This is a genomic window from Symbiopectobacterium sp., from assembly GCF_047692315.1.
Lineage (GTDB): Bacteria > Pseudomonadota > Gammaproteobacteria > Enterobacterales > Enterobacteriaceae > Symbiopectobacterium.
This window is the reverse complement of sequence record NZ_JBLLJS010000012.1, coordinates 403,701-486,159: the sequence shown is the minus strand read 5'-3', so window position 1 is coordinate 486,159 and position 82,459 is coordinate 403,701. Positions and strand designations below refer to the sequence as shown.

General features: G+C 50.7%; 53 protein-coding genes, 1 tRNA gene and 30 pseudogenes (1 of these 84 running past the window's edge). 41 read left to right on the top strand and 43 right to left on the bottom strand.

Annotation, left to right across the window (positions count from 1 at the left end; translation table 11 throughout):
• A partial coding sequence (locus tag ACMZI0_RS06625) for a phage tail protein (RefSeq protein ID WP_415672370.1) occupies positions 1-152 on the bottom strand: 152 nt, incomplete at its 3' end.
• Positions 153-259: 107 nt separating this feature from the next.
• Here ACMZI0_RS06625 and ACMZI0_RS06620 point away from each other — a divergent pair.
• From ACMZI0_RS06620 to bglX, 3 genes and pseudogenes are all read left to right on the top strand, one after another.
• Positions 260-835: pseudogene (locus ACMZI0_RS06620) on the top strand (recombinase family protein).
• A gap of 65 nt (positions 836-900) precedes the next feature.
• Positions 901-1,287, top strand: a complete 387-nt coding sequence (locus tag ACMZI0_RS06615) for a hypothetical protein (protein ID WP_415672338.1) — start codon at positions 901-903, stop codon at positions 1,285-1,287.
• A gap of 483 nt (positions 1,288-1,770) precedes the next feature.
• Positions 1,771-4,087 (top strand): annotated as a pseudogene (bglX, locus tag ACMZI0_RS06610) (beta-glucosidase BglX).
• 261 nt (positions 4,088-4,348) lie between these two features.
• On the opposite strand, the pseudogene ACMZI0_RS06605 reads toward bglX, so the two are convergent.
• Together ACMZI0_RS06605 and ACMZI0_RS06600 are read right to left on the bottom strand one after the other, a co-directional pair.
• Positions 4,349-4,979, bottom strand: a pseudogene (locus ACMZI0_RS06605) (LysE family translocator).
• A 61-nt stretch (positions 4,980-5,040) separates the two neighbouring features.
• Positions 5,041-5,748, bottom strand: a complete 708-nt coding sequence (locus tag ACMZI0_RS06600) for a helix-turn-helix domain-containing protein (RefSeq protein ID WP_415672369.1) — start codon at positions 5,746-5,748, stop codon at positions 5,041-5,043.
• Between the two features lie 264 nt (positions 5,749-6,012).
• Between ACMZI0_RS06600 and dinG the strand changes: the two are divergent.
• The 8 genes and pseudogenes from dinG to ACMZI0_RS06560 all read left to right on the top strand — a co-directional run bounded on the left by dinG (position 6,013) and on the right by ACMZI0_RS06560 (position 15,362).
• A pseudogene (dinG, locus tag ACMZI0_RS06595) lies at positions 6,013-8,123 on the top strand (ATP-dependent DNA helicase DinG).
• A gap of 57 nt (positions 8,124-8,180) precedes the next feature.
• A pseudogene (gene ybiB, locus ACMZI0_RS06590) lies at positions 8,181-9,149 on the top strand (DNA-binding protein YbiB).
• A gap of 308 nt (positions 9,150-9,457) precedes the next feature.
• Entirely contained in the window at positions 9,458-10,003 is a 546-nt protein-coding gene (locus tag ACMZI0_RS06585; protein WP_415672337.1) for a hypothetical protein, read from the top strand.
• A 187-nt stretch (positions 10,004-10,190) separates the two neighbouring features.
• Positions 10,191-11,627, top strand: a complete 1,437-nt coding sequence (locus tag ACMZI0_RS06580; protein ID WP_415672336.1) for a hypothetical protein — start codon at positions 10,191-10,193, stop codon at positions 11,625-11,627.
• Between the two features lie 133 nt (positions 11,628-11,760).
• Entirely contained in the window at positions 11,761-12,474 is a 714-nt protein-coding gene (locus tag ACMZI0_RS06575) for a hypothetical protein (RefSeq protein WP_415672335.1), read from the top strand.
• A gap of 27 nt (positions 12,475-12,501) precedes the next feature.
• Positions 12,502-12,864, top strand: a complete 363-nt coding sequence (locus ACMZI0_RS06570; protein WP_415672334.1) for a hypothetical protein — start codon at positions 12,502-12,504, stop codon at positions 12,862-12,864.
• A gap of 21 nt (positions 12,865-12,885) precedes the next feature.
• Positions 12,886-13,422 (top strand): hypothetical protein, encoded by a 537-nt coding sequence (locus ACMZI0_RS06565; protein WP_415672333.1) that lies wholly within the window; start codon positions 12,886-12,888, stop codon positions 13,420-13,422.
• Positions 13,423-13,478: 56 nt separating this feature from the next.
• A pseudogene (locus tag ACMZI0_RS06560) lies at positions 13,479-15,362 on the top strand (M3 family metallopeptidase).
• A gap of 48 nt (positions 15,363-15,410) precedes the next feature.
• Here ACMZI0_RS06560 and ACMZI0_RS06555 read toward each other — a convergent pair.
• The 7 genes and pseudogenes from ACMZI0_RS06555 to rhtA form a co-directional block, all read right to left on the bottom strand.
• On the bottom strand, positions 15,411-15,653 hold the full coding sequence (locus ACMZI0_RS06555; RefSeq protein ID WP_415672332.1) for a DNA-binding protein: 243 nt from the start codon (positions 15,651-15,653) through the stop codon (positions 15,411-15,413).
• Positions 15,654-15,732: 79 nt separating this feature from the next.
• Positions 15,733-16,056 (bottom strand): annotated as a pseudogene (locus ACMZI0_RS06550) (type II toxin-antitoxin system RelE/ParE family toxin); the annotation flags it as partial.
• Positions 16,057-16,355: 299 nt separating this feature from the next.
• Positions 16,356-17,078, bottom strand: a complete 723-nt coding sequence (gene glnQ, locus ACMZI0_RS06545) for a glutamine ABC transporter ATP-binding protein GlnQ (RefSeq protein ID WP_415672331.1) — start codon at positions 17,076-17,078, stop codon at positions 16,356-16,358.
• A complete protein-coding gene (gene glnP, locus ACMZI0_RS06540) occupies positions 17,075-17,734 on the bottom strand; it encodes a glutamine ABC transporter permease GlnP (RefSeq protein WP_415672330.1) in 660 nt (219 codons plus the stop codon). Before glnP ends, glnQ begins: the two co-directional genes overlap by 4 nt.
• 26 nt (positions 17,735-17,760) lie before the next feature.
• Positions 17,761-18,504: a glutamine ABC transporter substrate-binding protein GlnH gene (gene glnH, locus ACMZI0_RS06535; RefSeq protein ID WP_415672329.1), complete on the bottom strand. Its 744-nt coding sequence runs from the start codon at positions 18,502-18,504 to the stop codon at positions 17,761-17,763.
• A 360-nt stretch (positions 18,505-18,864) separates the two neighbouring features.
• Complete coding sequence (gene dps, locus ACMZI0_RS06530) at positions 18,865-19,371, bottom strand: DNA starvation/stationary phase protection protein Dps (protein ID WP_415672328.1); 507 nt, start codon at positions 19,369-19,371, stop codon at positions 18,865-18,867.
• Between the two features lie 345 nt (positions 19,372-19,716).
• Positions 19,717-20,598: a threonine/homoserine exporter RhtA gene (gene rhtA, locus ACMZI0_RS06525; protein ID WP_415672327.1), complete on the bottom strand. Its 882-nt coding sequence runs from the start codon at positions 20,596-20,598 to the stop codon at positions 19,717-19,719.
• Between the two features lie 417 nt (positions 20,599-21,015).
• On the opposite strand from rhtA, the gene ompX reads away from it, so the two are divergent.
• Both ompX and ACMZI0_RS06515 read left to right on the top strand, forming a co-directional pair.
• Positions 21,016-21,528: an outer membrane protein OmpX gene (ompX, locus tag ACMZI0_RS06520; protein ID WP_415672326.1), complete on the top strand. Its 513-nt coding sequence runs from the start codon at positions 21,016-21,018 to the stop codon at positions 21,526-21,528.
• Between the two features lie 239 nt (positions 21,529-21,767).
• Positions 21,768-22,941 (top strand): annotated as a pseudogene (locus ACMZI0_RS06515) (MFS transporter).
• A gap of 9 nt (positions 22,942-22,950) precedes the next feature.
• Here the strand turns inward: ACMZI0_RS06515 and ACMZI0_RS06510 are convergent.
• A pseudogene (locus ACMZI0_RS06510) lies at positions 22,951-24,372 on the bottom strand (EmmdR/YeeO family multidrug/toxin efflux MATE transporter).
• Positions 24,373-24,689: 317 nt separating this feature from the next.
• Between ACMZI0_RS06510 and ACMZI0_RS06505 the strand changes: the two are divergent.
• The 4 genes from ACMZI0_RS06505 to ACMZI0_RS06490 all read left to right on the top strand — a co-directional run bounded on the left by ACMZI0_RS06505 (position 24,690) and on the right by ACMZI0_RS06490 (position 27,834).
• On the top strand, positions 24,690-24,992 hold the full coding sequence (locus ACMZI0_RS06505; RefSeq protein WP_415672325.1) for an ArsR/SmtB family transcription factor: 303 nt from the start codon (positions 24,690-24,692) through the stop codon (positions 24,990-24,992).
• A gap of 15 nt (positions 24,993-25,007) precedes the next feature.
• Positions 25,008-25,550, top strand: a complete 543-nt coding sequence (locus tag ACMZI0_RS06500) for a rhodanese family protein (protein WP_415672324.1) — start codon at positions 25,008-25,010, stop codon at positions 25,548-25,550.
• Between the two features lie 1,047 nt (positions 25,551-26,597).
• Entirely contained in the window at positions 26,598-27,194 is a 597-nt protein-coding gene (locus ACMZI0_RS06495) for a protoglobin domain-containing protein (protein WP_415672323.1), read from the top strand.
• Positions 27,148-27,834 (top strand): GGDEF domain-containing protein, encoded by a 687-nt coding sequence (locus ACMZI0_RS06490; protein ID WP_415672322.1) that lies wholly within the window; start codon positions 27,148-27,150, stop codon positions 27,832-27,834. The genes ACMZI0_RS06495 and ACMZI0_RS06490 overlap by 47 nt, the downstream gene beginning before the upstream one ends.
• Positions 27,835-27,843: 9 nt before the next feature.
• Here the strand turns inward: ACMZI0_RS06490 and ACMZI0_RS06485 are convergent.
• Positions 27,844-28,052: pseudogene (locus ACMZI0_RS06485) on the bottom strand (YceK/YidQ family lipoprotein).
• A gap of 105 nt (positions 28,053-28,157) precedes the next feature.
• Positions 28,158-29,039: pseudogene (locus tag ACMZI0_RS06480) on the bottom strand (sensor domain-containing diguanylate cyclase).
• Between the two features lie 265 nt (positions 29,040-29,304).
• On the opposite strand from ACMZI0_RS06480, the gene ACMZI0_RS06475 reads away from it, so the two are divergent.
• On the top strand, positions 29,305-29,808 hold the full coding sequence (locus ACMZI0_RS06475; RefSeq protein WP_415672321.1) for a phospholipase D family protein: 504 nt from the start codon (positions 29,305-29,307) through the stop codon (positions 29,806-29,808).
• 544 nt (positions 29,809-30,352) lie between these two features.
• On the opposite strand, the gene ACMZI0_RS06470 is transcribed toward ACMZI0_RS06475, so the two are convergent.
• On the bottom strand, positions 30,353-30,520 hold the full coding sequence (locus ACMZI0_RS06470) for a hypothetical protein (RefSeq protein WP_415672320.1): 168 nt from the start codon (positions 30,518-30,520) through the stop codon (positions 30,353-30,355).
• Between the two features lie 643 nt (positions 30,521-31,163).
• On the opposite strand from ACMZI0_RS06470, the pseudogene ACMZI0_RS06465 reads away from it, so the two are divergent.
• Positions 31,164-31,343, top strand: a pseudogene (locus ACMZI0_RS06465) (YdgH/BhsA/McbA-like domain containing protein); the annotation flags it as partial.
• Between the two features lie 160 nt (positions 31,344-31,503).
• On the opposite strand, the gene ACMZI0_RS06460 reads toward ACMZI0_RS06465, so the two are convergent.
• From ACMZI0_RS06460 to ACMZI0_RS06450, 3 genes and pseudogenes are all read right to left on the bottom strand, one after another.
• Positions 31,504-31,580, bottom strand: a tRNA-Pro gene (locus tag ACMZI0_RS06460).
• A gap of 78 nt (positions 31,581-31,658) precedes the next feature.
• Positions 31,659-33,362, bottom strand: coding sequence for an LPS biosynthesis-modulating metalloenzyme YejM (yejM, locus tag ACMZI0_RS06455; protein WP_415672319.1), 1,704 nt, complete (start codon positions 33,360-33,362; stop codon positions 31,659-31,661).
• A gap of 15 nt (positions 33,363-33,377) precedes the next feature.
• A pseudogene (locus ACMZI0_RS06450) lies at positions 33,378-33,606 on the bottom strand (YejL family protein).
• 167 nt (positions 33,607-33,773) lie between these two features.
• Between ACMZI0_RS06450 and yejK the strand changes: the two are divergent.
• Positions 33,774-34,784, top strand: coding sequence for a nucleoid-associated protein YejK (gene yejK / locus ACMZI0_RS06445; protein ID WP_415672318.1), 1,011 nt, complete (start codon positions 33,774-33,776; stop codon positions 34,782-34,784).
• A 104-nt stretch (positions 34,785-34,888) separates the two neighbouring features.
• Here yejK and rplY read toward each other — a convergent pair whose 3' ends face one another.
• From rplY to ACMZI0_RS06430, 3 genes and pseudogenes are all read right to left on the bottom strand, one after another.
• Positions 34,889-35,173: a 50S ribosomal protein L25 gene (rplY, locus tag ACMZI0_RS06440; protein ID WP_415672317.1), complete on the bottom strand. Its 285-nt coding sequence runs from the start codon at positions 35,171-35,173 to the stop codon at positions 34,889-34,891.
• 170 nt (positions 35,174-35,343) lie between these two features.
• Positions 35,344-37,087, bottom strand: a pseudogene (locus ACMZI0_RS06435) (DEAD/DEAH box helicase).
• 3 nt (positions 37,088-37,090) lie between these two features.
• A complete protein-coding gene (locus ACMZI0_RS06430) occupies positions 37,091-37,330 on the bottom strand; it encodes a YecH family metal-binding protein (RefSeq protein WP_415672316.1) in 240 nt (79 codons plus the stop codon).
• Positions 37,331-37,558: 228 nt separating this feature from the next.
• Here ACMZI0_RS06430 and rsuA point away from each other — a divergent pair, with 228 nt between their 5' ends.
• The 3 genes and pseudogenes from rsuA (at position 37,559) to ACMZI0_RS06415 (ending at position 39,853) form a co-directional block, all read left to right on the top strand.
• Entirely contained in the window at positions 37,559-38,260 is a 702-nt protein-coding gene (gene rsuA / locus ACMZI0_RS06425; protein ID WP_415672315.1) for a 16S rRNA pseudouridine(516) synthase RsuA, read from the top strand.
• A 264-nt stretch (positions 38,261-38,524) separates the two neighbouring features.
• Positions 38,525-39,060: pseudogene (locus ACMZI0_RS06420) on the top strand (Bcr/CflA family multidrug efflux transporter); the annotation flags it as partial.
• A gap of 458 nt (positions 39,061-39,518) precedes the next feature.
• Positions 39,519-39,853: pseudogene (locus ACMZI0_RS06415) on the top strand (YejG family protein).
• Between the two features lie 35 nt (positions 39,854-39,888).
• Here ACMZI0_RS06415 and yejF read toward each other — a convergent pair.
• The 9 genes and pseudogenes from yejF to mtr all read right to left on the bottom strand — a co-directional run bounded on the left by yejF (position 39,889) and on the right by mtr (position 50,473).
• Entirely contained in the window at positions 39,889-41,484 is a 1,596-nt protein-coding gene (gene yejF / locus ACMZI0_RS06410) for a microcin C ABC transporter ATP-binding protein YejF (RefSeq protein ID WP_415672314.1), read from the bottom strand.
• A 1-nt stretch (position 41,485) separates the two neighbouring features.
• Complete coding sequence (locus ACMZI0_RS06405) at positions 41,486-42,517, bottom strand: ABC transporter permease (RefSeq protein WP_415672313.1); 1,032 nt, start codon at positions 42,515-42,517, stop codon at positions 41,486-41,488.
• A complete protein-coding gene (locus ACMZI0_RS06400; protein ID WP_415672368.1) occupies positions 42,514-43,611 on the bottom strand; it encodes a microcin C ABC transporter permease YejB in 1,098 nt (365 codons plus the stop codon). The genes ACMZI0_RS06405 and ACMZI0_RS06400 overlap by 4 nt, the downstream gene beginning before the upstream one ends.
• 9 nt (positions 43,612-43,620) lie before the next feature.
• Positions 43,621-45,429 (bottom strand): extracellular solute-binding protein, encoded by a 1,809-nt coding sequence (locus tag ACMZI0_RS06395; RefSeq protein WP_415672312.1) that lies wholly within the window; start codon positions 45,427-45,429, stop codon positions 43,621-43,623.
• Positions 45,430-45,748: 319 nt separating this feature from the next.
• Positions 45,749-46,318 carry a bifunctional murein DD-endopeptidase/murein LD-carboxypeptidase gene (gene mepS, locus ACMZI0_RS06390; protein ID WP_415672311.1) on the bottom strand — a complete coding sequence of 190 codons (570 nt, stop codon included), beginning with the start codon at positions 46,316-46,318 and terminating at the stop codon, positions 45,749-45,751.
• Between the two features lie 416 nt (positions 46,319-46,734).
• Positions 46,735-47,414: pseudogene (locus tag ACMZI0_RS06385) on the bottom strand (hypothetical protein).
• A 17-nt stretch (positions 47,415-47,431) separates the two neighbouring features.
• The gene (locus ACMZI0_RS06380) at positions 47,432-48,439 is read right to left on the bottom strand and encodes a CobW family GTP-binding protein (protein ID WP_415672310.1); all 1,008 of its coding nucleotides are present in this window, start codon (positions 48,437-48,439) and stop codon (positions 47,432-47,434) included.
• Between the two features lie 76 nt (positions 48,440-48,515).
• On the bottom strand, positions 48,516-49,088 hold the full coding sequence (gene yeiP, locus ACMZI0_RS06375; protein ID WP_415672309.1) for an elongation factor P-like protein YeiP: 573 nt from the start codon (positions 49,086-49,088) through the stop codon (positions 48,516-48,518).
• A gap of 129 nt (positions 49,089-49,217) precedes the next feature.
• Positions 49,218-50,473 (bottom strand): annotated as a pseudogene (gene mtr, locus ACMZI0_RS06370) (tryptophan permease).
• A 224-nt stretch (positions 50,474-50,697) separates the two neighbouring features.
• On the opposite strand from mtr, the gene ACMZI0_RS06365 reads away from it, so the two are divergent.
• A complete protein-coding gene (locus ACMZI0_RS06365) occupies positions 50,698-50,952 on the top strand; it encodes a YkgJ family cysteine cluster protein (protein WP_415672367.1) in 255 nt (84 codons plus the stop codon).
• A 14-nt stretch (positions 50,953-50,966) separates the two neighbouring features.
• Here ACMZI0_RS06365 and ACMZI0_RS06360 read toward each other — a convergent pair.
• A pseudogene (locus ACMZI0_RS06360) lies at positions 50,967-52,146 on the bottom strand (sugar efflux transporter).
• Positions 52,147-52,564: 418 nt separating this feature from the next.
• On the opposite strand from ACMZI0_RS06360, the gene fruB reads away from it, so the two are divergent.
• The 3 genes and pseudogenes from fruB (at position 52,565) to ACMZI0_RS06345 (ending at position 56,020) form a co-directional block, all read left to right on the top strand.
• Entirely contained in the window at positions 52,565-53,695 is a 1,131-nt protein-coding gene (gene fruB / locus ACMZI0_RS06355; RefSeq protein WP_415672308.1) for a fused PTS fructose transporter subunit IIA/HPr protein, read from the top strand.
• The gene (gene fruK, locus ACMZI0_RS06350; RefSeq protein WP_415672307.1) at positions 53,692-54,633 is read left to right on the top strand and encodes a 1-phosphofructokinase; all 942 of its coding nucleotides are present in this window, start codon (positions 53,692-53,694) and stop codon (positions 54,631-54,633) included. The genes fruB and fruK overlap by 4 nt, the downstream gene beginning before the upstream one ends.
• 16 nt (positions 54,634-54,649) lie before the next feature.
• A pseudogene (locus ACMZI0_RS06345) lies at positions 54,650-56,020 on the top strand (fructose-specific PTS transporter subunit EIIC).
• A 58-nt stretch (positions 56,021-56,078) separates the two neighbouring features.
• Here ACMZI0_RS06345 and nfo read toward each other — a convergent pair.
• Both nfo and ACMZI0_RS06335 read right to left on the bottom strand, forming a co-directional pair.
• Complete coding sequence (gene nfo / locus ACMZI0_RS06340; RefSeq protein WP_415672306.1) at positions 56,079-56,921, bottom strand: deoxyribonuclease IV; 843 nt, start codon at positions 56,919-56,921, stop codon at positions 56,079-56,081.
• Positions 56,922-57,035: 114 nt separating this feature from the next.
• On the bottom strand, positions 57,036-58,100 hold the full coding sequence (locus tag ACMZI0_RS06335) for a YeiH family protein (protein ID WP_415672305.1): 1,065 nt from the start codon (positions 58,098-58,100) through the stop codon (positions 57,036-57,038).
• 114 nt (positions 58,101-58,214) lie between these two features.
• Between ACMZI0_RS06335 and yieE the strand changes: the two are divergent.
• The 4 genes and pseudogenes from yieE (at position 58,215) to ACMZI0_RS06315 (ending at position 62,097) form a co-directional block, all read left to right on the top strand.
• A pseudogene (gene yieE, locus ACMZI0_RS06330) lies at positions 58,215-59,088 on the top strand (DNA-binding transcriptional regulator YeiE).
• A gap of 144 nt (positions 59,089-59,232) precedes the next feature.
• Positions 59,233-60,708 carry an amino acid permease gene (locus ACMZI0_RS06325; RefSeq protein WP_415672304.1) on the top strand — a complete coding sequence of 492 codons (1,476 nt, stop codon included), beginning with the start codon at positions 59,233-59,235 and terminating at the stop codon, positions 60,706-60,708.
• Between the two features lie 512 nt (positions 60,709-61,220).
• A complete protein-coding gene (locus ACMZI0_RS06320) occupies positions 61,221-61,877 on the top strand; it encodes an NAD(P)-dependent oxidoreductase (protein WP_415672303.1) in 657 nt (218 codons plus the stop codon).
• Positions 61,870-62,097: an NAD(P)-dependent oxidoreductase gene (locus ACMZI0_RS06315; protein ID WP_415672302.1), complete on the top strand. Its 228-nt coding sequence runs from the start codon at positions 61,870-61,872 to the stop codon at positions 62,095-62,097. The genes ACMZI0_RS06320 and ACMZI0_RS06315 overlap by 8 nt, the downstream gene beginning before the upstream one ends.
• A gap of 161 nt (positions 62,098-62,258) precedes the next feature.
• Here the strand turns inward: ACMZI0_RS06315 and ACMZI0_RS06310 are convergent, their stop codons facing one another.
• From ACMZI0_RS06310 to ptrR, 4 genes and pseudogenes are all read right to left on the bottom strand, one after another.
• Positions 62,259-62,456, bottom strand: a complete 198-nt coding sequence (locus ACMZI0_RS06310) for a KTSC domain-containing protein (RefSeq protein WP_415672301.1) — start codon at positions 62,454-62,456, stop codon at positions 62,259-62,261.
• 287 nt (positions 62,457-62,743) lie between these two features.
• Positions 62,744-63,587: pseudogene (fghA, locus tag ACMZI0_RS06305) on the bottom strand (S-formylglutathione hydrolase).
• A gap of 25 nt (positions 63,588-63,612) precedes the next feature.
• Positions 63,613-64,733: pseudogene (locus tag ACMZI0_RS06300) on the bottom strand (S-(hydroxymethyl)glutathione dehydrogenase/class III alcohol dehydrogenase).
• A gap of 85 nt (positions 64,734-64,818) precedes the next feature.
• Positions 64,819-65,686: pseudogene (gene ptrR, locus ACMZI0_RS06295) on the bottom strand (putrescine utilization regulator PtrR).
• A 762-nt stretch (positions 65,687-66,448) separates the two neighbouring features.
• Between ptrR and ACMZI0_RS06290 the strand changes: the two are divergent.
• Positions 66,449-67,300 (top strand): Tar ligand binding domain-containing protein, encoded by an 852-nt coding sequence (locus ACMZI0_RS06290; protein ID WP_415672300.1) that lies wholly within the window; start codon positions 66,449-66,451, stop codon positions 67,298-67,300.
• Here ACMZI0_RS06290 and ACMZI0_RS06285 read toward each other — a convergent pair.
• A complete protein-coding gene (locus ACMZI0_RS06285; RefSeq protein WP_415672299.1) occupies positions 67,278-67,430 on the bottom strand; it encodes a hypothetical protein in 153 nt (50 codons plus the stop codon). The genes ACMZI0_RS06290 and ACMZI0_RS06285 overlap by 23 nt on opposite strands.
• A gap of 62 nt (positions 67,431-67,492) precedes the next feature.
• Here ACMZI0_RS06285 and ACMZI0_RS06280 point away from each other — a divergent pair, with 62 nt between their 5' ends.
• From ACMZI0_RS06280 to yeiB, 3 genes and pseudogenes are all read left to right on the top strand, one after another.
• The gene (locus ACMZI0_RS06280; protein ID WP_415672298.1) at positions 67,493-68,167 is read left to right on the top strand and encodes a methyl-accepting chemotaxis protein; all 675 of its coding nucleotides are present in this window, start codon (positions 67,493-67,495) and stop codon (positions 68,165-68,167) included.
• Between the two features lie 212 nt (positions 68,168-68,379).
• Entirely contained in the window at positions 68,380-69,048 is a 669-nt protein-coding gene (folE, locus tag ACMZI0_RS06275) for a GTP cyclohydrolase I FolE (RefSeq protein WP_222160407.1), read from the top strand.
• Positions 69,049-69,127: 79 nt separating this feature from the next.
• A pseudogene (gene yeiB, locus ACMZI0_RS06270) lies at positions 69,128-70,235 on the top strand (DUF418 domain-containing protein YeiB).
• Between the two features lie 27 nt (positions 70,236-70,262).
• On the opposite strand, the gene sanA reads toward yeiB, so the two are convergent.
• Entirely contained in the window at positions 70,263-71,036 is a 774-nt protein-coding gene (gene sanA / locus ACMZI0_RS06265; protein ID WP_415672366.1) for an outer membrane permeability protein SanA, read from the bottom strand.
• A gap of 177 nt (positions 71,037-71,213) precedes the next feature.
• Complete coding sequence (gene rimO / locus ACMZI0_RS06260; protein ID WP_415672297.1) at positions 71,214-72,551, bottom strand: 30S ribosomal protein S12 methylthiotransferase RimO; 1,338 nt, start codon at positions 72,549-72,551, stop codon at positions 71,214-71,216.
• Between the two features lie 243 nt (positions 72,552-72,794).
• On the opposite strand from rimO, the pseudogene ACMZI0_RS06255 reads away from it, so the two are divergent.
• Positions 72,795-73,917, top strand: a pseudogene (locus tag ACMZI0_RS06255) (PQQ-dependent sugar dehydrogenase).
• Between the two features lie 39 nt (positions 73,918-73,956).
• Here the strand turns inward: ACMZI0_RS06255 and ACMZI0_RS06250 are convergent.
• Positions 73,957-74,574 (bottom strand): glutathione S-transferase family protein, encoded by a 618-nt coding sequence (locus tag ACMZI0_RS06250; protein WP_415672296.1) that lies wholly within the window; start codon positions 74,572-74,574, stop codon positions 73,957-73,959.
• A gap of 168 nt (positions 74,575-74,742) precedes the next feature.
• Here ACMZI0_RS06250 and ACMZI0_RS06245 point away from each other — a divergent pair.
• The 4 genes and pseudogenes from ACMZI0_RS06245 (at position 74,743) to ACMZI0_RS06230 (ending at position 78,903) form a co-directional block, all read left to right on the top strand.
• Positions 74,743-75,595, top strand: a pseudogene (locus ACMZI0_RS06245) (MetQ/NlpA family ABC transporter substrate-binding protein).
• A 155-nt stretch (positions 75,596-75,750) separates the two neighbouring features.
• Entirely contained in the window at positions 75,751-76,767 is a 1,017-nt protein-coding gene (locus ACMZI0_RS06240; RefSeq protein ID WP_415672365.1) for a methionine ABC transporter ATP-binding protein, read from the top strand.
• A pseudogene (locus ACMZI0_RS06235) lies at positions 76,760-77,426 on the top strand (methionine ABC transporter permease). Before ACMZI0_RS06240 ends, ACMZI0_RS06235 begins: the two are co-directional and overlap by 8 nt.
• A gap of 307 nt (positions 77,427-77,733) precedes the next feature.
• Positions 77,734-78,903 (top strand): serine hydrolase, encoded by a 1,170-nt coding sequence (locus tag ACMZI0_RS06230; protein ID WP_415672364.1) that lies wholly within the window; start codon positions 77,734-77,736, stop codon positions 78,901-78,903.
• Here the strand turns inward: ACMZI0_RS06230 and deoR are convergent.
• Both deoR and ACMZI0_RS06220 read right to left on the bottom strand, forming a co-directional pair.
• Positions 78,900-79,633, bottom strand: a pseudogene (gene deoR, locus ACMZI0_RS06225) (DNA-binding transcriptional repressor DeoR). The gene ACMZI0_RS06230 and the pseudogene deoR sit on opposite strands and share 4 nt — an antisense overlap.
• Before the next feature lie 237 nt (positions 79,634-79,870).
• Entirely contained in the window at positions 79,871-81,559 is a 1,689-nt protein-coding gene (locus ACMZI0_RS06220) for an aspartate:alanine antiporter (RefSeq protein ID WP_415672295.1), read from the bottom strand.
• 361 nt (positions 81,560-81,920) lie between these two features.
• Between ACMZI0_RS06220 and ACMZI0_RS06215 the strand changes: the two are divergent.
• Positions 81,921-82,290: pseudogene (locus tag ACMZI0_RS06215) on the top strand (inner membrane protein YbjM).
• Between the two features lie 56 nt (positions 82,291-82,346).
• Here the strand turns inward: ACMZI0_RS06215 and ACMZI0_RS06210 are convergent.
• Positions 82,347-82,459, bottom strand: partial view of a GrxA family glutaredoxin gene (locus tag ACMZI0_RS06210; RefSeq protein ID WP_415672294.1) — the final stretch only. The gene runs 151 nt beyond the window's last position; only the last 113 of its 264 coding nucleotides appear in the window; its start codon lies beyond the right edge, outside the window; the stop codon is at positions 82,347-82,349.

The window sequence follows — 82,459 nt, the reverse complement described above, 5'->3', positions numbered from 1 at the left end:
ATAAACTCACCACGCAAATCTGGAAGTTTCAGCGCCGGATAGGCCAGTGCCAGCTTAGGGTACTGGGAGGCTGTGAACGCGGCTCCGTTGCATTTGAGCCATCCGGTCGGAGGAGTTGCGGAAGGCCACGGAATGGGTACGCCAACCGGCAACGCAGAGCCTTCCCCTAAACCAAGGTTTTATAACATCGAGAATTTAGCTAAAATTTCGACCTAAACCAGCGATTACAAGGCTTACCGAGGTCGAGAAAAGGTTAAAAATGGCAAAAATTGGCTATATGAGGGTGTCAAAAAATGACCAAAACACCGATTTACAGCAAAAATCTTTGATTTGCGCAAATTGTGAACAGATTTTTGAGGATAAAATCAGTGGAAAAACAGACCAGAGACCCGGATTAAAACGCGCGTTAAACTGCCTAAAATCGGGCGATACACTGGTGGTCTGGAAGCTCGATAGGCTGGGTTGAAGCATTAAACATTTGATTACTTTAATATCCAAACTGGAAGATGAAGGCATCCATTTTCATAGCTTGACGGATGCCATTGATACCTCTACGTCCGCAGGCCGTTTTTTCTTCCATGTAATGAGCGCATTGGCACAAATGGAGCGGGAACTCATTGTTGAGCGTACTAAGGCAGGTTTAGCCGCAGCAAGAAGCAGGGGACGTATTGGGGGTAGACCTTGCTCATTATCTTCCGCACAGCAAGAGCAGGCTAAAAAATTACTTGAGTCCGGCCATAGTAGAAAGCAGCTGTCATTACTGTATGGGGTTTCATTGGCCAGTATCTACAAGTATTGTCCGGTAAAAGATAAACCTAAGAGGGGAAATGGATAACTTGTTTTTTTTGATAGACTCTATATCACTGTGGTATCAAAATTATTTTCCTTCAAGGACTTTCCATGAAACTAGCTTTAGTCATGGCCCTGATTTTATCAGGCTGTAGTTCAACAAACGTATCCAATCGGCAGATATCTGCGTTCAAAAATGATGAACTCTGTAAAGCATTAGGGACATACAATAACGATGGTCCCACAGTGCTTCGTCTAACTACCGAACTGGAGCGACGGGGCATGAGTATCAATCAAGAGCGATGTTACGCACTCTCACGCATGAATATGAATCGCCGTGATTATATCATTTATGGTGATACAAATAACAACATGGGCAATTGCAGCAAGGGCGCAATGAACGGTATCAAAAGCAGGAAGAACAGCAGCGCCTACAGACAGAGTTACAGCAACAGCGGTGGAGAGATCAGATTACGAAAGGAATCACTGCAGACTTAATTAAACGAAGTCAATAGCCGCTGTTCTGCTGAAAGGCATAGTATAAAGTGTAATTCTGTTTCAATAGATGTAACAAAATCAACCCTTCATTTATCGCACGGATGTGTCGCAAATATCGCGCGGCGCATCAAGAATCGCTGTTAAACTTTGTCACAAAAGCTTTTTCTGCTGCACAGTGCGTAGCGGTGAGCGCTAACTTATAATGCTCGGGTCGTTACCGATACCGGAACCGTTATTTATGCTTCAGACAGTCAGCAGTAAGGGATGTCAGTAGGAGTATCACGAAATGCTCTTAATGACACGCGGCAGATGAGAGATGGCGCAGGATTGCGTAATTCTTTCAGTTTTTACTAAAGACAATCAGAACAAATACATTATGATTACGCGCTGGATATTTTGACGACGTTACTGACGTCATTTTCAAACTTCACAGGCGCTTCTTCGATAACGATGAGTGCGGCATTGCTTGGGCTAGAATAACGAATGAAATGGCTTACCTCTTTGACGATTGCTATTGGCTTGGCCTGTTCTCCGGCCGGGGCGCAACTGACGAACACCGCGCCTGTTGCGGCGCAGAGTAACGCAGCCCATCAGGCGCAGCGTGATGCGTTTGTCTCTGACCTGCTGCGTAAGATGACCACCGACGAAAAGATTGGGCAGCTACGTCTGATAAGCGTCGGGACCGATAACCCGAAACATGTGATTCGCGAGATGATCAGAGACGGGCAGGTTGGGGCGATCTTCAACACGGTAACGCGGCATGATATTCGCATCATGCAGGATCAGGTGATGGAACTGAGTCGCCTGAAAATTCCGTTATTCTTCGCTTACGATGTAGTGCACGGTCACCGCACCATTTTCCCCATCGCCTTAGGGTTAGCTTCTTCGTGGGATATGAACACCATTGCCAAAAGTGCACGTGTATCCGCCTATGAAGCCACAGAAGACGGGTTGAATATGACCTGGGCACCCATGGTGGATATCACGCGCGATCCACGCTGGGGACGGGTATCTGAAGGTTTTGGTGAAGACACCTGGTTGACTAGCCAAATCGCACGCGTGGTGGTGAAAGCATTCCAGGGGGAATCGCCGACTGACAGACATTCGTTGATGACCAGTGTTAAGCACTTCGCGCTCTATGGTGCTGTCGAAGGCGGGCGTGATTACAACACCGTGGACATGAGCCCACAGCGCATGTTCCAGGATTATCTGCCACCGTATAAAGCGGCGATTGATGCCGGCAGTGGCGGTGTGATGGTCGCGCTGAACTCGATCAACGGCGTGCCTGCAACCGCGAATCGCTGATTGTTAAAAGATTTACCGCGCGATCAGTGGAAATTCCAGGGTATCACCATCACCGATCACGGTGCGATTAATGAGCTGATGAAACACGGCGTGGCGAGCGATCCGCGCGACGCATCGCGTATTGCCTTGAAATCTGGCATTGCCATGAGCATGAGCGATGAATACTTCGTCAAGTATCTGCCTGAACTGGTGAAAAGCGGGGCTGTCACTGCGCAAGAACTGGATGAAGCTTGCCGCCAAGTGCTGAACGTGAAGTACGACATGGGGCTGTTTGCCGACCCTTATCGCATGTTGGGACCGGTCGGTACCGATCCGGCGGACACCAATGCCGAAAGCCGCCTGCACCGGGCCGAGGCGCGTGATGTTGCCAAACGCAGTCTGGTGCTGCTGAAAAACCGCCTTAACCTACTGCCGCTGAAAAAATCGGGCACTATTGCGGTGGTCGGGCCGTTGGCGGACAGCAAACGCGACACCATGGGCGGTTGGTCTGCCGCCGGGTTAGCGCGCCAAACGGTGACCGTGTATCGCGGCATTCGTACGGCTGTCGGTAATGACGCGACGGTATTCTATGCCAAAGGTGCCAACGTCAGTAATCACAAAGGCATTATCGATTTCCTGAATCAATATGAAGATGCCGTGCAGGTTGACCCGCGCTCGCCGCAAGAGATTATTGATGAAGCCGTGGAGGTGGCCAAGAAATCTAATGTGGTGGTTGCGGTAGTCGGCGAAGCGGCCGGTATGGCCCATGAGGCTTCCAGCCTTTCCAACATTGATTTGCCGCAGAGCCAGCGCGATCTTATCGCCGCGTTGAAAGCGACAGGCAAGCCGTTGGTGCTGGTGCTGATGAACGGTCGCCCGCTGGAGCTGGTGCGTGAAGATCAACAGGCAGATGCGTTGCTGGAAACCTGGTTTAGCGGCACGGAAGGGGGCAATGCGATCGCCGATGTTCTGTTCGGTGATTACAACCCGTCAGGCAAGTTGCCGATGTCCTTCCCGCGTTCCGTTGGGCAGATCCCCATTTATTACAACCACCTGCCAACCGGTCGTCCGTATGCGCCGGAAAACCCCGGCAAGTACACCTCTCACTATTATGACGAGGCGAACGGCCCATTGTATCCGTTTGGCTATGGCTTAAGTTACACCACCTTCAGCGTATCGGATGTGAGCATGTCCAGTCCGCTAATGAAACGTAACGGCATGGTGAAAGCTAGCGTGACGGTAACCAACACCGGTAAACGTGCGGGCGAAACCGTGGTGCAGCTTTACCTGCACGATGTGGTGGCGTCCATCAGTCGCCCGGTCAAGGAACTTCGCGGTTATGAGAAGGTGATGCTGCAACCGGGCGAAAGTCGCGTTATCAGCTTTACCATCACTGAGGACGATCTGAGGTTCTACAATGCGCAGATGCAGTAGGTGGTCGAGGCCGGGCAAATTTGAGGTGTTTATTGGTCTGGATTCACAGCGTGTGAAGCAGCAGAGCTTTACGCTGCTCTGATACCCTTCGTGCACTTACGATCCTCGGAATCTGCCGGGGATCGCCTTTCTTAACGGCATCGTTGGCGTGACGCTATCAACCGCCGTGAACGAGAATAATGTAGCCGACCAGCATCAAGCTGCTAATGCCGCCCAGCGTCATCAGTGAGAACAAGCCAATCATGGCGATTTTGCCGAGATTCATAAGGTTATCCTTTTGTTAATCGCCATGAATTATAAAGCCTCTTGCGCACGAAACAAGCTGCCCGCAAGTTTAACCGTGCTAGCGCGACCATAAACCTAACAGCAAATAACCGCCAAACAACATCAAAATAGCACCTGCGCCGCGCTCAATAAGATAGAGATAACGTTGCAGCGCATGCTGTATACGCTGTTGATCAATGACGGCAGCTAATGCGATATTCCACAGCAATACTACGCTGAACATCCATCCCCCGCTTACTGCTTGCTGCACCCGTGTGATTGAAGGACCAAGAATGCTGGTCATCAGACTGATATAAAACAGCATGTTTTTGGGATTAAGCAAGGAGGATCCCAGACCGAGCATCAGTTGATGTGTAAGTGAAGGCAAGTGATATGCTTCTGTGGCGGTCAGCGCCGTGGTGCGTGCAGTACTGCGAACCGACCCACAGCAGATACAGTGCCCCCGCGAGTTGGAGCAGAACAAACAGCTGCGGCGTTTGCTGTATTGCGGCACCGCCCAGAATGGCCAGCAGGATATAACATCCGTTGCCGAGAGCGATGCCCACGCAGATCCCGATACTGCCACGCAGGCGGTGGCGCAGCGCATAGGCCGCCAGTAAGAAGAAATCGGGGCCAGGGCTGAGCAAAGCGACAAAATGCGCTAGTGCAAGCGCGGGAAAATGGGCAGGAAACAGGGTATCAATGAACATAATAATGGCCTCTAAAAAATACGCGAGGCCAAGTCTAGTGCGCTTACCGGGCTAATTATTGTCAAATAGTGATCGCGGCAGAAGGGGATTCGCCTGCCTGTTGATATTGCCCTGGCGTTGCCGCAGTGTGCAGCACAAAGATTTTGTGAAAATGACTTTGATCGCTAAAGCCGCTTTGGTATCCCGCATCGGCCAGCGGTACTCCCTGCTTGATGAGCGTCTTGGCGTATTCAATACGCGTATTGTTAAGGAAAGCCATGGGGGTGATGCCGGTATCTTCGCGGAAATGCTGCACCAGTGTTTCTCGGCGCAGATGAAGCTCCTGTGCCAGCGTGGTAAGAGACGGCGATGTTTGCAAATTGCTGAGCAGACGCTGGCGCATATAGCGCGTTGTGGGTTGCTCCGTCACCGGTTGCTGTGGTGAACAGTAACGAGAGAGCAGCGTTGACACCATCGCGTGCAGTTGCGGTGTTGCGGCGTCGATATCGTGGCGATAGAGCCTCTTGAGCAGTTGCAGGCAATCACCAAATAGCGCAGGGTCTTGCACTCGCACCGGGCGGTAATGGAGCGCTGCCACGGGGTGTCCGCACTGTTGGGCCAAAAGCCCCTGACACCAGACGACGTCGAGATAAAGCATATGATAGCTGCGCGTTTGTCCGGGCAGCGGGGTACAGCTGTGTGGCGCATTAGGGTCTATCAGAACCATATCACCCGCACGCAACAGGTGGTCTGCACCGCGATAATGGCAGACGGTGCTGCCGGCGACGATTAATCCGAGAGAGAGAGCTGCGTGTGCGAATGGGTTTTATACCCCTGATTGCTGCGTAAGGCCGAACGGCACTCGACCTGGGGCAGGCGGGGAGAAAACCAATAAGATTGCTTGACGTGGTGCACCGCAGGCATGGAGACGACTCATTGATGGCATTTTCTTTACCCTACTCACTGCGTGCGAGTTTGTCGAGAGGAATGGCGGCTGACGTTTGCTGCTGTCTGTGGGATAATAGTCGCCGAATTGGACAGACATTGAGATGGCATGGCGATTACTCCCACAATCAGGCAGCAGATCGACCAGTGGTATAAGGCGCTGCAACAACACATTCCCGATTTTATTTCCCGCGCACCGCAGAGACAGATGATCGCCGAAGTGGCGAAAACGCTGGCGGGCGAATACCCGCGTCACGCGGCGATTGAGGCACCCACTGGCGTTGGTAAAACTCTATCCTACCTGATTCCAGGAATTGCGATTGCGCGCGCAGAGAGCAAGACGCTGGTGATCAGCACCGCCAATATCGCGTTGCAGGACCAGATTGTTACCAAAGATCTGCCGCTGCTGAAAAAATTCATCCCAGAGCTTACCTTCACTGCCGCTTTTGGCCGGGCGCGCTACCTCTGCCCACACAATCTGGCGGCATTAACGTCGGAGACGGCGCAAGGGGATTTGCTTGCGTTTCTCAGTGATGAGTTGGAACCCGCTAGTCCCGCTTAGTAAAGAAGAGCGCGGGACCTGTCTGAAGATGGCGAAAGCCTTTCAGGGCTACGAATGGGACGGCATGCGTGATCATTACAGTCTGACGGTCGAGGATTCTTTGTGGCGTAAGGTCAGCACTGACAAAGCCAACTGCCTGAGGAAAAATTGCCATTACTATCGTGACTGCCCGTTTTTTATCGCCCGTCGTGAGATTGAAAATGCAGAAGTCGTGGTGAGCAACCACGCATTGGTGATGGCGGCGATGGAGAGTGATTCGGTGCTTCCGGCCGCGAAAGATCTGCTTTTGGTGTTGGATGAAGGGCATCACGTGCCGGATGTGGCGCGCGACTCGCTGGAAATGGCGGGGGACATTAGCCCGGCGTATGTCAAAACGCAGATGGACAGTCTGATCCAACTGGTTGCGACCTGTATGGCGCAGTTCCCGCCAAAATCGCCGCCGCGCCTGACCAATCCCGAGCGTTTGACGGCACATATTGAAGAGATGCTCGAGCAGAACGCGTCTTTTGTTGCCATGAGTGAGCTGTATCTGGGGGGAGAAGGGCAAGAAAGCGAGTATCGCTTCCCGATGGGCGTTATGCCGGAAGAGATGCGCCAGGTGTGTGTACGCCTGCATAAGTTGACGGATGGTCTGCGCGGCTTAGCCGAATACTTGTCGCACAATCTCGGCGAAAAAACCGGTAAGCACGATGTGGTGAGGGTGCATCAGGCGCTATTGCGCATGAGCCGCGCCATGAGCTATCTGGAGAGTAAGACACAGCTCTGGCATTTGGCTGCGCTGGAAAAAGTATCCAATGCGCCGGTATCCAAATGGCTGCATCGTGAATACCGAGAAGGGCGGTGGCGGCTATCGTTGCATTGTGCGGGAATACGCGTTTGCGATCAGTTGGACCGGTTGCTGTGGCGTAATGTATCGCACGTGGTGCTGACTTCTGCCACACTACGTTCCCTGAACAGTTACCAGCGGCTTAAAGAACTCTCTGGCCTGGATGAAGAGGAAGGCGATCGTTTTATTACGCTGGATTCGCCTTTCAATCACTGCCAGCAGGGCAAACTGGTGATCCCCAAAATGCACTGCGAGCCCTTGTTGGAAAACGAAGTGCCACACATTGCCGAAATAGCGCGCTTTTTTCGTCACTCACTCACTCAGCAGACGCATAAAGGAATTTTGGTGTTGTTCGCCAGCCAAAGAGCAATGCAGCAATTTCTCTCTCAGGTGACAGACTTGCGCTTAATGCTGCTGGTACAAGGGGATCAGCCGCGTTCGTGCTTGATTGCGCTGCACCGCCAACGCGTTGAAGCAGGAGAAATCAGCGTACTGGTTGGTTTGCAATCCTTTGCCGAAGGGCTGGATTTGAAAGGCGAACTGCTTTCGCAAGTACATATCCACAAAATTGCCTTTCCTCCGATTGATAGCCCGGTGAATCCTTACCGAAGGTGAGTGGCTAAAAAGCCAGAAACGCCATCCCTTTGTAGTACAAAGCTTGCCTGCTGCTTCATTTAACCTGATTCAGCAGGTAGGGCGCTTGATTCGCAGCCATAACTGCTTTGGCGAGATCGTTATCTATGACAGGCGCTTGTTGACCAAGGGATATGGTGCGCAACTGCTGGCGGCTTTGCCAGTATTTCCCATTGAACAACGTGATGTGCCAGCCTGATGTAAACATGCTATTTTTGCTGAAGAGATACCGATCATCTTTTTAGCGGGGGAGCGCATGGACTACACCACCATCATCAAAGAGGTCGGGCGGGGGAAAAATCACGCACGTTATTTGGATCAGGAAACCGCCTACACGCTATATCGCCATATGTTGCAAGGCGATGTTCCCGAGCTTGAACTGGGTGGCGTGTTGATCGCCCTGCGTATCAAGGGGGAAGGCGAAGCGGAATTGCGCGGTTTTTATCAGGCCGCGAGTGAGCAGGTGCTGCGCCTGCATGCATCCGCAGGCCACCCCATGTCCATTGTGATCCCCAGTTATAACGGCGCACGCCGTCAGGCTAACCTCACGCCTTTGCTGACGCTGTTGCTGGCAAAGTTGGGTTTTCCCGTCGTCGTTCACGGCGTGGAAAACGACCCCTCTCGGGTGACCAGTGCGGAAATCCTGCAAGCGTTGGGGGTCAAAAGTGCTACTAGCGCGAATGGTGATAAGTAATTTATTTATAACGGTTTATAAGTTTTTATTCCGATTTCCGCGCTCAGCCCGGCATTGGATAAGCAATTGCAACTGCGTTGGCGCATGGGCGTGCGAAATAGCAGCCATACGCTGGCGAAACTGCTGACGCCTTTTGGTGAACAGGAAGCGTTGCGCCTGACCAGTGTTTCTCATCCGGAATATGTTATCCGCCTTAACCAGTTTTTTCGGGATATCCAGGGGAGAGCGCTGTTGATGCACGGTACAGAAGGCGAAGTGTATGCCAATCCGCAGCGTTGCCCCGAAATCCACTTTATCCATGGTCAACACAGAGTGGTGCTGCAACAGCGCCAGGATATTGTTGTGGCACCAGATAAGTTGCCGATTGGCCGTGACACAGCGACGACCGCGAGATGGACGGCGCAGTGTCTGGCCGGTGAAGTGGCGGTACCTTACGCTGTGCGTTTACAGCTTGCCTGCTGTCTGGTCGCTGGCGGGATGTCTCCGACCATGGAACAAGCGGTCGCGACCATTACTAAACGTCTTGGCTAGAATACCCAGCAATCATTAATGTGTACGGCATTATTCACACCCTGACAAACCAGTTGAACACGTTTTTTTTTCACTGGTTTCTTGCACTTTCGACTTATTTATCCCCGTCCTGATGCGTTATCCAGAATAAGCCGGTTATTTGTTATTCGTCAGGATCAGATCTGATGATAATTATGTCATCTTTATTGAAAGAAAATCCCATTTCATAGGGATGCCTTTCACCGCACCCTGCAATATTTTCCATAGCAGAGTAACTATTAAATTTTTATTTTGCTTTGCTATCATTGTATGCCTATAAGGGAAACATCATGCCAAGACTGTCTTTAGTTGCGGATCAACATCGACATGCTATCGGTAATTATACTCATCGTCAGGATAGTAAATATGGGAGCCAACGCCAGCAAGATGAGCGTGTTAAGGTACTCGCCAGTAGACCAGGGTTACATTCTGAAAATAGTCACAGACAAAACCTAGCTCATGCTTTGGTGCAACTTTTATCGATACTTAATATTGTGTCAAATAGCACGGTCAGGGTCGTAAAAAATTTAGAAAACACTGAATCGCAATCGGTAACACCCCTTGGCTTAGAGACAGTGCCGCAATCGGTAACACCCCTTGGCTTAGAGACAGTGCCGCAAGCGAGAACATTGTTGACAAGTATGATAACGCAGGGCGAGAGGATATCCAGAGCGACAACTGAAGTATCGCCTGTTTCCTATACTGCATCGACAAAAAGAAATGATATCCCAATAAAAAATCGTATTATTCAATATCGACAAAAGGCTGCTTCGAAAAACAGGAACAAGAATATAAAACTTATTCATTTTTTAAGGAAAAAATGTACTGCCGTGTAATAAGAGACTTTGTTCTGTCTCTAAAGAACAATTAGTCTCCGGGGTTGCACACTGGCTTTTTGATATGGACGTTGATTGTGATGCTATACCATTGCATAGAATGGCGTCTATTGCCAGACATATTCTTAGTGCATCAGGAGATTATTGAAACCGAAAGGGTGAGTATCTATCGCGCGAGCAGGTCTCAATGGTTATTAGAAACTGGGTATTTGATACGTTTCTTGGCGTGTCGCTCAGCGAATATTTAACCCGAAAAATGGAGACTGCTGATCACCCTAATTATTTTACTGTAAACAGCATTAAATACTTGATCACGCTGAACACATTTGATAGTGAAAAATATTTTACTATGGCGAGCGTCCCCATCGAGTGGCGGGCCGATCTCGAGGCAATGTGGTCGTCTTTTTTGCAAAAAGAGCTGCCGTTACTTTGTTTGTCCGATCAAAAAACAGACGAGACTTTATTAAACAGTCCCGAGTTCAGTCAATTATATACGGGTACGCGTTTCTTATCTGATGTGAGTCAGTTACGTAATTTTAGCAGTGAGGAGAGTATTCATCTTGGTGAGGCACTATGGCGTATTGCGCTGCATGAAGGGGTCAGCGCAGACAAAGCTCCCTATTTTTTACTTCCTGATTTATTCTTTACCGCTGCACGAAAACCGAAAAGCATCAATAAAGAAATAAATCTTCACAGCATCAGTGCAGCTGTTATCGATAGCTATATTGAGAACACGATAAATAGCGAGATAACTCGACAACGTTTGATCACACAACTGGAGCGTTATCAGTCTGCCGTTAATCAATGGCTCAGCAAAGGGCAATTGGCTGATAAAATTATTGCTGATTGTCCAAGCTGGGAATTGCCTTCTTTATACGACATGGCAGATGCCATCCGGACGCCGAAGAAAAAACGCGAAAAAGCGCAACGTCAGTCCAGGCAGCTTTACATGAATTGTATAACAAAACCTTGCCGAACAGCACCTGACAGTTTGGGTGATGAATATCAGCGATTAACGAAGAATGTTGCCGATTGCTTTAGTGAAGTCGATAAGCATCTTATTGGCTCAGCTCTGGAAAACCTGGAGAGTAGCGATGCTGATTTTATCTTTTCTCGAAAGGCCACCGTCTATCCCGTTTTTTTTAGCATGAAAACCCAGAATGCGCTGATTGTTGCCTATAATTACGCGCATGATAACAACCGATATATTTATTTGAAAAAGACAGATATTTTCTCTGTGATTATTGATGATCAAGAACGAATATATGCGCTGAAATGGGAGGAAAAAGATGAAATCAATCGATATCTTATTCTTCGGCTTGACCGTGATATTCAGCATTACATAGATGCTGATGTTCTTGATCATCAGGATATTGGCAACAATGGGGTGGTTGATGGTAAGAAGTTTAAAACAGATAAATATGTGTTTCATGTTACTATTTCTGTTGATAAAAAGAATCCGTTAACGCACAATGGCGATAAGGATAAAATTATCGATTATCTGAGTTCAATACATCGCGAAAATCTCTATCAATCGCTATATTCAGCAGGCAATGATTCTTCTGAAATGCAAACCCTATGGAAAATTGCAAGCCGTGTTATCCCATTTTATGATTGTATTTAGGGCATTATTAATAATAATCCTGTGCAGGCGGTGCCTTCCTGTTTGATGGATGCGGTAGCTATAGTGCCTGTCATTTCCCAAGCAACAGGCATGGGGAGAACATTTGGTATAGGGCTAGGGAAAGGCATGTATAATGCAGGGAAAATATTACGTACAGGTGAAAAAGTGGGGGGTTGCTCAAGCTCTTTTCAGGGAGATTTCAGTACCTACGATGCGCGAAATAGCTTTACTGGGAAAAAATACGCTTAGAAGCATCGATCCAGGATTTGAATTAGTAACAGGTATTGGAAGAAGGTTTGCTACAAAGTTTATCGCCTTTCTCAATAAAGATAAAAAAACGATGGGACTTGCTGAGAAGTTGGCATCTACCCGTCTACTTGAACGGTTACCAATGCCATCACAATCTGCTTTATCTGCTCGCTTACCCCATTCAGAGATATATGTACCAATTGAAAAGATAAGCAGAGAGAATCATCAAGGTGTTTATGTATTGGTTAATCCTGACACTGGTGCTTTGGCGGGTAAGCGCTTTCGATTGAGCCAGGATAATCAGCTTATCCCGATGCATAATCAGAACACGATGCCGCAACGGTTAATACTTAATGATTGCATCCCTAAGTTGAAAAGCACATATCTTCTATATAATAATCCCTGGAAGCCTATTGAGTTTGATGAACTACCTGTCAATGGTAATCCGGAAGAGGATGAATTCGTTGAACACATTGGCGTCTCTTTACTAACCGATTTTTTGCCACTCAGATTTGATAATGTTCTCGAAAACAGAATAAATGTGGATTTTAACTTTTATCGAGAGAATGTATTGCAAAATTATTACCCGGAACAATAGCAGGATATCATTGCTGCGAAAACCGAAATGTCACATATTTTCATTCATAGCCTGGCCGATGGACTGGAGTCCATTCCTGAGGAATTCTATTTTTTAAGAGAAAATTTATGGTGTTTTACCGCAGCCATTAATGATGCGAAAGACATTTCAAACGCTGTCCGGAATAAGCTTTATCAAGTATATTTCTCAAATGTTGAAGGGCAAGCTAGTGGGGATTTATCGGAAAATATCATTAGTGATTATATGGAGGAGGTGTTTGCAATTGATACCCCAGAGGTTATTGGTATTGCTTTGGAAAGGTTAAAGCATTATTTGGATAAGATTTGCCATTATTTTCACCATTACTCTGACAAAATCTATCTTGCAACGTCTCAACGCATCGGGAGGTGATACACGGATTCTCAAGGTTCAATGGGATTCACCTACTGTATGGACGTAAACAGACGCATAGTGATTTTGGTTGACAGGTTTATAAATAGTGATTTACTTAATAATGTGATGCATTTGACTGCATTACATGAAGTTTCCCATGTTGCAGGCGGAACGCGAGATTTTTTCCCTAGTCCATATACCTCAAGAATTGGCGAGCCAGAGGATATCCCTGAGGTCTTTGAAGATCAATTAACCGGGAGAGATCAAACCAATATTTTACACTTCGATGATGATTTTTTAGACGCTTATGCGCAACGAGTTGGTATTCAGCGGCCTAATATTGAACGATTTAAACAATTGATCCTCAATGACCATATGCTGAGAGCGAATATTATCATGGATAATGTCGATTCGCTGGTCAATATTATCAACGATCTTTATGACCGATTGTTCCACCACAGGATGTGGCGCGATCTCAGGCAATCGTCTATGCAATCCAACATATCAAAAGGTATGATTAAGAAAGCCTTGTTAAGCCTGGTCGCTGTGGTGAGTGACAGCAGAAGGGAGGCTTGATTTTTACTGACTGGCGCAGTGATATGCGCGTGGGTCAACTTTCTAAAGGGATGCATATGCAACAGGCAATAGCGTATTTTAATGCCCTGAACCGTGACTATCTCACCGTGCATCAGGGGAAAGAAGAGTGTTTTTGGCAACTCTATATGGGAATCGGCGATGACAGCGCAGCGCAGAAGTTTTCTGTTGCTGAAAGTGCATATAAACGCTTCATCGCTGAGCCCAGGCGTTTGAAAGAACTGCGTACTTATATTGCTGTGCTCGAATCCCAGACAAAAACGGAACTGACGCTGCAGGGCGAAGCTCTACTCCATAGACTGTACGGCTGGTATCGTTTTTTTGACTGTAACGTGATTGAAGATCCACAAGCGCAAGCGCTGATGGATGAGATCATTGCCGCAGATAAGTGCACTCTATACGCGGCGGAAAAGTTATGATGTGACTCACCTGAACTCTGAAGGTGTGAGAGTCTCAGCATCGTTAGGTGAACTGCTCACCAATCAGGCGACCAATGATAATGAAGCCTACCGCCAAAGTTCTCAGCAGGCACTCCGCGACCTGGAACAGTGGTTGCTGCACCATGGATTTCCCGAGCTGATTACGCTGCGTAACCGTTTTGCGCGACAGATGGGTTATCGTAACTATTTTGATTACAAAGTGAATAAAATGGAGCGAATGACGCCAGAGCAACTGTTCGCCATTCTTGACCGTTTCGAGGAACAAACGCAGGATGCGAGTGTACGTAGCCTGGCGAAACTGGCGAGCGAGAAAGGCGACAGTGCGCTTCAACCGTGGAATATTCGTTATGCCAGCGCAGGGGACGTGACCCGCCAGTTAGATCCCTACTTTCCTTTTTCCGCCTCGCTAGAACGTTGGGTTAACAGCTTTAAGCGGTTGCATATCGGTTTCAACGGCGCCCAGATGCAGTTAGACCTGCTGGTGCGTAAAGGCAAATATGAAAACGGTTTTATGCACGGTCCGGTGCCCCCCTTTGTGCAGGAAGGGCAGTGGGTGCCCGCAAAAATCAATTTTCACCAGTCTGGCTAAGCCGGATCAAGTGGGCAGCGGCGCAGCGGGTATCAATACGCTGTTTCATGAAGGTGGTCACGCGGCGCATTTTGCCAATATTCGCCAAAACGCACCTTGCTTCTCGCAGGAGTTTCCTCCCACATCGATGGCTTACGCTGAAACGCAATCCATGTTCTGCGACAGTCTGCTGCACGATGCTGACTGGTTGAAACGTTATGCCAAGAATCGTCAGGGAGAAACTATCTCTGATGCGTTGATTCAGGCTGATATCGCCGTACGCCAACCGATGCGTGCATTTAATGAGCGCCATATCCTGTTGGTGCCTTATTTCGAATGGCAGCTTTATAGCATGGACGATGATGCCCCCACACCTGCCGCTATCACACAACTGGCGCGTGACGTAGAGCAGCGTATTCTGGGCATCAGTGGCAGCCCGCGTCCTACCATCGCGATCCCTCATCTCTTATCGATGGAATCTGCGTGTTCATACCAAGGCTATCTACTGGCACTGATGGCGGTTGAGCAAACGCGGCATTTCTTTCTCAAGCGTGACGGCTATCTTACAGACAATCCGGCCATTGGCCCGGATTTGGCGCAGCATTACTGGCACCCTGGCAACAGCGTCAGCCATGACGACACGCTACGCAGCCTGACTGGCGAAGGGTTCTCCGGCTTATCTGGCTCAGGCTTGTAACTTGACGGTTGAGCAGGCGTGGCAATAGGCACAAGAAGCCATCCGACATGCACTAGAGCGTCCACAGCCATTGGCTGATGTAGATTTGAATGCCCATATACGGATTGTTGACGGTGATCGTGTATTGGCAGATAACCGGGACGGCGACAGTGCGATGTGCGAGGCCTTTGCTGCGTTTATCGAACGCAAGTACCCGCAATATAGCGTGAATGCGTAGATCTTCTCGCCTTGCCCCGTTAACGCGCCTTGGGGGAAGGCGATGAGGTTATTGGCTCACAACGGGTGTTGCCAGTGGCTGCACGGCCAGCTGTAACCCCATTGCTTTGAGAATCGCAGTAAGGCTGCTTAATGCTGGATTGCCTTTGGGAGATAGCGTGCGGTAAAGCTGCGTTGGGTTAAGGCGCGCTTGTTCAGCGACACTTTGCACACCGCCAAATGCCTGTGTGAGTTGGCGTAGCACGCTTAACAGTTCTGCTTGATCGCCGTGAGTGAGAATGTCATTAATCACTTCAAGAGCCAGAGCGGGGTCGCTGCGGTACAGCGTAGCCATTGCTTCGTAATGGGGTCTGCTTCTTCTCATTCTTGCCTCGTCGTTGCCAGTCTCGCCAATAGTGTGCCGCAAGCTCAATATCTCTGCTTTGCGTGTTTTTGTCTCCCCCGCACAAGAGTACGACTATGCGATCGCCTTGTATGGCATAGTAAATGCGGTAGCCTTTACCAACATCAATGCGTAATTCCCAGATCCCTTCGCAGCAAAAGCGGTGGTCACCAAAATTTCCCTGCTCAATGCGGTATATCCGACGGATGATCGCCACTTTGGCGTGTTTATCGCGTAGCCGATACAGCCACTCGATGTAGAGATCTTTTTGCCCTCTAGAGGTCAAATAGTGCTCAATATGATAAGTGCGCATTTTCGTTTATAAACGATCCTTCGTCAAGTGCGTTATCACTCCGGCATCATCCGTATGTGGTACCAAATATTGAACGTCAAGGAGCACCCTGTCTTTTCTGTGGCGACGATGTTCTTGCTAGGAAAGCTAGTATTAGGATAGGCAAAAGATCCATCCTGTGTGCCGCATGGTGTGAACTTGGAAGATGACTCGAAAAGTCTTGTTTTTTCGATGTAATAGCAGATGAAGGGATAGACAAAACGGGCGTCCCCTGAAGGGGGACGCCCGTCATTGTTGAACATCAATGCGAAGCTGTTATATCAGGAAACGTGCTGCAAGAACTCACGTAACCGCTCACTGGGAGGATTTGTGATCAATGTTTCTGGATCGCCATCTTGCGCAATACGGCCTTTATCGATAAAGATCAACCGTGAAGCGACTTTATGAGCAAACCCTACTTCGTGTGTGACGATGACCATTGTCATGCCTTCTTCAGCTAGATCTTTCATGACGGTTAACACTTCATGACGTAATTCTGGATCGAGTGCCGACGTCGGCTCATCAAACAGCATCAGTTTAGGTTTGACGGCGAGCGCCCGGGCGATAGCCACGCGCTGCTGCTGACCGCCAGAAAGCTCAGAGGGGAAGTGGTGAGCACGTTCAGACAGACCCACTTTCGCCAACAGTTCCAGCGCCAGCTTTTCCGCCTCAGCTTTGCTGGCACCACGCACGCGAATCGGGCCAAATGCCACGTTCTCCAGCGCGGTCAGGTGCGGGAAAAGGTAAAATTGCTGAAATACCATACCCGCTTCCTGACGGATAAGGCGCTCATCCACTTTGGGATCGTTCACTTTCAGGCCGTCGACAATCAACTCACCGCTGGTAATTTCTTCCAGCTTATTGATACAGCGCAGCAGGGTAGACTTACCGGATCCTGAGGGACCGATTATCACCACCACTTCACCCTGGTCGATTTTCAGATTGATGTCATGCAACACCTTTGTCTGACCAAAGTGTTTAGAAACGTTATTTAATTCAATCATATAATCTTAAGTTTTCTTTCCAGGAGGCGCAAAAGGAAGCTCAGTACCAGAGTAATCACAAGATAGATCACCGCCACCGCACTCCAGATTTCCAGTGCGCGAAAATTCCCAGCAATGATTTCCTGCCCGGAACGCGTCAGTTCCGCCACGCCGATCACGATGAACAGCGAGGTGTCTTTAATACTGATGATCCATTGGTTGCCTAGCGGCGGTAACATACGGCGCAGTGCCAACGGCGCAATAACGTGGCGTAGCGTGTCGCGTTTCGATAACCCCAGTGCTAAACCTGCCTCACGAAACCCTTTGTGTATCGACAATACCGACCCGCGCGTAATTTCCGCAATATAGGCGCCGGAGTTGATCATGATAGTGACCACCGCTGCGGCAAAGGGATCGATACGCACCGACGTCAGGATCATCGGTAAGGCGAAATAAATAAACATGACTTGTACAACAATCGGCGTACCGCGGATGATTTCAATAAACACCAAGGCGATGCGGCTGGCGATCCAGCTGCCATAGACGCGGGCAAAACCCGCGACCACGCCGATAACCAAGCCACCCAGCAGACCCAGCACGGAAATCAGCAAGGTCATTTTTGCCCCTTCTGTTAGAAGGGGCAGAGAAGGCCAGATGGCACTCCAATCAAACTGCATGAACGTTCTCCAGACTGATACGGCTATTATTTCGGTTCAGTGCCGAACCATTTTTTATAAATTTCAGCATAGGTGCCGTTGTCACGCAGCGTTTGCAACGTGACGTTTACTTTTTCACGCAGTTCGCTGCCTTTCGGGAAGGTGACGCCATATTGCTGTGCTTTGATAGAATCGCCGACCGCTTTGAACTGACCGCTGCCAGCCGTTTTAATGAAGTACAGGATATTCGGCGTATCGTGCAGAACCGCATCGGCACGGCCCACACCTAATTCCATGTATGCGTTATCAATATTCGGGAACTGGCGCAGTTCTTTGGTCTTGATATTGGCTTTGGCATAGTCAACCGATCCGGTTCCGCTCTTCACTGCCACCACTTTACCTGCCAGGTCCTGCTCACCCTGGATGCTGTTGTTGTCTGCTTTTACCATGACCAACAAGCCGCTGTTGTAGTAGCCATCGGAAAAATCGACAGCGCGTTTACGCTCTTCAGTGATGGTGATCCCAGCCAGCGCCAAGTCGACATTGCGGGTTTGCAGTGCGGGGATGATGCCTGCGAAATCCATCGGTTTCAGGGTGTATTCCAGTTTCAGCTCTTTAGCGATGGCGTCCCATAGGTCGATGTCGAAACCGACGTATTTATCACCTTGTTTAAACTCAAAGGGTACAAAAGCTGTGTCTGTGGCAACGATGAGAGGCTTGTCCGCCGCGTAGCTGGAAACGCTCATGGTCAGCGCCAGCGCTGCCAGTGAGGCCTTAAGTAGTGATTTCATCCGATCCTTCCTAATTAACCGTTTGTGGGAAGCCTGTTAGAAGCAGGCACTACTAATAATAGTATTTAAGGAAAAAGCTGTAGAAACAGAGGGTTATATTTTATAACTCCTTGTTTTTATTCAGTGTCGCCAACGCACGCAAACCTCGCCTCCGGCATGGGACGCCGCTATGAATAACTGATTATGCTGCGAGACACAACCGTTGATTGTGTTTGAAGGGATAAAAGTTAACTTTTTGTATGAATTTTAAGAGGAAAAAGCGCAAACGGTGGGAAAGATAAAACGTAACTGAATGTTTAGGCCATCGCAAACAGCATGTCTGCGATGGCACAATGCCATTTATGTAGAATAACGCGACGGTTATTCTGCAATGTTGGCTTCAATGAACCACAGGAATTTATCCAGATCGCGAGATGCCGCGGTTAACATGTCCGCGCTGTCTTCATCTTCTGTTTTACCAATGGCGTGGCGTACTTCATTCGCCACAATGCTGTAACGCTCTGCCAGTGCCTTCAGGTGATCTTGTACGCTGTGGATGTTGGTTGGATAACTTTTTAGGGAGGTCTCTTTGTTGATGACCTGCACCGTACCCAGCGCCACGCCGCCCAGTTGAACGACACGTTCTGCCAGCGTATCCAGATGGTCGGTGAGGGCTGTACGGAATCCGTCAAGCATTTCGTGAACAGCGATAAAATTGGCGCCACGTATGTTCCAATGCGCTTGCTTGGTGATCAATGATAAATCAATTAAGTCAACAACCAACTGATTCAGCAACTTAATGGTGGATGTTTTGACATGCTCATCCAGATTATTGCGTGTATAGATTAGGTCGGATGCTGCTGCTTTTACCAATTTAGCCGTAGCCATAGATATCTCCTCCTGATAAGTGAAATAATAATCTAACCGTTCAATGGAAATAATTATAGCAGGGTTTGTTGCAGATAATATAAAGGTAATGCTTATTATAGAGATTGCCCTACACAATACTGTGTGTATATCTTTTTATCTGATTTCATTATAGAAATTAGAATTCGCTATAATACAAAATAACGACAATAAATGAGATTTATTTAGCTTTTTCAATAGCCTACACTTATTTAGACACCGGTGCAATTTGCGCTGCGATACGATATATCCGAAATTATCCTTCTCTTGCAGCGGGATGTTGCATGCAAGAGAAGATACGCGATTGAATTTAGGCGAAACGGCGTGTCAGCCTTGGGCACTATCATTGATTCGCGCGCTTTTCACGGTGAGTGTCGCTCCGAGGGAAGAGGCAATGATGCAAAACAGCGCCAACCACTGTGTCGGCAACAGGTGTTCGCCAAGAAACAGAATACCAGAAAGTGCGGCAATGGCCGGTTCCATACTCATCAGGGTGCTGAAAGTCTTGGCGGGAAGGCAGGTAAGCGCCATCATCTCCAGTGAGTAGGGCAGTGCCGTTGAGAGGATCGCAATCGCAATGCCAAGCGGTAAAATGGTCGGGGAGAATAATGCTGCATCGGCTAAATGAGCCTCAATGGGACAAAAAATGATTGCCGCGACAAAAGAACCAACCGCAACGGTAGCCGGGCCATGGTTAGTCCCCGCCTTTTTACCAAAGAGAATATAAAACGCCCAGCAGGTACCCGCGCCGATGGCGTAGAGCGCACCTTGCATATCGACGTTAGCAATATCGTTATCCAGCGGCAACAGAAACCACATGCCGGTTAGCGCCAGAAGGATCCAGAGGAAATCGATCGCTCGGCGCGAAGAGAAAATGGCTACAGCAATCGGGCCGGTAAATTCAAGAGCCACGGCCATTCCGAGTGGAACGGTACGGATGGAAAGATAAAACAGAAAGTTCATGCCGCCGAGCGTCAGGCCGTACAGAATCAGCGGTAGTCGATTTCCCTGAATGCGCATGCGCCAGGGTTTAAATATGATACATAAAATCAAGGCACCAAGTGCAAGCCGCAGTGCTGTTACACCCGGAGCACCGATCATCGGGAACAGATTTTTCGCCAAAGCAGCGCCACTCTGGATGGAAAGCATTGCAATCACGATCAGTAAAACGGGCAGCAATGTAGAGCCGCGTAAAGCAGATAAGGCCATCACACTTTAGGCCTTGATAAACGAGAAAGAAGTAAAGGGTGCGTGAGAAAAACTCCATAAAAAAATTATAATTTCTCCATAATAACCAATTGTAAAGTATTTGTCTGGATTTCGCTTACTTTAATTAAATTTTATTTACGATATATTTATTTTCATCGTAGAACAAATAACTTCCTGTATATTAACTGAGCGAAATATTAAGATTTATCTGTAATGTACTGCACGCTGGAAATAAATTTCCTTTTTATGGTCTTTATTTTAAAGTTGTTTAAATTCAATATATTATGTGTTTTTTGAAAACGTTTGTTACATCTATGCGCTATTTGATAAATATTTAACGCTGAGCACAGCATGGTTTTTTTGTTATATTGATAACGCTTAAACTTCTTTCATAATAAGATGAATTCGAGGCAGTATATGAAAAAATTTGCGTGTCTTTCCGCTCTGGCTTGCGTATTTGCTGTAAGCGCAGGTTCTGCATTCACCGGTCAAAGTACCGTATCCGCCGGTTATGCTCAGGGCGTGGTGAACAAAGCGAAAGGTTTTAACCTTAAATGCCGCAAATACCGCTATGAGTTCGATAACAGCCAGGTTGGCGTGATCAGCTCCTTCACTTACCTGGAAGATAGCCAGTCTGACGACGGTTACTACAACAAAGGCCAATATATGGGCTTCACCGCTGGCCCGGCTTACCGTATCAACGATTGGGCAAGTGTCTATGGTGTGATTGGTCTGAGCCACGGTAAATACACCTACAACGCGCAGGACGGCTCTGACAACAACCATAACGACGATTATGGTTTCACCTATGGTGCCGGTCTGCAATTTAACCCGATCCAAGACGTTGCGTTGGATGTTGGCTATGAGCAAAGCCGTATCCACAGCGTAGACGTTGGTACTTGGGCGGTGGGCGTAGGTTACCGTTTCTAATTCTGTCGCCCGTTCAGAAGATAGACACTGAACCAAACGCGATGTGATATAAAAATCAGCCTAAATGGCGGATTTTTTGTCTGTAGTATGGCCGTATTCCTGAGTTAAGATTCTGTTTTTATCTTGACGTTAAGATAAAGTATGCAAAAATACGCGGCACGAAGAACTTAAGCATCAACAGTATTTTTAGTCACACGCCCCTCAGCGGTAAGACAACACAACATGACAGGATTATCTTTATGCCCGTTGTAGCCAGGCATTCGCGCCTATTTCTTTTTGTTGCCATCCTGCTCCTTGGGATAAATCTGCGTCCTATTTTGGCCGTTGTTGGCGCTATGCTCGATCAGATTCAGCAGGCCACTGGGCTGGACGACAGTCAGGCGGGCCTGTTAACAACGCTGCCGATTCTGGCAATGGGGATCTGTGCACTTTATGGCGGTTGGTTGCAACGCCATCTGGGAGAATATCGCGGTATCCTGCTCGGGATTTCGATCATTACAGTTGCCTGTCTGGTGCGTTTTCCCTGGGATACGCGCACGGGTTTGCTGGTGAGTGCCGCACTCGGTGGTGTGGGAATTGCGTTAATTCAGGCATTGGTGCCTTCGTTTATCAAGCGCTTCTTTCTCCAGCGCAGTAGTCTGCTGATGGGGCTTTACACCACGGGGATTATGGCTGGTGCAGCTGTGGCTGCGGCAACGGCTTCACCGCTATCTGGTATTATTGGCTGGTCTGGCGCGTTGGCGGTATGGGGAATATTGGCACTCATCGCGCTATTGGTCTGGCGCAAAACGCCCTCGGCACGTGAGCCCTACGAGCAGAATGCCGTTTCATCCTGCGCTTCACGGCTTGCGACATTGGGCCTTGATGCTGTTTTTTGGCATAGGGACAGGTACCTACACGCTAGTGCTTGCCTGGCTACCCCCGTATTACACACAATTAGGATGGAGTGCGGCGCAGAGTGGTTTTTTGCTGGGGGGATTAACGCTGACTGAGGTGTGTGCAGGGCTGACCGTTTCCGCTCTGATTTCACGTTTTCCCGATCGCCGTCTGCTGCTGATACCGATACTGGTGTTACTGCTGGCTGGCATGATTCTGCTGTTGATTGCACCGCTTTCTCTGGCCTTTGTCGTGATGATTTTTCTCGGGATTGGTATCGGGGTGCTGTTTCCACTGTCGTTGATTGTTGCACTCGACCATGCAAAGAATGTGCACGAAACCGGGCGACTCATGGGCTTTGTTCAAGGCGGTGGCTATATCCTTGCCAGCTTGATGCCGACGCTGGCAGGTGTGATTCGGCAGCATTCGGAAGGGTTGGAGCAAGCCTGGATGATTATGGCATGGGGTGTTGTGGTACTGATTTTGATGGCCTTTTGTTTTAAACCATCAAGCGCCCGCAAAACCGCCGGGCGCTGACTTACCAAGTCATGCCGCGGGAGGTCGATAGCGCCATAGCCACCGGCCACTCGCCATGCGGCGATAATACAACAGGCCGCGCACGATCCAGTCAAAGAACATCCCCATCCATACGCCAATAACGCCAAAGCCGAGCCAAATGCTAAGGATATAACCAGCCACAATACGGCATCCCCACATACTGGCCATGGCAACCCACATGGTGTAGCTGGCGTCTTTTGCCCCTTTCAAACCGGCAGGCACCACCCAGGCTGCCGCCCAAAAGGGAGTAAATAGCGCGTTCAACCAAAGCAACTGTTTGGCAACCTCGATAACCTCTGGCTCGTTGGTATACAGTGATGCCAGGAAACTGGCCGACGGTATTGAAGATAAGGCGAGGATGCACAAGCCAATATTGGAAAGCACAAAGATATACTGCAATTGGCGAATGGATTGAAAAATCTGCCCTTTGTCCAAACGGGTTCCGACGATGATTGTGGCCGTTGAGCCTAAGGCATTGCCGGTAAGGTTAATCAATGCCGCGATAGAGGACGCGATAAAATTGCCTGCGATAACTTCCGTGCCCATTCCGGCGACAAAGCGTTGCGTAATCAATTTGCCCAGATTAAACATTACCGATTCTACACTGGCGGGAACACCTATGCTTAACACTTCGTACAGGATGGTGTAAGTGAAAGGCGCAAAATAGGATTTGAACGGAATGCGCAGCGCGCCATTGAATCCATGCATCAACGTGAGGATCACAAACACGGCACCAATATAGCGTGACAGCGTGGTGCCGATGCCCGCGCCATAAAACCCCATACCATTCCAGGAAAAAAGGCCGTATATCAGCACGCTACTGATAAGAATGTTCAGAATATTCATCCCGATGTTGATGAACATCGGCAATTTGGTATTACCTGCTCCGCGCAGTGCCCCACACCCAACCAGTGCGATCGCCATTGCAGGATAACTCCAGGCTGTTTGCCGCAGGAACACCAGCGCCAGCGCCTTAACGTGCTGATCCGCCGAACCCGCGATCAGATCAATAATGGCCTCACCGGCTAATTCAATGAGCAAAACCAATAAAAAAGAAACCAGTACCAGCAGCGACATTGACTGACGCGTCGCAGATCGGGCCTGTTTGCGATTGCGCTGACCCAGGCTAAATGCCACCACTACGGCTGTTCCCAGCGCGACAGCGGTAAAAAAAGCGATGATCAGCATGTTGAAACTGTCTGCCAGGCCTACCGCAGCCATGGATTCCTTGCCCAGCCAACTTACCAGAAAGGTACTGAACACGCCCATTAGCACCACTCATAGCCCTTTGATAAAAATGGGCACGGCCAGTGGGGTGATCTCGCGCCAGAGCAGAACACGGTTTGAGTGCCGCTTTTTGTACCAATCAGTTTGGTGATATCTATTGACTAATCGAGAGAAGTTTTTCATGCACCGCTTTGAAACTATTCTGAATAAGACCTGGTTGCGCAACGGCGTCATTTCTATAACGTCCCCCTGCTGGCGTCATCACGCAAAGCCGCGATAGTGTGTCTTGTTTTGTTACTGGAAACGTTGATCTGACTAATGGTCGCCCCCAACAGTGCGTCAGGTGCAGAAGAAATCTGAAACAGTGGACCGTTTTTTTATAGAGTAACAGTCAACCGAACGATGCTCCAGCCCTAGCCACATTTTTCAGCGAAATCGCTTGATTTGTTGTCGCTGTAATTTTAGTATTTCCTTAATTAAGTATTTACTGAAATAGTGATATGACAGATGCACTGAGCCAGTTGCAGCGACGAGCTCACGACGCTGCATTGTTGTTAAAGGCGATGGCGAATGCAAATCGCTTACTGATCCTTTGTATGTTGGTTGAGCACCAGCGCGTGAGCGCAGGCTTGCTTGGACAAGCCTGCGGGCTAAGTCCTTCCGCGACATCGCAACATTTGGCGCGTATGCGTTCGGAAGGATTAGTCGTCGCCCAACGTGAGGGGATAACAATGTATTACGCTATTGCCAACCACGATCTGGAGCGCATCATTACGACGCTCAAAGACATTTATTGCCCGTAAAAGAGGGGAATACCAATGGCTACATTGCCTTACCTTTCTGTTCTTGATGCCTGGCAGCGGCAAGCTGATGGTGCGTTGATGGCTGATATTCGCCAGGCTGATGAGTATCAGCGTGAGCATATTCCACAGTCGCTGCTTTATCCGCTAGCAGAGCGCACTGCTGAACACAAAGGGTTAATGCTCTCTGAAAATAAAACGATTATTTTTTACTGTTTATCGGGGGCTCGCTGCGATCTCTATGCGGAGCAATTAAAAGCGCTGGCGCCGCCGCAAGGTGCATTTTTACTGGAGGGCGGGTTAAGCGCATGGAAAAAAGCGGGTTTCCCGGTTAAAGAGGATCGCTCTCAACCGTTGCCTGTTATGCGTCAGGTACAAATTGTCGCTGGTGGATTAACAGTAACAAGCGTCGCCTTAGGCTATGTGCTGCATCCCGCGTTTTTCGGTGTTGCCGGTTTTATAGGCGCAGGATTGGTTTTCGCTGGCATTAGCGGATTTTGTGGTATGGCTAAGCTGCTAATGTTTATGCGCTGGAACAAGAGCCTACGTCGCGATGGATGAGGGAGGGATGTACACGCTAATGATAGATGCTTCAGATAAAAAAATCCCCGACTGGAGTCGGGGTAAAGGTATCTAGAACCTTACTTATAAGGCGTCGCGGATTATAGAGTTTAAAATGCCGTTCAAAAAATATAAAACTGTGACGGCTGTCGAGCTCTATCGCTGTGTCAAATCTCACTCAGGCGGGTATAGCCCTTGCGGTGCCTGTATTGGTTTGGGTCAGAGCGAGACTGTTTTTACCTCTGCTTCATGAAGGTCAGATACATCCAGAATTTTTTCAGCTCTGTGGTTTCACCGCGTTCTAAGATTGCTCGAACCTCTGGAGACAACAGGTTGCCGCGATATGCCATGCTAACTGAGTAGTTTATTCAACCAAAGGTGCATGTTCGTCACCATCCGCAATGATTGTTTCGCAAACAGTGGATGCAAAAATTATTCAGGTATGCCGAGTTTCAAGGTATTCGTCAATTATACCAAAAACGTTGCACGTGTAATCATTAATAGTCCGTCGGTTACAGTTGTTCGTCATTGTACATTCTTTATTTTTGCATGGTTTTTAATTTTTTCGAGTTATTTAAAAATATTAATGTTCGATTAATTATCTATGTCGACTAATATTGTTATTTATCAGAGCCTGGAATTCCCAGTAACTCTTGATTCTCATTGAGTTATATGAATGAGAATACTGTCCTCTGAAGGGGAAAGCGTGCACGGAAAGGGGAAAGGCTATTCCTGCTTGTGGTACGAGGCATCTTGAGAGTGTCGCAACCGTTACTTTTGTTATGATGCCAAGTGGAAATTATCTGTAATGAAACTGTTAGCGCGGTGGTATATGGCAGATGAATCGCCTATTATGGCATCAGGCTAACCACATTATGTCCCATCCATGACGATTTCAGATAAAAATGATTACCACATTGAGCCATTATTGAGCTAATGGCGTACCTTGGTTGATATCACGCTACCAGAAGCGCATGCCGCACTGATATCTCTGAGTGATGATGAAATACGCTATCTGGTAGACAGATTTTATGATTATATGATTATATGCTCAACGATGAATATGCACATCGCTATCTGAATACCCGGCAGGTTACTGAACAGCTTAGTATTAGTATGTTTCATTGGTTACGTAGCGTGTTGGGCAGCTCTCAGCGAGATTTGGCTGCGTTACTTTCTCAGCAGCACCATGTGGGTGTCGTACATACGCGTATCGGCCTCCCTATCGATTTAGTGGCACGTGGAGCTCGTAAATTAAAAAGCGATCTCTATCCGCTATTAACGAAAAAAGGGCAATTGTCTTCGGAGGCTATCAATAGTGCGCTGTGTTTCAGAGGATTGGCGATAGATACCGCTTTGGAAGCGATGACGGTTGCTTATTCTCCCACCTATAAAAATGCCATGCGCGATCAGGAACGTTATCGCGTATTGAGCGTATATGATGATGTTAGTGTAGAACGAGAACGGCAGTTGTGGGCGTTGATGAATTGGGAAAACCAGTTTATCTATCATGTGGCGACAGAATTGCCATTAGCCGACATCACCCCGCTGGGGCGTTCGGAATTTGGGTTATGGTTTTCACACACAAGGAAAGCATTTGTTTGGTTTTCCGGATCTGCTGCGCGAAACGGATGCGCTGATTGACAAGGTGGATAGTGAAATTGGCTCGGCGTCACCGGGGCAAGTTTCTCAGGCGGAAGTGCGCATGCGTCTGCTGCGCAATGTGCGGCAATTCACCGGGCAAATTACGCTGATTATTGCTTCGATGTTTGATGAATTAGTCAAATTTGAAAATGGCAAAGATCCACTGACAAACTTACTCAACCGGCATTTTATCCCAACAATCATGCGTCGCGAGATCGCTCTGGCAACCAGCACGAAAAAACCTTTTACTCTGGTCATGATGGATGTGGATCATTTTAAACAGGTCAATGACCGCTATGGTCATGATACGGGTGATGCGACGCTGAAAAGTATTTCAGCCATGATCTACGATCATGTACGCAGTAGTGATTATGTCTTCCGCTATGGTGGTGAAGAGTTTATGGTGCTGCTGGTAGAAACATCGCTACGTCAGGAGAAGGTGATCGTCGATACGTTACGTGAAAAGGTAGCAGCTACAGCAATCAGTGCTTTCGGCAACCAATCTTTTTCCGTCACTCTCAGTATTGATGTGGCAGAATTTGATTATCACCCTGATTACCAGCAACTGATCGACAAGGCGGATTCCGCGCTATATCAGGCTAAGTCCTGTGGGCGCAATCGAGTTGAGCTGCACAGCTGAGTCTTTGTGTTATTCGTAGGGGCCGTGTTTCATGTCTACGGGTAACAAAATTGTATCTGCCAACATTGAAAGTGGCAGATCGATAATCAGCAGGTATTTCCACCAGCGATCCTGAAGCAGCCACTGAACGCCGGGATAGTATTGGTGACCATGCCCTTGGCCGTTCTGCTAATGACACTGCCGCAACCAGAAAGCAGGCTGGTGATGATCAACACCATCAGAAATCGTTTCACGGAGTAAACTCGGTTAGCCACTGAGAGGTGAAGTCTATTCTACCTCATAATCATCAGTCTGCATCGTAATGACGTGCTGACAATAAAAGATTAATGCAACTTGCGCCGGCGTTGTTCTTTTTCTTCATACATTACGGTATCTGCCGCGTGCAATGTTTCGTCCGGCGTGCTCAATGCAGGATTGATGGCAATCGTGCCGATACTGGCTCCAGCGTAGTCAATGTGGCAATTCTCGAGCGCATAGTGTCCAATCAGTAGCGGTGTTAAGCGCGTTTTAAAAGCCAGTGCGGCATCTTTCGCATTTTCATGAAATAACTACGATGAACTCATCGCCGCCAATACGCCCAAGCATATCCTCTGCCCGAATACCCTGTTTGAGCCGTTGACCTACGGCACACAGGAAATCATCGCCCGTCTCATGACCGTAGCGGTCGTTAATCAGCTTAAATCCATCCAGGTCGATAAAAGCGATGATGACAAAGCGGTTAGCGCTTAGTGCATGTGAAAATAGTGGGGGCTCTGGATATATTGCGCAATCAGTTCGGCAAACAGTTGCAATATTTGTTCACTGCGGCTGTCCAGTTTCTGTTTTTCAGCGCTGACGGCGCACAGCGTTCCATACAGCGAGCCGTCGTCCAGACGCACCGGTGTGGTAACGTACGTGGCAATACCTAGCTGCTTTGCCGCTTGATAGTCCCCCCAGTGGAAAGGAACATCCTCCGTCATCAGTCGATCTTCTGATAATGCGCGCTTGCAGAGTGAGTCATCCCAGGGAACAGAAAGCCCTTCGGGAATCTGCATTTTTTTGCTATTACGGGAGAAAAGCACGTGTTGCAGGTTTTTGTCAGATTCAATATGGGTGAGGTATGTCGACTCCATATTGGTGACGAGTTCAAGCATTTGAAGAAGTTGTCTAACTAATCTCTCAAGTGATTTCTCTGCCACCAGCACTGATGAAATTCGTGCAATCAGTGTTTACTTCATAACCTCTTTTCCCCCGTCACGCCCCAGTATGGCTAACGCTAATTAACTTGTTTACATAACTATTATATCTGAGAAGGAGGTATGTGAAATTGGAATAATCTACACCTGATTGTTTATTTTTAATCCAATTTTCGATCGCTGTGACCCTCTGTACCTTGTGAATGCGAAGTACTCGCGTGATCTTTATCAATGTCGATGATCGTAAGGGAGAGTAGCGTAACACGCATTACAAAGCATTGATGGGGATTGCTTTATGAAAAACAGGTTAACCATGGCAACTGCTAGATTATTGATGACAATGGGTGTTGCATTAGCTTCTGTGCAGGTGGGATTCAGCCCTGAAGGGAGCGCGAGAGCGATGGTGCTGGAGGTGATCAATAACGCGAGCAAATCGATTGACTTAATCGGTTATGTTTTTCAATCGCCAGATATTGTGCAGGCATTGGTAGAGGCTCAAAAACGAGGCGTCGAGGTGCGCTGTGTGATTGATTACAAGCGAAATCAAAATAAAACCAGCAGGTCGGCAATCGAATATGCCAGGGAGAATAATATTCAGGTACGTTTAAATAAGCATTATCATATTCAACATGATAAGACGATGATTATTGATGGCAGCATTGTTGACACGGGGTCTTTCAATTTTGCGCGCTCTGCTGAATTTGAAAATTCAGAGAATGTACTGGTTATTCGAGATGAGCCTGCTATCGTATCAGCATACCAATCACACTTTACCAGCCGCTGGAACCTCGGAAAATAATCCCTTTGCCATTTTAGCGGTTATCCTTAATTCGTGAATGACAAAACGTCCATTTCGGAGTGCTTTCCTTCCTGCTTTACGACCTTTGCTTTTAGCCATAATGCGTAACTGGGAAGAAAAGGCACTTTTCAACGCTGGTTTTTGTCTATTCTACCCAATTCAGACCAGAATCTTTGGTCTCGATATTTTCAGAATCACACTCGGAACCATCGGCATAATTGCAGGTGCCAACCATGAGGAGAGATACCGATGGGTGTTTACCACAGATTTCCCATAGGCTTCGTTAGATAACGTCCGGGATTCGTTGGGCTGAATGGGCTTATTGAAGCTGAAATGTGCGGCATCACATCTGAATTTTCCCTGTTCGTTTTTAACGAAAATATATGCTTCAAATTTCTTCAGTAGACTGCTGATTGAATGAGCTGATTATGCACTGTCATTCACTGACACCGATCTTCAGCTATCTCTTTGTGCAGGCATCGGGACCAGCGGAATTACAGTATCGCCGTGTACGTTTGCCCGCACGTTATTTATTCGCCTATTCTCACATTGCCTCACATTCCTGTGTGCGGTGGAGCGCATTCAGCCGTTCAGTAAGAATGAACATCAGAATCTCTTTCGCCTGTGGCTCTTTGAGTTCGATGATGGCATAGGCCAGTGCCCGGCATTGATCGAGCAGTTCTTCTTGCGTAAGCGGTGTGTTATCAAACATGGTGCGCCTCCAGAACCGAAAGGAGGCTGATAAGCGGCTGCGTAAAGAAATGCATTGCTAAAAAGGAAAAGATAAATGCAGCGCGAAATGGAGCAGGGGTAGCAACTATAGCAGTAGCCTCTTGTACGGGGTTGTAAAACCCACCACACCGCTGTCAATCGGGGGGTGAGACGTAACAGGGTTGACAGACCGGCGTACAAGCACCCGGCGAGCCCGAAGGCTCCCCCATTACGCCCCACCATAATTTGGGCGTAACCTGGCGAACGGACAAAAAAACCGCATAAAAATAAGGTGGTTGTCCGCTTGTACGTTCAGGCTGTCAAACCTGGTCACCGATTTTGCGGCAACGGCGCAACGATAAGATAGATACAACGTCAGTGTCAATACGTTTTGTATTGCTCATGCGTAAGGTGTCTGTTTTTGAACCTTAAAAAGCATGGATGCAATTCGCCCGTCAGGATAGGCAAAAAGGATAAGGCATTGAGACGAGAAATGTGCGAGTGGCGCTTTATAATACAGTTCAATTTATTTGAATAATTATGGCAATTTTCTCTGATATTCACATCTGAACGATAGAGGTATGATACATCCCATCAAAGGCAAACAGCCTTTTCATCAAACATCGAACAGAAGGATTTATATCATGAACGTTATCAAAAAATTTGCCGCAGTTGTTGCTCTTGGTCTGGTTTCTTTCGGTAGCTTTGCTGCACAAGAAGTTGGCACTGTGCAAGTGAACGGTGCAGAAACGCTGAGCGCGTTTGAAGCTCAGGTGGCTGCAAAAGCTGAAGCAGCAGGTGCATCTTCCTACAAGATTGTTTCTAATGATTTCATGGTTGCTGATGGACCTGCCAGAAAGGGGAGCGAAAGCTCCCCTTTCTGTTATGCGCGTGGATGTTCAACGTGGGAAGTCTGGAATTTTACCATCGGCAAATTTCAAGCATAAAAACCAACCGTAAAATGTTGGTTTTCTTGGGATTATTTGGTCGGCACGAGAGGATTTGAACCTCCGACCCCTGACACCCCATGACAGTGCGCTACCAGGCTGCGCTACGTGCCGACGCTATGGGGCGCTATATTACCGTCTCCTGAACCGATTGCAATAGCCAGCTGGCGCGATCGCTTTAGATTTAGGCAGTTAGTTGGCAATAAATCGCCTTTCACTCGTAAGTACCTGCAAGAGCAGAGGTAAACTCGGTTTTTCATCGCGCAATTTGTCACCGTCACTGTTGTAGGCATCATAGTTGCCATTGGCTTCCAGTTGGATGATCTGTTGCGGCGTCGTGATCATCAATGCACCGCGATTGCCGTTTACCAGCCAGTTATTGCGCCGCTGGGCAGCAAACAGATCTTCCCCTTGCGAGTAGTCTGTGGCGGGTGTTTTTACATGCAGCAACCGTTGCATCAGTGTCACCATAACGTCTTTTTGATCCGCCATTTTGCTGATGGTCTGCGCCGGTGTGCCCGGCCAATGCACCACCAGCGGGATCTGCCATTGCGATCGGCGGTAGAGAGTGCCTTTATTCCGCTCGCTGGATTTTGCCGTAATAATCACCACGGTATTGTCCAGCTTACCTTGGCTTTGCAAGGTATTGAGTATTGCGCCGATGTTTTGATCGGTGACTTTAGCATCCGTTGGCGCGCGAGTGCCATTGGTGCCAAGCTCAATATAAGAGAACCACGGTGATGCGGTTTGCGTGCTGGTTTCCAGCCATGTCTGCCACTGCTGAACGGTATCGACATCGTGCTGAATCACAGGTGCTGACAGCGAAAAATCTGATAGCAATGCCTGGCGATAAAGTGGGTTATCAAACCCATTGGTAGAGAACAGACCAAATTGATAGCCCTGTTGGTTCAGAGAACTCATTAATGCGGAGGGTGTACGCGCACTCAATATCCCATTCATGTAGGTGGTTGAAATACCGTAAAACAGGTTGAATAGGCTGCTTTGCGCGTTCTGGCTGGCATTGAAGTGGTTGCTGAAGTGTACGTTTTCTTCGGCAAAGCGCATCAACTGCGGCATGCGGGCGAGCGGAAGCTGGTCAGTCACCACAATTAACAAGTTATAGCCACTGCCGGCATCGCGGAACTGAATGTTGTTCAGCGGATATTCGACCGTAATGGCCTCAGGGTTGCCCTGTAGCGCAATGCGACGCTGATAAGCTTGTGCATCCAGCAGGCCATGTTTTTCCAGAAATCGCCGTGCAGTCATGGGATATGATAACGGCAATGTTGTCCGCTGCATGGTAATGGGACGGTAAAAGTTGGCATCCGCCCAGATATACATCATGTGTGAGGCGAAAAACGCGCTGATAAATACCGCTGCGACCGGCATGCCAATGCGGTGACGGTTCAGGCTGCGCAGCTTTTGCCAGCACCAGGTACCAAACAGCATCTCAACCATGAAAATCACGGGGATGCTGATAAACATCAGTTGCCAGTCCCGTGCCAGGTCGGTTTGATCGGGGTTGATCACCAGTTCCCAGACAGTGAGGTTCAAGTGCAAATGGAAGCGGCTAAACACTTCCATATCAAGCAACAGTAACGTCAAGTCTGCGGTTGCCAGCGCAGCGGAGAGAAAGCGCAGCAAACGCTGTGACATCACCACAAACGTTAAGGGAAAAACAACCAGCAGGTAGACAGCAAAGACGATAAAACTAAAATGCCCCAGCCAACTGACAAGGGCATAGCTACGGCCAAGCAACGACGAGGGCCAATCCGCCACGAACAGATAGCGGCTACCCACTCCCAGGCTCAACAGGATATTAAACAGAGCGAACCAATGTCCCCAACTGATCATCTGGGAGACTTTTTCGCGATAGTTGTGACGGTTGCTTACCATAGCCTCTGGTCGGTGTTAGTGCGCGTTATGGGTAGTGATGGATGCTTGCAACGCATCAGCAAAAGAACGAGCCAATACCTGACGCTGCCCTGGCGCCACGCTGGTGTTGATAAGATTGGTGACCATGTTGCCCAAGACCATCAACGAGAGGTCAGTGGGGGGCATGGTGTTTTTCCAATACGCTTACCAATTCGGAAAGCACCTGTTCGACGAGTTCGTCACTGTAACGGGATAATTGTGCCATAAAAGGGCGATTCTCAAGCTGATAAAGGGGAATATCTTACCGTAACGACCTGACGTTTTCCGCAATTTTATCATTTTAGCGTCAACCACTGGCAGGCGGAGGCTTTCTCTTGCAGGGGACGAGCGTTGGTGTTTGAATACGCTCCTTGCCAAAAAGGAGAGTTTATCATGAGTCTGGATATCGACCGGATTGCCTTACATCAGCTTATCAAACGCGATGAGCAAACGTTGGAGTTGGTGTTACGTGATTCGTTATTAGATACCACACCCGCCGTTGACGAGATGATGGCTGAGTTGCACCGCGTCTACAGTGCGAAAAACAAGGCCTACGGCGTGTTCGATGAACAGAGCGAACTGGCTCAGGCGCTGCGTGGCTGCCGTAAAGGGGAAGAGGATTTCCTCGGGTTTAGTCGCGCGGCCACCGCACGGCTGCGTGATGAACTGGCGAAATATCCCTTTGCGGATGGCGGCATCGTGCTGTTCTGCCAATATCGCTATCTGGCGGTGGAATATCTGCTGGTGGCGGTGCTGAACAGTTGCAGCAGCATGCGTGTTAATGAACAGTTGGATATCAGCAGCACGCACTATCTGGATATACCCCATGCCGATATCGTGGCGCGTATCGATCTTACCGAGTGGGAAACCAACCCGGAATCCCAGCGTTATCTGACCTTCCTGAAAGGGCGAGTAGGGCGTAAAGTCGCAGATTTCTTTATGGATTTCCTCGGAGCCAGCGCAGGTCTTGATACCAAAGCGCAGAATCGCGGCCTGTTGCAGGCAGTGGATGACTATTGCGCAGAAGCGCAGTTGGATAAAAACGAGCGTCAGCAGTATCGCCAGCGGGTGTACAGCTACTGCAATGAACAATTGCAGGCAGGGGAAGAGATAGAAGTTGCTGCGTTATCGCAGGAATTGCCGCCGCTAGGAGAGAAAACCTTCCACGCATTTTCTGAAGAGCAGGGCTATGCGCTGGAAGAGAGTTTCCCTGCGGATCGCAGTACGCTGCGCCAACTGACCAAGTTTGCTGGCAGTGGCGGTGGCTTGACGATCAACTTTGACGCTTTGTTATTGGGCGAACGTATCTTCTGGGATCCAACAACGGATACGCTTACCATCAAGGGCACGCCGCCAAACCTGCGCGATCAGTTACAGCGCCGTTTGAGTAGCGGTGACAAATAAGTCTGACGACAGACAACGAAAAACGCCGCAAATGCGGCGTTTTTCTTATCGACATTCTTGCTTATCAAGAAAACACGCGGCGTCCCACGGGTTTTCCCAAACAATTAAGCGCGAACGAAGTCGATGTGAGTCAGTTTTGGCTTGTAAGCGTGACGCTGAACAGCCTGAACTTTCACTTTTTCTTCTTTACCATCGACAACCAGGGTCAGAACTTCCCCGTAAAAACCTTCTTTAGCTTCCTGGTTTTTAACGCTGTCGTGATCCAGGGCGATAGATACCGGCGCTTCCGCACCACCGTAAATGATGGCCGGGAATTTGCTGGCTGCGCGCAGGCGGCGGCTCGCACCCTTACCCTGCTCTTTACGTACTTCTGCGTTGATAGTGATCATGATTTTCTCTTTTAGAAAATACACCTGCTACAGGCGACCCAGCAACAGGTTAGGTTATTCGCAATGGAATGCGTTATTCACACTGGAACAGATTTGCTTTTGCATGACAAAAGCGGGCTGCATTCTAACGGAATATCCGCGTGGCGGCAAATGAAACCGTGTTGCGGCGGCTAGCGCAATTCATTGGCGCGGCGAAAACGGCCTTCATAATCAAACAGTTTTTCCCTCACTTGCCAAAAGCCCTGCCGCTGTTTGCCCTGGCGCACGCAGGGTGGCCTGCTGGCGCAAAATATCCTGCGCGGATTGCCATATAAGGTTAATACCCTATGCGCGCTGGTGTACGCGCAGAAACTGCTGGGTAAATACCCGGCGCTGCGCGGGCGTGTGCAGGCGAAAACGCTCGCTGACGTCCGCGCCGTCTTCATCAACGTAGGTGATTTTTAGCCACTCACCTTTTTCATCCTGTCCGGCTGTCATCTGCATGCCGCTACAGCGCAGTACCAGCACGTCTTTCAGCGTTAGTGCGGCTTTCAGCATGTCGTCAGGATCGACCATGATGTGATCGCATTGGTGGCATCGACGTGCGGCAATGTCGTTCTCTGCACCGTACTCGGGGCATACTTTAAAGCGGAAGCGGTAATCACATTGCTCACGCACACTGCCTTCGTCCTCTTCATAGCCCTGGCAGCGGCGACCGTAGTGCTCAACGATATCGCCCTCCGGTGTGGTTTTGCCCCAAAACAGGTTGGCAAAACCACACTGCGGGCAAAGCACCTGTACCGGCTGGCTGCCGCTGTGCGGTTTATGGCTGCCTACTTCGGGCATATACAAATCATGCGGATTCCCGGCGTAATCCAGAATCAGGCAATCCGTTTTCCCCGGTGACAGGCGCAGGCCGCGTCCGACGATCTGCTGATACAGGCTAACGGATTCAGTGGGGCGCAGAATGGCGATAACGTCCACATGCGGCGCATTAAAGCCGGTGGTCAACACCTCCACATTGACCAGGTAGTGCAACTGTTGCTGCTTAAACGCATCGATCAAAGCATCGCGCTCTGCGGCTGGCGTTTCGCCGCTGATAAAGGCGGCTTTACCCGAGGGCAACAGACCGTGAATTTCCCGAGCATGCTCTACGGTTGCAGCAAAGATCATCACGCCTTTACGTTCTGCACCGTAGGTGACAATCTGGCTGATTATCTGGGGGGTAACGCGTTGTTGTCGCTTTAGTTCACGGTTGAGTTCCGCTTCGCTGAACAGACCATGGGGCTGCAAGGCAAGACGGCTGAAATCATACTGCACCACGGGCATATCTAGGAGCTGTGGTGGCACAAGAAAGCCGTGTTTGATCATATAGCGCAGCGGTAATTCATAGATACAGTCGCGGAACAGGCACTGTTCGTCACCGCGAATCATACCGTGATAGTGATACTGATAAGTCCAGCCTTTGCCTAAACGGTAAGGGGTTGCGGTAAGACCGAGCAAGCGCAGTGCGGGATTTTGTGCGCGCAAGTGAGTAATGATCTGCTGGTATTGGCTGTCGTCGTCATCGCTGATGCGGTGGCACTCATCGATAATCAGTAGCGAAAAATGGGTAAAGGCGGACAAATTACGCGCCACAGATTGCACGCTGCCAAACACCACTTTTCCTTCGCTGCGGCGTTGATTAAGCCCGGCAGCAAAAATATCGGCCTCCAATCCCCAGGCGCAATATTTGGCGTGATTTTGTTCCACTAACTCTTTGACATGCGCCAACACCAACACTCGCCCTCGCGCCAGACGCGCCAGTTCGACAATCACCAGACTTTTTCCTGCGCCGGTGGGCAGCACAATCAGCGCAGGGTGTTGATGTTGCTGAAAATAGGCGAGCGTGGCGGAAACCGCCTCCTGTTGATAGGGGCGTAAGGTGAACGCCATTGCTTAGTGTTGGCAGATCTTGCTGGCAGCAGTAGTAAATCCGGCTTCCTGCGGGACAAACTTGCCTTTGTTTGCCAGAAAATCCACCAGCATGGCCGCGCTCATATCGGCAGCGGAGCAGGTGTGAAAGCGTGCGTCGGCACCGAAGCGCTTCTCAATGGCGGCAATCAGCCCCTCGGTAGTGTACGATTCGGCAGAATCCAGCATCATATGCAGTACTTCATGACCATGAATAGATGACATCGTGTGCTCCTGTGAATACCCTTAAAAATAAAAGATGTATTTATTCTATATTTTTATCTGCCAAGGGCGAACCCTGAGTTACGGCTAACGCGACGCAATCGCACATTTTGTGCGTATCCATTATCCCATACAGGGGAAAACGACTGACATTCTAGGAGCAATCGTCATCACTCGCTATACTACGGCATGATTTCCCTTCCTTAACACAGACAGGCAGTTGATTTTTTCATGCAATTGGACAAATTTTTATCCCAGCAACTCGGGATCAGCCGTGCATTGGTGGCGCGCGAGTTGCGTGCGCAGCGCGTAACGGTAGATGGTGAAGTGGTTAAAAGCGGCGCATTCAAATTGTCACCTGAACATCAGGTCGAGTTCGATGGCAATGCGCTGGTGCAGCAGAATGGCCCGCGTTACTTTATGCTTAACAAGCCTCAGGGATACGTGTGTTCAACGGAAGATCCGGATCATCCAACTATCCTCTATTTTATTGACGAACCGGTCGCCCACAAACTGCATGCAGCGGGACGCCTGGATATCGACACCACAGGGTTGGTGCTGCTGACCGATGATGGCCAATGGTCGCACCGTATCACCTCGCCCAAACATCACTGTGAAAAAACCTATCTGGTTACGCTGGAGCAGCCGCTGGCGGAAGATACGGCACGGCAGTTTGAACAAGGGGTGCAACTGCACGGTGAGAAATCGCTGACTAAACCCGCACAACTGGAAAAGCTGGATGACTATCAGGTTCGGCTCACCATCGGGGAAGGGCGCTACCATCAGGTCAAACGGATGTTTGCCGCCGTGGGAAATCGCGTTGTCGAGTTACACCGTGAGCGTATCGGTGCGATTGCGCTGGATGAGACGCTTGAACCGGGAGAGTATCGCGCACTGAGCGCAGAAGAAGTCGCCAGCGTGATGGCGCGTTGAGGCGCTGCGCGCCACACTTGATACATGCTCAGGCTGCGTCATGCGTATGTCATCAACCTGATGTAAACACGATTTCTTCACAAACAGGCTATTAAGCCTACTATCACCGTGGTGGAGGCCTGCCATCGCGGTGAATTTTTTTATTTTTTGCGGGCAAAACCTGGGAGATATGCAGTGGGGAAAGCGCCATCACATATTGGCTTGATTGTTATTCTTGGTTTGTTGTCGATGCTGACACCGTTTGCCATCGATATGTATTTGCCTGCTTACATGGTGGCAAGCGGATTTTCGTTTTCCGGCATGTTCTCTTTTTTAAGCGCTGGCCCCTTTGTCTATATTGATCTCTATGGTGTTTCTCCACAACATTTCGGCTATTACTTTGCGCTCAACGTGGTCTTTTTGTTTCTGACCACCTATACCAATAGTCGTGTAGTGCGTCGTCTGGGTGCCAATCAGATGTTTCGCATTGGGTTGTTAATACAGTTCGCTGTAGGTATTGCTCTGGTAGCCATCTATGCGCTGAATCTTGGCTTTTTGCCGCTGGTATTGGGCGTGGCGATTTATGTCGGATGTACGCTATGGTGATGTCCAATGCCATGGCCGTGATATTGGATGATTTTCCGCATATGGTTGGCACCGCTTCCTCGCTAGCAGGCACATTGCGCTTTGGGATGGGGGCACTGGTCGGGAGCCTGCTGTCATTGGTGAGTTTTACCAGTGCCTGGCCGATGATAGCCTCCATGTCACTCTGTTCCGTGGCCGCATTTCTGCTTTACGGTTATGCCGCTCGCTCTCGCTGATTTTTCACATCACTTTCCGTTTGCCGCGGTGATGCGGTAAACGGAACCCTCTGATTTCTCCTCTTTTGGTCGGCTTCATCGTTTCGATTATTTATTTTCCAGCACGGTCAAGCTCTATCGATCCTGCATTGTCTTTTTTGGAAGTGTTGTTATATAAATGTAAAATATATGATTTAAAAGTGAACGATGTAAACAAAAGGGGTTGAGATATGACGGGGAAAGCGTTAAAAATAGAGTAACGCCTAAAAATCTTAAAATGTGATCAACGTGGCATTAATCAGTATTGCAATCATTTCCATTCTCTAAGAAGGGTGACTCATGACTATTGCAACGCGGATTCTTGTAGAAATGACAATTCAGCAGTGCCGCAATCGCCGGACACTGAGCTTTAACGTTTTTCCTTTGACACCATCGTCACTGCGCTCGTTCACCATCACCATACCTGAGGGAAAGTAACAGTGGACACTCTTCAACTTTCGGTAGTGCATCGTTTGCCGCAAAGTTATCGTTGGCTATCGGGTTTCGCAGGTATCAAAGTCGAACCGATTCCGCTGAACGGCATTCCCCTGCGGGGACGCGATGAAGACAATAACCTGATTGGCTTTAAATTACTGAGCCATGATGGAGAAATGGCCTGGGTTATTTTACTCCAGTTGAATCAGTCTCTGGCCGAGATTCAGATCGATTGCGCTGTGTTGGAATGGGAAGGGGAGCCCTGTCTGTTTTTACACCGTGCTGATGAAAGCACGGCGTTGCCATCGCTGAGCCGCTGAGTGCGCTCTATCCCTTCTAATCGTCATGCCAGGGTAATGGCATGACGCCTATCCTTTACAGAGTAGCCATGCGCAGCAGTTCTTGTGTATAGGCGCTCTGCGGTGCAGAGAATACCTGTTCACAATGCCCTTGTTCCACCACTTCGCCCTGGCGTAACACGATAACCTGATGGCACAACGCGCGCACAACCTGTAGGTCATGGCTAATGAACAGATAAGCCAGATGGCGTTTTTGCTGTAATGTTTTCAGCAACGCCAGAATTTGCGCCTGCACGGTTCTGTCCAGCGACGATGTTGGCTCGTCGAGGATCAATAACGCGGGTTCAAGCACCAGCGCCCTGGCAATAGCAATACGTTGCCGTTGTCCACCGGAGAATTCTGACGGGTAGCGGTGACGAAATTCGGGATTGAGCCCGACCTCGCGCATCACATCGATAACCCGCTGTTCCCGCTCGGATGCACTCATCTTTTGGTGCACCTCCAGCCCTTCTTCGATAATTTGCAGCGCCGTGCGGCGTGGATTCAATGATGAATTGGGATCCTGAAACACCACCTGGATTTGACTGCGCAGCGGTAACATTTGTCGGCGATTGAATTGGTGCAGCGGTTTTTCATCAAACAGAATGTTACCGCGCGAGGCGATGAGTCGTAGCAATGCCAGACCGGTGGTGCTCTTGCCAGAACCGGATTCTCCTACCAGCCCCAGGCTTTCACCGCGACGTAAGGTGAAATTCAACGCATTGACGACGGTTTTTTCCGCTACCGTGCGCCGTAATAGCCCGCGCTTGATGGGAAATGAAATGGAGAGCTGCTCTACGCGCAACAGTGTCGGTGTATTGTCGGGCAAAGGCAACGCTGAACCTGAGGGCTCGGCATCCAGCAGTTGCCGGGTGTAGCTGTGCTGCGGAGCGGCAAACAGATCGTGGCAGTGATTTTGTTCCACACAGCGCCCACCCTGCATGACGGCAACCTTGTCTGCCAGTTGTTTGACGATATTAAGATTGTGGGTGATAAACAGCAGGCTCATGCCCAGTTCCTGCTTGAGTTCATGCAGTAAGGTGAGAATTTGCGCCTGCACCGTGACATCCAGCGCGGTGGTCGGCTCATCGGCAATCAGCAGATCCGGCTGCATCAGCAACGCCATCGCTATCATCACCCGCTGGCGTTCACCGCCCGACAGTTGATGCGGGAAATCTTTCAGGCGTGTTGGCGCCTGACGGATGCCCACACGATCCAGGCAGGTGAGTACTTCACTGCGCGCAACGTCGCGTGTCATTGCACGGTGCAATGTCAACACCTCGATCAGCTGTTTTTCAATGCTGTGTAGCGGATTCAGTGACACCATCGGTTCTTGAAAGATCATGGCGATACGGTTGCCGCGCAGTTCACGTAACCGTGTTTCTGGTGCGTGCAGCAGTGATTTGCCGTCAAACAGGATATCCCCTTGAGGGTAGATAACGGGGGGCGAAGGCAGCAGTCGCAGCACCGACAGTGCGGTAACGCTCTTGCCTGAGCCGGACTCACCCACCAGCGCCAGCGTTTCACCGCGTTCAACGTTGAGGGAAACCGAATCCACGGCCTGATGCACCTGTTCGCCCTGACGAAAAGCGATACTAAGATCCTGAATCTGTAACAGTGGAGTTGGGGTCATATCAATGTGCCTTGCTGGGATCAAAAGCGTCGCGTACGGCTTCGCCAATAAAAATCAGTAACGACAACAGCGTTGCCAACACCAGGAATACGGTAATGCCAAGCCACGGAGCCTGAAGGTTGTTTTTGCCCTCTAGCAGCAGCGCCCCCAGAGAGGGCGAGCCAACGGGAAGCCCAAAGCCGAGGAAGTCGAGGGATGTCAGGGTGGTGATCGATCCGCACAGAATAAATGGCAGGAACGTCAAGGTCGCCACCATGGCATTGGGCAGCATACTGCGTAGCATAATCACTCGATCGCTCACCCCCATTGCCTGTGCGGCACGAATATAGTCAAAATTGCGGGTGCGTAAGAATTCGGCGCGCACCACGCCCACCAGGCTCATCCAACCAAACAGGATCGTGATGCCCAGTAGCCACCAGAAATCAGGCTGGATGACGCTGGACAGCAGGATAATCAGGAACAGGGTAGGCATGCCTGACCATACTTCGATAAAACGCTGCCCCCATAAATCGAGTTTTCCACCGTAATAGCCCTGCGTTGCGCCTACCACAATGCCAATCAGGCTGGAGAGCAGCGTCAGCGAAATCCCAAACAGCAGGGAAATACGAAAGCCGTACAGCACTTGCGCCACCACATCTTTCCCTTGACTGTCGGTGCCGAGCCAATTCTGCCCAGAAGGCGGGGAAGGGAATGACTGGGTAGTGGCGTAGTTGTAGTTAATGGTGTCATAACGATAACGGATCGGCGGCCAAATGCTCCAGCCGTTTTCTGCAATCCGAGCCGCAATGTAGGGATCGCGAAAATCCGTGGTGGTGGCAAACTGGCCGCCAAAGGTGGTTTCAGAATAATTCACCAGCAGCGGGGCATAGAAGCGGTTGTCGTAGCGCACCAGTAATGGCTTATCGTTAGCAAGCAGTTCGGCGAACAGGCTGAGGGTAAACAGCACCAGAAAGATCCACAGTGACCAGTAGCCACGACGATTGGCGCGAAAACGGGCCCAGCGCGCTTGGTTGATTGGGCTCAGTCGGCTCATTGGCGCCCCTCAAAATCAATGCGCGGATCAACCAGCGTATACGTCATGTCGCTGACAATATTCAGCAGTAGACCAATCAGCGTGAAGATATATAGCGTTCCAAACATCACCGGATAGTCACGTTGCAGCGTGGCATCATAACCCAACAGGCCCAGGCCGTTGAGAGAGAACATCACTTCAATCAGCAGCGAACCGGTGAAAAACATGCTGATAAAGGTAGCCGGGAACCCGGCGATCACCAACAGCATGGCGTTGCGGAACACATGGCGGTAGAGGATGCTGTTTTCATCCAACCCTTTGGCGCGTGCGGTGACCACATATTGCTTACGAATCTCGTCCATAAACGAGTTCTTGGTCAGCATAGTCAGCGTTGCGAAACCACCAATCACTGTGGCCAGCACGGGCAAAGTGATGTGCCACAGGTAATCAGTGATTTTGCTGTACCAGGGCAGAGTGTCGAAGTTGCTGGATACCAGACCGCGCAACGGGAACCAATCCAGATAGCTGCCGCCAGCAAACAGCACAATCAGCAAGATGGCGAACAAGAACGCCGGGATAGAGTAGCCGATAATAATCAGCGTGCTGCTCCAGGTATCAAACGGTGTGCCGCTCTTTACCGCCTTTTTAATGCCAAGCGGAATAGAGACCAGATAAATGATGAGCGTGCTCCATAATCCCAGTGTGATAGAAACCGGCATACTCTGCTTGATAAGCTCCATCACAGAGGAGCCGCGAAACAGGCTGTCGCCAAAATCAAAGCGGGCATAATTCCACAGCAGCGTGAGATAGCGCTCATGAATAGGCTTATCAAATCCGTAGCGTTTGGTGATTTCTGCAATCACCTCCGGGTCCAACCCGCGAGCGCCGCGGTAGGCATTTTCTACTGTCAGCGTTCCGCCGCCGCCACTGCGCGCCATCGCACCGTCTATGCTATTACTCGCCCCAAACCCGCTGCCCTGGCCCATTTCAATGGTGGCGATGGCTTGATCCACCGGGCCACCCGGGGCTATCTGCACAATAAAAAAGTTGATGGTAATAATGGCCCACAGCGTGGGGATCACCAGCAAAAGTCGGCGTAGTAAATAGGTTCCCACCATGGCTCCTTAACGGCGTTCGGGCGGCAAAGACTGCGCCCGCTGTGCATCGTACCACCAGCTGTCCAGACCCAGCGTATAGGCGGGGCGGGTCGCTGGCATGGCGAATTTATCCCAGTAAGCGTAGCGATCGTAATTGGAAAACCACATGGGGATCATAAACTGATTCCAGGTCACCACCCGATCCAGCGCGCGCCCTAAGACTACCAATTCCGGCTTATTCCCTTGATGGGCATCGATTTGTTCAATGAGTAAATCAATGGCCGGATCGCTGACGCCTGCCGTGTTGTATGTCGAATAGATATATTGTGAATGTAAGCCGAATTTTAGATTACCATCGGGATAAATCCTTGCGGGATACAGACGTGCGGTCATATCAAAATCGCGTGCGCGCAGGCGGTTGGTAAACTGCGCGCTATCGATCAGGCGCAGTTTCATGTCGATACCCAAGCGCTTGAGGTTTTGCTGGAACGGCAGTACGTACTGTACGTTGGCCGCGCTGGGTAGCAACAGTTCGAAGGTAAAAGGTTGCCCGGTTTTGCGGTTGACCAGCTTCTGATTTTTCAATTCCCAGCCAGCTTCTTCAAGTAACCGCAAGGCCTGCTGCCAGTGCACACGATCGTAGCCACTGCCATCGCTTTGCGGTGATTGAAAACTGGGGCCAAAGATTTCAGGCGGTATTTTGTCCCTGAGCGGCTCCAGCCATTTCAATTCTTCGGGGCTGGGCGTGCCTTGTGCTGCATATTCCGTGTATTGGAACAGGCTGTTGACGCGCTGATAGGCGTTGTAATAGAACGCCTTGTTCATCCAGTTAAAGTCAAAGTTGAGCCCGATGGCCTGCCGGATGCGGCGATCCTGAAACAGCGGACGCTGGATATTGAACACTAACCAACGTGTTTCTTGCGCTGCTTGATTTGCCTGATCGCGTTTGACGATATAACCGCGTGCAAAATTGCCGCCTTCATACTGCGTTGCCCAATGCTTGGGTGATCCCTCAGCACGCAGATCGAAAGCGCCCGCTTTGAAAGCTTCCAGCGCGACGCTGTCATCCAGATAGTAGTCGTAACGGATTTGGTCGAAATTATTCAAGCCGCGATTGACCGGCAGATCGGCGCCCCAATAGTCTTGTACACGTTTATACGTGACGTATTGGCCGGTGCGGTATGAGGTGATGCGATATGGACCACTGGCGGGTGGGGGGGAGGAAAGTGGGTCTGCCAGACTGTGATTTTTCCAAAAACTCTCGGGCATCACGGGCAGTGTGAGAAGCCCTAATAGCCGTTCTTTATCTGCCGCAGGCAATTCCAGTCGAACAGTGCGCGGCCCGATGGCTTTTACCGTGGCCCCTTTGTACACCACACGGAACTGCGGGACCCCCTGTGTCATAAACATATTGAAGGTGAAGGCCACATCAGAGGCCAAAATCGGTGAGGCATCGTGAAACGTGGCTTTGGGATTCAGTTCCACTTCCATCCAGCGAAAATCGTCGGAATGGCGTGCATGCAACGCAATCAGCGGGTAAAAGCTGCCTGGTTCATCATCTGATGTGGTAAACAGCGTATCGTACAGGCGCTCAGTGCGTTCAGCCGCCACGCCGCGCAAAGCAAAACGGTTAAAATTGTCGTAGGTTCCCAGGGCGCTGAGCGTGATGTTACCCCCTTTAGGCACGTCTGGATTAACGTAACCAAAATGCGTAAACCCCTCGGGATATTTAGGCTCACCCAACAAGGCGAACGAGGTGTTTTGTTGGATGGTTTCGGCAAGGGCTCCCCAACAGAGAGAACCGAGCAAAGCCAGAGTGGCCACACGTTTTAGCATTGCGCTGTGTTTCTCCTGCAAAGCAGTGCAAATGACCTGCATTCAGACCAAGGTTGCGGTGATTTTATTTGAATATAGGCGAAGCCGATATTGCCACCTATGGGCAATAGACAAGCCCGTCCCTTTTTACCATGAAAATTACGCGTAACCTACCATATATCAGATAGTTGAGAATCTTTTCATCGATAGAGGCTTGCAGATTTAAGTGAGTGGGAGCGGAGAAAGTAAAATCAGGACGAAAAAAACGCCGCTGATTAGCGGCGCTCTCTTTTCGTTTCGTTCCGCACATCAAGGGAAATGTGACTAACTGGTCAAGCTGTTAACTGGTCGCGCTTTTGCTGATAACGCGACGGCCTTCTTGATAACGTTTGTTCCAGTAGACTTCGTCCATGCTGGAAATCATGACACCTGCACGGGTGGAAGCATGAACAAATTGATTATTACCAATATAGATACCAACGTGACGACCAGTCGAACCCGCACGGAACAGCACTAAATCGCCGGGACGAAGCTTGCTACGTTGCACTTGCGTGCCTGTTTCCTGCTGTTCATACGTCGAACGCGGCAACTCCATGCCAAACTGTTCACGGAAGGTACGCTGTACAAAGGCAGAACAATCAATACCTTTGCGGCTGTCACCGCCTAAACGGTAACGCACACCCTTCCAACTGGTATATTGATCCATCAGTTTGGATTTGATATCCAGCTTGCGCACCATGGCTTCAAATTCGTCCTGAGAGGCCTGCAATAAAAGACTGTCTTTATCATTTATTGCAGGACGATCAGTTTGTGCTTGATGAGATCCGGTATTTGTACAAGCAGATAGCGCCAGTGCCATCGCGGGAATTGCCCGCCAGATATATCTCAGGCTCGGTTGAGATTTGACCATTATCGTTATGTTCCCTTGATTTTCTTAACGACCACCATCGTCATGTATGCAACTACGCCATATATAAACGCCGAAACGAGAGTCAGACTAAAACAGAGTTTTACCTGGACCAACCACTTGAGGATGAAACTGTGTGGAATCGCACATAATTTCTTCCATTCCGAGGATAACCGCGTTCGGTAAAACTCAAACTTTACCGAGACTACCCTAACACTCCGGCGATTGCGAGCCTTTTTATGGAAATTCTTTATAAGAATTAATGATGTAATAAATCGTAAATTTGCGGATGAGATTTATCCGAAAAAAAGAGGGTTAACTTAACAAAAATAGATGACATCAGGATGACAGCCCGACACCCTCGGGTTAGCGCTAAGGTGTCGGCGTGTTTGAGAGTCAGCTGCGCGAGCAAGCGGCTTTTAGCGACGATAACGTTCAGGTAATGAACGGTGCAAAAAATTAATCATTGCGTCACTGGCAGGGGAGATCAGCCACCAGCTTAACGCGACTAAAACCACAGACAGTGAGCCCACGGCAATGTCGGTAAACCAATGGGCGCCGATCATCACGCGCGGAGTGGCGAAAATAATCAGGATAGCCAATGAGATCAAAAATGAGCGGCGCGGAAAATATCATCAGCATCATTCCGTGATCGCCGGGGAAACTGTCTCGTGAAGCATCTTTGGTCGGCCAGCCAGTTAGCTCGCCAACCCGCTTGATATCACTAAAGTAATAGGTGGGGCTGGCGTGTTGCACTGGCAGCAGATGGTCCAATTGATTCAGCACCACGGCAGTGATCAGCATCACCACAACCATGACCAGCAGACGCTAACGTTCGGCGCTATCCGCGCGTCGATAATGGTAGAGATAAAGCAGCCCCATCGCCAGCAGCGCGCAGGCATCGAAAGCGCGGTTATTCGTGATGGCGACCGTATACAGTAAGACTGAGCTGGCCGCAAGGTGCTGATTAAAATAGAAGAAAATGGCACTGTCGAGGGTAAACCAGAATCCGTGATTTAGTAGGAAGATACCAGGAAAGAAACAGCACCACACCTACTACGTTGAGCAGCAGAATGGCAAAAAACTGACGTTGTGACATGCAACTAACTAAAAATATTAATAAAAAACACTTTCATCCCATTCCTGTAAACTTAAACGAGAGATCAACGGCTGGCTTTGGAACTGGTTCCACGGTGCCGGCTCAGTGTGAATCAGCTCAATACGACTGTCCAGAGGGGGAAGCGGTTTGGTTTCAATATGCAGATCCAAGCCCTGCCGATTGATAATCAATGTACCTTCGGGAATGCGCATGACATCTTTAATGCGATCGACTGGCGTCAGCCGAACCCAATCCAACAACGTAGCAGTGGAGAACTGGGTTTCTGGGGAGAAAATCCAGCCGCAGGCAAAGTAGTCTTGCCCTTCGTTGAGCGCGCGTCGCCAGGGTTCGCCGCCGGGCAGGCGCAACGCGGCCAATCCGCGTTCCGAGGCGTGGACGTGGTGATGTGCGCCATGGGGGAGTTCGCGCGTATTGCGGCGCGGTTCATCAAGCAGTGACAGATCTATTTTGCCCTGTGTAGCGCTAATTATAGGGCGATCACCCGCTTCTTCCTGCTGCCAGCGTTGTAATGCGGCGAGGTCGTCTGTGCTGTAGGTATCCTGTTTGTTGGCAATAATAATATCTGCCGCAGCTAATTGATCGCGGAAGTTTTCGTTTTCAGTGTAACGTTGATCCTGTAACTGCCGCGCATCTAGCAGGCAGAGCGAAGCCTGTAAACTGAGCCAGGGCCGGTAACTTTCTGCGGTGAGCAACTCAAGGATCTGTTTGGGATGTCCCAGTTCGGTCGGTTCGATCAGTAAACGGTGCGGTTTCTTTTGTTGCAGCAGCATGTTCAGGCCAATCTGCATCGGCAAGCCGTTTACGCAGCACATGCAACCGCCGGGGATCTCTTTGAGTACCGCGCCTCTGTCGGACAACAGCGCGCCGTCAATCCCGATTTCACCAAATTCATTGACCAGCGCCGCCCAGACTTCATCTTCGGGTTTTTGTGTCAGAAGGTGACGAATGGTGGTGGTTTTACCGCTGCCCAGAAAGCCAGTAATGAGGTTTACTTTGGTTAACACATCGGACTCGGGAAATGAAAGGTGAACGGGGAAAGGAGAGAAGCGCGCCAGTCAATGACCGGCGCGTGAGGGAGGCTTAATCGGCACGGCCCATATAGCGGCGCTCAGGGATATGAATGCGAATTTTTTCGCCGGCGCTCAGATATTCGGGCACCTGAACCACCAGGCCGGTGCTCATGGTGGCGGGTTTGTTGCGGGCTCTGGCCGACGCACCTTTGATACCCGGTGCCGTTTCGACGATTTCCAAATCAACCGTTTGCGGCAGTTCCAGCGCCAGAATCTGGCCATCCCAGGTCAGCACCTGAATGTTTGGCATGCCATCTTCAGGTAAAAACAGCAGTTCGTCTTCAATCTGCTCTTTTTTGAAGATATACGGCGTGTAATCTTCGTCATCCATAAAGACGTACTCATCACCGTCCACGTAGGAGAAAGTGACAAAGCGACGTGTCAGGGTGATGGTATCGAGAATGTCGTCACCTTTGAAACGCTCTTCGACCTTCAGGCCGGTACGCACATCGGAGAAACGCATTTTGTACAACGTGCTGGCACCGCGAGCGCTGGGGCTTTGGATATCAACATCCTTCACCAACAGCAACTTGCCACCGTAATTGATCACCATGCCACGTTTGATTTCGTTCGCTCTTGCCATGAAAAAACCCTGTAATAAAGAAAAAGACATTTTTGTGGCGACACGTTACTCGTGCCGCTGAATTCAGGCAAGCGGCATTTTATTATCCGCGCGCATTCATCACTGTCATTCTATTTTATCCCCGATCTGTCAGGCGTAAACCGGTAGAGCGCCTAATAGCGTAAGCAGATGTGCAACCATGTTAACGATGCCAAATACCAGGACGATAACCACCAGCCAACGTCCACCCGGTGCTCGATAGGTTATGCTGTCTTTATGCGTGAAGCGCTTGCGAGCTGCCATTACCATACAGGCGGGGATGATAACTGCCCATAGCGTTGCCGCCAGCCCGGCGAAGCCGATTGCGTACAGAAAACCATCAGGATAAAGCAAAGCGGCAAGCGTGGGGGGAATAAAGGTGATGCAGGCGGCCTGTGTTCTGCCTCGGGACGAGTCTGTCAGTGCAAAAGAGTCGTGAACATAATCAAACAGCCCCAGCGAGACGCCGAGGAACGAACTGGCCAATGCCATAATTAAGAGAAGGCGTTCAGCAGGGGCATCAGGTAAGTGTTTTGCGCGGCACTGCCCATATGCTGAAGTAAATTACCAATATTGCCCCCTTCGGCAACCACAGCTTTAAACCCTTCACGTGGAATATTGCCCTGAATCACATACTGCCACAGCAAATAGATTGCCAGAGAGAGTAGCGTACCGTACAGCAGGCTGCGCACAACGGTGCGGCCATCTTTCTGATAGTACTTCACCAAACCGGGTACATTGCCATGATAGCCAAAAGAAGCCAGCAGGTAAGGCAGAGCCGCTAGCGCGTACGGAAGATAGGGCGCATCGGCGGGCGCGCTCATCAGCAATCGGGAATGACTGACCTGGGTGAACAGATCGCTGACTGCCAGTATGAACGTAATCACCATGCCGCCAATCAGAATTGTGCTCAGTCTGTCCACGGCGCGCGTGGAGAGACAGACGATAAAGGCAACCAGCAGAGGAAACAGAAACCCTGACGTGGCTTGCCCCACGGGAAAAATCTCTGCCAGCGTATGCGTGATAATCGAACCGCCTGCAGAGATATAGGCATAAGTCAGGATATAAAGTACAAAGGCCACTGACAGACCGTTGAGGGTGTTCCAGTGCTTACCGAGCAGATCTTTCACTATAGTGTGAAAGCTGGCGCCAGCAGGGTAGTGCAGATTGGTTTCCAGAATCATCAACCCTGAGGCGTACATGCAAAACCAGGTGACGGCCAGCAGCAACACGGAGCCGCTAAACCAGACACCGGCGGTGACAATCGGAATGGAAAACATTCCTGCCCCCACGGCGGTGCCAGCGATGATCATGGCACCGCCGAAGGCAGAACGAGAGCGGGAAAGCGGGAAAACGTCGGCTGACATTGCAAATCCATTGAAAAAGTTATTGTACTAGTTTAATGATGCGAAAACTTATGACTAAGTAAATTGCCAATCTGTCGATGAAACGTGAAATAGCCAACGGTTATGATGATAAATGGTGGGAGACTGGTGAAATTGTCTACATTAAGCTGACTCTATTGAACAGATTTGCTACGCTGGAAAAGTCGTCAACCCGCCTTGCGAGAGCCCGTTAAGAGAAAAGTATGATGGAATGTCGTTCAGGCTGTGGTGCCTGCTGTATCGCCCCGTCAATATCCAGTCCGCTGCCCGGAATGCCGGAGGGAAAACCTGCGAATGTGCGCTGCCTGCATCTCGATGCCGCGTTTCGCTGTGGTCTGTTTGGGTCTCCTCTGCGACCTGCGGTATGCGCGACACTGCAACCGCAGGTGGAGATGTGCGGTACATGCCGCGATGAGGCGTTGGTTTATCTATTGCATCTGGAGGCTGAAACGGCACCCTAGAAGTGCCATTTGGCTCAGGCATCCTTGATTTTCCACATACAGTCACCCGCCCCCACACTCATCAGCAGGGAAATAAAGAAGACTGCGTGATAACCCCAACATTGTGCCACGACCGCCAGCCAGTGAACCAGAAATGATCCAGCCAACGCGGGTGGTATTGGTAAATAGCGTAGTGGCTGTGCCTGCTTGTCCTGGCATTAAATCCTGGAAGTAGAGCATGCCAATACCGGCCAAAATGCCAATAAAAATAGCGTTTAGAAACTGCAACCCTAACAGCGCCCACTCTGCGCTAAACAGTACCAGCCCAGCATAAAACAGCAGGCCTGCACCGACGGCAATGCGCATTAAAAAGCGTTTGCCGACGCGTTTGGCCATATAACCTGCTATCAACATGACCGGGATTTCCAACCCTGCCGCTGTGCCCATCATGATCCCGGCCAATTTCTCGGATAGACCCAACGCATTGACCACATACAGGGGCATGGTTATCAGGTAAACCCCATTACAGGTCCACATGGCAGTGCAGGCAAAAAACAGCAGCAGCGTATCGTGTCGATTTTGATGTGGCGATGCCAATGTGGTCTCTGTTTTTAACGCGGATTTCGGCATTGAGGGCAGCAGAAAGGTGACCAACGCGCCGCACAGCAGAAACACTACCGCCGCAGTGAGATACATCACCGGGAAGCCAAAACCCAGCGCCAGTGCAAAGGCAACGGGAGGACCGATGACCCAGGACAGGGAGATCCGGGCACGCATTACTAAACTGAACATCGCCGCTTCTCGTCCGGTGCGATCGGCGTGCTCACGCGCCAGCGCGAACAGTTGTGGGTTCGCGGTCGAGCCGAAGCTAGAAAGGATGACCCCGACAATCAACAAAATAAAGTAATTACGATTCCAGGCGTAGAGCACGCATCCCAACGCCCCAAGTATGCAACAGTGCAGGATCAACCGTTTACGATCGCCTTGCCTGTCAGAACGGGTCGCCAGCATCTGGATCACCACAATCCCAATCACGGCACTGCCCGTGTAGTAGAGCCCTACCATCAGTGGGTTCACTTTCACTTCGGTCGAGAGAAACAGGCTCAACGTCGGCAATTGCAATGCCCCGGCAATGCCGGTCAGGAAGGCAATAATCAGAAATGCTGAGGATGTCAGATCGGGCTGACGCCGCAATACGTAGTTCAATATAGACATAATTAAAAATCTAAGGCAGTGCGTTTGTTAATCAGAACATGTATGGAAGATACGCGCGTGCAAAATGTGCAAGGTGAGATTCGGCGCCGTTTGAACCAGAAATAGTAAGCAGCGATAACATTGCGTGCGCATTCTACGCGAGCTTTGCTTAATCTGAAAAGATGTTTCATCTTTTTTGCTTCAGCACGCCTTCAGCTATTACGGTTTTATAATGTAAATTCAGCGTGCTGAACGACTAAAATGTGCGTGGTGTCAAAATTTCAGCACATCAATACGGTGGAATATTTGCATAAAAGCAGCGATAGGCCAAGACTCAGTGAAGCATTTCAGTTATTCTTTTTTTGCATTGTTTGCCATATGTGGCCTTATGTCCCCACTTGTTTGATGAAACGATTCAACAATGGCGGAGAGGAGCGTTATGTTCCAGTTATCACAGCAAGATATTCATATGGGGGCGACTGCCAGCAACAAGCAGGAGGCTATCCAACAAGTGGCGGCCGCACTGGCTGATGCTGGGTGTGTCAGTCCGGCTTACGTCGATGGCATGTTGCAGCGTGAGCTGCAAACCTCGACGTATCTCGGCAATGGTATTGCTATCCCTCACGGCACGACCGATACGCGCGACCTGGTGCTCAAAACCGGCGTACAGGTATTTCAATTTCCTCAGGGAATTGCCTGGGGAGAGGAAACGGCTTATGTGGTGTTGGGTATCGCTGCCCGGTCAGATGAACATCTGGCGCTGTTGCGTCAGCTGACCCATGCACTGAGCGACGAAAATGTTGCTGCACGTATGGCAAAAACGACGTCAGCAGCAGAGTTGCGCAGTTTGCTGATGGGCGAACAGCAAGGAACGGATTTCCGTTTTGATACGTCGTTGATCGCATTGGACGTAGCGACTGACAGCCTGCTGACGCTACAGGCGTTGAATGCGGGCCGCTTGCAGCAAATTGGCGCGGTGGATGCCGGGTTTGTCAGCGCGGCAGTGAGCCAGAAGCCGCTTTATCTGGGACAAGGCGTGTGGTTGAGCGATAACGCGCAGGGCAACCTGGAGAGTGCGGTTGCAGTAAGTCGTCCGGCCAGCGCGTTTACGGCCTATGACGAGCCAGTTGCATTATTAATTACGGTGGCGGCAGCCGATGAACAAGCATTTCCCCCCATTAATTATTTGAGCAACCTGCTGATTACTAAGAAAGCTGAACGCTTGCTGAATGCTGATGCCGCCACACTGCTGGCATTGCTGACCAGTGACGTGCCCGAAGAAAGCGATGTGCTGACGGCGGATTACACCATTCGTAACGAACACGGGCTGCACGCGCGTCCGGGGACCATGTTGGTGAATGTTATCAAGCAATTCTCCAGTGAAATCACCGTGACCAGCCTTGACGGCACCGGTAAACCGGCCAATGGGCGCAGCCTGATGAAGGTGGTGGCGCTGGGCGTTAAAAAGGGCCATAAGCTGCGCTTTACCGCAGCGGGCGGTGATGCTGAACAAGCACTGACTGCGATTGGCGAAGCGATTAATTCTGGATTAGGAGAGGGCGCAGCATGAGCAGGCGAGTTGCCACCATTACCCTGAATCCCGCGTATGACCTGGTGGGATATTGCCCGGAAATTGAACGGGGCGAAGTCAACCTGGTGCAAATGGCGGGTCTGCACGCCGCAGGCAAAGGTATTAATGTTGCCAAAGTGCTGAAAGACCTCGGGATTGATGTCACGGCGGGTGGATTTCTGGGCAAAGATAACCAGGACGGCTTTCAGCAATTGTTCAGCGAACTGGGCATTGCCAACCGTTTTCAGGTTGTGCCGGGCCGCACGCGCATCAATGTCAAGCTGACGGAAAAGTCAGGCGATGTAACAGATTTCAACTTCTCCGGGTTCGATGTCACGCAGCAAGATTGGCAGCGTTTCGTTAATGATTCGCTCAGTTGGTTAGGGCAGTTCGATATGGTTGCGGTCAGCGGCAGCTTGCCAGATGGCGTTGATCCAGATGCCTTCACCGATTGGATGTCGCGCCTGCGTACCCAATGCCCCTGCATTATTTTCGACAGCAGTCGTGAAGCGCTGGTGGCCGGGCTGAAAGCTGCCCCCTGGCTGGTTAAACCAAACCGCCGTGAGCTGGAGATCTGGGCTGGCCGCAAGTTGCCTACGCTGGAAGATGTTGTAGACGCTGCCCATGTGCTGCGCGAGCAAGGTATCGCTCATGTGGTGATTTCGCTGGGGGTGGAAGGTGCTCTGTGGGTTAATTCCTCTGGTGCCTGGTTAGCCAAGCCACCAGCCTGTGATGTCGTCAGCACCGTGGGTGCCGGTGACTCCATGGTTGGCGGGTTGATTTATGGCTTATTAATGCGTGAGTCGAGTGAACACACCTTACGACTGGCAACGGCGGTGTCTGCGCTGGCCGTAAGTCAAAGCAATGTTGGCATTACCGATCGACCTCAGTTGGCCACGATGATGGCGCGTGTCGACCTGAAACCCTTCAATCACTAACAGCAAGAGATAGATCATGAAAACGCTGCTGATAATAGATAAATCACTGTGGCTTGCCAGAAGCCACCTGGTGAAAAACCTGCTCAGCGCGGCGGCTACGCCAGTCAGTGCACCGTCTGCACCGCGTATCGTGGCAGTGACGGCATGCCCAACCGGTGTAGCCCATACCTTTATGGCAGCGGAAGATATTGAACAAGAAGAGAAAAAATGCAGCTGGTGGGTGAAAGTGGAAACGCGCGGTTCCGTTGGCGCGGGTAACGCTATCACGCCGGAAGAAGTCGAGCAGGCCGATCTGGTTATCGTGGCAGCTGATATTGAAGTGGATCTGTCGAAGTTTGCGGGCAAAAAAATGTATCGCACTTCAACGGGCCTTGCGTTGAAGAAAATGGCGCAGGAGTTGGATAAAGCGCAGGCGGAAGCCACGGTTTACCAGCCGACAGCGCAAAGTGGCTCGGCACAAAGCAGAGCCGGGCAGAAAAAGGAGGGGCCGGGCCGTATCGCCATCTGCTGACAGGTGTGTCCTATATGCTGCCGATGGTGGTGGCGGGTGGCTTGTGCATTGCGCTCTCTTTCGTGTTTGGCATCGAAGCCTTCAAGCAGGAAGGCACGCTGGCTGCACACCTGATGAAGATCGGGGGAGGCTCCGCTTTCGCTCTGATGGTGCCAGTGCTGGCGGGTTATCTCGCGAAAGCGTTCAGCGATCACGTCAAGCTGCCGCAAAGCATGTCTGCGCTTAAGCCGATACTGATTATTCCGTTGGTGGCTACACTGATCACCGGTCTTATCATGATCTACATGGTAGGAACGCCGGTTGCGAAAATCCTGACCGGTTTGACCAGTTGGCTGCAATCCATGGGGACAGCTAATGCCGTGATTCTGGGGGCTATTCTTGGTGGCATGATGTGTACCGATATGGGGGGGGCCAGTCAATAAAGTGGCTTACGTGTTTGGTACTACTCTGCTCAGTAGCCAGATTTACGCGCCGATGGCTGCGGTGATGGTCGGAGGCATGGTGCCGCCGTTGGCAATGGGGTTAGCCACGGTTGTGGCGGCGAAGAAATTCAGCGCCTCTGAGCGTGAAGGCGGCAAAGCAGCGTTTGTGCTCGGCCTGTGCTTTATCTCTGAAGGGGCGATCCCTTACGCTGCGCGGGACCCGATGCGTGTACTGCCCTGCTGTATTCTGGGGGGAGCCATCACCGGTGCGCTGTCGATGGCAGTAGGTGCACACTTGATGGCACCACACGGTGGGCTGTTTGTGCTGCTGATCCCGGGTGCAATTACGCCGGTGTTGGGCTACCTGTTTGCGATTCTGGCGGGTACGGCGGTGGCTGGCTTGCTGTATGCCGTATTGAAACGCCCTGACGAACAGTTGGTGAAAGCGGCGTGATACGTCAGTAATCCACAACGACGTGTGTTAAAACGCCAGCTTTATCGCTGGCGTTTTTTTATACAGCTTGCGCTTTTAACCAGGCAATTTCCTCTGCCCAGATATCGGGGTCAACGGTTTCCAAAATCAGGGGAATGCCGTCAAAGCGTGGGTCTCGCATAATATAGCGGAAGGGTGCATAGCCGATGTTTCCGGCCCCCAGACTGTGGTGGCGATCGACACGGCTGTTAAACGTGCTTTTGGCGTCATTCAGGTGCATGCCACGCAGATAACGCAAACCAACGATACGCTCGAACTGGGCAAAGGTGTCATCACAGGCCGTTTCGGTGCGCAGATCGTAACCGCCAGCAAAGGCGTGGCAAGTATCAATGCAAACGCCGACGCGGGTTTTATCTTCAACGCCGTCAATAATGGCCGCCAGATGCTCGAAGCAGTATCCCAGATTAGTGCCTTGGCCTGCCGTGTTTTCGATCACTGCCGTCACACCTTGCGTCGCGTCGAGAGCCAGGTTGATCGACTCGGCAATCCGTGCCAGACAATCGCGCTCATCAATCTGTTTTAAATGGCTGCCGGGGTGAAAGTTAAGCAGTGACAACCCTAACTGCTGACAGCGCGCCATTTCGTCAATAAAAGCGCTGCGCGATTTCTCCAACGCCTCGCTGTCTGGGTAACCGAGATTGATCAGATAGCTGTCGTGCGGGAGGATCTGTCCGGGTTGGTAACCATATTGCTGGCAGGCAGCCTTGAATTGCGCAATGACGGTTTCTGATAGCGGTGCAGCCTGCCATTGGCGCTGATTTTTGGTGAACAAGGCAAATGCGGTTGCCTTGAGTTCGTGGGCTCTGATGACCGCCTGATCCACGCCGCCGGCAGCGCTGACGTGTGCGCCTACATATTTCATGCTGTTCTCCTTTTGGTCTGGCGCACAGTATGCCACTGTTATTAACCAAACGTTATCACTCGGCCAAAAAAGGGTAACATCATGCTAACGGACCAGCGCGCAGAAATTGTTTACTCACCCTAACAGGGCGGTGACGCCAAGGTTGATGCCTGCACCGCCGACGATCAGCCAGATAAACAGCAATAATGTCAGCAGCAGCGGCTTGGCTCCCGCACGACGCACAGCGCTGATGCGAGTGGTCACACCCAATGCGCCCATGGCTAGCGGCAGGTTATCGATTTGATTAAGCACGGTTAACCAGGTGTCAGGTAGCCACTGGAGCGAATTGAACCCGGCAACGGCGATAAAACCCACGGCAAACCAGGGGAAGGCCATCGGCGTTTTTTCTGTTTCACTGCTGCAAGGGCGGCGTTGCAAAAATCCCCCTAATACCATGAGAAAAGGAGCCAGCAGCATGACGCGTAACATCTTGCCAATCACAGCGGTGTTTTCTACCTCCGGTGAAATGCTGTGCCCTGCTGCTACAACCTGGGCCACTTCATGTACGGTCGAACCAATGTAAACACCGAAGATTTGTGGCGAAACGCGTAAATAGTCGCCAGTCACGGCAAGATGATAGAGACAAGGATAAAGAAACATGGCGAGAGTGCCGAAGATGACAACGGTGGCGACGGCAATCGCAACGCTGTCCCCCTCGGCCTTTACTGTGGGAGCGGTGGCCAACACCTCCGCTGCGCCGCAGATGCTGCTGCCTGCGCCGATGAGATACACTGTCTTGTCATCAAGGCCGAGCAGAGTTTTACCCAGATAACAGGCAAGAAGAAAGGTGGAGGTCAGCACCAGCGCGTCGATGACAAGCCCGCTTATGCCCAGTGAGGCAATGTGTTGCAGGCTAAGGCGAAAGCCGTAAAGCACAATGCCCAAACGCAGCAGGTGATGCTTTGACCAATTCACGCCATCATCGCAGTAGCGCTGCAGGCATGGATAAAGGGTGTTGCCAAGCAACGCGCCGCCCACCATGGCAAGCGTGAGTGACCCCAACCCCAGGCGCGCAAACGGGGGAAGGGCGGCCAGTTGAAGAAAGCCGAAAGTGATAAGAGCAATAAAAAGAAGGCCAGGGAGCTTGCTTAAAAGAGGATGGCGCAGTTTATTGCCTTGAATGATAAAAAGAGATGCCATTTTATTACCTGTTTGAAGTCTATCTTGCCTGGGACATAGCCTATGATGAGTGGCATTAAAAGAGAAATTGATTATATGCTTATAACCTATTGCTATTTCTGGTAAGGGCTAACGATGCACATCACGTTGAGACAACTTGAAGTTTTTGCCGAGGTCTTGAAAAGCGGATCGACAACACAAGCGTCCGTTATGTTGGCCCTTTCTCAGTCTGCCGTGAGCGCAGCGTTGTCGGATTTAGAAGCGCAACTGGGCGTACAGCTGTTCGACCGCGTCGGCAAGCGATTGGTGGTGAATGAGCATGGGCGATTGCTTTACCCCAAAGCGCTGGCCATTCTGGAACAATCGTTGGAGATAGAAAAAATGTTCCAGCAGGAGAATGGTGCGTTGCGGGTATACGCCAGCAGTACCATTGGTAACTATCTGCTGCCTGCCATGATGGCGCGCTATCGGCGTGATTTTCCCTCTATGTCCTTTCGAGCTGCATGTGGGAAATACGCAGGATGTGGTGACGGCGGTAGCGGAGTTTAGCGTCGACCTCGGTTTTATCGAAGGTCCATGCCACCACCCGGATCTGGTGACGCAGCCCTGGCTGGAAGATGAACTGGTTGCGTTTTGCGCCCCCGATAATCCTCCCGCTCAGCAGACGCTCACTGCCCCTATGCTGGCCGAAGTCCCCTGGATCCTGCGCGAACGTGGTTCGGGTACGCGGGAAGTTCTGGATCACCAGCTATTGGCACAGTTGCCTCATTTCAAACTGGTGATGGAGCTGGGGAACTCGGAAGCGATTAAACATGCAGTACGGCACGGCATCGGTATCAGCTGCTTGTCGCGCCGTGTTATTGCCGATCAGCTTGCTGCCGGCACGCTGGTGGAATTGCAGTTGGCGCAGCCGCGCCTGATGCGCACACTCTATTTGGCGCACCATCGGCAAAAACACCTCTCCAACGTGTTGCAGCGCTTCCTGGAATATTGCCAGCTTGCTGAGTAGCGTTTATGTCTGCCATCTGACTTTCTTATTTCTAATGATTGCCCGGTAGTTATGAAGGTCTCTTATAACACGAGAATCATAGCGCTTCTGTAGAAAGCGATTTGCTACAATCCCGCCTCATTTTTAGATAGAGCGCAGGATATTATGGCTCAGCAAGAATTACATAACACACCTCAGGGCGCGCCAACGCTGCGTCGTGAGCTTAAAGCGCGGCATCTCACCATGATTGCCATTGGTGGCTCCATCGGTACCGGTCTGTTTGTGGCTTCGGGCACCACGGTTTCCCAGGCCGGGCCGGGTGGGGCACTGCTCTCTTATGCGCTGATTGGGTTGATGGTCTATTTTTTGATGACCAGTCTGGGCGTGCTGGCAGCGTTTATGCCGGTGTCAGGATCGTTTTCCACGTACGGTGCCAAATACGTTGAAGAGGGCTTTGGCTTCGCATTGGGATGGAACTACTGGTACAACTGGGCGGTGACTATCGCCGTCGATCTGGTCGCAGCACAGTTGGTGATGGGCTATTGGTTCCCAGAGGTTTCCGGTTGGATCTGGAGCTCCCTGTTTCTGGTGCTGATGTTCCTGCTCAACTACATCTCGGTAAAAGGCTTTGGTGAAGCAGAATACTGGTTCTCACTGATCAAAGTGGTCACCGTGGTGGTGTTCATCTCTGTCGGTGTATTGATGATTGTTGGCATCCTGCGCGGTGCTGAGAACGCGGGATGGCACAACTGGCAGATTGGAGAGGCGCTCTTTGCGGGCGGCTTCTCTGCCATGATTGGTGTGGCGATGATCGTCGGTTTCTCCTTTCAGGGTACCGAACTTATCGGCGTGGCGGCTGGGGAATCCAAAGATCCGGCGCAGAATATACCGCGTGCAATCCGTCAGGTTTTCTGGCGTATCTTGCTGTTTTACATTTTTGCTATCCTGATTATCAGCCTGATCATTCCCTATACCGATCCAAACTTGCTGCGTAATGATGTAAAAGACATTACCGTCAGTCCGTTTACGCTGGTCTTCCAGAATGCCGGGCTGCTGTCGGCTGCGGCCGTAATGAATGCGGTAATCCTGACCGCAGTGCTCTCTGCGGGTAACTCGGGGATGTACGCCTCAACGCGTATGCTCTTTACTTTGGCGCAGGAAGGCAAAGCGCCGCGCATGTTTGCTAAACTCTCCAAAGGCGGCGTGCCGCGTAATGCACTCTATGCGACTACCGTTGTGGCGGGGCTCTGCTTCCTGACCTCTATGTTCGGTAACCAAACGGTCTATCTCTGGTTACTGAATACCTCTGGCATGACCGGTTTCATTGCCTGGTTGGGAATTGCGATCAGCCATTACCGCTTCCGTCGTGGTTATGTGCACCATGGGCTTGATTTGAATGCGCTGCCTTACCGGTCGGGGTTCTTCCCGGTTGGTCCCATCTTTGCGTTCGCGCTGTGCCTGTTGATCACGTTGGGCCAGAACTATCAAGTCTTTTTGCAGGATAAAATTGACTGGTATGGTGTTACGGCAACGTATATTGGTATTCCATTATTTCTGCTGATTTGGTTCGGTTATAAGCTTTCTCGTGGAACGCGTTTTGTGAAATATGAGGAAATGACTTTCCCTGATTTTCACAAATAACCGACGATATCGTTGATAAGACAGCGCCATTGGTAACCCGTTGCCAATGGCGTTTTTTATGACAATATTATTCTATAAAATAAGGCTGTTACGAGGTTAATTCGCAACGCGTAAAAGAAACGCTCGTCTTATGCCATAATTCAGTATATCCCTCATCCTTTTCTACAATAGTGTATAAGGGGAGGTTAAATGGTTTATTCACATAACTATATGAAATTTATTCATTATAAAGCGAGCCGAAGAGTGTCTCTGGGCAGCATAAGTCGCAAAGGTGAATGTTAATAAACTCGATATTAATTGCAGTTAACTTGATGTGAAAATTAACATTGCTGCCAGTTATTGCTAACAAAGCGCTCTATTTATTTAAAGTAAAAAAAGTTTTGAGTGGCGATATATGATGGCAACATGAAAAAAATTAACCTTCATTGCGTAACAAACAGTATTCATTGTCGTTTTTAATGTTTGTTATTATCATCGAATAAATCACAATGATAACTCTCGGGGCTGACATCATGTTGAAAATCACTTTCCTGGATAAAGGGGCATTGCCTGAAACCATTTTCTGGAAAAAGCATTTTTTTCGCAGACCACAATGTCAACACGAATGGGTCGAATACAGCTATACGCCGCCGGAGCTAGTGGTGGAACGTGCGCAAGGGTGTGAGGTTATTATCACTAATAAAGTGGTGCTGACGCGTGAGACTCTGCAAGCGCTGCCCGCGTTAAAACTGATCGCGGTTACCGCGACCGGTGTGAATAATATTGATGTTGTGACGGCGCAAGAGTTAGGCATTGCGGTGCGCAACGTTCCTGCCTATTCGACGCAATCGGTCGCTGAGCACGTGATAGCCATGATATTTTCTCTCAAGCACAGCCTGATGGGCTGGTATCGCGATCAGCTGAGCGACCGTTGGGCCGGGCAGAATCAGTTTTGCTACTTCGATCATCCCGTTAAAGATATCGCAGGCTCAACGCTCGGCATAGTCGGTTCCGGTGCGATAGGGCAAGAAGTGGCGCGATTGGCCAGTGAAGTGGGAATGAAAGTCCTGTTTGCTGAACGGCGCGGCGCAGTGTCGGCCTGGCTACTTGCCGTTCGAACAAGTGATGCAAACGGCCGATGTCATTACTCTGCATTGCCCTCTGACGTAGGATACCCGAGGTTTGATTAATGCGCAGACTCTGGCACTGTGCAAACCTTCGGCATTCATTATCAATACTGCGCGCGGTGCGTTGATTGATGAGCCCGCTTTGCTGACGGTATTACAGCAGCATCGTATTGCCGGGGCTGCACTGGATGGATTGACGCAAGAGCCGCCTGCGTTGGATAACCCGCTGATGAAAGCGGCGAAAATCATGCACAAGTCATTGATTAACATGAATATTTCCTAGTAATCCGGCTCTGCCCTGCAAGTGCTGATGGAAAAAACCATCGCAAATATCGATGAGTTTGTGCAGCAGCAAAGACTGTAGTGTCTGTCGAAGACGTATTTATCAGATGACACAGCGCAGCGGGCCAGGGTTGGCCCGCTACCCATAAGGTGCGTGCGTTGTTATTGCAGTTTGTCGAAGGGAAAATGAGCTCTTAATGTAGCGCGTGTAGTAGCGTACTTTGTCGTGCTGGACAGTAACTCTTCATAGATCATCCTTGCGACACCTTTATACAAATAGATGCTGCCGTTCAGCAGTTCGACTTCCAGATGTTTTTTCTCTTCATCATAACCGACAGAAAACAGTTCGCTTGAAGCCACTCGTTTACGTTATAAATCAAATACCTCCAAGTTAAAATCCCTGTTTAGACGTCGTGAAATTCAGACATTTTGCTCACGCAAACAGGTTCCTGAAACAGTCTCTTGCATTGCCAAATCGATTGTCGATTGTGTGATAAAAAAACAGTTTAACAATCTGTTGCCGCACGCGATATCTCAAAAAGCGCTATCAAAGCGTGATGTCATAGCCGATTTTCAGTTTTGAGTGACGTCGATCACAAGGTGAAAGATGAGGCAGATCAAGCGGCCTGCCTCATCGGGTGGTGCGGTTACGCGCTCAGGTGGCTGGCGTGAAAACGTAAATGGTCTTCAATAAAGCTGGCGATAAAATAGTAGCTGTGATCATACCCTGACTGAGTGCGCAACGTCAGCGGCCAACCAAACTCCTCCGCCCGCTGTGCCAATCGAGCCGGTTGCAGTTGATCGGGTAAAAACTGATCGCTGTCGCCTTGATCTACCAGCAGAGGCAATTTAGTTGACGTTTGCGACAACAGATAACAACTGTCATATTCGCGCCACGTGGCTTCATCCGTGCCCAGATAGGCGGTAAAGGCTTTGCGCGCCCAGGGAACCTCGCTCGGGTTGACGATAGGCGCAAATGCGGAAGCCGAACGGTAGCGTTCGGGATGGCGCAGCGCCGGCATTAACGCACCGTGGCCGCCCATCGAGTGTCCACTGATGGACTGAGGATCGCTGACGTTAAAATGTTCTCGCACCAGCGCAGGCAGCTCGCTGCTGACATTAGTCAAACATGCGATAATGCGCCGCCCAAGGCGCTTCGGTAGCGTTCACATAAAATTCTGCGCCCTGATCCAAGTCGTAACCGGGATCGTTGGCAACCGTTTCTCCCCGCGGGCTGGTATCGGGCATGACCAACACCAACTCAAGTTCGGCAGCAATGCGCTGCGCACCGGCTTTGGTAGTGAAGTTTTCATCATTGCATGTCAGCCCGGATAACCAATAGAGCACCGGTGGCGGCGTATCATCGGCGGTTGGTGGCAGATAAATACTGAACGTCATCGGCCCGTTTACGCTGCTTGAGGTATGGCGGTAGCGCTGCTGCCAACCGCCAAACAGCCGGTGTTCCTCGAGTAATTCCAACGTCTGGTTCATGGGGGCGTACCTCCTTATACCTGGATTAGCGATAGTGGATAACCGTACGAATCGATTTGCCTTCATGTATCAAATCGAAGGCTTCATTAATCTGCTCCAGCGGCATGGTGTGAGTAATGAAATCTTTTAACGGAAACTCGCCTTTCAGATAGCGATCGACAATACCGGGCAGTTGGCTGCGTCCTTTTACCCCTCCGAACGCAGAGCCGCGCCATACGCGTCCTGTAACCAGTTGGAACGGACGGGTAGCAATCTCTTCTCCAGCACGACCAATGATGACGGATTCGCCCCAGCCTTTATGGCAGCATTCCAGCGCGGAACGCATGACGTTAACGTTGCCAATGCATTCGAAAGAGAAGTCCACGCCGCCATCAGTCAGCTCAACAATCACATCCTGAATCGGTTTGTCGTAATCTTTCGGGTTGATCAGATCCGTCGCCCCCAGTTTGCGAGCCAGATCGAACTTGCTGGTGTTGATATCGATACCGATGATACGTCCAGCGCCGGCCATCTGCGCGCCGATAATGGCCGACAGGCCGATACCACCCAGACCAAAGACGGCTACGCTGTCGCTCGGCTTCACTTTGGCGGTATTCAGTACCGCACCCATCCCCGTGGTTACACCGCAACCCAGCAGACACACTTCTTCCAACGGTGCTTCTTTGTTGATTTTTGCCAGCGAAATTTCAGGGACGACTGTCAGCTCCGAAAAGGTTGGGGTGCCCATGTAGTGGAAAATCGGCTTGCCATCTTTAAAGAAACGCGTGGTGCCGTCTGGCATCAACCCTTTACCTTGCGTGCTGCGAATAGACTGGCACAGGTTGGTTTTGCCGGAACGGCAGAACTTACACTCGCCACATTCAGGCGTATACAACGGAATAACGTGATCGCCGACAGAGACGTTGGTAACACCCTCGCCAACCGCTTCAACGATACCTCCACCTTCGTGACCCAGAATGGCGGGGAACACGCCTTCAGGATCTTTGCCTGATAGCGTGTAAGCATCAGTGTGGCACACGCCAGTCGCGACGATACGCACCAGGACTTCGCCCTTTTGTGGTGGCATCAAATCAACTCAACGTCCTCAATCGAGAGCGGTTGGTTAGGGCCCCAGGCGACAGCAGCGCGGATTTTGATCATGTTCATGGTGTGCTCTCCTATAGGTAGTGCAGTTGCAGTAATGGGGGATGAACAACTCGTCGCGTTAAGCGAACGAGATGTGGGAGCGCGTTCATGTATCGAACTGCTCGATAATTAATTTCTTAAACGCTTCCACATTGGGGCCAAAGGCGTCTCGCTGCCATATCAGCCAGGTGGATGCGGTAGCAAAAAGCTCGGGTAACGGGTGGCTTTGAACCCGATCGCGGGCTGAAAGCGCATCCAATACTGAAAGTGGCAGCAGCGCCACACCGGCACCGCTTGCCACGGAGGCAAGCATTGCAGCATACGAGGTGACATCAATGGTGTGGCCGGGTGGTTATGCTTGCCTGATGGAACCAGGTTTCCAGCTTATGCCGATAGGCGCAACCCGCACGAAAAGCCAGCAGCGTGCTTCCCGCGATATCTTGCGGATGCGTAATTTGGGCATGGTCTAAGGCAGAAACCAGCACCAGTGTTTCGGTAAACGCTGCGCAACCATTGAGCTTATCGGCCCGTATCGGTCCATCCACCAACGCGGTTGCCAACGTCCCGGTTCTCACCCGCTCGACAATATCGCTGGAGACCGAACATGTAAGGGCGACAGACACTGCGGGATAACGAGCGTGATAGGCCGATAACAATAACGGTAGATGGCTCACGGCAAGGCTTTCCATGGCACCCAAGGCGAAATTGCCTGTCGGTTCGCCCGCGCGTGTCATGCTGATTGCTTCTTCACTCAATGCCAAAATACGCTCTGCATAGCAGAGTAAATTGTGTCCGACCGGAGATAAGCGCAGCCGCTGTTTCTCACGAATAAACAGGTCGCGCCCTAACTCCTGTTCCAGTTGGCGCAACCGGGTGGTTAAATTTGAGGGGACGCGCTGCAACAGCTCAGCGGCGCGCGCCACCGATCCCGTTTCTGCCACCAGACAGAACATGCGAAGCTGCGTCAGATCCATAAATATGACTTTCTTTTTTTTGAGATTAACTTTGCTGTACTTATTCATTTTTTGTGATTATCTCAGTCTAGCGATTGTTACGTGACTTGGCAACGTTCTTGTTACATCTGACGGAAAATGGCTGAGGAAATGGCGGCCTTTCAGCGCGATGCTAAAGCGTGATAAATCTATTTTAAGTCTGTTACAAAACCATCATAGGGTGCATGCCATATAAAGAAAATGCCAGTGATTCTGCCAGCTTATTTCTTGGTTATGGGTAACATAAAAATAAGCAAACGGGATAATACCGGCCGTTAACTGTGAATTTAAATAATTATTAGTTGGCTATATATAAAGATAGGCTAATATTTTATGGTCTAAAATTTAAAAGTATCTACAGTTATTATGACTCGGCGCATTGTGAAAAAACACAAGCAGGGAAAATGCACCAATCGCCAATGGTCCTTTATGCTCAAAAATAAAAAAACCAAGTGAAAGCGGAATTTATTACGAAAAAAATCAGTTCGTGCTAACAATAGACTGTATCTATTGTTGTCGTTTTTTTTATCGTGTTTAATGCTCAGCCGGGGTAAAGGTGAGTCGTTTATTGCCGATGATGTTAGTTAAGACTGGTAAATGTTTTTTTGTTACACGACAAGGAGTGTTTGATACGTTGTGGCGCATCACTCATGTGTCACGCAGTGACGGCCGATCTCGATGAATACGCGGAAAATAAACAAAAAGCGTAAAAGAAGATCGCTGAATTCGTTACAGGAGTCATCCGTGAACTTTTTAAGAAATATCACCATCAGGGCAATGCTTCTTATCATTTTAGGGGCTTTTCTGCTGTTGTGGGCCGCAGTTTCCCTTTATAACATGTCATCATTAAGCAAAATGACGGGGCTGCTTGAAGAGAGCGAAATACAGAAAAAAAATGTAGAAATGTTGTCGAGAGGCAACGATCAGTATTTCCGTACTGTGACGCGTATGGTGCGGTCAATGGATTTTATGCAGGCCGGTAACAGCGCAGATGCTGAAAAAACGTTAACCGCCGCCGCGACCGCATTGAAAAACGCCAGCGAGGCTTTAGAACAATTCAAAAATACCGATCATTCTATCGTCGATCCTGAGATTGCCTCTGCTATGGTCAACACCTGGCAGGCGGTGATCAGCAACGGGTTGCAGCCGATGATTGCGGCAGCGCGTGACAATAAACCAGAGGTGTTCCAACAGTTGTTCATGAACACCTACCCGCCGCTCAGCGTGGCATTTGGCGGCGCGATGGAAAAATATCAAAGCAGTATCACCTCGCGCTCAACGGAATCATTGCAGCAGGTCTATTCCTTGCTGTCATGGGGCAGAAGCGTGCTTCTGGCGGCATTAGTGATTGGTGCGCTGATGCTGCTGCTCACCGATCGCTATCTGGTGCGGCCGTTAAACGATATCAAAGCGCATTTCCGTGTGATGGCTGATGGCGATCTCGGCAGTCCGGTCAAAGAGTTTGGGCGTAACTTGTGTAGGGCAATTGATCCCTTACCTCAGAGACGTGCAGAGCAAATTGATTGGGACGGTATCCACCATTCGCGACAGTTCTGCGGCTATCTATCAAGGCTCAAGCGAAATCCGCAGTGGTAACAACCACCTGTCGGCGCGTACCGAGCAGCAGGCTGTTGCATTGGCCGAAACCGCGGCCAGTATGGAGCAACTGAGCGCCACGGTAAAACAGAATGCCGACAACGTGCACCAGGCAAGCACGCTTTCGCAAGATGCCGCCATTGCCGCCATTGCCGCCATTGCCGCACGACGTGGCGGCGAAGTGGCGGCGAAGTGGCGTCGGATGTGGCGTCGGATGTGGCGTCGGATGTGGTGGAAACCATGGCCAGCATCACCACCAGCTCGAAGAAGATTGCTGACATCACCAGTGTCATCAACGATATTGCCTTTCAAACCAATATCCTGGCACTGAATGCTGCGGTGGAAGCCGCGCGTGCCGGTGAGCAAGGGCGTGGGTTTGCCGTGGTAGCCGGCGAAGTGCGTAATCTGGCGCAGCGCAGCGCCCAGGCGGCAAAAGAGATCGAATCACTGATTGCCGAGTCGGTTGAGCGAGTTGGCAAAGGCTCTGAACAGGTTGCGCAAACCGGTGACGTGATGAATTCCATCATCGTGGCGGTAACACGAGTGAACGATCTGATGGGGGAAATTGCCAATGCCTCTGACGAGCAGAGCCGCGGCATCAGTCAGGTCGGGCAAGCGGTTGCTGAGATGGACTGTGTAACGCAGCAGAATGCATCACTGGTTGAGCAGTCTGCCGGTGCTGCTGCATCGCTGGAAGATCAGGCGCACCAGCTTACCGAAGCCGTTGCGCTGTTCAAACTCTCTGAGCAGGATAAACGCCCGTCGCAAGCGACTGCACTGCCGCGCAAAAGCGCGACTCCGGCGCCTGCGCTTTTAGCCAGCAGCAAAAAAAGTGCCTCAGCGAACGATAACTGGGAGACGTTTTAACACTCTCTCGCGTATCGTTACTCTATAAGCGCTTTTTCATCCTTTTGCGCCAGGCGGAAATGTCTGGCGCTTTTTTATTTACAGACCCGCTCTCCCTCGACATGAAGTTGAACCTATTTCACCCATCATGAAGTACAATCACTGGATAATCCTGCGTCACTCCACTAGAGTGAACGCGCTTGGAATGTCACACCTGCCGGAGAATAAAGAGAATGACCCCCACTTTGAGTCGCGAAGCGGCGCTGGTTCATGAAGCGCTGTTGGCACGCGGTCTGGAAACCCCGCTGCGCGGCGCGCTGCTGGATGCCGCCACCCGCAAGGCGCGTATCGCTGAACACATGACCGAAATCATGAATCTGCTGAGTCTCGATCTGCAAGATGACAGCCTGGCAGAAACGCCGCATCGCATCGCAAAAATGTATGTGGATGAAATTTTCGCCGGACTGGATTATGCCAATTTTCCTAAAATCACCATTATTGAAAACAAAATGAAGGTGGATGAGATGGTTACGGTGCGTGATATCACACTGACCAGCACCTGCGAGCACCATTTTGTCACCATTGATGGCAAGGCAACCGTCGCCTATATTCCGAAAGAAGGGGTGATTGGCCTGTCGAAGATCAACCGCATTGTGCAGTTTTTTGCACAGCGTCCGCAGGTGCAAGAACGACTGACGCAACAGATTCTTGTTGCGCTGCAAACCCTGCTGGGTACCAGCAACGTTGCGGTATCGATTGATGCCGTGCACTACTGTGTCAAAGCGCGCGGTATTTGTGATGCGACCAGCGCTACCACCACGACATCCTTGGGCGGTCTGTTCAAATCGAGCCAGAATACGCGTCAGGAATTCCTGCGCGCAGTACGTCACCACCAGCACTGATCTTCCTACCGCGCCCACCGGGTGTGGCTGCTGGCTGCATGAGTCCCATTGGATTGGCACAAACGCCTATGATGCATCAATCTCCGTCATCGCCGCGCCGCGCCGCATCGCCACGCTGGATTTCGTGCGCGGCGTTGCCGTATTGGGCATTTTATTGCTCAATATCACGGCATTCGGCCTGCCTAAGGCGGCTTATCTTAATCCAGCTTATGCCGGTTACCCTGCGCTGCGTGATGCCGTGACCTGGGCATTGATGGATCTACTGGCGCAGGCGAAGTTTCTGACGTTGTTTGCCCTATTGTTTGGTGCCGGTTTACAACTGCTGCTACCACGAGGCACGCGCTGGGTTCATGCACGCTTGTTCTGGTTGATGCTTATTGGGCTATTGCACGGTATTTTCCTTTGGGATGGCGATATTTTGCTGGATTACGGCCGATCGGGCTACTCTGCTATGCCATTATCCGACAGGCGGACAGCAGCCGTATGCTAATGCGTATGGGCGTTTTTATGTGCGCCGTAGGCGTTGGCATGCTGGTGGTGTTAAGCCAGATCCTCAGTCCGGAACCGGGGCGCTATTGGTTGCCGGGAGATGCAGACATTGCCTACGAGGCCTATTGGCTACAACTTGGCGGTGTAGAAGCGTGGCGCAATCGCGTGGATCTGATGATCGAGAGCTTATTGTCGCTCGGTGTGCAATATGGTTGGCTGCGCGGCGAGTTTAGCCTGACACACTATCGCAAGGTTGCACTGTGGTTCATCGGCATGGGACTGATGATTGATGCTATCGGCATTGTGTTGCAGTGGCATCTCGCGTGGGAGTACCGCTGGGGCGGTCTGTTGCTGCAAATTCCTCGCGATATTGCGGCACCGATTCAGGCTATCGGTTATCTGGCACTCTGCTACGGCTATTGGCCAGCACTGCAACAGTGGCGAGCGTCAGTATGGATCAGCAATATCGGACGGATGGCGTTAAGCAGCTATCTGTTGCAGACGGTGATCTGCACCCGGTTCTTTTATCACTGGGGCGGTTTTATGCAGTTCGATCGCCTGCAATTGTTGGGTATCGTGCCGTTTGTCTGGCTGATTAACGGGCTGGTGGCGCACTATTGCTGCGTAATTTCGAGCAAGGACCACTGGAGTGGGGATGGCGACGCTTAACAGGGTGGCTGGCAGGATCTTCGCGCTGACACTCATCGATGAGATGGGGTCTCGCATCAAGGCTGCTGTGGCGAAGTTTTGCTGTTTTCTTCGGGGCGGTTCTCATGCGCTTTTTCTGCGGACGGATTGTCTAACGTATTGATTAATTCAGGCGGTACGGCAGGATAATCCGGCTCATCTTTTGCAATTTTGTGCTCCGCCGGGATAGGGACCAGCGGGCCAAGGAAGCGTGGTTCGCGTTTCAGAATGTAGAGATCGAACAGCGTCCCAAGCCGTGCCCCTACTTCACGCAGACGGATCGTCATCATGTTTTTGGGCGAGGGAACGGCATAGCACTGTGCCTGAATGCCCATGTGCATAGCGATAAACAGCGCGCGTTCGCAGTGAAAGCGTTGCGTAATAATGGTGAAATCGTTGGTATCAAACACTTTGCGCGTGCGAACGATTGAATCCAACGTGCGGAACCCGGCGTAATCGAGCACAATATCGCTGGGCGAAATGCCCGCCGCGATCAAATCGCGCCGCATGGTCATCGGCTCGTTGTAACTTTGCAGCGCATTGTCACCGCTTAACAGCAAATAGCTGACCTTCCCGCTGTTGTAGGTATTGATTGCTCCCTGAATACGGAACAAGTAATACTGATTCAATGCGCCGACGCGGTAATATTTTGCCGTACCCAGCATCACACCCACTTGACGCTCTGGCAGTGCGGCCAAATCGTCATAGATATAGGGTGCTGTTTTCCAGCCAATCCACCGATCCAGGGCAAATGCGGACAGTAATGATACGCAAAGAACAATGCCTAAACCGACTATCAAGCGCTTCCATATGCTCATACGGGTATCAAGACGAAGAAAATAATCATGAGCAAAGGCTACTTTACCCGTCTGGCGTAAGCAAGCCATAGTCAATCTAATGGCCGATTATTGATTGATCGTTGCGCGATTGCGCGAAAAATGGGCAAAAAAAAACGACCATCAGGCCGGTTTATGTGGTGCGAAAGCGGGTTAATTCACGCGACTACCCCACAGATCGTATTCATCGGCGTGTTCGATGACCACCTGCACAACGTCACCCACTTTGACTTTTGTTTCGCCGTTGAGGTAGACGCTACCATCGATTTCCGGTGCGTCGGCCATGCTGCGACCGATGGCACCTTCGTCATCCACTTCATCGATCAGTACCCGCAGTGTGCGACCGATTTTCTCCTGCAACCGTTCAGCGGAGATACGCTGTTGCAGCTCCATAAAGCGGTGAAAACGCTCTTCTTTGATCGCTTCTGGCACTTGTTCCGGCAGATCGTTCGCGGCGGCGCCTTCCACCGGGCTGTATTTGAAGCAACCCACGCGATCCAGTCGCGCTTCGCTCAGAAAATCGAGCAACATTTGAAAATCTTCTTCCGTTTCGCCGGGGAAACCGACAATAAACGTGGAGCGCAGCGCCAGCTTAGGGCACAGTACGCGCCATTGTTTGATGCGTTCCAGTGTGCGTTCTACGGCACCTGGGCGTTTCATCAGCTTAAGGATTTTCGGGCTGGCGTGCTGTAACGGGATATCCAGATAAGGCAGGATCTTGCCTGCGGCCATCAACGGGATAACGTCATCCACATGTGGATAAGGGTAAACATAGTGCAACCGCACCCACACGCCCAGTGAAGAGAGCTGCTCACACAGGCTTACCATGCTGGTTTTCACCGGTTGTCCGTTCCAGAAGCCGGTGCGTTGCTTCACGTCGGCACCGTAGGCAGAGGTATCCTGCGAGATCACCAGCAGCTCTTTCACACCGGCCTCAACCAGTCGTTTGGCTTCATCCAGCACGCTGCCGATCGGGCGACTATCCAAATCACCGCGCATGGAAGGGATAATGCAGAAGGTGCAGCGATGGTTGCAACCTTCAGAAATTTTCAGATAAGCGTAGTGCTTGGGGGTCAATTTGACGCCTTGTGCCGGCACCAGACTGGTAAAGGGATCGTGCGCCGGTTTGGGAACATAATGATGCACATGTGAGATCACCTGCTCATAGCTGTGCGGGCCGGAGATTTCCAACACCTTGGGGTGCACTTCGCGGATTTGGTTCTCTTCGGCACCGAGGCGACCGGTAACGATCACTTTGCCGTTTTCATTCAGTGCTTCGCCAATGGCTTCCAGCGACTCTTGCACCGCGCTGTCGATAAAACCGCAGGTATTGACGATCACCACTTCGGCATCATCGTAGGTTGGCACAACCTGATAGCCCTCATTGCGCAACTCCGTCAGGATGCGCTCGGAATCGACCAGATTTTTCGGGCAGCCTAGGCTCACGAAACCGACTTTCGGTGCGGCGGCAGGTGTTTTTGTGTGGGACATTCAACTTTACTCACTTTGCATCAATGGCGCGGGATTTTAATGGCATTACGGTAAAAATTATACAGCTAAGTGTAGGGGTAAGGCGAGAAAGTGGTGTCAAACGATATTGGGTGGTGGGGAAAAGAGGGCAGGTAGCGTTTTACCCTGTGCTAACGTCAAGAAAAGTAAAACATCACCGCTTTTTTTGCGTGCGGCGGCAGTGCTGCCTACAGTTACTGAAATGCCTTGCCAGGGAGTTTTGCTATGCCGTTTTCATTGACCAGGATATTTACCGCCCGCGCTCGTACGCTGCTGCTTGCACTTACGGTTTCCACGCCGTTGATGGCGGCTGAGCCTGTGGTAACAGAGTTACAGGACAAAATGGACCACCCTTGGTCACTGGCCTTTTTGCCGGGCAATGACGGTATTCTGATTACCGAGCGCGCCGGGCAACTGCGTCGCTGGCAGGAGGGAAAAGGGCTTTCCGCGTCGATTGATGGTGTACCGCCGGTGTTTGCCAAATCACAAGGCGGTTTGCTTGAAGTGGCTCTGGCACCGAATTTTAGCGAAAGCCGTCGTATCTACCTGAGTTTTGCCGAGGCGGGGGATGATGGCAATGCAGGCACCGCCGTGGGCTATGGTCGCTTGTCTGAGGATTCTCGCCATCTGGAGCAATTCAGCGTCTTTTTCCGCCAACAGCCCAAACTTTCCAGCGGGAATCACTTCGGCGGCAAGCTGGCTTTCGATAAAAACGGCATGCTGTTTATCTCGCTGGGTGAAAATAACCAGCGTCCGACAGCGCAGGATCTGGATAAACTACAAGGAGGGAAGATTGTGCGACGGCAAGGTTCCCGTGGATAATCCCTTTGTGAATAAAGCGGGTGCGCGGCCCGAAATTTGGTCTTACGGCCACCGTAATCCGCAAGGGCTGGCGTTTAACCCTGTTACCGGTACGCTGTGGGAACACGAGCATGGTCCGCGCGGTGGCGATGAAATCAATTTCCCGGCTGCCGGGAAAAACTACGGGTGGCCGCTGGCGACCCACGGCATCAACTACTCCGGTCTGAAAATCCCGGAAGCGAAGGGAACCCGTGTCCCGGGCATGGCCGATCCTGCCCACGTATGGGAAAAATCACCGGGAATTAGCGGTATGGCGTTTTATCAGAGTGACCGTTTTCCCCTGTGGAAAAATTCGGTGTTTATCGGTGCGCTGGCTGAGCGCAATCTCATCCGCTTAACCCTGGATGGCGATCGCATTGTGTCGGAGGAGCGCTTGCTGACGGATCGCAATGAACGTATCCGGGAAGTCAGGGTCGGGCCGGATGGCTACCTGTATCTGTTGACCGATGACAGTGATGGCAAACTGCTACGCGTAGGTCTGAAATAACCGGCGCACTTCGTGCAGAATAGCACCGGTTACATGGCATCAGGTTAACGGCAACATGACCGTGTCGCGGTAAGCGGGGCGTGCGGTCAACTGTTGATACCAGCGCTCCAGATGCGGTAATGCGGGGCGCTCGATGTCCATGTTAAACCAACCATAGGCAATACACCCCAAAGGGATATCACCAATACCAAATGCCTGTCCAGACAGCCAGGGTTGATGTGAGAGGGCATTGTCAGCGATGGTCAGCAGGCGCTCGCACTCCGCTTTCTGTTTGTCAATCAGAGCATTATCGCGTTGCTCGGGCGCGGTACGCACCAGGCCGATAAACACGGTGCCAAACGGCACAGCCAAAGAGATCGCCCAATCCATCCACTTTTCTGCACTGGCGCGCAGCCCATGATCGGCCAGATACAGGCTCTGCTGGCCGTATTTGGCTGCCAGATAACGGACAATGGTATTGGACTCCCACAATACCAGATCGTCGTCTTGCAGACAGGGGATCAGTCCGTTCGGGTTCATGGCCAGATAATCCGCTTCGCGGTTACGGCCGAACTGACCGCCAGCAGGAATATGCTGATAGCTCAACCCCAACTCTGTGGCAAGCCAGCGGACTTTTTTTACATTACTCGAATTCTCTCGGCCCCATGAAGTAAGCATGATTAACCTCAAATAGCGAAATAGGAAGAAGCGTGTTGACGTCCCGGCATCAACAACGCCAACAACTATACCTGCTTTTCAACTGGGCTGGGTGATAAGAAAAGGGAATTATCATCCCAAAGCGGATTTTTCATAATGCAGTACACAATGTAAAACAGGGAAACCACAATGACTTTTACCCATCGTTTTCGTGCCTTGCTGGGCGCGGCGCTTATTTCCGCACTGCCGTTTGTGGCAGACATCTCGACTGCACAGGCCAGCACCGATCCGCAGACGCTGACATTTGGCGTGGCACCCGGTCCTTATGGCGACATGGTAAACCTGACCATCAAACCGCAACTGGAGGAAAAGGGCTACAAAGTGGTAGTTCGTGAATTCAGCGACTGCGTACAGCCTAACCTGGCGCTGGCGAATGGCAGCATTGATGCCAACCTGTTTCAGCATTCGCTCTACCTGGAAAAATTTGCGGCCGACAAAGGGTTGAAGCTCGCTAAGCTGATTATCGTACCTACCGCGAGCATGGGGTTCTACTCCAAAAAAATTCACTCTCTGGACGAGCTGAAAAAAGGTGACGTGATCACGCTGTCCAACGATGCCACTAATCTGGCACGTGGGCTGCGCTTTCTGCAATCGTTGGGGCTGATCACCATTAAACCGGAACTTGATGCCACTAAAGAATCAGAAAAAGATATTGTCGATAACCCACGCGGTCTGGTATTCAAACCGCTGGAAGCGGCCCAGCTGCCGCGTACGCTGGATAGCGTAACGGCAATCTCTGGTTAACGGTAACTTTGCTTTTGCCGCCGGACTGAAGCTCTCCACTGCGATCAAACTGGAAACGCTGGACGAAAACCTGAAAAACGTGATTGCAGTGCGCGCGGATGATATCGATAAGCCGTTTGCCAAAGATATCAAAGCCGTCGTGGAATCCGAAGAGTATGCTGCCGCGATCAATGCGCCGGGCAGTGTATTCAGCGAATTTCAGAAGCCAGAATGGATGAAGGCGCGTGCCGCACAGTAAGCCGGTATGAGCTACTGCAACGGCGTGTTATTATCCCAGCCTTTGGCCGGGATAATGTTTTTTGTCCAGAATGACGTTTTTTGCCCGGTGAGCGGCGCAACGCACCTGCAACGTGAAGTCTGACGGGTACGAAGAAATAAAACAGAGAATCGGTGATGATAGAGCTAAACTCGATTAGCGTGAATTTTTCTCAGGGGAAGCAGGGCGCAACGTCGGCGGTTGATAACGTCAGTTTGCGTATCCGGCAGGGTGAAATTTTCGGGATTGTGGGCACCAGCGGGGCGGGAAAGAGCACACTGCTGCGCACCATTAACCTGTTGCAGCGCCCCACGGGCGGCAGTGTCACGGTGAACTGCGTCACGATCAGTGACTTGAGCGGCAGCGAACTGCGCCGTGCCCGTCAGGGTATTGGCATGATCTTTCAGCACTTCAACCTGATGCAGACGCGTACCGTGGCGGAAAACGTCGCGTTCAGTTTGAAAGCGGCGGGTAAATCACCGCAGGAAATTGCCCAGCGCGTGCCTGAAATGCTGAGGCTGGTGGGGCTGTCTGATAAAGCCGATGTCTATCCTTCCCTCTTGAGTGGTGGACAGAAACAGCGTGTGGGCATTGCGCGCGCCATTGCGAATCATCCGGAAGTGCTGCTGTGCGATGAGCCGACCTCCGCACTGGATCTGGAAACTTCCGCGGCGATTCTGGTGCTGCTCAAGGAGATTAATCAGCGTCTGGGGATCACCATCGTGCTGATTTCTCATGAAATGAGCGTCATCAAAACGGTGTGCGATCGCATGGCGGTGATGACACAAGGTCGCGTAGTGGAAGAGGGCGATGTGTTTGATGTGTTTGCCGCACCGCAGCACCCGTTTACCCAGCAACTGGTCTCTCACACGTTGAATCTTGAATTGCCTGCGAGCCTGAAAGAAGAACTGCAAGGCACCTTGCTGAAGATCCTGTTTATTGGCGATTCCGCTGAGCAGCCGGTGTTATCCGATGTGGCAGTGCGCTACGGCGTGTCAGTCAACATTTTGCACGGCAAGATTGAATACATCGGCAACCGTGCATTGGGCATTCTGGTGGTATTACTGACGCACCTGTCGGACAGCGAGCAACTGGCTGCCGCTATCGATTATGTACAAACCCGTACGGCGCGCGTGGAGGTGTTACATGGGTGATTTTTGGCTCGACCTGACCGTTGCGTTCGGCGAAACCTTCCAGATGGTCAGCATTGCGACGCTGTGTGCTATCGTCGGTGGTTTGCCCTTGGGCCTGCTGATTTTTGTTACCGACAGGAACCTGTTTTGGCAAAACCGTGCGGTGTATTTGTGTAGCACCATTTTGGTCAACATCATCCGTTCCGTTCCATTCCGTTTGTGATCCTGTTGGTTCTGCTGCTGCCGCTGACCCAGATTTTGCTGGGCAACACTATTGGACCGGTAGCGGCATCGGTGCCAATGTCCGTTGCGGCTATGGCGTTTTATGCGCGTCTGGTAGATAGAGCGCCTTGCGTGAAGTCGATCCCGGTATTGTCGAAGCTGCTGAGGCGTTTGGTGCCAGCCCGATGCGTATTATCGCGACCGTGCTGCTGCCGGAAGCCAAAGCGGGGTTGTTGCGCGGTCTGACCATTACGCTGGTGAGTCTGATCGGCTACTCCGCCATGGCGGGTATCGTGGGCGGGGGCGGCGTTGGTGATTTGGCCATCCGCTTCGGCTATTACCGTTATGAAACTCAGGTGATGGTGGTGACGGTGATTGCGCTGGTGATTCTGGTGCAAGTGGTGCAGATGCTGGGCGACTGGTTTGCCAAGCGTGCGGATAAGCGCGATCGCCGCTAAATGTCCTTCCTCCGGCGAGCGGCCTATGCTGCTTGCCGGTTATTCCTGCCTTCTATGAGAAAACTCTCATAACGTGTTTATAAATCAGCGTATTTTCTAGACGTTTGCATTTCTTTGAGTATCTTTACAAAGTAGGGCGTTTCATTGTCGGGCGGCGGGCGGTAACGTCTACGGCCTATTGCCATTCGTTGCAAAAGATATCGAAATCTGACCAGATTAACCGCGCGACTAACGACATGGAGGACGCATGAAGACCACGGCCCATTTTCCCCAGACACGATTCTCTAAGGCCGCGTGCTCCCGCCTGATGCTGTGCAGCGCGACGCTGCTTTGGCTGACGCTGGTGCCACATGTGCACGCCGAACAAGCGCCTGCCGCCCCACAGATCGAGGCTAAAGCCTTTATTCTCATGGATTACCACAGCGGTGCTGTACTGGCAGAACAGCGGGCAGATGAGCGACTTGACCCCGCCAGCCTGACGAAAATGATGGCAAGTTATGTTATTGGCCAGGCGATAAAAACGGAAAAAATCAAACCTGACGATTTGGTAACGGTTGGCAAAGATGCCTGGGCGACGGGTAATCCTACGCTGCGCGGATCGTCGCTGATGTTCCTCAAACCGGGTGATAAAATTCCGGTGTTGGAGCCGAATAAAGGCATCATAATCCAATCGGGCAATGATGCCAGTATTGCCCTGGCCGACTACGTGGCGGGCAGTCAGGATGCGTTTGTCAGCCTGATGAACAATTACGTCAAATCGCTTAACCTCACCAATACGCATTTCCTGACGGTACACGGGTTGGATGCCGCGGGGCAGTACAGCACCGCGCGTGACATGGCACTGTTAGGGCAGGCGCTGATTCGCGATGTGCCGGAAGAGTATGCTCTGCACAAAGAAAAAGAATTCACCTTCAACAATATTCGGCAGCCAAACCGTAACCGTTTGTTGTGGAGCAGCAACCTCAACGTAGACGGTATTAAAACCGGGCACACCAGCGGGGCCGGGCACAATTTGGTGGCATCTGCGACAGAAGGCAATATGCGGTTGATTTTGGTTGTGCTGGGTGCACCGACGGATGCCATTCGTTTTCGCGACAGCGAAAAACTGCTGACCTGGGGTTTCCGATTCTTCGAAACAGTTACACCTGTGCAGGCTAACACAACGTTTACCACACAGCGTGTCTGGTACGGTGCACAGAGTGAAGCGCGGCTAGGGGTTGCCGATGATGTCGCACTCACGGTACCTAAAGGGCAAATGCGTAACCTGAAAGCCAGCTTTACGCTGACGGTGCCCCATTTGCAGGCGCCATTAGCGAAAAATCAGGCGGTGGGGACTATTGATTTTCAGTTGGATGGCAAAACCATCGCCCAGCGACCACTGGTGGTGCTGGATGAAGTGCCCGAAGCGGGCCTGTTTGGACGACTGTGGGATGCGGTGATGTTAACCCTAACCCGGTGGTTTGGCGGTTGGTTTTAACACCCTTGATAGAGCAGCATAATGCCGTTGTCGAGCGCGAAATCCTGATAAGTGCCGTGGGGTGCGCAGTCGGTAACCAGCGTATCAAATCGCGTTAATGCGCCGATAGCGGCAGGCTGTACCCGACCAAATTTGCTGCTGTCAGCCACCAGAATCGTGCGCTGGGACAGCGCCATTGCCCGGTGTTTGATATCCAGTTCGGCAAAGTTAAAGCAGGTTGCACCGCGCTTGGGATCTACCCCCGCTGCGGAGATGAAGGCCTTGTTGGTGCAAATTGGGTCGAGTTCACTCTGTCGTGTCAGCGGTGTGAAAATGGCATTGTCGGGATGAAATTTTCCACCGCATAAAATGACCTTGGCGGCCGATTTGGCTTGCAGTGCGAGGAAGGTGTTCAGGGAGTAACAGACAGCGGTAAAGGGCAGCTCTTCATCGATGGCATCGATAACAAAGGGCAGGGTTGTGCCGCAGTCAAAAAAAACCGTATCGCCCGCCTCGATCAACTGCGCCGCCAGACGGCCAGCCACACGTTTTTCCTACACCTGCTGGTTCTGCTGATCGGACACGAAATAGTGGCCAATAGAATCACACTGGCTGAGGTGGCGTTCAGATCGCGGCGCACGGTCATTTCGGACACGCCCAGCAGTTCCGCCGCTTGTTTCAAGTGCAGCCGATCGCCATTTTTCAATGCCTGAGTGAGTTTGTTGATCCGTGCCGCTCGCCGTGTTTCCATCGTGTTATTATCCCCTGTGAGTCCGGCGTGAATAGTACCATTCAATAGAATCGGGTCGCAAAGAGAAGTCGGGGGAGCGGGAAAAGAAAAGGCCCATCATTCTTGAACCTGAAAAGGCGGGAACGACGGGCTCCTCAATAAGGGGATTTCAAAGAAAAGCAGTGGCACTAATTCAGACGTTATGCATGCGAAAAAGTTCGTTTTTTTAAAGAAAGGTGACAATTTTTTTCAACCTGCTTAAAACGGCAATTCAGGCCAGATAATCACGATTAACGAACCGGCCAAGGTTAGCAAAACGTTAGCAATGGCGTAAGTGCCCGTATAGCCGAGCGCCGGAATGTTACTGCGTGCGGTATCGCTGATGATATCCATGGCGGGCGCACAGGTGCGCGCACCCATAATGGCACCGAACAGCAGTGCTCGATTCATGCGCAGCACATAGGCGCCAAACAGGAAGCAGATAACCACCGGTATCAGGCTGATCGCCAGACCGGCAAACAGCATTTGTATGCCTACGGAGTCAAAGCTGGTGCCGATGGTGCTGCCGGCGCTCAGGCCAACGCCGGCCATAAATACCATCAGACCAAACTCTTTCACCATGTTCAGTGCGCCCTGAGGGATATAGCCAAAGGTCGGGTGGTTGGCACGCAAGAACCCTAGCATGATCCCGGCAAACAGCAACCCTGCCGCGCTGCCGATGGCAAAATTGAAGTTACGGAACTGGAAAGTGATAAGCCCGACCATCATACCGATGATGAAGAAGGCGCAGAATGCGAGCAGGTCGGTAACCTGACTGTGGATGGAAATAAATCCAATGCGATCGGCGATGCTTTTCACCCGCCGGGCATCACCGCTCACCTGTAACACATCCCCTTTGTTCAGCACCACGCCGTCATCAATCGGCATTTCGATCTGGTTGCGCACAATGCGGTTTAAAAAGCAGCCGTGATCGGTCAGTTTCAACTGGCTGAGGCGTTTGCCGACACCGTTGTTGTTTTTGACCACAATCTCTTCAGTGACGATGCGCATATCGAGCAGGTCGCGATCGAATACTTCCTTACCATCGCGGAAATTGGAGTTGAGACGCGCGTGGGCGTCAGGGTAGCCCACCAGCGCGATCTCATCGCCCAGTTGCAAGGTGGCATCGCCATCCGGTGTAGCAAGAATGCCGTTACGGCGCAGACGCTCAATGGAACAGCCGGTTTGTCGGTAAATGCCCAGTTCGCGGAGATTTTTTCCATCAGCCCAGGCAACCAGTTCTGGTCCAACGCGATAAGCACGAATGATAGGGAGGTACACTTTGCGCTGGCTATCGGGATCGAGACCACGTTCGCGGGCGATTTGCTGCGCGCTGGTGGGCAGATCCTGATGTTGTAGCTTTGGCAGATAGCGCGCGCCAAAAATCAGACTGACCAAACCGATCAGATAGGTGAGCGCATAGCCGAGACTCAGGTGATCCAGCTCAACGCCGAGTTGCGGATTGACGCTGTTGGCATTGCGCAGAGCATCACCAGCCCCAACAAGAACAGGGGTCGAGGTCATTGCACCCGCCAACATCCCTGCCGTCAGGCCGATATCCCAGCGGAAAATTTTGCCCAACAGCAGTGCCAGCACCAATGCTGAGCTGACTAAAACTAATGCCAGCGCGAAATAATTTTTACCGTCACGAAAAAAAATGGAGAAAAAATTAGGGCCCGCTTCGATACCGACGCAAAAAATAAACAGCATAAAACCGAGATTAAGCGCATCGGTATTTATGGCAAAGTGTTGCTGTCCTAATAATAATGACACCACTAAAACACCAATGGAATTACCCAGTTGAACGCTGCCTAGCCGTATTTTCCCGAGGCACAGCCCCAATGAAAGCACCACGAATAAAAGCAGTATGTAATTCCCGTTTAACAACTCAGCGAAGTTTATATTCATGGCCTGCAACGTGTTGTTTACTTGTAAGTTGTTGATATTAATGATGGTAATGACTAAATTTATGCCTATTCACTCAGAATACTCACTGTAGGGCAATCGAGGAGCAAGGCGTGAACAATCCAGCAGGAAAAGTGTGTGATTCCATACTGGTGCCGCCAGTTTCCTGAAAAGAAATTGCCCGAAGCGTAGCAAGAGTGCTGCCATTTTAGTTGGGTGTTCGTGTTACAGCCAGCCTTTATTTTATAAAAAGTGATGCCGCCTTGCTTGCTGTTATATCAGGGATATTCCGATGTTGTTCCGATTAAATACGCCTCACTTGACGTCGACGCTCGACGTTGACGAGGGGCAAAGAGAGGCGAATATGGGAAGCAATAAGGGGTGGGTCGGTGCTACCTGCTGTTTTTTGTTGTTTACCGTGGTGTTTTTGAGTCAAAAGATGGATGTCTTTATCGCATCGGAGACGGGATTTCGGGGGGGGGCCTGGGATGCTGCTGTTCCTGCTGCCGGGTATTATCGCCAGCGGTTTATCTGCGCGTGGTCGGTTGCGCTACCCTTTTTTCGGCGCTCTGATGGCCATGCCGCTGTGTCTGATTATTCTACACTTCTAGCGTACACCAATGAATGCCTTCTGGCAGGAACTCGCCTATGTCATGAGCGCGGTGTTCTGGAGTCTGATGGGGGAGTTGGGATTTTTGTTCGTCTACGTTTCTTATCAGCGCTATTTTCGCTAGAGGCAAAAACACCAAAGGCGCGTGATGCGCCTTTGGTGAGGTATTTTGTCGATGTGTTACTGAAACAGGTTCAGGTTCGCTTTGGCATAAGCTTCGAAATCGTTGCAGCCACCGATGTGTTTTTCGTCTAAAAAGATCTGCGGAACAGTTTCAACCGGCTTGCCTACGG

Excerpts from the sequence above, each read along its gene's own strand:
- ACMZI0_RS06615 (WP_415672338.1), top strand. The coding sequence starts at position 901 with ATGAAACTAGCTTTAGTCATGGCCCTGATTTTATCAGGCTGTAGTTCA.
- ACMZI0_RS06585 (WP_415672337.1), top strand. The coding sequence starts at position 9,458 with ATGCCAAGACTGTCTTTAGTTGCGGATCAACATCGACATGCTATCGGT.
- ACMZI0_RS06580 (WP_415672336.1), top strand. The coding sequence starts at position 10,191 with ATGGTTATTAGAAACTGGGTATTTGATACGTTTCTTGGCGTGTCGCTC.
- ACMZI0_RS06575 (WP_415672335.1), top strand. The coding sequence starts at position 11,761 with ATGCAGGGAAAATATTACGTACAGGTGAAAAAGTGGGGGGTTGCTCAA.
- ACMZI0_RS06570 (WP_415672334.1), top strand. The coding sequence starts at position 12,502 with ATGTCACATATTTTCATTCATAGCCTGGCCGATGGACTGGAGTCCATT.
- ACMZI0_RS06565 (WP_415672333.1), top strand. The coding sequence starts at position 12,886 with ATGGGATTCACCTACTGTATGGACGTAAACAGACGCATAGTGATTTTG.
- glnQ (WP_415672331.1), bottom strand. The coding sequence starts at position 17,078 with ATGATTGAATTAAATAACGTTTCTAAACACTTTGGTCAGACAAAGGTG.
- glnP (WP_415672330.1), bottom strand. The coding sequence starts at position 17,734 with ATGCAGTTTGATTGGAGTGCCATCTGGCCTTCTCTGCCCCTTCTAACA.
- glnH (WP_415672329.1), bottom strand. The coding sequence starts at position 18,504 with ATGAAATCACTACTTAAGGCCTCACTGGCAGCGCTGGCGCTGACCATG.
- dps (WP_415672328.1), bottom strand. The coding sequence starts at position 19,371 with ATGGCTACGGCTAAATTGGTAAAAGCAGCAGCATCCGACCTAATCTAT.
- rhtA (WP_415672327.1), bottom strand. The coding sequence starts at position 20,598 with ATGGCCTTATCTGCTTTACGCGGCTCTACATTGCTGCCCGTTTTACTG.
- ompX (WP_415672326.1), top strand. The coding sequence starts at position 21,016 with ATGAAAAAATTTGCGTGTCTTTCCGCTCTGGCTTGCGTATTTGCTGTA.
- ACMZI0_RS06505 (WP_415672325.1), top strand. The coding sequence starts at position 24,690 with ATGACAGATGCACTGAGCCAGTTGCAGCGACGAGCTCACGACGCTGCA.
- ACMZI0_RS06500 (WP_415672324.1), top strand. The coding sequence starts at position 25,008 with ATGGCTACATTGCCTTACCTTTCTGTTCTTGATGCCTGGCAGCGGCAA.
- ACMZI0_RS06495 (WP_415672323.1), top strand. The coding sequence starts at position 26,598 with ATGCTCAACGATGAATATGCACATCGCTATCTGAATACCCGGCAGGTT.
- ACMZI0_RS06475 (WP_415672321.1), top strand. The coding sequence starts at position 29,305 with ATGAAAAACAGGTTAACCATGGCAACTGCTAGATTATTGATGACAATG.
- ACMZI0_RS06470 (WP_415672320.1), bottom strand. The coding sequence starts at position 30,520 with ATGTTTGATAACACACCGCTTACGCAAGAAGAACTGCTCGATCAATGC.
- yejM (WP_415672319.1), bottom strand. The coding sequence starts at position 33,362 with ATGGTAAGCAACCGTCACAACTATCGCGAAAAAGTCTCCCAGATGATC.
- yejK (WP_415672318.1), top strand. The coding sequence starts at position 33,774 with ATGAGTCTGGATATCGACCGGATTGCCTTACATCAGCTTATCAAACGC.
- rplY (WP_415672317.1), bottom strand. The coding sequence starts at position 35,173 with ATGATCACTATCAACGCAGAAGTACGTAAAGAGCAGGGTAAGGGTGCG.
- ACMZI0_RS06430 (WP_415672316.1), bottom strand. The coding sequence starts at position 37,330 with ATGTCATCTATTCATGGTCATGAAGTACTGCATATGATGCTGGATTCT.
- rsuA (WP_415672315.1), top strand. The coding sequence starts at position 37,559 with ATGCAATTGGACAAATTTTTATCCCAGCAACTCGGGATCAGCCGTGCA.
- yejF (WP_415672314.1), bottom strand. The coding sequence starts at position 41,484 with ATGACCCCAACTCCACTGTTACAGATTCAGGATCTTAGTATCGCTTTT.
- ACMZI0_RS06405 (WP_415672313.1), bottom strand. The coding sequence starts at position 42,517 with ATGAGCCGACTGAGCCCAATCAACCAAGCGCGCTGGGCCCGTTTTCGC.
- ACMZI0_RS06395 (WP_415672312.1), bottom strand. The coding sequence starts at position 45,429 with ATGCTAAAACGTGTGGCCACTCTGGCTTTGCTCGGTTCTCTCTGTTGG.
- mepS (WP_415672311.1), bottom strand. The coding sequence starts at position 46,318 with ATGGTCAAATCTCAACCGAGCCTGAGATATATCTGGCGGGCAATTCCC.
- yeiP (WP_415672309.1), bottom strand. The coding sequence starts at position 49,088 with ATGGCAAGAGCGAACGAAATCAAACGTGGCATGGTGATCAATTACGGT.
- ACMZI0_RS06365 (WP_415672367.1), top strand. The coding sequence starts at position 50,698 with ATGGAATGTCGTTCAGGCTGTGGTGCCTGCTGTATCGCCCCGTCAATA.
- fruB (WP_415672308.1), top strand. The coding sequence starts at position 52,565 with ATGTTCCAGTTATCACAGCAAGATATTCATATGGGGGCGACTGCCAGC.
- fruK (WP_415672307.1), top strand. The coding sequence starts at position 53,692 with ATGAGCAGGCGAGTTGCCACCATTACCCTGAATCCCGCGTATGACCTG.
- nfo (WP_415672306.1), bottom strand. The coding sequence starts at position 56,921 with ATGAAATATGTAGGCGCACACGTCAGCGCTGCCGGCGGCGTGGATCAG.
- ACMZI0_RS06335 (WP_415672305.1), bottom strand. The coding sequence starts at position 58,100 with ATGGCATCTCTTTTTATCATTCAAGGCAATAAACTGCGCCATCCTCTT.
- ACMZI0_RS06325 (WP_415672304.1), top strand. The coding sequence starts at position 59,233 with ATGGCTCAGCAAGAATTACATAACACACCTCAGGGCGCGCCAACGCTG.
- ACMZI0_RS06320 (WP_415672303.1), top strand. The coding sequence starts at position 61,221 with ATGTTGAAAATCACTTTCCTGGATAAAGGGGCATTGCCTGAAACCATT.
- folE (WP_222160407.1), top strand. The coding sequence starts at position 68,380 with ATGACCCCCACTTTGAGTCGCGAAGCGGCGCTGGTTCATGAAGCGCTG.
- rimO (WP_415672297.1), bottom strand. The coding sequence starts at position 72,551 with ATGTCCCACACAAAAACACCTGCCGCCGCACCGAAAGTCGGTTTCGTG.
- ACMZI0_RS06250 (WP_415672296.1), bottom strand. The coding sequence starts at position 74,574 with ATGCTTACTTCATGGGGCCGAGAGAATTCGAGTAATGTAAAAAAAGTC.
- ACMZI0_RS06240 (WP_415672365.1), top strand. The coding sequence starts at position 75,751 with ATGATAGAGCTAAACTCGATTAGCGTGAATTTTTCTCAGGGGAAGCAG.
- ACMZI0_RS06230 (WP_415672364.1), top strand. The coding sequence starts at position 77,734 with ATGCTGTGCAGCGCGACGCTGCTTTGGCTGACGCTGGTGCCACATGTG.
- ACMZI0_RS06220 (WP_415672295.1), bottom strand. The coding sequence starts at position 81,559 with ATGAATATAAACTTCGCTGAGTTGTTAAACGGGAATTACATACTGCTT.